Source organism: Peteryoungia wuzhouensis (assembly GCF_003205195.1).
Lineage (GTDB): Bacteria > Pseudomonadota > Alphaproteobacteria > Rhizobiales > Rhizobiaceae > Allorhizobium > Allorhizobium wuzhouense.
The window spans coordinates 550,027-664,187 of the sequence record NZ_QJRY01000001.1 but is presented as its reverse complement, the minus strand read 5'-3'; the positions used below and the strand labels follow the sequence as shown (position 1 = coordinate 664,187).

The following is a 114,161-nucleotide window of genomic DNA, read 5'->3' as shown; positions in this document are numbered from 1 at the left end:
GCTGGAATTGCACGGGGTATATTGAGAGGCATGGAGCGTCGGCCGACGATCATCGATGTGGCGCGTGTGGCGGGGATCTCCAAATCCACCGTCAGCCTCGTCCTGCAGAACAGCCCGCTGGTCAAGGATGAGACGCGTCGCCTCGTGCGCGAAGCGATGGACAAGGTCGGTTATGTCTACAACCGCGCCGCCGCCAACCTGCGTTCGTCCAATGTCGGCCTCATCGGCCTCGTGATCAACGACCTGCGCAACCCGTTTTTCACCGAATTTGCGACCTCCCTGCAGATGGCTCTGTCCGCGCGGGGTTATGCCACGGTGGTAGCCAATACCGACGAGGATCCGGCGGTCCAGGCCCAGGTCGTCGGCGCCATGATCGAGCACGGCGTCTCTGCCCTAGTTCTGTCTCCCGCCTATGGCGATGAGGGCGGCACCTTTGACGCCATTGCGCGTGGCGGCATTCCCACCATGCAGGTGCTGCGAAAGGTCGATCCGCGCGTCGAGCAGTTTCCCTTTGCCGCCCCGGACTACCGTCTCGGCAGCCTTCTCGCGGCGCGGCACCTCATGATGTCCAATCCAGCCCGGATCGCTTTCGTCGGCGGACTGGCGGACCGCGCCGTCACGCGTGAGCGCATGGCGGGTTATTTCGAAGCCCTGGCCGAAGTCGGGATGGAGCCGTTCGTTCTCTCCGGCCGGGCGAGCCGCGCCTTCGGCCGCGAGGCCGCAGGACAACTTGTGCGGACGCATCCGGAGATCGATGCGGCGATCTGTTTCAACGATCTGGTGGCACTCGGCATGCTCTCGGGCTTTGCCGAGCGTGATCGCAAGGTCGGGCGAGATTTCCAGATCGTCGGCTTCGACGACATCGAGGAATGCGGCCAGGTGTTTCCCGCCTTGTCGACGGTCCATTGCGGGGTCGCCGAATTTGGCCGCAGCATCGCGGCAACCGTGCTCGCCTGGCTGGAAGAGGGCCAGCGTCCGCAGCCGGAAACCCTGACAGGGGTGGAACTGGTCGTGCGGAACACGAGCGGTGAAAGACGAAACGCATGATCGACCACCCGGAACAGTTTTTGCGAACACTCTTCGACCGCGCCGTCGAAGTGGCAGACCCCATGCGATCGCTGAAGGATTTCCTGCCCGAAAAGCCGAAGGGGCGCGTGTTCGTCATCGGCGCCGGCAAGGCAAGCGCCCGCATGGCCGAAGCTGTCGAAGCCGCCTGGGGTCCCTGCGAGGGCCTGGTCATCACCCGCTACGGCTATGGCCGTCCATGTCGCGGGATCGAGATCGTCGAGGCGGCCCACCCGGTACCGGATCAGGCTGGCCTGGATGCGACCGCGCGCATGCTGTCCCTGGTCGAGGGGGCGGGTGAGGGGGATTTCGTTCTTGCGCTGATTTCCGGCGGCGCGTCTGCGTTGCTGGTCCAGCCGGTTCCCGGTGTGTCGCTTGCGGAAAAGCAGGCGGTCAATCAGGCGCTCCTGGCCTCCGGCGCGCCCATCGACCGGATGAACACGGTCCGCAAGCATCTGAGCCAGGTCAAGGGCGGGCAACTGGCCGCCGCCACCTGGCCGGCGGATCTGCTCGCGCTGATGATTTCGGATGTGCCCGGCGACGATCCGGCCTTTATCGGCTCCGGCCCGACGGTTGGCGATCCCTCGACACCGCACGAGGCTCTTGCCGTGATCGATCGGTGGCAGGTTGATGTCCCCGCCTCGGTCCGGCAGGCACTGGCGGAGGCATCCGGCGTCGTGGGCCCCGACGATCCTCGGCTCGCGCGGACCCGCAATGTCATCTATGCCGCGCCACGGCAGTCGCTGGAGGCAGCGTCAATCCTCGCCCGCCAGCATGGTTGCGACGTGCGCCTGCTCGGCGACGCGCTCGAAGGTGAGGCGCGAGAGGTTGCCGAGATGCAGGCGAAAGAGGCGCTGGCATTGCAGGCAGCCATGAAGTCAGGCGATCCGCCGATCCTGCTGTTGTCCGGCGGCGAACTGACCGTTACCCGGCGCGGTGATGGCATCGGCGGTCCCAATGCCGAATTCTGCCTGGCGCTGGCACTGGCCCTCGACGGTGCGTCCGGCATCCATGCCTTGGCCTGCGACACGGATGGCGTCGACGGCGCGGCCGAAGTGGCGGGTGCCGTTATCGGACCGCAGACGCTGACGGCCGCGGACAAACAGGGGGCGGATCCCAAGCTCGCTCTCAAGCGAAACGATGCCCATTCCTTCTTCGCAACGCTCGACGCGCAGGTGGTCACAGGTCCGACGCTGACCAATGTCAACGACTTCCGTGCCATCCTGGTTCAGGCGCCGGTGGTCTGATTGAACACACTTGCCCATGGCAGGCTGCCTCTTCCCCCGGCAGCCTTTTCAATGCCGGTGGCCGTCACATGACCTTTTCGAACTGAAATCCCGCACTGTCTGGCAGATTATCCGGTTCGGGATGGTTCGGATCGGGGTAGTGTGCATGGAAGAAGGCGGTAATCTTGAAGCCGCACTTGTTGACGTAGAAGTGGATGTTTCGTCTTTCGAAATAGGGCGTATGCGTCGTCCAGACGATGGTCTGCGGATAACGTGCTTCGATGGCAAGCCAGGCCTTGTGGCCCAGGCCAAGTCCGTGCTCGCCCACTTTCAGGAAAAACAGGTCCAGCGAATTGTGATGGGTTTTCTCGTCAATGGTCACCACTGCGCCGCCGACCTTCCGGCCGTCGCAGACGATGCGCAGCACCTCGGCACCCGGGCTGTTGAATGATGTGTCCAGATCCTCGTCGGAGGGAATGGGCCCGTCCGGCAGAGCCTCGAACTCCTCAATGACGGCGATGGCAAACGCGTCCTGAAGTTCTCGCTTGAAGTCCGTAAGATCGCTTGGATCGGCGGTGGTCAGGCTCACACTGTAACTGGACATCTGTTTCTCACGTCATTCTTCAAGGTAAGGTCGAACATGATCGAGGGCCGGCAGACACTCCGCCGTCCTCGATCGTACTCGAGGCCGATAGCGCGAGACGATTGAGACTGAGTGGAAGCTTCGTGGAGATCGTGTGGAAGCGGCCCGGGGCACTCTCAGGACGCAGCGGGCTGCAGGGAAGGCCCATGTCTATGCCGTTCGGGATCAGGCAGCCGGCTTTCCGAGCGAGATCTCGAACAGCGCGCCGCCCTTTGCCGAGGGTGCGTAGCGGACCTTGCCGCCATGCGCCTCGACGATTGCCCGCACCACGGACAGGCCGAGACCGTTTCCGCCCTTTTCCAGCGAGCCGGATTGACTGCCTCTTCTGAATGGTTCGAAAGCCGAAGACGCAAGGTCGCTGTCGAGTCCCGGTCCTTCGTCCGCCACCTGCAATATCGTCATGTCCCGCTCGACTTTCAGGCTCACCTCTATGACCCCGCGACGTGCGTAGCGACGGGCATTGGTGATGAGTGCCAGCAGGACCTGCCGGATCCGCATCGCATCAACAGGGACATGGATATCGGCAAGCCGAAGCCGCAGCTCGAAGCCTTCTGCTTGAAGCTCGGGTTCAATAACCCTCGCCAACCGCTCGATCTCGTCCTTCAAGCGGACCGGTTCGATACGAAGATCAAGGTGTCCGCTGTCCGCCAGCGTCACTGTGCGCAGGTCTTCCACCAGGCGCGCGAGCGAATCCACCTGCAGGACCAGCGCATTCAGGGATCGCTCATCGGGTTCGAAGAGACCGTCGATCATCCCCTGCAGGCGGCCCTTGAGGATGGTCAGCGGGGTGCGCAGCTCATGGGCGATCGTGGCGTTCCACAGCGTCATATCGGCCGCCATGTCCTGCAGCCGCTGGGCCATCGCATTGAAGTCTTCGACGAGAAGGGCGGTCTCCCCCAGCGAGTGGTCGCCGGGATTGGCGCGGGCCGACAAGTCGCCATCCTTGATGCGCCTCGCGCTGATCGCCAGCGATTCCAGGGGTGCAAGAATGCGGCGCGCGAGCCGGATGGATGTGAATGCCGCAACCACGAGGGCAACCAGGATCAGCCCGGACAAAACCATGAAGTCGAATGCGGTCAACCAGCTGTCGGTCTCGTCAGACCACGGCGAGAAGTAGAACAGGATCGTGAAAGCGAGGTAGGTTCCGAAAAAGACGAGCACTCCGGCCGCCACTGTCATGAACGACATGGCGAGCAGAATTTGCCGGCTGAGCCCCCTCTTCAGCATCAACGATCCACCGCTAGGCGATAGCCGACGCCTCTGATGCTTGCCAGCAGTCCCTCGCCACCCGCCTGGTCGAGTTTCTTGCGCAGCTTGCTGAGATGACTGTCGATGGTTCGATCCAGCGCGTCCGAACCGGGCAGACACGCATCGACGAGTTCACTTCGTGAGAAGACCTTGGTGGGCGTCCGCGCCAGATGCGCCAGAAGCCGGAACTCGGTCAGGGTCAGGGAGAGGGGGATCGTCTTCCCGTCCTTTTCGATCTTTGCCTGATAGCTGTCGAGATCAATCGACAGAGCTCCGGTCCGGATCATCGGTCCTTCTTGGCTCAGGCCCGCGCGACGCAGGACGGCCTTTGCCCGTGCCACGACCTCGATGGGATTGAACGGCTTGACGATATAGTCGTCGGCACCGATCCGCAGACCTTGCAAACGATCGACATCTTCATCGAGGGCGGTGATCATGATGACCGGGGTGCGGCCCCTTCGCTGGATCTCGGCCAGAAGCTCCCAGCCATCCAGCCTCGGCATCGTGATGTCGGCGAGAACGATATCCGGCTTGAGTGACCGGTGGAGTTCCAGCGCGACATGTCCGTCTCGGGCATGCACCGTTCGGAATCCCTCACGGGTGAAATAGGCTTCGAGAATTCCGGCGATTTCCAGATCGTCTTCTGCAATCAACACAAGTTCTGCCATGACCATCGAGCTCCTTGCGGATTCAATGCCATCGAAACGGGGCAGGGTCGAGTGGGCAAGCGCCGCCTCCACACCATCGCAACAAAACCTCCACAAAGCGCCAATGCAGCTCTTCTAGAGGACGGCTGTCTAGGCATCTTCTCGAAGAAATGGGTGGTGGAAACCGATGCGGCGGAGATTTCGTTTTTGGAGTGTCGGCATCCTGTGCTTGCCACTGGCGCTCCTGAGCGCCTGTAGTGACAGGTCGGATGCCGGGGCGAATGCGCAGGCCGATACGGAGCCGGCGCGCGTCAGCGTCATCACCGTCCATCCGGAGGCCGTGACCGTCTACGACGAACTGCCAGGCCGCGTGTCCGCCTTGCGGACGGCTGAAATCCGCTCGCAGGTGAACGGCATCATCCAGCAGAAGCTCTTTGTCGAGGGCGCGTTCGTCCAGGCGGGCACACCGCTCTTCCAGATCGATACGGCCCCCTTTTCGGCCGATGCCGATGCCGCGGCCGCTGTCTTGGCCCGGACGGAAGCCGAAGCGCTGAACGCCAACCTGAAGTTTGAGCGGGCCCGAGTGCTGTCTGCGCAAAAGGTCACCAGCGACGAAGCGTTCAACAATGCGACAGCCGCTTTGGCGCAGGCCAAGGCAAGCGTTGCCGAAGCGAAGGCCAATTTGGCGCGGCGAAAGCTTGAATTGTCCTATGCAACCATTCGCAGCCCGATCAGCGGCATCATCGGCCAGTCTTTCATGAGCGAGGGCGGGCTCGCGTCCTCGTCCGCGACCTCGCCTCTCGCCGTGGTCCAGCAGATCGATGAGGTCTATCTGGACGTTCGCCAGTCTGCCATGACCCTGGAACGGTTGCGCGAGACAGCGTCAGGCGTGGGGATCAGCGATCCGGACGTGCTGCCGGTGATCATCAGGACAATTACCGGAAAACCGCACGGCCATCCCGGCAAAGTCGTGTTCTCCGATATCTCCGTCGACGCGGCCACGGGTAGCCTCGGCATCAGGATCCTCGTTCCCAATCCGGAAGGACAGCTGCTTCCGGGCATGTTCATTCGTGCGCAGGTTCCGCGCGAAGTGTACAGCGCAGCGCTTCTCGTGCCGCAGGAGGCGGTCACACGTGACCTTGCCGGACAGCCCCAGCTCATCCTTGTCGGTGCAGACAAGAGCGGGGTGAAGCGCACGGTCGTCTTGGGCTCGCTGGTCAATGGCAGATACATCGTCGAGAGCGGCCTTTCAGCAGGCGAGACCGTCGTGGTGCTGGGTCAGGACCGGGTCCAGGAGGGGCAACCCCTGGAGCCGTCGCCATCGCAAAGCACGCCCGAAGAGCACAGCTGAGGATTGACGATGCCGCAGTTTTTTATCGACAGACCGGTTTTCGCCTGGGTCATCGCGATCTTGATCGTGGTCGCGGGGCTTTTTTCCATTCCACAGCTTCCGGTATCGCGGTTCCCCGTCATCGCGCCGCCCAGCGTGTCGATTACCGCCACCTATACCGGTGCCACGCCCCAGGTGATCAACGACAGCGTCACCAGCGTGATCGAGCGCGAGATTTCCAGCGTCAAGAATGTCCTCTATTTCGACTCGTCCGCCGACTCGTCCGGATCGGCCAGCATAACCGTGACCTTCAAGCCGGGAACCGATCCGGAACTGGCGCAGGTGGATATTCAGAACCAGTTGAAGGCGGTGGAACCCCGTTTGCCCGAACAGGTGCGCCGCGCCGGCCTGAGTGTTGAATCCGCATCCTCCGGCTTCCTGATGATCGTGTCCTTGAAGTCGAAGGACGGGGCGATCAATGCCCTGTCGCTGGACGACTACCTCGCTCGCAACATCGCGCCGGAACTCAAGCGTATTTCTGGCGTGGGGCGTGTCCAGTCCTTCGGTTCGGAAGCGGCGATGCGTATCTGGATCGATCCCGCGCGGCTGCTGGATCATTCGATTTCGCTCTCCGAAGTCACACAGGCGATCCAGGCGCAGAACATTCAGGTTGCGGCCGGACGCGTGGGCGATGCCCCGGCGGTTCCCGGACAAAAAGTCAGCGTGCCGTTGAATGTGAAAGGTCAGTTGCAGACCCCTGAGGAGTTCGCACAGGTCATTCTCCGGTCGAGCCCGGACGGCTCCCGCCTGACCTTGGGCGATGTCGCCAAGATCGAGATCGGGTCACAAGCGTCGAGCTTTTCCATTCTCGACGGCGGCAAGCCGGCGACTGCGGCGGCCATTCAGCTGGCGCCCGGTGCAAACGCCGTCACCACATCGAGCGGGGTGCGTGCGCGTCTGGCCGAACTTGCCCGCTCCATGCCGGCCGGACTTGACTATGCCATCTCCTATGACACCGCACCTTTCGTGAAGATTTCGATCCAGAAGGTGGCACAGACCCTGGGCGAGGCCATGATCCTCGTCTTTCTGATCATGCTGCTGTTCCTGCAGAACATTCGCTACACCCTCATTCCCGCCATCGTCGCGCCGATCGCGCTGCTCGGCACATTTTCCGTGATGCTGGCGATCGGTTACTCGATCAATGCCTTGACCATGTTTGGCATGGTCCTCGCGATCGGCATCATTGTCGACGATGCCATCGTGGTCGTCGAGAATGTGGAAAGGCTGATGAGCACTGAAGGCCTGTCGCCGAAAGAGGCGACACGCAAGGCCATGCGGGAGATCAGCGGCGCGGTGATCGGCATCACGCTCGTCCTGACCGCCGTGTTCCTTCCCATGGGGCTGGCATCTGGCTCAGTCGGCGCGATCTACCGTCAGTTCACGGTCTCGATGGCGGTGTCGATCCTGTTTTCGGCCTTCCTGGCACTGACCCTGACGCCAGCGCTCTGCGCAAGCCTGCTGAAGCCTCTCAGCCCGGATCACCATTCGCGAAAGGGCTTCTTCGCAGCGTTCAATCGCGGCTTCGACCGGCTGACACTGGGCTATGCCGACTGGGTGGCTGTCCTAGTGCGAAAGACCGGCCGAACGATGTTGGTCTATCTGGCGATTCTCGGCGCAGTCGCTTTCGGATACAGCACTTTGGCGACCACGTTCGTTCCGGAGGAAGACCAGGGGTCATTCATGACCTCCTTCACCTTGCCGGCCGAGGCGACGGCGGAGCGCACCCGTGCGGTGGTGAACCTCTTTGAGGAGCATGTGCGCAGCCGTCCGGATATTGCCAACAATCTCACCATCATGGGGTTCGGTTTTTCGGGCTCCGGGCCGAACACGGCCATGTCTTTCACGACCCTGGCCGACTGGCACCAGCGCGAGACCACGGTGGATGAGGAACTGACTGCGGTGTCGTCAGCCATGGGCGCTGCGCGTGAGGGCCAGATCTTCAGTCTGAAGCCACCGGCGATCGATGAACTCGGGACGACATCAGGGTTTTCGCTGAGGCTTCAGGATCGCTCCAATCATGGAGAGAAGGCATTGGCAGCGGCTGCCGAGCAGTTGACACAGATGGCGGGGGCAAACAGCTTGCTGAACGACGTCCGTGTCGATGGCCTTCCCAGTGGTCCGAGCGTCACCCTGAACGTCGATCGCCAGAAGGCAAGTGCGCTCGGCGTCTCCTATTCCACGATCAGCGACACGCTGAGCGGCGCCGTGGGCTCGACCTATGTGAACGACTTCCCGCGCGACGGACGGCTGCAGCAGGTCATCGTCCAGGCGGAACCGGCAAGCCGGATGCAGGTCGACGACATCCTGGCACTTCACGTCCGAGGTGAGACGGGCAGGATGGTCCGTCTGTCGGAAATCGTCACGCCGGAGTGGTCGACGATTCCGCTTCAGGTCACCCGCTACAACGGCTACCTCTCGGCAAGCATCTCAGGTTCCGCCGCACAGGGCGTCTCCAGCGGTAAGGCGATGGATGAAATCGAGCGGCTGGCAGCCTCTCTTCCCGAGGGCTTCGCCGTCGAATGGACGGGTCAGTCGCTGCAGGAACGCCAATCCGGCGCACAGGCCCCAATGCTGATGGCCCTGTCCTTCTTCGTCGTCTTCCTGGTGCTGGCAGCCCTTTACGAAAGTTGGACCGTACCGCTTGCGGTCATGCTCGTCGTGCCGCTCGGCATCATCGGTGCCGTGATCGCGGTTCATCTGCGAGGCCTTGAGAACGATGTCTTCTTCAAGGTCGGCCTGATCACGCTGATTGGCCTGTCCGCGAAGAATGCAGTCCTCATCGTGGAATTTGCCCGCAAACGCCAGATGGATGGCCAGAGCCTTGCCGACGCCATCGTCGAAGCGGCGAGACTGCGCCTGCGTCCCATCGTGATGACATCGCTCGCGTTCACCTTGGGCGTGGTACCCTTGGTGATCGCAAGAGGCGCAAGCTCCGAAACCCAAAATGCCATTGGAACCGGGCTCTTTGGCGGAATGATCTCCGGCACGATTCTGGCCGTGGTGTTCGTCCCGGTCTTCTACGTCGTCGTCGCACGGTTTGGCCGCCGTCATGGGCGGCAGAAGGTGGCAAGCAACGAGGCCTGAGCCGGCCCGCCGACGAGTTGCAGCCAGCAATCGATCTCTCGACTTGGCTGAACCTCGTCGGCGGACACCTGTTCAGGCCGCAACAGAAGTGCGAGACGCATCCCTGCCGCTCGCCCTGTAACGGATGAGATCCTCGATCGAGATCAACGGCAGTCCGTGCAGCTTGCTGAACTCGATCAGGTCGGGCAGGCGTGCCATGGTGCCGTCGTCGTTTGCGACTTCGCAGATGACGCCGGAGGGGTTGGCGCCGATCAGGCGGGCCAGATCGACGGCAGCTTCCGTATGGCCTGGACGGCCCAGGACACCCTCCGGATGGGCACGCAACGGGAAGATATGCCCCGGTCGTGCGAAGTCCGCCGGCTTTGAAGTCTCGTCCATCAAGGCGCGCACGGTCGCCGCGCGATCGGCCGCAGAGATCCCCGTCGTTGTTCCGTGAATGTAGTCGACCGAAACGGTGAAGGCCGTTTTCAGATATTCGGTATTGTTCGGGACCATCAGCGGGATGTCGAGTGCATCCAGTCTTTCGCCTTCCATGGCGATGCAGACCAGCCCCCGGGCATGCTTCATCATGAAGGCGATGCTTTCGGGCGTCACGTGATCGGAGGCAACGATGATGTCGCCTTCGTTCTCGCGGTCCTCGTCGTCGACGACCACGACCATGCCCCCACGCGCGAGGGTCTCCAATGCGTCTTCAATTTTCGAAAGTGTCATTCCATTGCCTTTCAAGGGTAACCGCATCTGCGGTCAAAAAACGACCTCGCGGTCGCCATCCATCCCTTGGGCGAACACAGCAGACACGCCTCCCCAGGCGGGGAGCCGCAACAGCCGATGCTCTCTTTCATCCGGACTCTAACCGTCGGCTCCGGCATCGCACCGGATCTGCTGCCTTTCACCGAGGTGAAAGCGCTCGCGGGCTCCCGGCAAAGCCGGATACCGCCGGTGGGGAATTTCACCCCGCCCTGAGAACCCGTCTAAGGTAGGGGATCGGACGCCCGCTTTTCAAGCCCAAACTGCGCAACGGCGGCAAAATTGGCAATCTTGTCGCCCGGTGATCAGAGGGCGTCGCGAAACAAAAAAGCACGGTGCTCGCGCACCGTGCAGGCTTGGGAGGCCTAGTATCGATGGATGGTCACCAGCAGCAGAAGCCGCCATCGACCAAAAGGTCGACGCCCGTGACGAAGCTGGAGGCGCCGGAAAGCAGAAAGACAGCCGGGCCGACCATTTCATCGACATTTGCCATGCGTTGCATCGGCGTCTGCTCCTCGAACAGTTTCGTCTGATGCACCATTTCAGGCCGCGTGTTCATCGGCGTTGCCGTGTAGCCGGGGCTGATCGTGTTCACCCGAATGCCGCGTCCGACCCACTCCATCGCCATGGACTTCGTCATGTGGATGACGCCGGCCTTGGAGGCGTTGTAGTGGCACTGGTTCAGACCACGATTGACGATCACGCCCGACATCGAGGCGATGTTGACGATCGAGCCACGGCCGTTCTTCAGCATGGCACGCGCTTCCGCCTGGCAGGAGAGGAAGACACCCTTCAGATTGATGTCCATCATCGTCTGGAACTGGCTTTCCTCCATCTCCTCCGCCGGATTGGCATTGGCGATGCCGGCGGCGTTGACGGCGAGCGTCAGCGGCCCGAGTTCGGCCTCTGTCCGCGCGACCGCGTCGTTCAGAGCAGAGGACTGGGTGACGTCTGCGGCAATTTCGATGCTGCGGCGTCCGGCCGCCTGCACGTGCCGCGCGGTCGTCGCCAGTCCGTCATCGGTGCGCCGGTCGAGAAGTGCGACATCCGCTCCGCACTGAGCAAGCCCGATCGCGATCCGCTGGCCGATGCCGCTGCCGGCCCCGGTCACCAGGGCAACATTGCCCGAGAGATCGAAGAGTTTCGGGGCGTTCAAAGTCATGTCCGACATGGGTCGTTCTCCTAGAAATCAGATGGTGGCGAGTTCCATGACCGACACGTCGTTCGCATCGGCGCGGTCGAGGATCCCGGCCTGTTTTCCCTGCGCCATCACCATGATCCGGTTGGAGACGCCGAGCACCTCTTCCAGATCGGAACTGACGACAATGACGGCGATGCCCTGGCGGGCGAGGTCCATGATGGTGTCGTAGATCGACGAGCGCGCGCCGACATCGATGCCGCGAGTCGGCTCGTCGAGCACCACGACCTTCGGGTTGCGTGCCAGCCACTTGGCGAGAACCACCTTCTGCTGGTTGCCGCCCGAAAGCTCGCCGGCATTCTGCTCGCCGCGGCCTTTGACACCGAATTTCTTGATGGAGTTGTCGGCAAACGCCCGGAGACGTTTCGATGTGATCCATCCGGTCTTCGAAACGGCGTCGAAGTTGGCGTAGCCGATGTTTTCCGTGATCGAATGCTCGAGGACGAGGCCCTGCAGCTTCCGGTCTTCCGGCACGAGAACCACCCCGTTGCGGATCGCATCCCGGGGAGAGCGCGGCGTGATCACCTTGCCGTCGAGCACCACGTCGCCGGAAGCGATGGGGTCCGCGCCGGTGATCGCCCGCACGAGTTCGGTGCGGCCTGCACCCACGAGGCCCGCAATCCCGAACACTTCGCCGCGCTTCACCGCGAAATCGATGTTCCGGAACGTGCCCGATGGCGAGGAAAGCCCGCGGACTTCGAGCATCACCGCGTCGGCCGGCACAGGGACGGCAGGGAACATGCGGTCGAGCGAGCGGCCGACCATGGCCTCGACGATCGTGCGGACCGGCACGTCGCCACTGTCGAATTCCTGCACCTTGGCGCCGTCGCGCATGACCACGATACGGTCGGCGATCTGGCGGATTTCCTCCAGACGGTGGGAGATGTAGATGATGCCGACGCCATCGGCCTTCAGCCTCTCGATCTGCCGGAACAGGAGCTGTGTTTCCTCGCCACCCAGCGCTGCCGTCGGTTCGTCGAGGATCAGCAGTCGCGCATTCAGCGTCATCGCCTTGGCGATTTCGATCAGCTGCTGTTTGGCAGTCGAAAGACCTTCGACCAGTCGGCGAGGGGAGACGTCGAGACCGAGCCTCTGCAGGCCGGCATAGGCGCGCTCTTCCATGGCCTGCCGATCGATGCGCCCACCCTTCTTGAGATAGCGGCCGACGAAGACATTCTCGGCGATCGACAATTGCGGCAGAAGCTTCAGCTCCTGATGGATCATCCCGACGCCTGCGTCCATGGCGTCGCGTGGGGTGGCCGGCGCGTAAGGTTCGCCGAGCCATGTCATGGTGCCGGAGGTCTGCTGCACGGCGCCGGAAATGATCCTGGACAGGGTCGATTTCCCGGCGCCGTTTTCACCCAGCAGCGCCACGACTTCACCCGCTCTCACATCAAGGTCGATGCCGTGCAGGACCTCGAGCGATCCGTAGACCTTGCGGATCTGCCGGAGCGAGAGGATGGGAGGGAGGTCATTGGCAGTCATGGCGCTGTCTTCCGGATGGGATCAGGGATGCTCGGCGACGAACTTCGCAGCATTCTCCGGCGTCGTCAGGAAGCCCGGAAGCAGCTGTTCGGCCGGGAGCTTTTCGCCGGCAGCAAGCTTGATCGCGCTGTCCACGGCCAGACGGCCGATGCCGCGAACCTGCTGGGTTGCGGTGGCGTCGAAGCCGCCTTCTGCGAGGATCGGCAGCGCGGTCGTGTCGCCGTCGAAGCCGCCGACGTAAACGCGCTGCGAAACGCCGGAGACCTTGACCGCCTGAGCGGCGCCGAGGGCCAGACCATCAGCCTGGGCGAAGATCAGCGAAACATCAGGGTTTGCCTGCAGCAGGTTCTGGCCGATGTTCAGGCCTTCGGCCTGCGACCACTGCTCGCTCCACTGTTCTGCGACCAGTTCGACGCCGGAATTTTCACCGATCGCCTTCATGCAGCCCTTAGTGCGCTCGACTTCCGGGGTCGTGCCCTTCTGGCCGTGGATCATGATCATCTTGCCCTTGCCGCCGGCAAGGCCGATGATGTGCTTGCAGACTTCGTAGGCCGAAGTCGCATTGTCGGTGGCGATGAAGGTATCACCGGGAGCCTCGTCGGCGTTGCGGTCGACGTTGACCACCGGAATGCCGGCTTCCTTGGCAAGACGCGTCGGAACGGCGGCAGCGGCCGCACCGGCCGGGATATAGATGAAGGCGTCGATATCCTGCGTCAGGAGGTCCTGAACCTGGCTGACCTGGGTCGCGCTGTCGTTCTTGGCGTCGACGGTGATGACCTCGATGCCCTTCTCCTTGGCATAGGCTTCGACGCCGATCTTGATCTGGTTGAAGTAGTCGGCCTGCAGGTTCGAGACGGCGAGCCCGATCTTCTTCACTTCTTCGGCGGATGCGCCGAGCGGATTGAGGGCAGTCGTCGCCAGGGCTGCTGCGACCAGAAGCATGCTCTTGAATTTCATGGTAGATCTCCTCCGTTGTTTCGGGACCCCGCTACCATCGCAGGACCGAAGTTTTGCCTGGCATTCGCCCGGCGGTGAACTGGCGGCTAGGCCGCCAAACTGATCCGCTCCCGAAGCGTCACTTCCGTTTGATGGCTTCGGCGGCGACTGCGAGTGCGATGACGACGCCGATGACGACGGCCTGCGTGAAGGGCGAGACACCGAGAAGGTTCAACCCGTTGCGCAAGACGCCGATGATGAGGACGCCGATGATGGTTCCGAGAATGCCGCCCTTGCCACCGCTGAGACTCGTCCCGCCGATGACGACGGCCGCAATCGTGTCGAGTTCATAGGAGACACCGGCGGTCGGCTGGACCGAGTCCAGCCGCATGGCGAGCACGACGCCGGCAAGACCGGCGAGCAGGCCGGACATGACATAGACGCCGACCGTGTAGAGATTGACCTGGATCCCGGCGAGACGGGCAACCTCCTGGTTGCCACCGATTGCATAGAGCGTGCGGCCGCCGGAGGTGTAGCGCAGATAGATCCAGCCGAGCACGAAGACCACGAGCATGACCGCCACCGTGAGCGTCAGGAACCCGCCGAAGCGTGTGTAGGCGAGCAGGCTGAACCAGGAGGGGAACCCGACGATCTGCTGGCCGTCCGTGATCATGTTCGCAAGGCCACGCGCGACCGACATCATCGCAAGCGTGGCAATGAAGGCGGGCACGCCGAGCGCCGTGATCAGCAGGCCGGAGATCGCACCTGTCGCGGCCGCAACGCATAGCGCGAGCAGGATGCCAACCGGCAGCGGCAGACCCACCTGATTGGCCAGATAGCCCATCACCATCATCGTGAGCGCCAGCACAGAGCCGACGGCAAGATCAATCCCGCCGATCAGGATCACCATCGTCATGCCGACCGCCATGATCCCGAGGACCGTGATCTGGTCGAGAATGTTGAGCAGGTTGCGCGCCGACATGAATTTGTCGGTGGCAAACGAAAGGAAGATGCACAGGAGGATGAGCCCGATCAATGGACCGGTCGTCCCCTTCAAAGCCGACAAAGCGCTCGCTCCCGCACTTCGCTCCTGGTCTGTCGCAGAAACCGACATCCAATCCTCCCATTCTGACCATCTCTGTCGAGTTGGCATAAATATTCATTGCTGTGTGTAAATTCGTACCGCAGGCTTCTGGGGGCTGTCAACTGCCGAGATAGCCGCATCGGATAGATTTAATTCCCGACAGATGGCTTGACACATGCTTCGCTCGTGCAATTATATAAGTGACGGTATATTTATTCACAACGAGGTTTCCATGCAGCCGAATGATCTCGACCGCATTGCGAGGCAGATACGCCTTCGCGATGTACAGGCGGTTTACGAAGCGGGCGCTGGCCACATTGGTGGCGAGATGTCGGCGATCGACATCCTGACGGCGCTGTATTTTCAGGTTCTGAGGATCTGGCCCGATCAGCCGAAGCATCCCGAACGCGACCGTTTCGTGCTGTCGAAGGGCCATGTGGCTCTGGCCTTCTACGTGACGCTGGCCAAGCGTGGCTTCTTCCCGGAAGAGGAGATCTCCACCTTCCTGAAGCCCCATTCGCGCCTCAACGGGCATCCGAACTGCAACAAGGTCCCCGGTGTTGAAACCAACACGGGACCTCTCGGCCATGGTCTGCCCGTTTCGGTTGGCATGGCGAAGGCTGCGAAGTTGACCGGTGCCGCCTATCACACCTATGTGCTCACCGGTGACGGCGAGATGCAGGAAGGCTCCAACTGGGAAGCGATTTCATCGGCCGCCCAGTTTGGTCTCGGCAACCTGACCCTGATCATCGATCACAACCGGTTCCAGCAGGGTGCGGCGCTCAGCGATACGAACAACCTGGCGCCCTTCGGCTCCAAGCTGAAGGCCTTCGGCTGGGATGTCACGGAGATCAACGGCAACGTCATGGCCGAAATCGTTCCGGCCCTGCAGCATCGTTCCGATCGCCCCCATTGCATCGTCGCCCACACCAACAAGGGCCATGGCATTTCCTTCATGCAGGACAAGGTGGATTGGCATCACAAGGTGCCGAATGCCGAACAATACAAGATCGCCCTGGCCGAACTCTCGGAGGTGCTGTGATGAATGCCGTGACCATGAGCGAAAAATTGCATGACTGCCGCGACGCCTTCGTCTCGGTGCTTGAGCGCCTCGGCGCCGAAAATTCCAAGATCGTCGCCGTCTGCAACGACTCCGTCGGCTCCTCCAAGCTCGGCGGCTTCAAGTCCAAATGGCCGGACCGTCTGGTGAATGTCGGCATTGCCGAACAGAACATGGTCGGCGTCGGTGCCGGCCTCGCTAATGGCGGCCTCTTGCCCTTCGTCTGCGGCGCATCCTGCTTCCTGACCGGGCGTTCGCTCGAACAGGTCAAGGCCGACATCGCCTATTCGAACGCCAATGTGAAGCTCGTCGGCATCTCCTCGGGCATGGCCTATGGCGAGCTCGGCCCGACCCATCACTCGATCGAGGATTTTGCCTGGATGCGGGTGCTGCCCAACCTGCCGGTGATTGCACCCTGCGACTCCATTGAAACGGCTGCCGCGGTCGAATGGGCCGCGCGCTACGAAGGCCCTGTATTCCTCCGCCTGTCGCGCGTCGGCGTGCCGGACCTGCTGCCATCGGGCCATGTCTTCGAACCGGGCAAGGCGAACCTCCTGCGCGACGGCGATGCCGTGACGCTGATCGCCAACGGCACCTTGACGCATCGCGCCATGAAGGCGGCTGCCATCCTGTCTGCTCGCGGCATCGAAGCACGCGTCCTCAACATGGCGACCGTGCGTCCCATCGATGTGGACAGCATCGTGGCCGCCGCACGTGACACAGGTGCAATCCTGACGGCCGAAGAGCATTCGGTCTATGGTGGTCTTGGCTCCGCTGTGGCCGAAGTCGTCGTCGCGGAAGCGCCCGTGCCGATGAAGATCCTCGGTGTGCCCGGTATCTTCGCGCCAACAGGCTCGGCCGAGTTCCTGCTCGACGAATTCGGCATGGCACCGGAGGCCATGGCGAATGCGGCAGAGGAACTGCTGGCGCGCAAGAGCGGCCGCGGCTAACGGCTGTAGAACCCACGTCTGGATGCCGCCGATCACGTCGCGGCGGCATCTTTCAGCATCCGGAGCCGACATGACCACCGCCATCCTCGCCATCGACCAGGGAACCACGAATTCGAAGGCCGTGCTTGTCTCGGCCGACGGCGAGATCCTTGCCCGTGGCTCGTCACCCGTCGGCATTTCGCACCCGCAGCCGGGCTGGGTCGAGCAGGATCCCAGGCGTGTCTGGCAGTCCGTGCTGGAGGCGATCGCAGCATGCCTGGCCGCCGCACCGACCGTGACCATGGCCGCGATCGCCATATCAAACCAGCGTGAATCCGTGACGATCTGGGATGGCGAGACCGGAGAACCGCTCGGACCCGTCGTCAGCTGGCAATGCCGTCGTAGCGCGCCGGTCTGCGCCGAGCTCAATGCATCAGGTCACTCCGGCAGGGTCGAGGCATTGACGGGTCTGCCCATCGATCCGATGTTCCCCGGACCCAAGATGAAATGGCTGCTCGACCGTGCGCCGTCCGGCCGTCCGCTGCGCCTCGGCACGATCGATTCCTGGCTCATTCATTGCTTCACCGGCGGCAAGGTGCATGCCTGCGACGCCTCAAACGCCGCACGAAGCCAGCTTCTCGATCTGAATGCCAGGGCTTGGAGCGACGAACTCTGCGATCTCTTCGGCGTGCCGAAGGCCTTTCTCCCCGAGGTCCGCGACAGTGCCTCCCGCTTCGGAGAGACGCTGGGTGTGCCCGGCTTGCCCGACGGCATCCCGATAGCGGCCGCGATTGGCGACAGCCACGCGGCTCTCTTCGGCCACGGTGCCTTTGCTCCCGGCGACGGCAAGGTCACCTTCGGGACCGGTTCGTCGATCATGACGACCCTGCCGCATTTCATCGCGCCGCAAAACGGCATCACAACGACGATCGCCTGGTCGCTCGGTGGGAAACCGACCTATGCCTTCGAGGGCAATATCCTCGTCTCCGCCGCCTCGCTGCCCTGGATGGTGGACATCCTCGGCCTGCCCGACGTCCAGGCCCTGATCGATCTCGCCGAGACAGCCGAGCCGCAAGGTCCCGGCTTCGTCCCGGCTTTCGTCGGCCTCGGCGCGCCCTATTGGCAGGCGGATGCGCGCGCGCTTTTCTCGGGTATCACCTTCAACACGACGCGGGCACAGATGGCCCGGGCCGTCACGGATTCGATTGCCTTCCAGGTACACGACGTGTTCAAGGCCATGGCCGCCCAGTCGCCGACCTCGCTCGGCCGGCTCTTCGTCGACGGTGGCCCGAGCAAGAACGCGTTCCTGATGCAGTGTGTGGCCGACATGCTTGCGCATCCTGTCATCCAGTGCGACGCGGCAGAAGCCTCGGCCCTCGGTGCCGCCTATCTCGCCGGCCTGACGCTTGGCCTGTGGCCGGATCTGGAGGCCATCCGGGCCCTGCCGCGTAAGACCGCAGTTTTGAAACCCGGCTCGTCCGATACCGCGTCGCGTCTCGCCACATGGCAGGACGCAATCTTCCGCTCGACCGTTCCCGTGACTTCATCTATGGGTGAATAAAAATTCACCCACCGGAGGGACCATGGGACGCCTCAACGAGCTTCGACTTATCGCCCGCGTCGCGCAGATGTACCACGCGGAGGGCAAGCGCCAGGCAGAGATCGCCGAGATCATGCACATGTCGCAGGCCACCGTGTCCCGGATGTTGAAACGCGCCGAGATGGAGGGGATCGTGCGCACCACGATCATTCCGCCGCCGGGGACCTTCGCCGATCTCGAAACCGCACTTCGCGAACGTTACGGCCTGACCGAGGCGATCGTCATCGACTGTTCGGAAGATCGCGACGGCGCGATCATGGCGCGCATCGGCGAAGCGGCGGCCCATTTCGTCGAAGTCACCCTGCAGCAGGACGAGATCATCGGTGTGTCCAGCTGGAGCCAGACGCTCCTGCGCATGGTCGACAACATTCATCCGCTGAAGACCGGCCGCGCCAAATACATCGTGCAGATCCTGGGCGGCATGGGCGAGGCTTCGGTGCAGACACATGCCACCCAGCTGACCGCGCGACTGGCCAAGCTGACCGGCGGCGAGCCGCGCCTGCTGCTCGTCCAGGGCATCACCTCCTCACGCGAAGCCAAGCTCGTGATGCTCGCAGACCCCGTGGTCCGTGGCACCATGGATCTCTTTGGCCGCCTGACGCTCGCGATCATCGGTATCGGCGCGGTCGAACCGTCCGAACTCCTGGCCCGCTCCGGCAACGTTTTCTCGCGCCAGGAAATGGCGATGCTGCATGATGCGGGGGCCGTCGGCGAAATCTCGTTCCGCTTCTACGATCGAGACGGCAAGCCGGTGGAAACCCCGCTCAACGAGCGCGTCATTGGAATTTCGCTCGAGGATCTGCGCAAGGCGGACCGGGTGATTGCACTTGCGGGTGGCGAATCGAAGACGGAGGCCATCGCCGGCGCTCTCAGGATGGGCATCATCGACGTGCTCGTCACGGACAAATTTACCGCGGCGCGACTGACGGCCTGATCTCCATTGCGGAGCGGACTGTCGGATCGGCTGCCTATTGGAGGAGTAGACCATGCAGCGTTTTTCCGGACAGACCGTATTCGTCACGGGCGGCAACAAGGGGATCGGCCTCGGGATTGCCCGCCGTTTCGCCGAAGAGGGAGCCAAGGTTGCGATTGCCGCAATCGAGGCCGATACCGGCGAGGTGGGCCGGCGGCTCGCTGAGGATACGGGTGCAGACGTGCTCGGGCTACAGCTCGACGTCACGAACGCCTCCGCCGTCCGCGAGGCTTACAGGGAGGCCGAAGCGCGCCTCGGTCCGCTCAGCGTCTCTGTCCAGAATGCCGGCGTCATCACCATCGCCAAGGTCGAGGATCTGAGCGAGCGCGAATGGGATCTGAATCTCGACGTCAACACGAAGGGCGTCTTCCTGTGCTGCCAGGAGGCAATCGCGCGGTTCCGGGCCAGTGGCACGAAGGGGCGCCTGATCAACACGGCATCCGGCCAGGCCCGCCAGGGCTTCGTCTATACGCCCCACTATGCGGCATCCAAATTCGGCGTCGTCGGCCTGACCCAGAGCCTTGCCAAGGAACTTGCCAAGGAAGGCATCACGGTCAACGCCATTTGCCCGGGCATCATCCACACCGAAATGTGGGACTACAACGACCGCGTCTGGGGCAAGATGCTGGGTGACTATGGCCCAGGTGAGCTGATGGCCGAATGGGTCGAAGGCATCCCGATGGGCCGCGCCGGGACGCCCGCCGAAGTCGCAGCTCTCGTTGCCTTCCTGGCCTCGTCCGATGCAGCCTACATCACCGGGCAGACCATCAATGTCGATGGCGGACTGATCATGTCGTGATGCGCCCAGCGTTCGCAACACGGTGAGGCTTCCGGAATCTTCGGCCAAAACAGACAAAAGGCCGGACGACATCTCGGGCATGGGATGCCGAGTGCTGCCTGCGCCGGTCGCAGATGGCCGGCGTCGCGCCAGCTCTCCGTTTGAAGATCTTCGCCAATCGTCCTTGTCGTCCACGAACAGGGCCATGGCGAAGATCGCCAGTCCGGGCCGGAAGTCAGCGGCAATGATGCCCGCTGGTGGTTGTGCAATTTGTGTGATGCTGAGTTGAATGGCGCGGGCGACAGGCGTTCGAAAGTTCGCTCGGATCCGCCCCCGTTCAGCCCGTTGCGGCCTCATATGCAGCTTCCACCGCAGGGAAACAAAGCTCCACGCGCGTTCCTTCCCCCAGCCTGGAGGTGATCCTGACTTCGCCGCCAGACTGGCGGACGAACCCGTAGACCATCGCGAGCCCGAGGCCGGACCCTCCGGTTTTCGACCGTGTGGTGAAATAGGGTTCCATCGCCTGGTCAAGGACCTCAGGCGACATGCCGACACCGTGGTCGATCACAGCAATGGTCACCGTGTCGGCCTCCCCGCGCGCCTCAACGCGCACCACTCCGCCGTCCGGCATGGCCGCCGATGCGTTGAGGCAAAGGTTGAGTATCGATTGCTCCAGCAGCGCAGGATCGAGGCTGACGGTTGGCAGACTGGCTGCAAGGTAAAGGTCCAGTCGATTGCGGGCGCCTATCGCCATTTCCAGGACATCAGCCATGCCTTGAAGAATCGTCGCAACCTCGATCGATGCCGGGCGAATCTGCTGCTGGCTGCCGACGGACAGCATGCTGGAGGCGAGCGCCCGCCCACGCTCTGCGGCCTTGCGGATCCGCCCGAGGTGGCGCTTCTGCCGTTCTGTGAAACCAGGTTCGCGCTCAAGCAAACCCAGGCTGCCGGTGATGATGCCGATCATGTTGCCGACCTCGTGGCTGACCTGATGCGTCATGCGCATCACCACGTCCAGGCGCTGGGCGCGGGCCGCTTCCATCTCCTGGCGATCCATGGCCGTCACGTCACGGGCAAGCAGGACCACACCGCCGTCGGGTTGCCGTGATGCAGATATCTCGACCACCTGGTCGTCGACAAACCGGTGCCGCAGCACCTGACGCTCAACAAGCGAGCCCCTCTCGTTTTCCGTTGGCATGATCAGAGGATCGATCTCCGGAACTGTTCCGACGAAACGGCGCAGCGACATTTTTCGAGACGATCCTGTCTGCCGCATCAATTCGATGATGCGGCGGTTCATGGTGATCGGTCGGCCTGCGGGATCGAAGAGGGCGATGCCTTCGTTCATCGTCCGGAACGTCGACCGGATTGTCCGTGCAGCCGCTTCGGCCGTGCGTCTGAGGCGGGACACACGATCTACGCTCTCCTTGAAAGCGCGGAAGGCGTCGAGCAAACGGATCAGTTCCGTTTCAGTCCCCCCATAGACCGGCGGCCCTACATTTTCCTCTCCGCGCGCCAGAGCATTCATGCCGCGCGAGAGGTCGCCAATGCCGTGGGAGACGCGCATGACGGAACGGATGGATAGAACCGCCAAGATGACGACGACGAAGGTCGCAAGCGCGATCATGACAAGCAACTGGCGCAGCGCGCTTGAGGTGGCTTCGAGATTCTGATTGAGCGCGCTGGCAACCAAGGCGCTCTGGGTTTCTGTTGCATGTGAGAGGTCGCGCGACACGGTGTGCAGGCGCGAGACGGAAGCGCGGATGGTGAACATCTCCAAGAGGTAACGTGTCTGTGCCTCGAAGATCCTTCGATATGGATCGAGCTGTTCGGGAGAAACCCGCAGGTTGGGGCCTGGCACCAGCATTCGCACAGTCGTCTCGGCGACGAAGCGGCGTTGGAGTTCGCCAAGCTGAAAGAGACTGTCCGATGTCGATGCAGATTGCGCGATGCCATTCAGGCGCTGCCGAAGATCCTGATCCTGGATCGCGCGCGCCGTGGCTATTTCGCCGAGCGCGACGGCCGCTTCCGCCTTGTGTTCTTGGGCGGCATCAGCATTGGCCGCAAGGGCCAATGTCTGCGCCTCGATATCTTCCAGGAGTTCGATGATCCTGCGTGCACCAGCGCCTTGCATGGCCCCGCCCTGCTGATCCGGTGCCATTGTCTCCAGCAGTGTCTCCACCTGCGCAACGACGGCGCGGCTTTCGCTCGAAACACGGTAGGGAGACGTGGCATTCATCAGGAACGGTGCGCTGGAAACGAGATCGGAGACTTGTCTCGACACGAGCGAGGCTTTCGCGAGGCTCGAAAAGGCCTGGACGCTGTAGGCCGACATTTCGCTGCGTGCTCTCTGCAAACCATAGATGGCGACCGTAGAGAGGAGCAGGACGGAGACGCAGATGAAGGCGATTGCGAAGGGCAATCGAAAGGCAATGGAAGAGAGGAACGCGCGGTTGATCACGGCAACGATCCAGCATCGTCGGTGTGCAGCACATATCCCTTGCCTCGTCGGGTCTGGATATGGCTGGGAAGGTCCGGGTTTCGCTCGATCTTGCGTCTCAGCCGCAGCACCAGAACATCGACGTTGCGATCGACGAAACGGTCGGAGTCGGCCCCCATCCGGTCGAGAATTTGGGCGCGGCTGACAGGCGTGTTCGGGGTTTCCGCAAGGATTTCCAGCAAGGCGAATTCGGCTGCCGTCAGCGTCTTCGTCGGATCGGCCAGGCAGACGGCACGTCGCTGCGCGAGATCCACGGCCCATTCGCCGAGCCTGAGCGCCGTCGGCGTCTGTTCGCGCTCGCTCTCCCTGTCGTGGCGCAGCTGCGGGTGGGTGCGTCGGAGAACCGCCTTGATCCGTGCGGTGAGTTCGTTCGGTTCGAACGGTTTGACCACATAGTCGTCGGCCGCCGTCTCCAGCCCCAGCACCCGATCGGTCGCGCTCCCTGCAGCCGTCACCATGACGATGCCGACATCGGTCTGCGCCCTCAAACGCTGCGCGAAGGCCCGTCCCGAGAGCCCCGGCAGATTGTGGTCGACCAGAACCAGTTGAACCGTCTCATGCTGCAAGCGCTCCTGCGCCGATTCTGCCGAGACGGCTGTTACCGGTATCCAGCCCTCTGCCTCGATCAGGTCACAGATAAGCTCCGCCATATCCGGATCGTCTTCGACGATCAGAATTTTCACCTTCTGGTTCAACACGTTGCAGTCCTCCCGCCCGGATCATAACCGTGCAAGGCAAAATCACCAAAGACTTGCTGGTTATCGCCAAAGTCACAATTGTAATAATTGAAATCTCTGCAATTGACGGGCTCACCATCGTGAAAGATCGGTAACCATTCTCCGGTTGCCAGCCCTGCTCGATACGGACATGCTTCCTCCATTGGAACGGGGAGGTTCCAAGGGAGGACGCAGTGAAGTTATTGACCGCCATCGGAGTAGGGGTACTCGTGACCTTCGCCACGGCTACGGGGTCCCAGGCAGCTGTCGCGCTGAACATTCTCTGCGGCGTTGACGAAGTCTGGTGCGCCGCCATGGAGAAGACCTATGAGGCAAAGACCGGCCTCGAGGTCAACATGCCCCGCATGAGCACCGGCGAAATCCTCGACCGCGTCCGGGCTGAAAAGAATGCGCCGACAGTTGATGTCTGGTGGGGAGGGACTGGCGTCACGCATCTTCAGGCGGCCTATGAAGGGTTGCTCGAGCCTTACCGGCCGAAACTCGAAGCGGACCTCCTGCCGTGGGCACGAAACTTCTTCTCTTTGTCCGGCGGCAAGTCGGTCGGCCTCTATGCTGGCGCGCTCGGGTTCGCGTATAACGAGGAGCTTCTCTCGGCTGCAGGGTTGCCCGCGCCCAATTGCTGGAAGGATCTCGCCAAGCCGATCTACCGCGGCCATATCCTGTCCGGTAATCCGCATTCCTCCGGCACGGCGTTCACGACCCTTGTCACACTGGTGCAGCTCCTCGGCGAAGACGAGGCTTTTGCCTATATGCGGGAGCTCGGCCGGAATATCACCGAATACACCAAGGCCGGTGCCGAGCCGGTCAAGGCCGCGGGCCGGGGAGAGATCACCATCGGCATCTCTTTCATGCACGACGCCGTCACCCAGAAGGAGGCGGGAGCTCCTCTCGTGATCGTCGCGCCTTGCGAGGGCACCGGCTATGAAATCGGAGCGGTAAGCATCGTCAAGGGCAGCCGCAATCTGGAGGAAGCGCGTCGGTTCGTCGATTTTGCGCTGAGCCCCGAAGGACAGGCAACCGGCGCTGCGGCAGGCCAGAATCAGGTGCCATCCAACGCCAGAGCCATGCTGCCGACAGCCGCTCCCGACATCTCGATGATCAAGATGGTGGACTATGATTTCGCCACCTTCGGTTCACCCGAACAGCGAAGTCGGCTCTTGAGCCGCTTCGACAGCGAGATCAACCCGACGAACTGATCTTTCACGACCGGACCTTGCCTGACACTGCGTCTCACCGGCGCTGCCGCCGAAGGCTTGTCCAGATTCCCCGATCCATCAGACGCAATCAACAGGAGGATACCCATGCGACTGACAGTGCTTTCCACCCTTTTTCTCGCCACGACGAGCCTTGGTGCAGGCTCGGCGCTCGCCGCCGGCGACCTCAATCTCATCTGCGCGGCAGACGTCGTCATCTGCGAGCAGATGAAGAGCGACTTCGAGAAGGACCATGATATCAAGGTCAACATGGTGCGCATGTCGTCGGGCGAGGCTTATGCCAAGATCCGCGCCGAAGCCCGCAATCCGAAGACTGACCTTTGGTGGGCAGGCACCGGCGACCCCCATCTTCAGGCCGCGTCCGAGGGGCTGACGGAAGAATACAAATCGCCGATGCTGGAGCAGTTGCAGGATTGGGCGAAGAACCAGGCCGAAAGCTCAGGCTTCAGAACCGTTGGCGTCTATGCCGGTGCACTCGGCTGGGGTTACAACATCGATATCTTCAAGCAGAAGGGTTACAAGGAGCCGGTCTGCTGGGCCGACCTTCTGGCACCGGAACTGAAGGGCGAAATCCAGATCGCCAACCCGAATTCCTCTGGTACCGCCTATACGGCGCTTGCCTCGCTGGTGCAGATCATGGGCGAAGACAAAGCCTTCGAGTATCTGAAGGCACTCAATGCCAACGTCTCGCAATACACCAAGTCCGGTTCCGCACCGGTGAAGGCCGCCGCCCGCGGCGAGACCGGCCTCGGCATCGTCTTCATGCATGATGCCGTCGCCCAGACCGCCGAAGGCTTCCCCGTCAAGTCGATCGCCCCCTGCGAAGGGACAGGCTACGAGATCGGCTCCATGTCGATCGTCAAGGGCGCCCGCAACATGGAGAACGCCAAGACCTGGTACGACTGGTCCTTGAAGCCGGAAGTCCAGTCTCGCATGAAGGATGCCAAGTCCTTCCAGCTGCCCTCGAACAAGAGCGCCGAAATTCCGAAGGAAGCGCCGCGGTTCGAGGACATCAAGCTGATCGACTACGACTTCAAGACCTATGGCGATCCGGAAAAGCGCAAGGCGCTGCTCGAGCGCTGGGATCGTGAAATCGGCGCCGTCGCGAACTGACGCTGCGTCCTTCCGGCCGGCGGTCTGAGACTGCCGGCCTCCTCTCATCTTTGCATTCCCAATGAGGTCGACCATGAGACATGGCAACCGCAGACTGGACCTGTTGCTGGCGTTTGGCGCAGCCTCCTTCCTTCTGCTTCCCTGGTATCGGCAGGAGTCCGGCTTTTTCGGTCTGAACTGGCTGGGCGAGTTTCCGTTTTCCGCGGAACCCGCGCCAGGGATCTTGCAGCTCTTCGCCCATGGTCGCCTCTGGCTGCTCGGTGTTGTCGTCTTCTTCGGCCTCGGCGTCGCCGCGCGGTTCATGGCGGACCCGATGCGGCGCGGCGCGTTTTTTGCGGCGTCTGGCGCGGCGGGTCTCGTCTATCTCTGCCTGCAGGGGGTGGCGATCGGGTTTTCGGGCTGGACCTGGGGGCTCAGTGAGAGCCTCTTCGGAGCGCTCTCCGACGGACAGCCCGCCATGGGCGCCGGCGCCATCTGCCTGGCGATCTCCTTCGTTCTGATGTTCGCCTTTGGCCTCGTCGAGCGCGGTGTGATGAAGGGCGATGCATTCGTGGTCGGCTCGATTTCGATGCTGGTCTTCCTCGTCTTCGTTTTTGTGTTCTACCCGATCGGCAGCATGCTTGTCGCTGCGGTGCAGGATTTCGACGGTTCGTTCAAGCCCGATGGCTTCATCCGCAATCTTCAGGATCCGAGCATCTGGAGCCTGAGCTGCGTGATCGGCGACGGCCGCTGCGGCGTTGCCTGGCGCACGTTCACGCTTGCCATCATGACGGCATCCGCCTCCACTCTGCTGGGTCTCGCCTTCGCGCTGGTCGCCACCCGCACCCGCTTCCCCTTCAAGAAGGGCCTGCGCCTTCTCACTGTCCTGCCGATCATCACGCCGCCTTTCGTCATCGGTCTCGCGCTCGTTCTGCTGTTCGGTCGCGCCGGCGTCGTCACCGAGACACTGTCCAGCCTGTTCGGCATCGAGCCCGGTCGCTGGCTATATGGCCTGACCGGCATCTGGATTGCGCAGGTCCTGTCCTTCACACCCATCTCCTTCCTCGTGCTGATCGGCGTCGTCGAGGGCGTCAGTCCATCGATGGAAGAGGCGTCACAGACGCTGCGCGCCGATCGCTGGCGCACCTTCTGGCGCGTGTCGCTGCCGCTGATGAAGCCGGGTCTTGCCAATGCATTCCTCATCGGTTTCATCGAAAGCATGGCCGATTTCGGCAATCCGCTGGTGCTCGGCGGCAGCAATGGCGTGCTCTCGACCGAAATCTTCTTCGCCGTCGTCGGCTCGCAGAACGATCCTTCGCGGGCCGCCGTGCTCGCGCTTGTGCTGCTCTTCTTCACGCTGTCGGCCTTCCTTGCCCAGCGCGTCTGGCTCTCCGGCAAGAACTTTGCGACCGTTACCGGCAAGGGTGACAGTGGTGCGCATATCGCCTTGCCGCGCGGCGTCTCCATCGGCGTGCATGCCATCGTCATTCCGTGGATGATCTTCACCGTCGTCGTCTACGGCATGATCCTCGTGGGCGGCTTCGTCACCACCTGGGGCCTCGACAACACGCTGACGCTCAGCCACTACGCACGTGCCTTCTCCGTGAGCTTTGAGAACGGCTCGATCGCCTGGACGGGTGTCGCCTGGAATTCCTTCTGGACGACGATGGAGATCTCGCTCATCTCCGCGCCGCTGACCGCTGCCGTCGGCTTGCTGACCGCCTATATCATTGTCAGGCAGAAGTTTGCCGGCCGGAACCTGTTCGAGTTCGCTCTGATGATGAGCTTCGCCATTCCCGGCACGGTCATCGGCGTCAGCTACATCATGGCCTTCAACCTGCCGCCGCTCGAAATGACCGGCTCGGCCCTGATCCTCATTGCCTGCTTCGTCTTCCGCAACATGCCGGTCGGCGTGCGTGGTGGGATCGCGGCGATGAGCCAGCTCGACAAGAGCCTCGACGAAGCCTCGCTGACGCTCAGAGCGGACAGCTTCCGCACGGTGCGCAAGATCATCCTGCCGCTGCTGCGGCCGGCGATCACGGCGGCGCTGGTCTACTCCTTCGTGCGCGCCATCACCTCCATCAGCGCCGTCATCTTCCTCGTCAGCGCCGAACACAACATGGCGACCTCCTACATCGTCGGCCTTGTCGAAAACGGCGAATACGGCGTGGCGATCGCCTACTCCTCGATGCTGATCCTCGTGATGATCACCGTCATCGCCGGCTTCCAGCTCCTTGTCGGCGAACGCAAGCTGCGCCGCGAAAATCGTGTTGCCGGTCTCGGCAGCAACAGTCCCGTTCCTCTCGGTCAGGAGAAAACCGCATGATCACCGTCAAAGCCGGATCCGTTACCTTCCAGAACGTCCGCAAGACCTTCGGCGCCTTCACCGCCATCCATGATCTTTCGCTCACCATTGAACCCGGCACCTTGGTGACCCTGCTGGGGCCTTCCGGCTGCGGCAAGACGACGACACTGCGCATGCTGGCCGGGCTCGAACATCCGACGTCGGGAAAGATCCTGATCGGTGGCAAGGATGTGACCATGCTGCCGGCCAACGAACGCGACGTCTCGATGGTCTTCCAGTCCTACGCGCTTTTTCCGCATATGACGTCTCTCGAGAATGTCGCCTACGGCCTGCAATCTTCCGGGCTGGGTAAAAAGGAGGCGCGTGAGAAAGCAGAAGAGGGCCTGAAGCTCGTCGGTCTCGCCGGCATGGGACACCGCTTGCCGGCAGAACTTTCCGGCGGGCAGCAGCAACGCGTTGCCGTGGCGCGGGCGCTGGTGCTCGAGCCGCAGGTCCTGCTTCTCGACGAGCCGCTTTCGAACCTCGATGCGCGCTTGCGTCGCCGCGTCCGCACGGAAATCCGCGATCTCCAGCAGCGTCTGGGCTTTACCGCCGTCTATGTCACCCATGACCAGGACGAAGCTCTGGCCGTCTCCGACCGGATCATCGTGATGAAGGACGGCGAGATTGCCCAGTCGGGTGCACCGCGCGAGATCTACGAGGCGCCGGCCTCGCCATTCATTGCAGACTTCATGGGGGAGGCGAACGTGCTGCCTTGCGAGGTGGTGCAATCGGATGCCGGCGAGGTTCTGGTCCGGGTCAGCAATGTCGAACATCGCCTGCGCTCCGGGGCAGGGCGGGGTCCCGCCAAGCTGGCTGTCAGACCCGGTGCCATCCGGATCGGTGGTGCGGGCGCGGAGGGACTGAAAGGCCGTGTCCTGCACTCCGCCTATCTCGGCGGTCATGTCGAATATGAAGTCGAGACCGATGTCGGGACGCTCTTCGTCATCGACCATGATGTCGATCATGCCCATGCCGCCGCAAGCGACGTCACACTGGCGTTCAAGAACCGTGGCATTGCCGTCATCAGCGGCTGAGAGCCTGCACAGAAAGATCAAGGAAGAAGAGAATGACAGTCAACGATACGTCCATCGCCGCACGTTTTGCGCTTGCCAAGACACTTGCCGCCGAAGCGGGCGCCATGGCGCTCGACTATTTCAATCGGCGCGACACCCTGGTGATCGAGACGAAACGCGACCTGCAGGATGTGGTCTCGATCGCCGATCGCAATGTCGAGACCTTCCTGAAGGAGCGGGTCGCCGAAATCTATGCGAATGACGGTTTCCTGGGCGAGGAGTTCGGCCATGACGAAGGAAGCTCGGGTTTCACTTGGGTCGTGGATCCGATCGACGGCACGGCGCCCTTTGTCAACGGCATGCCGACCTGGTGTGTCTCGGTCGCGATCGTGCGGGGTGGCGAGCCGGTTGTTGGCGTGATCCATGTGCCCTGCTCGGATGAGCTCTATGCTTCTGCCCATGGCTTCGGTGCGACGCTGAACGACAAGCCCCTGCGCCTCGATCCCAGCCGCAATCTCCAGAATGCGATGACCGGGATCGGCTGCAACAACTACGTCACCCCCGAACGCGTCGGTGCGATCATCGCCGGCCTCATGGCGCAGGGCGGAAATTTTATCCGCAATGGATCGGGTGCGCTGATGCTCGCCTATGTCGCGGCTGGCCGTCTGGTTGGGTATTACGAGCCGCATATGCGTGCCTGGGACTGCATGGCGGGTTTCTGCCTGGTCCGCGAGGCTGGCGGCAAAAACCTTCACTTCCCGGGAGCGGGAGCCGAATTCCTCAACGGGCACCCGGTGCTTGCGGCGAACCCGTCTTGCTATGACGAACTCCTGCAGCTTCACATGAGCAATCTGTGACGGGACCAAGGTCCCGATGACAAATTGCGGACCCAACCGCGCATATCCGTGAGAACGTGAGCTCGGCCCTGTGCGGATTGAAGCAGGGCCGGGGCCGGCTCCGCTCAACGGCATCGAGTCGGAGCCGCTGCGCATTGGCGTTGAACGGCTGTATATTCGATCTCGAACTGGTAGATCAGTCCATGGATGCCGGCTTCAAACCTGCGCTACGGGCGGTGGTGAGTTCCCTTGGTTTCGACGTGGGACGCTGGCACGCCGTTTTTCAGCCGATAGGTGAGGCCGCAGAGTTGCCGATCTTTTTCAGCCGATCGACTTCCTTCTCGCGCGCATGTTCGAAGAGCTCCTGGAACTGCTGCTTGGACATTGTTTCCTTCGACGGCAACGGCAGGCGTAAGTGGATACTTTCCATTGATGTGGCTAGAACGCCTGCCAATTTGAGCCGTGGGTAGGCTGCAGCCTGCTGGACTTGTATATGTCGATAGTCGGCATAGCGATGTTGGGTGCGGGCTTTGGTAGGGAGCACAGTGGCGCGGAGCCTTTCTCTGCATCGCCTTCCTCTGACCAGAGCAGTTCGCCCCGGGGCAGCTCTTCGGCGGGCGGTAGGCTTGCCAGCGCACCGATCACACTAAAGCATGCTGCTGCAACTGCCAGAACTATGGTTCGCATCGTTTCGCTCCTTTTCATGGCTTTTTGCTGCGGCGCCAAGCCGGCAGCCAATTGGGATGGACTGAGGTCAGCCGGATCGGCCGAGCTTGCTCTCGGCCGACCTGGTCTGTGGTGCGCTCGGTGTCAGGAAGCGTTCGAGATCGTGCGGTTGACGAGGGTCACCGACTTGTCGGCGTTCACCTTGTAGATCTCGCGGACATCGCGACCGTCACCGTTGGAGAAGGTGTGGAAGAAGGTCGAGCCGGCGGGGGCCTTTTCGAGCATGACATCGCTGTTGTCGTAGGTGATCGAGCCCGGGATCGGCTGGACGCTGGCGAAAGCGGCCGTGCCGGCTGCGAACGAGATCAGGGCGGCGGAGAGGGCGGTAAGAATGGTCTTCATGGTCGTGTTCCTTCAAGGGTTGAGTGAGGGCCGATCTTCGGCCGGGTTCATCGGACTGCTTCAAGACAGGTCTCTGGCGGGAGGCCTGGTAGGGCGCTGATCTCGCATCCGGGGAGGAAAGGACTGCGTGGTTGATCAGCCAGTTCAGAGTGACAGTGAGGGGGATGAGGTTCCATTGAACGTGAGTTCGTTCGCCACCAACATTGGTATGCCGCAGCCATGCCGAAGGCATGGCCGGACATGACCGAAGGTTTGGGTCAAGGCATTGATCGGACAGGGCCGCATACGGAAACGTTGGTAAAATCAGCTCGGATCCCGAGCGCTGCCCAATTGCGATGGCCAGCGGGCGGCACGTGCCAGCCATCCCGCGCTATCCGGATGTATAGGGGCGAGCATACCAGCGGCTGATGGGCGGGTTTCCGGTGGAAGCGTAGACTTGCCGTGCGGGCCGGGCCGACGCCGGAGGCGTCTGTCGGAGAGCCAGCATCCACCGCATGGCCAACAGGAGATGACCCATGGAGCCTCTCGCAGTCGAGGCGCGCCGCAAGGCCGCACTCACCACACCGTCCCGATTCCCGCCCGAAGCGGTGAAGGACATATCCGCAGCGCTCACCGGCCTGCTTGCCGATACCTTCGCCCTCTATTTCAAGACCAAGAACTTCCACTGGCACATGAGTGGGCCGTCCTTCCGCGATTATCACCTGCTTCTCGATGAGCAGGCGGGCCAGATCTTCGCGATGACCGATGCGATCGCCGAGCGGGGCCGCAAGCTCGGCGGCACGACAATCCGCTCCAGCGGCCATATCGCCAGGCTCCAGCGGTTGCTGGACAACGATGCGGCCTATGTGACACCGCAGGATATGCTGGCCGAGCTCCGAGACGACAACGAGCGTTTCGTGTCCTTTGCCCGCCAGACGCATGGTCTCTGTGCCGAGCATGGCGATGTTGCCTCAACCAGCCTGCTTGAACAGTGGATCGACGAGGGCGAGCAGCGTGTCTGGTTCCTCTTCGAGATCTGCCGCAACACGTAAGGAGCGCATCGGAACCGAGTGCGTTCAGGCTCACAGCCAGCGATCAAGAACGGGACCGGGCCAGGAACGGCTTCGGTCCCGTTGTTCTATGCGCCGATCAGCATCATCACGCCGATCAGCAGAACCTGCTGCCAGACACTGTGGCGCGCTCTGCTGCGGGCAAGGCTTGGAGATTTTCGGGTGGTGAGGTCTTGCCGGTTGGCGGCATCGCGCACGAAGCGCGCGATTAGGGCGGAAGGCGCCCTCGTCGGACTGAAGGATCATGGCGTCGTCGCACGCGGGACCGCGTGCAACAGGATAAACGATACCGGCAGAGCGGAAGCTGTGTTTAGGCGATCCGCCTGCTGCGCCGCCAGGCGGCGGGCGTTTGGCCTGTGACGCGACGAAAGACGCGGCAGAGATGGGACTGGTCGGCAAAGCCGCAATCAAGCGCGATTTCGCACAGCGGCGTATCGGTGGTGAGCATCAACTGCTTGGCACGACCAATGCGCCGCCGGCAGATATAGTCGTGCGGGGATGTCCCGAAGCTGGCACGAAAGGCGGCAGAGAAATAGCTGGTGCTGAGCCGTGTGATCTGGGCCAGCTCATCGATATTGATGCGTCCGGCAAGTTCTTTGTCGATATGCCGCTTGACCCGGCCGACCTGCCATGGAGCCAACCCGCCACGCGTGGAGGGCTCTGGGGTCTCTAACAAGTCAGGGCTGCCAACAAGGGCCGACGCTTTCCGGATAAGGTCCATTGCGGTGTCCTCGTTTTGCTCGACGAGGGACATGGCATGGGCAAGCAGGCGGCTGAGCTGGTGGTGTTGCGACGCCAGTGAGCTAGCGCCGATAGGCGCCCGGTGAAGGCTGTCGTCGATCTGGAAAGGAAGTGCTGACATGACGATCCCCGTTGGTTCTGATGTATGGAGAGATCTTCATGCGAATGGCGGTTCAAAGAAATTGTACGGGAATTGATCAGCGTCAGACTGCAGTGCTAGCCTCGCATACCCACGTATAGTTGCCGGAGCATCGGTGCGGGTCTTAAACAAGCTGAACACTCACAAGCCCTGGAAGGCAAAGGATGTCCGTGAGCCCTCTCGTTCTGGTCGTCGATGACGAGCAACTCGTCCGCAGTTCTGTCGATAGCCTGCTGCGCTCGGTTGGCTATCGGGTGAAGTGTTATGCCACGCCACTTGATCTTTGCCGCGACGTGCAATGCCTGGAAGAAGCCGATTGCCTGATCCTCGACGTCCGTCTGCCCTTCACAAGTGGCCTTGATTTCCAGCAGAAGCTCTCTGAAATGGGCGTCGAGATACCGATCGTTTTCGTGACCGGCCATGGCGATATACCGATGTCGGTTCGGGCCATGAAGGCTGGAGCTGCGGACTTTCTGCCAAAGCCCTTCAGGGATCAGGACATGCTCGATGCAGTCGCCGCTGCCTGCCTGACGCGGGCTGCGGCGAAGGGCGAGACCAAGCTCGAAGCCGAACTGAAAGAGCGTTTTTCCTCGCTCACCGCGCGCGAGCGCCAGATCATGGAAATGGCAACGAGCGGCCTGATGAACAAGCAGATAGCCGGTGAACTCGATCTGAGCGAGATCACCGTCAAGATCCATCGCGGCAAGATCATGCGCAAGATGATGGCGAAAACCTTTGCCGACCTGGTGAAGATGTCGGAAGCCATCGCGCGACACCAGGGTACACCGGTGGGCCGATAAACTCAGGTATAGTCGATAAAGTTATGAAATACGGCTATTAAGGCATGCAGTGAACCCGGTTCCGACCGGAGATTGGCAGATCAAGGTGCATGCTCCCAGGCTGATTTCAGTGATCGACGATGAGGTCGAAGTCCTTCGCGGCACCAGCAGCCTCTTGCGATCCTGCGGGTTCGACGTTGCGACCTTCACCTCCGCTAAAGATTTCCTCCATTCGCCCAGCAATGGTCGGTCAGCCTGTCTGATTTCCGATGTCCAGATGCCCGGCATGAGCGGCATCGAGCTTTTTGCCGCGCTCAGGGCCCGCCAGGATCCTGTCCCTGTCATCTTCATCACGGCCTTCGCCGAAGCCCCGGTGCGCCAGCATATCGAGGCCCCTGTCTGCGTGCTGCAGAAGCCTTACCAGGCAGAAGCCCTGATCGCCTGCATCGAGCGCGCCATCAGCGTCCAGCCAGAAACGTGACGAGACGCCGAAGCGCCTCGCCTTAGGCCTATTTTACATCCCGATTTCTCGCCGGAATGGCGATAAGGTGCCGCACAACCGGTCGCTTCTCACCTTGGTGATAGTTGATGAGCTGGCCGTGGATCTCCGCGTCCGCCTGTGATGCGCGTTCATGCTGGCGCAGATGCTCGGCCCAGGATTCGACGAAGAACCATTCGATAATCTGCTCGGGATTTGCCGCATCTTCACTGACGCCCCAGAGATAGGCGCCGTCTCTGCGCCGCGCTTCGGCATGGAGGTTGAGTGCCCGGAGAAATGCGGGGCGGTCGTCTGCGGTAACCGAGTACTCGACCTGCACCATGACGGGTCCCTGATCATGGGCAACGCTCTCCGCCACGATGGGCTCCGGCCAGTGGTGGGACGCGGAGAGGTCATCCTCGCCCAGCGGCAGCTTGATCAGGTGCATCAGGACTGCGCTTACGCTCAGGCCGGCGGCCGCAATCAGCAGTGTCGTCGTCAGCCCCAGGGCCTCGGCCGTCACGCCCCAGGCGATGCTGCCCGTCGTCATCGCTCCGTTGAAGACAGTGAGGTAGACCGCAAGTGCCCGCCCGCGCACCCAGTTGGGCAGCACCGCCTGGGCCACGCCATTGAGGACCGTGAGCGCCGCGATCCACGCGCTGCCCAGCAGGAAGAGGCAGATGAAGGCTGCCCATTGCGGTGGCGCGAAGGTGAGCACGACCATGACGCCGGCGCTGAGGATCGCAGATCCCAGAAGGATGGTGTCGGAACTCAGCCGACTGCGAAGTCTCGGCAGGACCGTTGCCCCGCCGATGGCCCCGGCACCGACCGCGCCGAGCAGCAGGCCGAAGAAGCTCGCCCCGCCCCCAAGCAGATCCTTGGCGACGAGAGGAAGAAGCGCCCAGGTGGCGCTGGCGAAGATGAAATACACGCCGGACCTCACGAGCACGATATGCAGTTTGCGGCTCGAGCGGGCATAACGCAGCCCCGCGCGGAAGGCGCCGAAGAAGTGCTCCGGGATGTGGCTGACTTCGCCCCTTGGACTTTTCCACCAGAGGAGTGCGCCGATCACGAAGAGGTAGGTGGCAAGATCCGCTGCATAAGCAAAGGCTGCACCGAAGGCGCCGAGCAGGATGCCGCCGACCGCCGGGCCGATCGACCGCGACACGTTGATCCCGACGGAGTTCAGCGCGATCGCGTTGCGCAACTGAGATCGCGGAACGAGATCCGGCACCATGGATTGCCAGGCCGGACCCGCAATGGCTGCGGCTGTTCCGCCGACAAGGGTGAGGCCGATCAGGAGCTCAACGGTGATCAGCCCGCGCCAGGCAAGCAGCGTCAGGGTTAGGCTGACCGCAAGCAGCACGACCTGCATCGCCATCAGCAGCTTGCGCCGGTCGAGAATGTCGGCCAGCACGCCGGCCGGCAGCGCCAGCAGGAAGATCGGCAGGGTCCCTGCCGCCTGGATGAGGCCGACGGCACCCGGAGAGGCGGAAAGATCAGCGACGAGCCAGGCACTCGCGACGTCTCGCATATAGGTGCCGGTATTGCCGATGACGGTTGCGGTCCAGAGGACAGCGAAGGCCGTATGGTGAAACGGCGCCAGCGCACTGCCGGCCTCCGCTTTGTCAGGCTGCAATTGGGTCATGACGATCACCTCTCGAAGGTTCGGTGCGACGGAGCGCCCTGCTGCAAACCGGGCACGGTGTAGACACACGAAGGCCGCCGCGGGTCAGGCGGCGGCCTTGGGAGGCACAAGCCCGGCTCAGCTCTTCACGAAGGCCAGCAGATCCGGATTGATGACGTCGGCATTGACGGTCAGCATGCCGTGAGAGAAGCCCTTGTAGACCTTGAGCGTGCCGTTCTTCAGAAGCTTGACGGAGATCTCGGCAGAAGCGGCGATCGGAACGATCTGGTCGTCGTCGCCATGCATGACGAGCGTCGGCACGGAGATGTTCTTCAGGTCCTCGGTCTGGTCGGTTTCCGAGAAGGCCTTGATGCCGTCGTAATGAGCCTTGGCACCGCCCATCATGCCCTGGCGCCACCAATTCTGGATCACGCCTTCATGTACGGTTGCGCCATCTCGGTTGAAACCGTAGAAGGGACCGGCCGGCACGTCACGGAAGAACTGCGCGCGGTTGGCGGCAAGCGCAGAACGGAAACCGTCGAACACTTCGATCGGCAGGCCGCCCGGATAGGCTTCCGTCTTCACCATGATCGGCGGGATGGCCGCGACCAGGACGGCTTTCGCCACACGGCCCTGCGGTTCGCCGAAGTTCGCAACATACCGTGCCACTTCGCCGCCACCGGTGGAGTGGCCGATATGGACGGCATTGCGCAGGTCGAGCTTTTCGAAAACAGCCGATGCATCGGCGGCATAGTGGTCGAGATCGTGACCTTCGCTCACCTGCTGCGAGCGGCCATGGCCACGGCGGTCATGGGCGATCACGCGGTAGCCGTTGAGGAGGAAAAACAGCATCTGCGCGTCCCAGTCATCGGACGACAAAGGCCAGCCGTGATGGAAGACGATCGGCTGCGCATCCTTCGGACCCCAGTCCTTGTAGAAGATGTCGACGCCGTCCTTGGTGGTCACATAGGTCTCGGTCATTGGTATCGTTCCTTCCTGTTGAAGTGCGTTGAGGGTTTCCGAGGCAAAGACCGGGAGCGTCGTTGCCAGCGAAAGGGTGGCGCCCGCGAGCAGTGCCTGCCGCCGGGACAAGAGGAATTCGTGTTTCTGATCCATCGCTTGCTTCCTGCTGATTGGATGATCGGAGACTAGGGCCTTGATGCTGTGCGCTCTTGTCGCCTAGGCCGGTTTTTTGGACGTTTCACCGCTTGCATCCATCCTGGCGACGAGAAGGAAGGCGGCGACCAGGCCGAGATGCTCGAAGAAAGCATTGGTCGCGCCCGTGCGTGCCGGACCCGCCGGCATCGTCCAGAACTGCAGGGCAATGAAGGTCGCCGCGAGCGTGAAGGCCGCGAGCGCCAGGGCTCCGGCGCGGCGATGAAAGCCCGTGATGACCATGGCGGAAGTCACGAGCTCGAAGCCAATCACGCCGGCCGCGAAGAGGGGTGCCGGCAGAAGGCCGAAATGAGTCATTTCCTGAATGGCGCCCTCGAAGTCGAAGAGCTTTGTCAAAGCGCCCTGGATGTAAGCCGAGCACAGCGCGCTCAGCATCAGGACCTTTGCCGTCGACCCGTTGAGCGCATTGCGCCGGATCGGTCCAGTCTGGTGTTCAAAACGTGTGATTGTTGTCATCGTTTTTTCTCCTAAACGGCCCAGCAGGAGCAGCCGAGCGCTCCGAAAAAGCCCTTGAGATCGCTGATGGGCAGGCTGGAGGTCCAGGCGCCCGCATGATCGTGACCATGCACGCCGCAGTCATTGGCGCAGCCGCAGGACGAAATCGCGTGGCGGCGCAGTGAGTTCTTGCCAGCCCCTTGCGGTTCGCCCCAGCCGGCATAGCCACCGAAGGTTCTGACCGGTGACCACTCAGGCATGGCAGGAGGAAGCGGCGGCGCATCAATGCCGCTGAAGTCACCGGCGCCGTAGACGACCTTGCCGCCGACGATGGTGAGGTCGGATGTGAGGAAGGAGATCTCGTCCTCCGGGCAAGAAAAGTAGTCCTTGCTCGGCACGATCAAGTCGGCGAACTGACCGGCCTCGATACGCCCTTTGCGCCCCTCCTCATTGCTGAACCACTGGACCTTTTCGGTCCACATCCTGAGCGCCGTTTCCCTGTCCAGGCAGTTCTGCCGCGGATAAAGGCTCATGCCGCCCACGGTCTTGCCTGATATCATCCAGGAGAGCGAGACCCAGGGGTTATAGGAGGCAACGCGGGTCGCATCGGTTCCGGCAGAGACATGCACGCCACGATCGAGCATCTTGGCAATCGGCGGCGTTGCTTCGGCGGCACCATGGCCGTAACGCTCGACAAAATACTCGCCCTGATAGGCCATGCGGTGCTGCACCGCGACGCCGCCGCCAAGGGCCGCCACGCGGTCGATCGAACGATCGGAAATTGTTTCCGCATGGTCGAAGAACCAGTTGATGCCGGAGAGCGGCGTATCGCGGTTCACCTTCTCGAAGACGTCGAGGGCCCGCGAGATCGTCTCGTCATAGGTCGCATGCATGCGCCAGGGCCAGCGGTTCTGCGCAAGGACGCGCACCACCTCCTCAAGATCGCCTTCCATCTCCGGCGGCATATCCGGGCGTGGCTGCCGAAAATCCTCGAAGTCGGCGGCGGAGAAGACCAGCATCTCGCCGGCACCGTTGTGGCGGAAGTAGTCAGTGCCCTGCTTGTAGGTGACCGAGGAAGTCCAGCGGAGAAAGTCCTCTTTCTCCTCCTTCGGCTTCTGGGTGAAGAGGTTGTAGGCGAGCCGAACCGTCAGCAAGTCGTCGTCTGCCAGCTTCTGGATGACGGCATAGTCATCCGGATAGTTCTGGAAACCACCACCGGCATCAATGACGGCCGTGACGCCCAGCCGGTTGAGCTCACGCATGAAATGGCGCGTCGAGTTTACCTGGTAGTCGAAGGGAAGCTTTGGCCCCTTGGCGAGCGTGGCGTAGAGGATGCCGGCATTGGGTTTGGCGAGCAGCAGCCCGGTCGGATTGCCGGCGGCATCGCGCGTGATTTCGCCACCCGGCGGATCCTGGGTGTCCTTGGTGAAGCCGACAGCGCGAACGGCAGCGGCATTCAGCAGCGCGCGATCATAGAGGTGCAGCAGGAAGACGGGGGTGTCGGGCGCGATCGCATTGATCTCGTCGATGGTCGGCAGCCGCTTCTCGACGAACTGATGTTCGGTGAAGCCGCCGATCACCCGCACCCATTGGGGTGCAGGCGTCACCGCCACCTGGCGCCGCAGCATGTCCATGGCGTCGGCCAGTGAGCGGATGCCGTCCCAGCGCAGTTCCATGTTGAAGTTCAAGCCGCCGCGGACGACATGGGTGTGATTGTCGTTGAGGCCAGGCAGGACGCGTTTTCCGCGCAAGTCGACGGCCTTGGTCTGGGGACCGGCATGTTTCATGATCTCGGCGTCGCTGCCGACAGCGAGAAACTTGCCATCCTTGATTGCAATCGCCGTCGCTGACGGATTGGCGCGGTCAAGCGTGGTCACGAGTCCGTGGTAGAGGATGAGGTCGGCATCCATCACAGTGTTCCTTCTGAGTTAAGAGGCATCGGTACGCGGGCGAGAAGCTCAGCCCGTCCGGTCCTGCGGCCTGCGGGTCTCGCTGAGGTCAGTCGTCGTCCGTGTTTCGCCCTGCTTCGGGAGCGATGTCGTGATCGGCTGCCGGACGAGGGCGCCCCTGGCGAGCGGCACGATCTGCTCGCCGATGAGGATGCCGAGCAAGCCGACCAGCGCGATGACCGGCGGGGCAGGGGAGCGCACGTTGAGGACGCCGTAGATCACGCCGACGAGCAGCCCTGCTGCGAGTGAGATGAGATAGAGTTTCATCACCGTTTCCTTTCGGCGTGAGATCGAATGCATGCGGTGGTGCTCATGAACGTGTCGTCCACCTACGCCTGGCGCGATAGGGGAGCCGCGCCAGGCGTGGTTGGTCGCTCCGGTTGGGAGGCGGAACGCGGAGCGACCGGCGGGGACGGGATCAGTGACCTTCGGCGGCGTTGAACATCGTCTTGGCGTAGGTGACGCCGAGGCCGTAGGCGCCGCCGAGCTTCTTCGCGATGCCTGTGGTCGCCTCGTAGGTCTCACCACGTGCCCAGTCGCGCTGCAGTTCGAGCAGGTACTGGAGCGAGGTCATCGGCTGGGCGCCGGCCTGCACCATGCGATCCATGGCGCGGTCATGCGCTTCCGTGCTGACATCGCCACAGGCATCGGCGATCACGTAGACCTCGAAACCCTGGTCGAGCGCCGAAAGGGCCGGGCCGACGATGCACACGCTCGTCCAGAGGCCGCAAAGCACGATGCGCTTCTTGGCGATCCGGTTGACATCGGCGATCACGGCCGCGTCTTCCCAAGTGTTCATCGAGGTGCGGTCCAGCATCGCCTGACCGGGGAAGGTGCTGGTGATCTCGTCGAACATCGGGCCGGAAAAGCTCTTCTCGGCAACGGTGGTCAGGATGGTCGAAACGTTGAAGGTCTTCGCGGCATTGGCAACAAGTGCCGCATTGGTGCGCAGGTTGACGGCATCGATGCTCTTGGTGGCAAAGGCCATCTGAGACTGAAAGTCGATCATGATCAGCGTGTGATCGGCGGCGTTCAGAAGGCGGGCGCCGGGGGCGGCTTTGGCTTGAATGGTCATTTTCGTTTCCTCGGTGCTTGGGAGAAGCAGTGACGAGGAGAGAATGCCTTGGAGTGCTGCCGGTCTCTTGTCGGTTACGCAGCCGTTTTGGACGTTTCGCTGATCGTGCTGAGTGAGCGGAACCGTGAGGACTGGTGCTGCCCATTGGAAGGGCCGCAGCCCTAACCGTCTGTTAGCCGATGAAGATCACGGTCGCATTTCGGACAGCGCAATCACCATTGACTTCGAGACGACATAACCCGGGCTCTATCCGTTGGATCAGGCATCGAACGTGCCATCTAACAAAAACTACCGGTTTTTGATCGAGTTCTCGGCACTTATTAGCGGTTGGGCCATGGACATGGTCCGGGGTGAAACTGCTACTTTGACAAAAGTGATGTTTTGTCCATTCGGAGACAACGGTGCCCTCAACCGCCGCGACAATGGAAACGCTGGACGAAGCCTGGCTGCGGGGCAGCACGCGTGTCGCTGTTTGGCAGGCCGCTTCGGTGAATCTGTATCGCCTCTCCCAGGGTTCCGCCGCCTGGGATGCACTCATTCTGCCACGCGACAGAGACGGGGTACGATCCTCCCAGGCCGATGCACGCATGCGTCGCTATCCGAATGCCGATGGCTGGCTCGACACGCCGGTGGCGATATTGGAGGAGGCGGAGCATCGCGTCCTGGTGTTCGACACCGCAAGTCTTGTTCTCAAGCTGCAGTCGCCTTCGCCTGCTCCGCTTGCCGATTTTCTACCTCTTGCGCTTTACATGGCCAGGACACTCTCGGCGGCCCATGCCGCAGGGGCGCCGCTGGGATCTCTGCATCCAATCGACTTTGCGGTCGATGGTCATGGCGGCCTCCGGTTAAGGACAATGCCGGCGACGGCGTCCGCGCAGACGCTCGGCGTGATTGATGAGATCATCTATCGCGCACCCGAGCAATTGAGACCTGTCGCCCCGCAATATGACGGTCGAAGTGACCTTTACGCGCTCGGCATGATCCTCTTCAGGCATTTGACCGGCATCTTTCCGCTGGCAGCCAACTCGCCCGTTGAATGGCGCCACGCGCATCTTGCGCTTGCACCGATGGACGCAAGCAGCATGTTCTCAGACCTGCCGCCGGTGATCGGGCAGATCCTGAAGCGTCTGCTCGCCAAGGAACCGACCGCTCGATACCAGACGGCCCTTGCGCTGGAGGTCGATCTTGCGCGCTGCGAACAGGAATGGCGGGAAAATCGCACCATCGGCGATTTCGAAATCGGTTGCGTCGATACACCCTTTGCACAGCTCGGAACCTCAGCGCTTTTCGGTCGTGGCGAGGAAGAACAGATCCTCGCCAACGTGCTGGACCGCTTTCTGGATCACGGCAAGCCGTCGATGATCTCGGTGCATGGTCAGCCCGGCGTCGGGAAGTCCAGCCTCATCCAAAGCCTTGGCAAGGGGGCGGCCGAACAGGCACTGTTCCTGCAAGGCAAGAGTGACCAGCATCAGTCGGAATTGCCCTATGCCCCGATCGTGCAGGCGATCAGCGCCTTCATTGATGAGGCAATGCGTGCCGATCACCTGACGCTGGCATCGGTTCGTAAGGCTCTTGCCCGCGAATTGCAGGGCAACGCGGCACTGCTGGTTGACCTCCTGCCTTCAATGGAAATCCTGACCGGGCCGCAGTCGACACGAACGGAAATAACCGGCCAACTGGTCCAGCTTCGCTTGCAGAGGGCATTGCGCGCGGTGCTGTCGGTCGCGGCAGCGACCATCAAACCCCTCGTCCTGTTTCTCGATGACATACAATGGGCCGACGAAGCCACACGCTCCTTCCTGTCGGTTCTTGTGAGCGAGCCGGTTACGGGGCTCCTTTTGATCGTCGCCCGGCGTGACCAGTCCGGAGAGGCGCAAGCCCTGTCGGAACGGCTCCTCGCGGATGCCCGCATTTCCATGACCGAACTGGCCGAGCTTTATCTGAGCCCACTCTCTCTGCAATCGACCCGTCAGATGCTCGATACGATCTTTTCGGATGCACCGGACGGTCTCGCGGATCTGGCCGAAACCTTGCACGAGAAGACAGGGGGAAACCCCTTCTATCTGCGAAGACTGCTGCAGGCTCTCGTTCAGGACGGCGTCGTCTATTTCTCCCCGGACCAAAGGGCGTGGCTGTGCCGAGTTGAGGACGTATCGCGTTATCCCGCGAGCGAGAACATCATCTCCTTCGTCACCGCCCGTCTCGAGAAGGAGGGGGCGCAAGCACTTCGGCTGTTGCAGACGATGGCCTGCATCGGCCCCGAAGCAGAACAGGCAGTTCTTGCCAGTGCCCTCAGCCTATCACCTGAAAGTCTTGCCCAGCTTGCAGCACCTCTGGCGCGCTCCGGTTTTGTGGTCCTCTCGCCTGCAAAACTGAGTTTTGCCCATGACCGCATCCAGGAGGCAGCCTATTCGCTGATGGACGCGGAAGAACGGCGCGCTCGCCATCTGCATCTGGTCGATGTGATGATGTCGCTGTCGGACGGCTCAACCAATGCCTCGGCCTTTGCTGTGGCCAATCAGATCGAGCAATGCAGAGACGAACATCTGCAGATTGAAAAGCGGAAGCTGTTTGTCGATGCCCTTCTGGTCGCACTTGTCCATGCCAGGCGCTCTGCCGCCTTCGGCCAGGCGGTCCGCTATGGGGAGACTGCGGTTAGCCTGATCAAGGACGACCTTTGGGCGGAAGACTACGCACTGTGCTTCCGTGCCCATATCCTCCTGTGCGAGGCGCTGCTGGGAGCCGCCTCGCTCGAAGCTGCCGAGAGCCGGCTCAACGATCTCTTGCAGTATGCGCGATCGGCCCTCGACAGGAGCGCCGTCTTCCGTCTGCGCGCCAATCTGCTGACGCTGAAATCTGACTATGAAGGCTCAATCGATGAGGCGCTGCTAGGGTTGGACGAGCTCGGCGTCAAGCTCGCGCGCGGGTCGACAGAAGCGGAGCAGGAAGAGGCCTATCGTGCCATCCGGCGAGGGTTGGACGGGAGACGGATTTCCGATCTGGAACACATGCCCGTCATGGACGACCCGCGTATCAGGGCCGCCATGTCGCTACTCGCGCCGCTCATCTCGTCGGTCTTCACGACGGATGGCCTCCGCTTCCTCCATCTCGCCAAAATGGTGGAGCTTACGCTCGATCATGGGGCAAGCCCTGAATCCCCGCATGGCCTTGCGTGGTTCGGCGCCATCATCTCCGACAAATACGATGCCTATGCGGACGGTCTGGAATTTTGCCTCGCCGCGCGGGCGCTCGTCGACAAATACGGCTTCGAGGAGCACCGCACTTCGGTCCTTCTGGCGGTCGATCAGGTGGCACCCTGGACCCAGTCCCTGCCTTACGCCCTGGAACGCGTCCGCGAAGCCCTCGACGCCGCCCATGCGGCCGGCGATGTCGGCTGGATGTGTTATGCGCGCAATCACTTGGTTTCCGATCTCATTGCCATGGGGGAGGAGATCCCCAACATCAGGCGCGAGGCAGAAGAGTCGATCGCTGTCACCCGGCGCTTTGGTTACACGGATATCGAGCATATTCTGGCAGCCCAGCTCCGACTGGTCGTCGACCTTGCCGAAGGCCCAGGAGAAAGCCGGTCATCGGCAAGCCTCACGCAGAGTGCCCCCGTTGTTTCAGCGACAACCGCATTCTGGGTGGCCTTCTATGACGGGACCTCGCTCTACTATAACGGCGCCTACGCTCCGGCAGTCGAGAAACTCCGTGCCGCCGACGCCCTCAGCATCTTCCTGCTCGCCCATATCGATACCGGCTTCTGCAAGTTCTATCTCGGCCTCGCGCTCGCCGCCCTGGAACAAGGCAGGTCGGCGGAGAACCGTGATGATCATCGACTCGCTGAAGTCCGCGCCCGCCTGGCGCTTTGGGCAGACCTGAACCCGTTGAATTTCGCCGACAAGCTGCTGCTCCTCGATGCGGAGATTGCCCGCAGCAAGCGGAGTTATGCCGAGGCTCTTGTTCTCTACGAAAAAGCCGCTGCCGCTGCCCGATCCTCGCGCTTCGAGCACGAGCATGCCTTGGCGCTGGAGCGCGCTGGGGCATGCTGCCTGGAAATGGGCAACCGGATCGGTGCCAACGCTTACCTTTCACTCGCATCAGAAGCATACGAACGCTGGGGTGCTGGACACAAGGCAAGAAGCCTCAGGACAGCCTTGACCTTGGAGGCGACCCGGCGTCCGTCTGCTGCGCAAGGTCTGACCTCCGCTGCCGGTGACCTCGACACAGTGCTCGGGACTTCGCTTGCGCTGTCGGAGGAAATTGTTCTCGACCGGGTGATCGAAACGCTGATGACCCGGATGCTCGTTCACGCAGGCGCCAATCGCGGGCTGCTGCTGAAGATTGCCGATGGCAAACTGGAGGCAGAGGCGTCCGCCTGGACCGAAGGCGACAGCGTGCGCGTCAGCACGATAGATCCGGACCGCTATGGCATAAGCCCACCCTATTCGGTGATCGATCGAGCCCTTCAGACGCGAACCCCCTTCGTCATTTCCGGGTCCGATTTCGCAGCCTGGGCTGCCGACAAGGTCCCCGGAACGGGGCGCTCGATCCTCTGCGTGCCCCTTTTGCGGCGGGGGGAACTTACCGGCCTTCTCTGCCTCCAGAACGACTATCTGGAGGGCGTATTTGCCGCTGACACCGTGGCACTCCTCAAGCTCCTGGCCTCTCAGGCCGCAATTTCGCTCGAGAACGCCCGGCTCTACACGCGGCTGCTGCAGGAAAACGAGCTCCGCTCTCGGAGTGAGCAGGCGCTCGCGGGAGCGAGAGCTGAGCTTGAAAAGAATGCGCGTCTGACCCTGCTGGGCGGGATCGCCGCCTCGGTCACGCATGAACTCGGCCAGCCCTTGTCTGCCATAGCGTCGAACGCGGGCGCCGGCCTTCGGTGGCTCAGCCGCGCCGAACCGGACATCCCGGAAACGCTGAGCGTCCTGACCGAAATCGAGACCAGCGTGACACGCGCCCACGACATCATTCGTGCACTGCGCGCCCTTTCGAAGCAGGCCCCAAAGGTCGAACAGCCCGTCGATATCGACGACGTCATTCAGGAAGTGCTGCGCATTGCGCGCTCCGAGATTTCAAACCACGGCACCGAGGTTCGCCTTGACCTTGCAGCAGGAGGTGCGGTGGTTTGGGGCGATGCCACTCAGTTGAAGCAGGTCGTCTTGAATCTCCTCCACAACGGCATGGAGGCGATGAACGACATTCCCGAACGAAGGCGGACGATCGATATTGTCTCGAAGTGCACCTCATCCGAGATCTTGGTCACTGTACGGGACTTCGGCAAAGGGATCGCGCCGGAGATCGCATCACAGATCTTTGAGCCGATGTTCACCACGAAAACCACGGGCATGGGCATGGGCCTTGCGATCTGCAAGTCAATCATCGAGGCCCATCACGGCGTCCTGACCGCTGCTGCCGAGCCCATCGGAACCAGTTTCAGCTTTGTCATTCCGTTGAGCTCGCGTGCGGACGCGTAGACTGGCATCAGACGCGGACCTGTCCTCCCGTTTCTGGGGCTTGCGGCGGAGAGGTCTCCCGCTGTTGTCGATGGTGTTCGGCAAACCTGACGCTGTCCTTGCTGGTCAGGATCAGATCTGGTTTCTGACCATCTCTGCCAGTGGATCGCCGTCGTCTGGGTAAGAGGCCAGTATTCCGCGTCCGGCTTCGGTGGCCACGCTGTGAAGCCTGTCGGATGCCTTTCGCTCCAGAACTCGAAGCACATTGCGAATGGCCAGAGCAGAGGCGCCCAGCTCTTCCGCGCAATCATGGCTCTCTTGAAAGGCGATTGCCGCGCTCGCCTGTCCTTCCGGGCTTTGGTCATGCCAGAGCAGAGTGCAACGGATGGACTGCAGTTCCGGCATCCACCATCGGCTGTTGTTCGCCCTGCAGAAAGATATTGCCTGATCGATGACGTCTAACGCCTCGTTGTCTCGGCCGAGTTCACCAAGCATTTGTGCACGAATGCCATCGATCCAGGGGATGAGCATACGGAACTTGTTCCGGTCCATCTTGTCACGCAGGGCCGTGAGCGCTGGGTAATTCGGGTTGCCGCTCAACGCATTGACAGCTTGCAGCGCGGCCTCGCTGGAGACCTCCCTGATTGTCATGGACTGTTGGTGCACGGCCTTTCGCAACGTCTCGCAGGCGTGGCGCGCATTGTCATAGTCACGCAGCGAGCAATAGAGGGGAATGATGACCTCGTTCAACGCCCAACAGTGATACAATCCATGTTCCGGCTCCTCCAGGGGGCCGCGGATCGCCTCGTAGTGGTCCAGTGCCGTCGTCACCTTTCCGCGCAGCCATTGTGCCTTGATCAGAAAAATGCGCGACAGAAGTCCGGGATCCGTACCGATCCGCATGAAACGGCCGAGCGAAATGAGCGCCTGGCGCTTGACGACATCCTCCAACTCCCTTTCGGCTCGGAACTGATCGCCCCGCATCTGCAATGCCATGGCGTTGTAGTTGTCGGCGATCAGATCATCATCGTCCTGCAGATCGCTTTTGCTCGATGGCCTCAACTTCTCCGCGCAAGCATCCGCCAAATCAGGCTCTGACCGATAGATATGGAGCCAGTAGAGGCCGGAATAGGCGAGGATTGCGGTGGGGTCCAGCCGAGCATCCGGTGTTTTCTGGATCGCAACGTCCATGGCGGCTTTCGATGCGTCCACCGGGCCGTTCGTTGCCAACAATGCGGCGCCATAATAAGCGTTCAGAGCAGCCCACAAAGCCTCGCTCTGCTCGACACGTCCCTGATAGGTCAGCGCCCGCGCGGCGATCGTCTCGCAGTCCCTGAGCAGCGAGAGCTGCATGTAAAGCGGCGCGGCTTCCGCAGCGAGGCGCACGGCCAGTGCGGGGCTTTCCGCCATCTCGAATTGCCAGTCGAGGCAGGCCGAAAGATTGGTCAGATTTGGGCACGCCGACCCAAACCAGTTTATCGCCTTTTCCTTGTCGCCCTCGAGCAAGCCTTGCCCTTGAATTTCCAGGATGAAGAATTCGCCCAGTTTGGCCTGAACCTGATGCCATTCACCGGTTTTGATCATCTGATCAACGCAGAAGGCGCGTGTCGTATCGAGGAGCCGGAAAGACGCTCTTCCGTCTCGATCTTCCTTGACGATCAGATTTTTGCCAACGAGCACGGCGATCGCCTGGATGACGTCGCGTTCCGGCAGATCTTCGCTGGAGATCACCCGCAGGCACGCCTCGACGCTGGCGGCACCCAGAAAGACAGACATCTCGAGCAAGACACGCTTTTGGCTTCTGGTCAGCAAGTCGAAGCTCCAGCCGATCATCTTGCTCAGCGTGCGATGACGCTCAGGCCAATCGGTCGGCATGAGATCGATCATCTCGAAGTTCTCGCGCAAAAGCAGGTCGAGATCGTGAACGCCGAAAATGGAAAGATGCGCGCAGGCAATCTCGATCGCCAACGGTATGCCATCGAGCCGCCTGCAGATCTCGGCGACGCTGGCCAATAGTTTTTCACTGAGCAAAAGACCCTGCAGATGCGCGGCCCCGCGATCGAAGAAAAGCGCAATCGCACTATACGCAACAATGTCGTCCGCCGTGAGCGCCAGACCTGAAGGGGGTACGGTCAATGCGTCGAGCCGCACGATATGTTCATCGCGCACGTTGACCGGCTGTCGCGAAGTCGTGATGACAGTGAGATTTTCAAGGTCCCAAAGTTCATCTTGGTCGAAGGCCGACAACACGTCGGTACATCGGTCGACGCAGTCAAAGAATACGAAACCTCTGGAGGATCTTAAGACCTCGCGGACCAGGTCCACGGGCGCTTGGAGCGTGCCAGAGACCGGTAGTTGCGCCGCAAGACAAGCCCAAATGTCAGCATTCTGGCGGACATTCGATGCATCGATCCAGAAGACCGTCGCTTCCGGGCGCAGGGTTTCCAGAACCGCGAGTGCGAGTGTGGTCTTCCCAAAGCCGCCAGGCGCGAGGATTGTCACAAACCGATGGCGACGGGCCGCTTTGACGGTGGCTTCAAGATCGTGCTGGCGCCCGATGAGTGTTTTCGGTCTGGTCCGATTTGCCTGTTCCAGCGCATCATCCTTGATGGAGTTGCGAGCTGCAATTGCCCCCTTCTCCGGAAGGAACTCGACTTTCTCCGTAAACACATAGCCGACGCGTGAAACGTTCCTGATAAAGGGTCGGGCCTCGGCTTCAGGTGACAAATGTTTCCTCAGAACATTGATTTGAAATCGCAATGCGCTGTCGGTGATATTGGGGGCACCCCAGACCCTGTCGACAATCAACGCGCGGGGCACGGTCTGGCCGGCCAATTCGAGCAAGACTTGCAATATATCAGCGGCTCGCCCGCCCAGCGGCAACTGTTGGCCCCGTCGGCTCAAATTCCGGGTGCGGGTATCGAAGGCGAAATCGCCGAAGAGAAACACGCCCTTCTCATGCGCTTGCAAAGGATCAAGCTCTGCCATTGACTGGTCCCATAGTTTCCTCTGACAATTTTCATTGAAATATCGAACCGGGCAATTCCCAACCGCCGCCACTGATAGGAGGCACCCCTCAGGCAAAACAGCTAAGGTTGCGCTGAGGCGCACGACAAATCATGGGTCGAGCGGTAATGTGCTCAGAACAGATAGTCTGTCCAAATGCGGCGTGTCAAATAGCCCAGAACGGCAAACACAGAGCAGCACCGATAGGCGTAACCTCCGGCCGTGAAAAATGCACAATTTGCATCTGGACGCATGTGACGCAGCCATATCGCGCCGTGATGCGGGACGCTGACCGGTCCCCAGCGAATTTTTTGCAGGCCGCGATTCAGCACAGATGCCGCACGACGGAAAAACGTAGAAATCACGGCTTTTTGGGAGAATTGGCTGGGGAACCTGGATTCGAACCAAGATTAACGGAGTCAGAGTCCGTCGTTCTACCGTTGAACTATTCCCCACCAGGGTATCGCTTGCGCGATCGGTGAGCGGGCTTATAGACAAAAGCTTCGGCATTGCAAAGACCCAAATCGGAAAAAAATCATCGAATGTTCGCGCTGGGTCGGAATGGCGATGGATCCCGGCTTTTGGCGCTGGGCGGCGCTGCCGAAGGGCCTCTGCGGGCGCGACAGAAAAACCGTTTGGCGCAACGGGTTTGCGCTGGTATGCTCTGCCCAACGAAACGAATGATGATACCAGCGGCATGCGTCGGTCTTGGCGCCTTGCGCGGTTCAGTGGATAACTTCAGTGACAGACCCCAGTCGCGGCGGACAGCCGAAAAGCGAGGGGGCGTCGACAGGCAGGCGCAAGAGCGGTTCCCACCGCAGGCGCGGCAAGGGCAAGAAGGCGGGGCCGGTCACGAGCGGTCTCGATGTTTCTGCTTCGGCAGGATCGGCGGCAGCGCCGGTCCCTGAGCGACGTTCCGAAACAATGATTGCGGATGGACCCATCCGCAAGCGAAAGCGGCGCAGGCGCGGCAAGGGTGCCGGAGCATCCGGCCCATCTCCCCATGGTCATGGCGACAAGAAGCCTGCCGACTCCGTGTCGGGCGAAACGGCCCTGCGTGCCACGGGCCAGTCTGAGCACAGCGCAGCCGGCGAAGCGTCGTCCGGCGCATCTGCGCGATCGGCGCAGTCGCGTCCCTTCGAACGTGAGGGCGATCGCACGCACCATGGCGCAGCGCCGCCAGCCGGCGAGCCATCCTCGACGCGTGGCGATCAGCCGGAGGGCCGCAAGGGCCGCCGCAATCGCAACCGGCGCGGATCGGCCGCAAAGCCCGGCCATGTGCGTCCGCTGGCGGGATCTGAACCACCCTCCGCAGCCCAGAGGGCGCGGTCGGCTGAATCGCCAGCGCCAGCGAAACCGGCTCCGTTAAAGCCGCATGCCCACCGCCCGTCGCAACCGCCGCAGGTCGACCGGCCGCGCAGCACCTGGGAATTCGCCTCCGACGATCTCTATGCGGCACTCGATCTCGGCACCAACAACTGCCGCCTCCTGATTGCCCAGCCGACACGGCCCGGACAGTTCCGCGTCGTCGATGCCTTTTCCCGCATCGTCCGGCTCGGGGAAGGCCTCGGCGCCACCGGACGCCTCTCTCAGGATGCCATGGATCGAGCCGTCGAAGCCCTTCGCATCTGCGCCTCCAAGCTCGCCGGCCGGGATATCCGCCGCATGCGCCTGATCGCAACCGAAGCCTGCCGCGCGGCGGAAAACGGTGAGCTTTTCCTCGAAAGGGTGACGGCAGAAACCGGGCTGAAGCTTGAGATCATCAACCGCGAGACCGAGGCGCGCCTTGCCGTGTCCGGCTGCTCCTCGCTGGTCGGCCGTGAGGCGCGTTCGGTGGTGCTGTTCGATATCGGCGGCGGCTCCTCGGAAATCGCCGTCATCCGCATCGCCGACAACCGCTCCAGCCGGTTGGCCAATCACATCACCCACTGGACCTCGCTGCCCGTCGGTGTGGTCACGCTGTCCGAGCGGCATGGGGGGCGCGATGTAACGCCCGAGATATTCGAGGCGATGACAGCGGAAGTGGGCGGCATGCTCGATCGCTTCGATTGCCCGGATCTGGCTCTGGGGCCGGATGGCATGCCGGAAGATTTCCACCTGATCGGCACGTCGGGCACCGTCACGACGCTCGCCGGCGTGCATCTCGATCTGCCGCGTTATGATCGCCGCAAGGTCGATGGCCTCTGGCTGACCGATGCCGAAGTCTCGGCGATGCAGGCGAAACTCCTGTCCTGGGATTATGCCGGTCGCGCCGCCAATCCCTGTATCGGGCCGGATCGCGCCGATCTGGTGCTGGCCGGCTGCGCCATTCTGGAAGCGATCCGCCGGCGTTGGCCGTCGAGCCGCATGCGGGTCGCCGACCGGGGCCTGCGCGAAGGACTATTGACCGACATGATGGCCGATGACGGCGTCTGGCGACGTGGCCGCAGCCGTCGGCCGCAGACGGCGTCACAGCCGACGCCACAGACTTCGAGGGAGCGCTGACCATGGCAAAGCCACCCATTGCCGGCAACAGAACCGGCCGCAAGCTCGGCCAGAAGGTCAAGAAGGGCAAGCTGAAAGCGTCCTCCAGACGCTGGCTCGAGCGCCATATCAACGACCCCTATGTCCAGCGCGCCAAACTTGAAGGTTACCGCGCCCGTGCGGCCTTCAAGCTGCTGGAGATCGACGAGAAGCATCAGATCCTTAAAGGGGCCACCCGCATCATCGATCTGGGTGCCGCCCCCGGCAGCTGGTCGCAGATCGCCGCCAAGGTCACCGATTCGACCGATGACGACATCCGCGTCGCGGCGATCGATTTTCTGGAAATGGCACAGATCCCGGGCGTGAAAATCCTGCAGCTCGACTTCCTCGATCCGGACGCGCCGCGCCAATTGGTAGAAGCGGTCGGCGGCACGCCGAACCTGGTGATTTCGGACATGGCGGCGCCCACCACCGGCCACCAGAAGACAGACCATATCCGCACCATGCATCTGTGCGAGGTTGCCGCTCATTTTGCCGTGGAGGTTCTCTCCGAAGGCGGGCATTTCCTCGCCAAGACCTTCCAGGGCGGCACGGAGAAGGAGCTGCTCAACATGCTGAAGCAGAACTTCCGTCAGGTCATGCATATCAAGCCCGCCTCGTCGCGCCAGGAATCGGTCGAGATGTTCCTGCTTGCCAAGGGCTTCAAGGGCCGCCGGGGCGGGGCCGTTGTCGAACTCGACGAAGAGGGCTTCGTCCGTGACCCGCGCGAGGATGTCCCGGCGACCGAGGATCTGGATCTGGATTGAGGTCGGGCACGGTCATGTTCACCTACATCACCATCGGCATCAACGATCTACCCCGCGCCGTCGGCTTCTACGATGCCGTGCTGGCGATGCTCGGCATCGAGCGGCGGTCCATCGATGACAGCGAGGCCGGCTATGCGGCGCCCGGCGACAGTCGCTGCCGGTTCTGGATCACGCATCCCTTCGACCGGCGCCCGGCAACGGTCGGTAATGGCTCCATGCCGGCCTTCGAAGCCGCCTCGCGTGCTGAGGTCGATGCCTTCCATGCCGCAGCGCTCGCCCATGGCGGCACCGATGACGGTGCACCGGGCATCCGTCCCTTCCATCCGAACTTCTATGCCTGCTATGTCCGCGATCCCGACGGCAACAAGCTGTCTGCGCTCTGCGAAAGGCCCGAGTGATTATTTCACGCTGATCGTCTCGTCTTCCCCGCCCCGGCGATAACCCGATACGGCCGACCCCACATCGCCCGACAGGCCGAAGAAGGGAAGGACCGCAAAGATCGACAGTCCGGCAACGATGGCAAAGGCCAGGTGGAAATCGCCCAGCGACAGTGTCTCGCCTGTCATTCGTGTGCTGGCTTCGAGGATTGCGGCAGCGGTTGCCACGCCGAGCGCTAGGCTCACTTGTTGCAGGACCGATGTGAGCGAGGTTGCTTGCGACGCCTGGATGTCTTCGATTTCGGCATAGCCGAGCGTGTTCACGCCGGTGAAGAAGAACGAGCGGCAGAAGCCGCCGATCAAGAGCACGGTCATGATGAGCGCGATCGGCGTTGCCGGCGTGAAGACGCTGTTGGCCGCCGTCGTGATCGCACCGCCGATGCCGGCCGCGATCAAGAGGTTGCGGAATCCGGCGGCCGCAAAGGCGCGCCTTGCGATGAACTTGGTCGAGATCGCGCCCACGGCGGCGACAAAGGTGGTCATGCCGGACTGGAAGGCGCTCATGCCGAAGCCGAGCTGCAGCATCAGCGGCAGGAGGAAGGGCGTGGCCCCCGCGGCAATGCGGAACACGGTGCCACCGATGATCGCCGCGCGAAAACTCTTGTTGGCAAAGAGCGACAGGTTCAGCAGCGGGGCAGGGTGGCGCCGTGCATGCTGCACATAGAGCCCGAGGCAGACGATGCCCGCCATAGTGGCAATCGCGCCGACGTAAATCGGCAGCGCCGGCAGGCTCATCACGGAAAGGCCGAAGACGAGGCCGGACGCCGCCCCGGAACTCAGCGCGAAACCGCGCCAGTCGATCGCTGCCGTCTCGATCGGTTCGATCTCCGGCAGATAACGACTGGACATGACAAGGCCCAGGAGTCCGATCGGGATGTTGATCAGGAAAATCCAGTGCCAGCTGAAGAAGGTGGTGATGAAACCACCCACCGGCGGCCCGGTGATCGGTCCAAGCAGGCCTGGAATGGTGAGCAAGGCCATCGCAGACACCAGCTCGCTTTTCTTCGTCGTGCGCAAGAGCACGAGACGCCCGACCGGTGTCATCATCGCCCCGCCCATGCCCTGCAGGAAACGCGATGCGACGAAGAAGAACAGGGAATCGGCAATGGCGCAAAGCAGGGAGCCGATCATGAACACCATGATCGCCGCGCGGAAGATCCGCTTGGCACCGAACCGGTCGGCCATCCAGCCGCTGACGGGGATGAAGATGGCGAGCGCCACCATATAGGCGGTCAGCGCCAGTTTCAGCGTGATCGGCCCGACGCCGAGGTCGGCGGCGATGGTCGGAAGTGCGGTGGCAATGACCGTTGAGTCCATCTGCTCCATGAACAGGGCAAAGGCGAGGATCAGGGGCGTGATGCGGTTCATCGGCATTCCGGGGGGGACCGTCGAAGGCTAACGGCAGGTGTGGCCTCATAACCCATTCAACGCGTCGGCGAAACCATTTTGCCGGCCGCCGCGTTCGAGAAGCAGAAGAGACAGGGAGGACCGGGCGATCGCGACGGTGCGCCGTTGCATCACGATGGTGTGAGGAAACTTCCCGTACGGCGCCCCCTGCCTATTTCGCGTACAAGCCCTCATTCGGGGGAGAGGACATGTCGTTGAGGAGATTTCCATGATTTCGATGAAGAGACGAATGGTTCTGGGCGGAGCGGGTTTCGCGCTCGCATCCCCGATGATCATGACCCGCGCTGCCGTAGCGCAACAGACGAACGCCGATACATCCATGAGCATCGATCACGCCATGCCGCCAGAAACGCACCGCTTCAATGTGGGCAAGTTCGAAGTGCTCGTCGTCAAGGATGGCGCGCGTCCCTCCGGCAAGCCACAGGAGACGTTTGGCACCAACCAGTCGCCCGAAGTGGTGGGTGCCCTGCTTGAGGCAAATTTCCTGCCGGCCGATGCCTTCGTCAACAGCTTCGCTCCGGTGCTGGTCAACACGGGGTCCGACGTCATCCTGTTTGATACCGGCATGGGGGAAGCCGGCCGGGCAAATGGCCTTGGCCGCTTGGCCGAAGGTCTGACTGCAGCCGGCTACACGCGGGAGGATGTGACCATCGTCGTTCTCACCCACATGCATGGCGACCACATTGGAGGCCTGATGGAAGGCGGCAAGCCGGCATTTCCGAACGCGCGCTATGTCACCGGTCAGGCCGAATATGATTTCTGGGTCGATCCGGCCCGCGCCGGCACACCGGCCGAGAATGGCCAGAAGGGCGTGCTCGCCAATGTTAAGCCGCTGGCAGAGAAGATGACCTTTATCGGGGATGGTGGTGAAGTTGTCTCCGGCATTACCGGCATGGCGGCCTTCGGCCATTCCCCGGGCCACATGATCTACCGGCTGGAATCAGACGGCCGACAACTCGTCTTGACCGCCGACACGGCAAACCATTTCGTGCTGTCGCTGCAGCGCCCGGACTGGGAAGTCCGCTTCGACATGGACAAGGCTGCCGCGGCCGCCACGCGCAAGAAGGTCTTCGACATGATCGCGACCGACAAGCTTGCCTTCCTGGGCTATCACATGCCGTTCCCGGCGGTGGGATATGCGGAGAAGATCGAAGAGGGCTATCGCTTCGTCCCCAAGGCCTATCAGTTCGATATCTGATATCGACCCACGTGACCTCGAAGCCCGTGTGCGCTGCCTCCCGCGGGCTTCTTGGCGATGGCAGGCAGGGCGGATCAGTCCCGTCTCTCGCGAGCCCCGTGGCCAGGCTCGCCGCGGCGCAATTCGGCAGTGGCGCTGCGCAGCAAGGCCACCATGCGGTCCTGCAGCACCGCGTCCATGACCTCTATGCCCGCTGCACGGAAATCCTCGCGGATACGGTTCAGCAATTCCTCGTCGCCGGACGCTGCGGCCCGGGCCAGTTCTTCGGCATAGGCCTGCATATCCTGAAGATCGAGCACGGTGGTGGCCCACTGCGCCAAAAGCGCGTTGCGTCGCGCACATATTCTGCCGAAAAGGACGTCTTCATGCGCGTCGGCATGCTCACGGGCGCTGCTCATGTTGTGACCGATCGACATCGGTGTACCTCCGGAATGTGCCCCGCGCTCCTCCGAGGGGCGGGCGTGTCATACCATGCCGGCTTTGATGATCCGTTTATTAGTAAGATTGAATTTTCATTGCTTCGACCAGTTCCTTGGGTGAAAGGTTCCATCACGAACCAGGGCGTGCCGGTTTTGCTATTCCCTTCCTGTCATGAACGTGTTACCAGCCCTCGCCAACTTCCAAGCATTTCATGCAGAAGCGACCGAACGGGGATTCCCGTTTTCCGGGCGGATTCTGCCTATTCAAACGAAGGAATTGGCAATGGCACGCATCGTAATGTCGGCAACCGGCGCAGAAGCGCTCACCTTTGACGACGTCCTCCTGCAGCCGGGGCACTCGGTCGTCATGCCGGGTCAGACGAATATCGCGACCCGGATCGCAAAGGATATCGAACTTTCCCTGCCGATTCTCTCCTCCGCCATGGACACCGTGACCGAAAGCCGGCTCGCGATCGCCATGGCCCAGTCCGGCGGCATCGGCGTCATTCACCGCAATCTCACCCCGGTCGAGCAGGCCGAAGAGGTTCGCCAGGTGAAGAAGTTCGAAAGCGGCATGGTCGTCAATCCGGTCACCATCGGCCCGGACGCAACGCTTGCGGAAGCCAAGGCTCTGATGGGTGCCCACGGCATTTCCGGCATCCCGGTCGTCGAAGGCGCCAGCCGCCCCGGCCGCCTCGTCGGCATTCTGACGAACCGCGACGTGCGCTTCGCCTCCGATCCGAACCAGAAGATCTATGAGTTGATGACCCGCGAGAACCTGATCACGGTCAAGGACGGGGTCGATCAGCAGGAAGCCAAGCGCCTTCTGCATGCGCACCGCATCGAAAAGCTGTTGGTGATCGACAACGAAGGGCGCTGCGTCGGCCTGATCACGGTCAAGGATATCGAGAAGTCGCAGCTCAACCCGAATGCCGCCAAGGACGCCCAGGGGCGTCTGCGCGTCGCCGCCGCGATTTCTACGGGTGACGACGGTGTCGAGCGCGCAGAGCGCCTGATCGACGCAGGTTGCGACGTCATCGTCGTCGATACGGCCCACGGCCATAGCCAGAAGGTTCTGGATGCCGTTGCCCATGTGAAGAAGATGTCGAATGCCATTCGTATCATCGCCGGCAACGTGGCAACCGGTGAGGGCACGCGCGCCCTGATCGATGCAGGCGCTGACTGCATCAAGGTCGGCATCGGTCCGGGTTCGATCTGCACCACGCGCGTCGTTGCGGGCGTCGGTGTGCCGCAGCTCGCAGCGGTCATGGCAGCCGTCGAGGAAGGCAACAAGCACGGCATTCCCGTCATCGCCGATGGCGGCATCAAGTTCTCCGGTGACGTCGCCAAGGCAATTGCGGCCGGCGCCTCCGCCGTCATGGTTGGCTCGCTGCTCGCCGGCACGGACGAAAGCCCCGGCGAGGTTTATCTGTATCAGGGCCGCTCCTTCAAAGCCTATCGCGGCATGGGTTCCGTCGGCGCCATGGCGCGGGGCTCGGCAGACCGCTACTTCCAGGCGGAAGTGCGCGACACGCTGAAGCTCGTGCCCGAAGGCATCGAAGGCCAGGTACCCTACAAGGGACCGGTGTCCGCCGTCCTGCATCAGCTCGCCGGTGGCCTGAAGGCCGCCATGGGTTATGTCGGCGGCAAGGACATTCCGGAATTCCAGGAAAAGGCCACCTTCGTCCGCATCTCCGGCGCGGGCCTGCGCGAAAGCCATCCGCACGGTGTGACAATCACCCGCGAAAGCCCCAACTATCCGGGCGCCGCATGATCCTCGGGCGCTTGCCCGGCCCGCGACAGGCGCCGCTGCTCTGGGCAAGCGGCGCCGTCTCAGCCATGCTGCTTGTCTGGATGAACCTCGGCTTTGTCGGCGCCTTCGCCGAGCTGACGGGCGGCAGGGCAATGCCCGATCTGGACATCGACAGCACGGCGCAGTCGCTGATCGATCTCAAGCGACTTCTTGAGGCCCGGCCGGAAGCCGCGCATGTCCTGCGCAGCATGCATCTAGGCCCCGATCTGCTGCTCCCAGCCGTTCTTGGCCTCTTCCTTGCTCTCCTCCTGCGCAGGGTCGCACCGGGTGCAAGGCTTTATGGTCGTCCGGCGGAGCGCCTTTTGCCCGCGTTGCTCACCATGCCCGTCGTGTACGTTGCCGCCGACTATGCCGAAAACATCGCGAGCATCCTGCTCTTTCCACCATCGCTGCCGGAAGAGGCCACGGCGAGCCTCTTGGCGACCGCAATCGTCTGGCTCACGCGTCTGAAATTTGCCGCGCTCGTCATTTCAGGCATACTCGTCCTGCGTCTCGCCATCGGCCCCAGGCCGACAGGCGCACAATGATTTTCAGCAGCATTGCCTTTTGAGGAATGGATTGCCTATGACCGGTTTTGAAATGTTCTGGCCCCTCGTGGCCCATGCTTTTCTCGTCTTCTGTCTCTATGCCCTGTTGGTTGTCCGTCGTGCCGCCGTGGTGCGCGAAGGTAAGGTCGAACGCATCGCATTCCGGGAGAATCTTGCGGAGCCGGAAGAGAGCAGGGTGGTCAATCGCGCAATCGCCAACCAGTTCGAGCTGCCGGTCCTCTTCTATGCCGTGTCCGTCCTGCTCTTCATCGCGGAAGCTGACAACATTGTTGCCGTCGTGCTCGCCTGGATGTTCGTCGCCGCGCGCTACGCACAGGCCGCCATGCACATCACGGGAAATCTGCCGCTCCGCCGCCTGTTCTTCATGCTGGGCTTTGCCATCCTTTTTCTCCTCTGGTCCTGGCTGGTGCTCTGGATGGCGACGAGCTGAGCGCATCGGACGTCGGCTGCCATCCGTGTTTGCCAACCCGTCTGGAAGCCACGCTGCTCCCGTGACAGTTGAAAAATGACAATCCGATGAAATCTGCGTCCGTTTGACACCGATCAACTGGGCGCAGCCTTCCCGCGCATAACCTTCGCCCATACCCGCAGTTGAACGCTGCGGGAATGGTCACGAGAAAGCGACGGGAGATTGACATGGCATCGACGATGAAGGCCGCCGTGGTGCGCGAATTCGGCAAGCCGCTGGTAATCGAGGAATGGACGATCCCGGATCCGGGTCCTGGCCAGATTCTGGTCAAATACGAAGCGACAGGCGTCTGCCACACCGACCTGCACGCCGCCAATGGGGACTGGCCGGTCAAGCCCAAGCCGCCCTTCATCCCCGGCCATGAGGGCGTTGGATATGTGGCAAAGCTCGGCGCCGGGGTCACCCGCATCAAGGAAGGCGACCGCGTCGGCGTGCCATGGCTGCACACCGCCTGCGGCTGCTGCTCGCCCTGCCGCACCGGCTGGGAAACGCTCTGCGGCAGTCAGCAGAACACCGGTTATTCGGTCAACGGCACCTTCGCCCAGTACGGCCTCGCCGACCCCGATTTTGTTGGACGTCTGCCCGACAACCTTGAATTCGGTCCGGCTGCCCCGATCCTGTGTGCCGGCGTCACCGTCTACAAGGGCTTGAAGGAAACGGAAGTGAAGCCCGGCGAATGGGTGGTCATCTCCGGCATCGGCGGCCTCGGCCACATGGCCGTGCAATATGCCAAGGCCATGGGCATGCATGTGGTCGCGGCCGACATCTTTGACGACAAGCTGAAGCTCGCCAAGGACCTCGGCGCCGACGTGGTGGTCAACGGCAGGTCAGCCGACGCCATAGAGCAGGTGCAGAAGGCAACCGGTGGAGCGCATGGTGCGCTCGTCACGGCCGTCTCGCCGAAGGCCATGGAGCAGGCCTATGGCTTCCTGCGCTCCAAGGGCACGATGTCGCTCGTTGGTCTGCCGCCCGGCTTCATCTCGCTTCCGGTCTTCGAAACCGTGCTGAAGCGCATCACGGTACGCGGCTCGATCGTCGGCACGCGTCAGGATCTCGAGGAAAGCCTGCAGTTTGCCGGCGAAGGCAAGGTCGCCTCGCATTTCAGCTGGGACACGCTGGAAAACATCAACGCCATCTTCCACCGCATGGAAGAAGGCAAGATCGACGGTCGTATCGTCCTCAACCTTGCCGCCTGATCACAAGTCTTGAAAACACAATCAACGGCGCGGCCTGTCCGCGCCGTCATGCGTTTGGGCTGCGGTCAGTCGACGGACTGGATGGTGATGACGCGAGGCAGGCTGCTGCTGCAGGCGCTGTCTTCGCAAACGCCACTGATCCAAACCTCACCATCGCCGAACATGAGGCCCTCGCTGTTGACGAAGGCTTGGCCGTAGTCCTGGTTGCGTATGATGGTGACGATCTTGTCCGTGAAAACGTCATTGTAGCTCGCCAACAATTGCTCCTCGGTCTCGAACGTCGCGTCTTCTCCGCCGATGCTGATGGTGATCGGATAGGACACGAGGCTGACGGCGATTTCGGCCTTGCCCTCGGCCACGGCACTCTGGAACGCGTAGAAGAGCTCCTTGTAGTCTGCGGGATCGCCGAGGAGGTTCTCGATCTGGCGATCGGTTTCGGCCTCGCTCGCCTGGGCAGCGTCGATACCGATGCTCGGCACGGAACTCGCCAGAAGAAGGACCGCAAGCAGGGCAGGGCGAAGGCTAAAGGTCGGCAGCGGCATGCGTGGTCGGTCCTCTGTTGGTTTGATCGGCGCGCCCGAACATAAGGCAGAAGTCGTCTGGCCGTCGAATTACTTTTGGGGTGAACGGCATCTGGGGAGGGAATTCGAAAAGTGAACACAGCATTGCGGCGGAGGCACTGGTTTCCGGGCCCCGTGCCATCTATCTATTGCATTGCAGCAATTTGCCGGGATGAAGCCATGTCAGACGCCGTCACCAATTCCGAGACCGACCGTATCTTCGTTTTCCAGGGTGGCGGTGCACTCGGTGCCTATCAGGCGGGCGCCTATGAGGCCCTGCATGAAAACGAACTCGAACCGGACTGGCTCGCCGGCATCTCCATCGGTGCGGTGAACGCGGCGATCATTGCCGGCAGCCCTCGGGAAAAGCGCATCGCCCATCTGCGCGACTTCTGGCACACGGTCTCGAGCCGGTTTGATTTCGGCTGGACCGCGCCGAACGATAGCTTGCGCCGGATGCAAAACGATGCCGCCGCGATGGCCGCCACGATGTTCGGCGTGCCCGGTTTCTTCTCGCCGCGCCTCTTGACGCCCCAGCAACTGCTCGAAAATGCCGATACCCGCGTCAGCTACTACGATACCGAGCCACTGCTGAAGACCTTGGGGCGCCTGATCGATTTCGATCTGCTCAACGATTGCCAGACGCGCTTGAGCCTCGGCGCGGTCGAGGTCCGCTCGGGCAACTTCGCCTATTTCGACAACCGCCAGACCCGCCTGGATGTTCGCCACATCGCCGCCTCCGGTGCCCTGCCGCCCGGCTTTGCGCCAGTGGAGATCGATGGCCGTTCCTACTGGGATGGCGGTCTCGTTTCCAATACCCCGCTTCAGCATGTCCTGAACGTCAGTGACGCGACCCGCGACCTGGAGATATTCCAGATCGACCTGTTCAATGCGCGGGGCGACATGCCGCGAGACCAGTTCGAGGTCGAAAGCCGGGTGAAGGAAATTCGCTACTCCAGCCGTACCCGCATGAATACCGACGAGTTCGCCCGCCGCCAGATCGTCCGCCGCGCCGCCAAACGCCTGATGGACAAGCTGCCGCCGGAGTTTCGCGATGACGAAGACGCCAAGATCTTGCGCTCGATCGGCCAGGAATATGACGTCACCATCGTCCACCTCATCCATCGCCGCGCCTCCTATACCACCCATGCGATGGATGTCGAATTCTCCCGTCGCTCCATCGAGGAGCACTGGAAGGCGGGATATGATGACGCCAGCTACACGCTCAAGCACCCGAAATGGCGCGGCCGCGGCCGGCCTCGGGACGGCATCCAGATCTTCGATCTGGCACGCGAACGTCATCTGCACGTCGGCACGTGACCGTCTCTTCCGACCTTTTTTGTGTTAAAGGGTGCGGGTGGGGATAACTGACAGTCCGTTAACCAATTGGCGACGGCGCCGTCCTATTGCTCTTTCAGATGATCAAGGGAGCCGACGCATGATATGTCGGTTGGAAGTCGATGATAGACCGTACTTCGGTAGTGCGCCTGGCATTGCGCAAGTTGCCCCAGCAAGAGCGCAGCGTCCAGAGGCTTGAAGCCATTCTGGACTCGGCCATGGCCCTCGTCCTGGAGAAGGATGTCTCCACCGTCACGATGAGTGAGATCGCCCAGCGCGCCGGCATCCCTATCGGATCGCTCTACCAGTTCTTTCCGCAGAAGGCTGCCGTGCTCAAGGCCCTGCATGACCGCCTCTCGATGCAGATCGAAGACAGGGTCACCCAGATCTTTGCGGGAGTGAATTCCCTGGAGGAGGCGTCCGATCGCGGGGCAGACGCCTTGTTCGAACTCCACACCCTGTTCCGCGAACAGCCGATCTTCATGTCGATCTGGCACGCGATCCAGTCGGACAAGGATCTCAACCACCTGTCGAACGACTATCATGAACACCTGATGGGGATATTCCTCAAGGATCTCGCCCATCTCGTCCCGCCCGAGGGTCTGGGCAAGGTTCGCGTCACCTTGAAGCTGTTCATCATCACGAGCGGCGATGTGATCCGTTTTGCCACCAGCCAAGGTCCGGAAGCCGCAAGACTATATCTCGACCGCTGGCACCAGATCGTCCGCAAGTCGCTTTTCGTCTACTGACGTCGAGGATCACCAGCCGGGGATCATGTTGCCAGCCTTGAGCCGCGGGTAGTGCCGCGCAATGGTCTTCGGCTCTCCATCCATGTCATCTTCGACCTGGGCCGGCGTGATGTTGTCCAGGCAGGCGGTGATGTGATCGGTAATCGCATTGAGCAGCGAGACCGAGAAACCCGGCCGCTTCATCAAACCGATCTGCACCGGCGGCAGCGGCGGGAAGCCGTCGTTGGCCGTCAGCACCTTCATTCCCGTCCTCAGCGCCGATTCCGGCAGGATCGAAACGGCCATGCCGGCCAGCACGGCCGCAGCAACCACGGTCGACGACCAGCTCGTGAACAGGACCTGATAGTCGCGTCCGTCCGCGTCGAGCGCCGAGCAGGCGAGTTGCCGCCACTGGCAGTCACGCCGCCCGACAGCAAGCGGCACGGGTGCGTCGTCCTTCAGCGGATGGTTTGCCGAACCGACCCAGCAGAGCGGCTCGGTGCGCACCACGTCCGACTGCCGCAAGAGCGGATTGTGGGTCACAAGCGCGATGTCGAGCTCGCCCCGTCCCATCTTCTCGGCCAGGTCCACGGAAGGCTCGCAGACGATGTAGAGTTCGACATTCGGATGCGTCTTGGCAAAGCGGCCGATGATCTCGGGCATGTAGCGGTCGGCATAGTCGTCGGGTGTGCCGATCCTGAGCGTGCCCTCCAGCCGATTGTCGTCGAAGGCTGCAATCGCCTCCGAATTCAGCCGGATGATCCGCCGCGCATAGTTCAGCAGCTTGTCGCCATCGGCGGTCAGCCGGTTGCCGCGTCCATCCTTGATGAAAAGCTGCTTGCCCACGCGCTCTTCCAGCCGTCGCATCTGCATCGAGACGGCCGATTGCGTCTTGAACACCCGACCCGCAGCTTTGGTGAAACTGCCCGTATCGACGATGGCGATGAAGGTCTGCAGTTGGTCGATATCGAGAGGAGCCGACATGAAAAGCATCCATCAGAGAGGTTGATACTTATCATTAGAAACATTCGTTGGACTGATCAATATCATTTCGACATTCTGGCGAAGCATTCCCGCCGGCCGCCCAAGGCCAATCGTTCCACTCCAGCCTTCATCGCCTCGTCGCCGCCGCGACCGGGGCCTGTCTCCTCGTGCCTGTCGAAAGGATGAAAGCCATGCGCACGACCGAACGGATTCTCGACCTCGACCTCGCAATCTCCCAGCCGCCGCGCACCGCGCATCTGGGCCATGCGCTCGTCTGGATCCGGACCCGCTGGACGTCGCTTCGCAATCGTCTTGCTGCCAACAACCTCGCCGATCTCGATGATCGCCTGCTGAACGACGTCGGCCTCAGCCGGTCCGACGTCGCCCAGGTGCTGAAAGAGGCTGGTCTGGCTGACGATCCTTCGCAGCAGTTGACACGGCTCGCCAAGCGCCGTTCCGAACAGGCGCTGCGCGGCCGAAAGGCCGAGTGAGACCATTCCAATCCCCGCAGGGTGACAGCCAATAGCCCTGCCCTTTGCCCGGTCCCGGATAAAATCCGGACCGGGCTTTTTTGTAAACGCTAAAATAACCGAATCTGCTGTGAAATGCGAAAGGAAACGAGCCGGGAGTAACCACTTGCTAACGGCCATGTGTCAGCCATGAATTGGCTTGAGCGCGTTAATTCTCGTGGAGATCCTGCATGCGCATTTCGACAAAATTGCCCGTCGCTGCGACCCTATTTGCCCTGGTCATCCTGAGCGCATCCGTTGCGATCGGTCTGGTCCAGCAGAGCCGCATTCTCGACCAGCAGGTTTTCCAGAAGCTTGAGGCAACGGCGGACGGTCGTCGGAACGAAACCCGTCGCTTCCTCGACGGAATCAGGCTCGATGCGCAGCAGACGGCGTCCAACATGATGACGCAGCAGGCTCTCTTCGGCATTACCGGCGCCTGGAGCAAACTCGGCGATGATCCCGCAACCGAGCTGCATCGACGTTACATCGACGAGAATCCCAATCCGGTCGGGGAGAAATTCAAGCTCGAAAGCGCGAAGAAGGACAATTACGACCGTGCCCACCGCCAGGGTCACACCACGTTCCTCAAGCACAAGCAGGCACAGGGCTACTACGACATCTTCCTGATCGATGCCGAAGGCAACATCGTCTATACGGTCATGAAGGAAACCGATTTCGGCACCAACCTGTTGACGGGTCCCTACAAGGATACCGGCCTAGCCAAGGTGTTCCAGAAGGTCATTCAGAGCGATGACCCCGAGGTTTTTGCCAATTCGGACTTCGAATCCTACGCCCCGTCGGCAGGCGCGCCCGCAGCCTTCGTCGCCGTTCCCATCATCATGAACGACCGCAAGCTCGGCGTTCTCGCCTATCAGCTCCCGAATGATCAGATCAACGCGATCTTCTCGAACACACGCGGTCTTGGCAAGACGGGCGAAACGCTCATGGTCGACAAGGCCGGACTGCTGGTCTCCGACAGCACCCGCACCCCTGGAGACGACACGCTGAAGGTGAGCATCACCTCGCCCCTGATGGCGGCGGCGCAAACTGCCCAGGATGCCACCGGCACGATCGAGGGTTATCGCGGCATCAACAGCTATGCGGCGGTCGTCCCGCTCCAGTTCGGCGATGTCAGCTGGTCGGTGATTGCACTGATCGGTGAGGAAGAGGTCTGGGCGGAGCTCGTGTCCGCCGGGATGAAGTCGATTGGTTTCGGCGCCATTCTGGTTCTGGCCGGTTCATTGATTGGCCTTCTGTTCTCCCGGACGCTCACCCGTCCCATTTCCGAACTCGTCGGCTCCATGGGCCGTCTCGCCGATGGCGACACGAATATCGAACTCAAGGGCCTCGAGCGCTCGGACGAGATCGGCGACATGGTCCGCTCTGTTGCCGTCTTCCGCCAGGCCGAGATCGACAAGCGCGAGCTTGAGAGCGAGAACGAAAGCCGCCGGACGGCAACTGAAAACGAACGTCACGCCCGCGAAGCCGAGCGCGCGGCCGCTCAGGCGGAACTGACCGAGGCGATCGATGTGCTGGGGACTGCGCTGCAGCGTCTGGCCAATGGCGACCTCACGGCCACCATCCACAAGCCGCTGACGGGCAACCTCGACCGTCTGCGCCTCGATTTCAACGCCTCCTTGGAACGGCTGTCCGGCACCGTCTCGGCCGTTCACGGCAATGTCGCGGAGATCAACCGCAAGAGCAGTGCCGTCAGTTCCTCGACGGCCGATCTCAGCCATCGCACCGAACAGCAGGCCGCAGCCCTGGTCGAAACCTCGGCCGCCATCCGCCAGATCATGGATGCCATCCGCCATTCGTCCGAACGGGCGGAGAACGCCTCGCGCCTGGCGCTCGAGGCCCGCGCCAATTCGGATCGCTCCGGCGAGATCGTCGGCGGTGCGGTCGATGCCATGCAACGCATCGAGAACGCATCCAGCGAAATCTCCAAGATCATCAACGTGATCGACGAAATCGCCTTCCAGACCAACCTCCTGGCCTTGAATGCCGGCGTCGAGGCTGCCCGCGCGGGCGAAGCCGGCAAGGGCTTCGCGGTCGTCGCCCAGGAAGTCCGCGAACTCGCCCAGCGCTCGGCAACGGCGGCCAAGGACATCAAGGCCCTCATCACCAAGTCCGGCGAGGAAGTCTCGAACGGCGTCGGTCTCGTGCGCCAGACCGGCACGGTCCTCTCCTCGATCGCCGGGCAGGTCGTCCAGATCGGCGACCACATCCACTCGATCGCATCCACGTCCAAGCAGCAGTCGGCGAGCCTCAACGAAATCAACGCCGCCGTTGGCCGCATGGAAGATGTGACGCAACACAATGCTCGCGCCGCCGAGCAGACCAATGCCGAGATGGCAGGTCTCACGCGCGATGCCGAAATGCTGTCGGATCTGGTCGGCCAGTTCACCGTCGAGGCGGGATCCGCAACGATCCAGAACCGTTTCGCCGATCAGCGCGACACCGGCTTCGGCCGCAAGACGCCGGCCGGCAGTGCAGGCCAACCGCCAGCTCCCGCAGCACCGGTCCGTCCTCCGGCCAAACCGCGCGTTGCCGCCGCTGAAGCCGGCAGCCGTTCGGTCGCCTCACCGGCCCGGTCGTTGATGGACAAGATTTCGATCGGCCTTGGCGCCAAGCTCAACCAGGCCAAGGACACCAAGTCCAATTCCGATTGGGAAGAATTCTGAGGAGCGACAACTGTTTCAAACGAAAGCGGCGCGGGAAACCGCGCCGTTTTCGTTTGGTGTGGGGCAGGGCAGCCTGTCTCAGGCCTTGTCTTTGGGTTCCGGCGGTTCGTCTGAATTCGGGGCTTCGCCCTTCGACGCCGTCAGATAGGTTTCGAAGATCTGCTCCATGCTTTTCTGGTAGCTCTTCTGGACCTCGAGCCCGCTGTCGAACATGGTGTTGATCATGGCAGAAAAGCCTTCCTGAGCCTCCTTCTCAGGCGCCTTCGCAGCCTCCGGCTTCGGCGCTTCCGGCTGGGCGGCGCTCTGGCCGGTATAGGCCGCAGCCATGTCCTGGAATGCCTTGGCGAACGGGTTTGCGAAGAAAGGATTGGCCGGGGCCTGCGGCTCCGGCTTCTTCTGCCCGCCCATCATGTCCTGGAAGGCGCGGGTGAAGGGATTGTCGAAGACAGAGGCCGTCTGCGGCTGGGGCTTGGGCTGCAGGCCGGTGCTTTCCAGCCACTGCTGCATGATGGTGGCCATCGGCGACGTGGCGAACGCATTGGCACCGGCAAATTGCCCGGTCGCCTGCTTGAACAGCCCGCCCATCATCGTATCGGCCATGACAGGCATCATCTGCTTGAGGATGTCCTGGCCGATGCCGGTCAGCTGCGCCGCCTGTGCCGCAATCGCCCGGGACACTTCCTTCGAGCCGAACAACTGCTGCAGCACCTGGTTGCCATCGGCAATGCCCTGGGGTGTGAAGGCCGAATTCATGTCCTCGAAATATTTGGCATAGTTGCCGGAACTCATCGCCGAAAGCAGGGCGGAGAAGTCGTAAGGGTTTGCCGTGTTGCGCTTGAAGCCCGAGGCAAAGGCGGGCGTGAGGGCGGCGATCGCCTTTGCCGCCTGTTCCTGCGCCAGCCCGAACTGACGCGCCATGGCGTCCATCGCGTTGCCGTTCTGAGCCTGGAGCATCATGTCGAACAATGGCAGCATGGACGTCTTCTCCCGAAATGCGTGCGGATGTTCGGTGCACTATAGACTGAAAAAACCCTGCGCAAACCGGTTTCTACGGTTTTGCCCAGGGTCGCTTGCCTGCATCGCGATGCCAAGTATCAGTACTGGTATTCTTCGAAGACCGGTTCCACCGAGCCGTTCCAGCGCCCGTGATAGAGGCCGAGAAGGTCGTCCGCGAGGGTTGTGCCCTTGGCGAGCACCTCGTCGAGGGTGTTGAGGAAAATGCTCTCGTCCTGCCCGTCGCCGTTCAGCCGCGCGCGGGCTTTCAGGCCCTGACGGGAGATTCCAACCATCTCGCGCGCCACGTCCAGCAGTGGGCGGCCGGCAACGCTGGCTTTCAGGCCCTGGACCGGAACGCTGTCGCGCATGGCGATCACGTCCTCGACTGTCCAGTCGGCGGTCGCTGCATCGGCGGCTGCGAGGGAGGCATCGTCATAGAGAAGACCGACCCAGAAGGCAGGAAGCGCACAGATCCGGCGCCAGGGGCCGCCATCGGCGCCCCGCATCTCGAGGAAGCGTTTCAGCCGGACATCCGGGAAGAGCGTGGACAGATGGTTCGTCCAGTCGCCGAGCTGCGGTTCCCAGTCGGTGATCTCGCCCTTCAACGCGCCATTCATGAACTGGCGGAAGGTAACGTGGGTACAGTCGTGGTAACGGCCGTCGCGCACGACGAAATACATCGGCGCATCGATGGCCCAGTTCACATAGTCACCGAAGGAGAAATCCTTGGAGAAGGTGAAGGGCAGCACGCCGGCGCGCTGGTTGTCGGTGTCGCGCCAGATGTCGCCACGCCAGGAGAGAAGCCCGTTCGGCTTGCCCTCGGTAAACGGCGAGGAGGCGAACAGCGCGGTCGCGAGCGACTGCAGCTTCATCGACACCCGCATCTTCTGCCGCATGTCGGCTTCCGACGAGAAGTCGAGGTTCACCTGGATCGTGCAGGTGCGGTACATCATGTCGAGACCCTTGGTGCCGACCTTTGGCATGTAGCGGGTCATGATGTCGTAACGCGACTTCGGCATGCGCGGCGTCTCCGCCAGCGTCCATTTCGGGCTGCCGCCAAGACCGAGGAAGCGGATGCCCAAAGGCTCCGCAATTTCGCGCAGGACGGCCAGATGCTGGTTGGATTCCTTACACGTCTGGTGCAGCGTCTCGACCGGCGCCCCCGACAGCTCGAACTGTCCGCCCGGCTCGATCGAGATCGCGCCCATGCCATGCTGTTCGCCGAGACCGATGATGTTCTCGCCGTCCATGATCGGCTCCCAGCCGAGCTTTCCCTGCATGCCCTTCAAAAGGGCCGAAATGCTGGCCTCGCCGAAATACGGGACGGGACTGTTGTCCGCTCTGAAGAAGGCAAATTTCTCGTGCTCCGTCCCGATCCGGAACTGCTCCTTCGGCTTGGAACCGGCGTCCATATAGGCCGCCATGTCGTCGAGAGTTCCGAGGGGCGTCTGGTCGGTGGTGTCACGGGCCATGAAAGCTACCTTTTTGAGGCGTCGTCGCTGGGCAAGGGAGCCCGTTCGACAGGCTGATTGAACCGGATTCATATGCCGTGCAAGTGAAATTCTCTCAAGCACGACTCAAAAAACTGGAACAAGGATAAGGGGGCAGGGAAGGCTAGCGCCAGTCGCCAATGGCCGCCTGGACGACCGCCATCGCGGCAACGGCTGCGGTATCGGCCCTCAGGATGCGCGGTCCGAGCGGAATGGCCGTGACGAAGGGCAGCAAGCGCAGAAGCGTGCGCTCGTCGTCCGAGAAGCCACCCTCGGGGCCGACCAGCAGCGCGAGCGATGTTTCTTCGATGCGGGAGAGGGCGGGAAGGGGATTTTGCGTGGCGCTGTCCTCGTCGCAATAGATGATACGCCGGTTCGCCGGCCACCCATCCAGAAGATCCCGCAGCTTCACCGGTTCGGCGACCCTCGGAATGGCAAGGATGCCGCATTGTTCCGACGCTTCGACAGCATTGGCCTGCAGCCGTTCGATGCTGCCGATCTTGCCCTGCACATGCTGGGTCATCACCGGCTGCAGGATGCCGGCGCCCATCTCCACGGCCTTCTGGATGAGATAGTCCATGCGCCCGACCTTGAGAGGCGCAAAGAGGAAATGCAGGTCGCAATCCTCAGGCTGCGGGCGGGTTTCCTCGGCAGGCGTGATCAGGATCTTCTTACGCGACGGGAAATGGACCTTGGCTCTCCATTCGCCATGCCGACCATTGAAGACGAGCAGTTCGGCCCCCTCCTCGAAGCGAAGCACATTGGCGAGATAGTTGAACTGCTCCGCCGTTGCCTCAAAGCCCTGGTTCAAGATGAGGTCGGCGGTCACATAGAGCCGCTGCATCCGGTAATTGGCACGCATGGAAGTCTTGTCTCCGCGATCAAAGAACGGTGAGAGACATAACCCAATAAAGCGCGGCTGCAAGCCCGGCAGAGGCGGGAACCGTGATCACCCAGGCCGCGACGATCGTCATGAAATGCGAGCGGCGAACCAGATAGCGCCGGCGCACCTCTTCCGGATTGCGTTCTGGCTTCGGCTCCACATCCCACCGCTCGGCCTTGGCCCGCATGTATTCCACGCGGCGTTTCGAGTTGCGGGTATACCATTCGCGAAAGAAGCCGACGCCGAAGACGGCACCGACCGCGATATGTGTCGAACTGACGGGAAGGCCGAGCGCCGATGCGAGGATGACCGTCGTTGCCGTCGACAGCGACACGCAATAGGCCCGCATCGGGTTGAGCTTGGTGATCTCCTGGCCGACGATGCGGATCAGCCTTGGCCCGAAGAGCAGGATGCCGAGCGAGATCCCGAGTGCGCCGATCAGAACGACCCAGAGCTGCGGGTCGCCACTGGCGACACTGCCGTTCGCACGGGTCGCCTCGACGATCCCGGTCAGCGGGCCGATGGCATTTGCCACGTCGTTGGCACCATGCGCAAAGGACAGGAGTGCTGCAGCGAAGATCAGCGGCAGGCGGAACAGCTTGCGCAGCGACTGATTGCGGTTTTCCAGCCCTTCGGCCTGCCGATGGACCAGCGGCGTGACGACGAACCACGCGACAATCCCGACGACGGCACCGATCGCAAGAGCGTTCGGCAACGAGATCGGCGTGATCTGGTTCAGGCCCTCCAGGCTGAGATAGGTGACGAAGGTTGCCGTCATGACGGCGACCAGAACCGGAACCCAGCGTCGTGCCGAGGCGATCTTGTCGTCGCGATAGATGATGAATTCCTTGATGAAGGCCAGCACCAGGGCGGCAATTGCACCACCGAGAATCGGTGAAACCACCCAGCTCGCGGTGATCCCGGCAACGATGCCCCAGTTCAGCGAACCGAGCCCGACGGCCGCCACGCCCGCGCCCAGCACACCCCCCACGATGGAATGGGTGGTCGAAACAGGGGCGTTGATCCAGGTGGCGAAATTGACCCAGAGACCGGCCGAGAGCAGGGCTGCCATCATCGCCCAGACATAGATGCTGGCGGTCGGGGCCGCCGAGGAGGAAATGATGCCTTGTGAAATCGTTGCGACGACCTGATTGCCCGCGATCATCGCTCCGGCGATCTCGAAGACCACCGCCATCGCAAGCGCTGCGCCCATGCTGATCACGCGGGCACCGACTGCTGGACCGACATTGTTGGTCACATCATTGGCGCCGATGTTCATGGCCATATAAGCGGCGAGTGCCGCTGCCGCCATGATGATGGTCACGCCGGGGCGGTCCATGGCGGCCCCCGCTGCCATGGTGGCCGCCAGGATCAGGAATATCAGGGAGAGCCCGTAGGGAGCCAGGCCGCGCGAAACATGCTGCGAGGCTTCCTCGACCTGGGCGATTTTCTCCAGATCCTTGTCAAGTGTCGGCTTTACGAGCTTTGGCGTCGTCTTACCCATGGCGATGCTTTCCGGAAGAGGTTCCCTTCCGGTTCCTCGTAGGTGGCATGGTGTCAGAATGATGTGAAACGAAAGCGGTGGCCAAATCGGTTCCCGCTTCGCTTCGATCCCGAACGCCTAGCGGCAAAGGGGCGGACATTCAATATGACAGTATTGTTGCAGGTGCGTTCAGGCGACGTTTGCCGTGATCTTGCCGGATGCATCCGGAGAAATGGCCGCCTGCTTGCCGAAAGCGAGGAACAGTGTCTTCAGTTCGGGCTCGTCCACCCGCTTCGCCGCCTCTTCGCAGCTCACCCATTCGAGCCGTCTCGTCCCCTTTTCCGGAAACTCCTTGAGAAGGCTCTTCACGTCCAGCGCATGGACCTGCACCCGCGTCAGCACCTTGTGGCCGCCGCGCATGCGTTTCATGTAGGTGTAGTAGCCGAAAGGCTCGGAGGTCGCCTTGCCCTTGATGCCCGCCTCTTCATAGGCCTCGCGCTCGGCAATGGCATGCGGCTGTTTGCCCGGCATATGCCAGCCCTTCGGGATGACCCACCGGCCCGTATCCCGGCTGGTGATCACGAGAACCTCCAGTTCGCCCGTCTTCTTCTTGCGGCGATGGCAGATCGCGGCAAATTGCTGCCGCGGCGGACGCTGCAGCATGAGCTTGAGGTTGGATGTGATGCGGCCGATGATACCCAATGAACGTTCACCTCGATTCGTAGATGAGAATACGACAAAATACTAATGAAGCACGGCAATCCGCATCGATTTGCGGCGCTTTGCACAGCTTGGTTATGGCTGCCTATCAGGTGTTAGCACGTCGGTTCCATTTCAATGCGACATCCGGTCCCCGGACCTCGCCTTTCCCCGACATTCTAGGGACTCATGATGACGCAAACACGTCAAATGCCCTCAGCCCTTCGATGACCCCCCAGGCTGCCTCGCCTTGGGTTGCAATCATGCCGCTCTTCGCCTGCGCCAGGCTGGCGAGTTCGGGCAGGGCATTGCCGGGCAGGATGCCACGGACACCGTCCAGCTCAAACATGGCGCGGTCGTTTCCGGTATCGCCCGCCACCACCACCGCGTCCAGGCTGACGCCCAGTTCGCGGCAAAGCCAGGCGAGCGCCTGACCCTTGTCGGCAATCTCCGGCAACACATCCAGATCACGGGCGCTGGAATAGACGACCCGCGCCCGGTGCCCGGAGCTTGCCAGCATGCGCTCCAGCTCCGCGATCTCCTCCGCCGTCGCATCATGCATATACCAGCTCGATTTGTAGTCGTGCTGGTAATGCGCCGGTTGCCGCGTCAGCCGTTCGAGCATGACGAGTTCGGCCTCGATCAGGTCGGCGTCGAACCCCTCGGCAATCTGCTCACGATAGGCCGCGGTCAGGTGCGGATGGGTTTGCGAATGGACCATGGTGCCGACGCCACCAATCATGATGTCGGCTGCAGGCAGGCCCTGCTCGGACGTGAAGTCCAGCATGTCCTCGATCAGTCGCCCGCTGTTGTAGACTAGCAATGGCCGTTCGCCGTCGGGAAGGGCCTTCCAGAGCCGCGCAAACTCAGCCGTACCCTCGCGGTTTCCCGCAAGTGTCCCGTCCAGATCGGACGAAAACAGTCGGATCGGTTTCAATCCCCGTCGTTCCATGGTTCTGCCCAGTCGCTTTCCTCCAGAGCTTGCGCCACCGGACGCCCTTCGACAAGAGCCACGAGCTGTTGTGCGATGCCGGTCCAGGTGAACAGGCTGCGGGCCTTGTGGGCACCCATCCGCGACAGGCGACCGTAGAGGCGGGGATGTTTCAGCGGTTTCATCATGGTGATGCCGAGATCGTACCTGTCGAAAGGATCGGCGAAGAGTGCATGCCGCCCATAGCTGATGGCCCTGAACAGCCCGCCATGGATGGTGACGATGGTCGGTGTGCCGCTCGCCATGGCCTCGATCGCGGTCATGCCGAAGGGTTCGTAGCGACTTGAAAGAACGAAAAGATCGGCCGCCCGATACATGTCGGAGAGGTCCTCGTCGGCAACAAAGCCGGTGAATTCCACCTTGTCGGTGAGGGAAAGGTCGGCCACCTGCTGCTTTAACTGCGCGAGAATGCGCTCCTCCTGCACATCGAGATTTTCACCGCCCAGCGCCAGACGAAGCCGCGCTTCCGGCACCCGCTCGGCCAGAACGGCGAAACCGTCGATCAGCAGGTCGTAGCCCTTGTTGGTGGCAAGCCTTCCGAGCGCGAGAACCGTCTTGCCCTGGAATCCGAACCGCTGCCGCACCATCTGCCGCGAGGATTCCGAAACGGGATAGAAGCGGTTATCGTCATAGCCCGGCGGGATCATATGGACCCGGTTGCGCGGCAAGCCGTAATCCTCCGTCAGCATGTCGAGTTGGATCGGCGTCGTCGCGATCACCAGCTGGCAGCTGCGATAGATGATCAGTTCGTGCTGGATGCGTTCCTTGAAGTTGAATTCCTGCTCGAACCTGTCCGCCCGTTCGGGGTAGTCCGTCTCCATCTGCCGTTTCTTCCACAGACCGAGCGAATGCGGTGTGTGGATATGCGGCACGCCCAGCGCTTCAGACAACCGCTGCCCGGCAACTCCGGCATCCCAGTAGTGGCTGTTGATGAACAGGTATTTCAATCCCTCGCGCTTGATGAAGCGCAGCGCCTTCTCGTTCCATTCGCCGAGATGCCGGTGCAGATATTCCTTCGGAATGAAGTCGCGACCGCCGCAGGGAATGCGGATCACCCGCACCGTCTCGTCCACCTCGTCGATCTCAGGCTGGTCCTCGAAACGTCGGGTATAGATGTCCACCTTGTGGCCGAGCTGGGCGAGTTTCTTTGCAAGCTCCAGCACATAGACCACCTGTCCGCCGGTGTCGGCGGCCCCCAGCGGCGGCTGTGCGGCAACGTATCCATGTGTGGAGATGAGCGCGATGCGCGGTGTCTCCAATGCGTCCGATGTCGGTGCCATGGGTCCCCCGTTCTGGAAAATTCATTCGTATGAAGCGGGAAGATAACATGAAAAGTCGAATTTTGTTCCATCTTAAGGGATAAAAATTCCCGAAATGGTGTAATTTGTCGCAAATCGACGCGACCGGTCGCATGGTCATGCCAGCGCCACGCGGGGGCTGGCCATCCCCAACGGTGGTCGGATGGTCGTGAATGTCGGCGCTTTCGGACGACCGGACGCGCCCATGACTTCAGTCGGAAGCCGGGTCCCGCGACGACCGCGTTGCCCGTGTCGCCGGCTGGGTGCCCTCGCGGCGGATCAGCCTCAGTTTCGAGACCCGGGCCCATTCATCGGAGCGCGCGCTTTCGGCTGCTGCCTGCATGACGAAATCGATATGGGCCTGGGCCGCTTGCTTGGCGGCTGTGGGATTACCCGCCAGGATCGCCTCCTGGATGGCCACATGTTGCTCGAGCAGCCGCTCCCGGGCACTCGGCAGCGAGAAAACGGCCTTGCGATTGAACAGGATGCCTTCCGACAGCAGGCGATAACAGGCCCGCATCGTATGGAGCAGGATGATGTTGTGGGCCGCTTCGCCGACCGCATTGTGGAACTCGACATCGGCCGCAAGTTCGGCCTCCGGCTCGGCGTCGGCATGGGCGCGCCGCATGTCGTCGATGATCCGCGCCAGAAGCGCCTTGTCGGTCTCCGTCGCGCGCTGCGCCGCGAGTTCTGCGGTCAGGCCCTCCAGTTCGCGGCGATACTCCAGATAGTCTCGCGTCGCCCGCGCATGCCGCGAGATCAGTTCCGTCACCGGCTTGGAGAAAACCTGTCCGATGATGTCGGCAACGAAGGTGCCGCCACCGTGATGGCTGACCAGCAGCCCGCGCGTCTCCAACTCCTTCAGCGCTTCACGCAGGATCGGCCGGGACACGTCGAGTGACTGCGCCAGATCCCGTTCGCCCGGCAAACGGTCACCGTCGCGCAGCACGCCGTCGAGGATCAGCAGTTCGATCTGCTGCACCACCTCGTCCGCTGTCCGGCTGTGGGGCACGCCGGAAAAGAGTGTCTCGTCGCTGTCGCTCACATGGATCTCCTTGGCGCCAGACTTACCAACTGCCGCGCAGATTGGTCAAATAATTTGGCCAGTTCTGATGCCGCAGTCTGACGATAAAAACTGCGGAGCGATTATGCCCTGTGACGATTGCGCCTTTGCTCCGATGCGACCGCGCTGCTAGTTTGACGAAGGGCAAGGGAGACAGGTGAACGTGGCAAAGGGTGATTTCGCATTTCCGATGGCGCCGGAGCGGGCATTGGCGCTCGGTGAGATCCACGCGCGTCCCTATGCCCTGGTGAAATCCAGCCGTGTCATCTTCCAGCTGGCCTTCATGATGGATGGCGGTTCTGCGGTTCATCACGCGGCCATTGCCGAAATGTCGCGGGCTCGCGGCGCGCCGCTGCCGGACAAGCAGGCCCGTTACCAGGCGCTGCCATGGGGGCAGGGTACGCTGCGCTGGGAGCGCCACACAGAATTTTCGACCTGGTTCTGGGACGGTCCGCTGCCGGATACTTTTGGCGGCGAAGTGCCGATCCATCCCTTCGGCGATGGCTTTATTGCGCCCGGACCCCTGATCTCGGGCATTCGTCTTGAGCTGCGCCCGGACGGCCCGGAAAGTGCGGAGGCCCGCAACGCCTTCGATCCGGCGAGCCTCTGCTACAGCGAGTTGAAGAATGGTCAGGCAGCCGTGCTCACCGACTTCCGCCAGGACGGCAATGGCCTCACCCAGATCCTTGTCATCGATCGTGGCATGACCGAGGCCGGCCGGGGTGCCGTCGTCCAGCGCCTGCTCGATATCGAGACCTATCGCACCATGGCCATGCTCGGCCTGCCGCTCGCCCAGACGCTGTCGCCGGAGATCCGCCGTATCGAGGATGGCCTGACAGCGGTCACTCAGCGCATGAAAGCCCATGCCCGGGAAGAGGCCGATGCCATGCTGGCCGAGATCACACGCCTTGCCGCCGAACTCGAAGCCAATGCGGCACTGAGCCTCTACCGTTTCGGCGCCAGTCGCGCCTATGACGGCATCGTGCGCGAACGCGTGAAGACGCTCGACGAGACGCCGGTTCCGGGCCATGAAACGCTGGGCTCCTTCCTGGAACGCCGTCTGGCACCCGCCATGCGCACGTGCCAGTCCATCGAGGAACGTCAGGCCAACCTGTCGCGCAAGCTGTCGCGGGCGACCGGCCTCGTCCGCTCCTGGATCGATGTCGAGATGGAGCGCCAGAATTCAGACCTGCTCGCCGCCATGAACAGCCGCGCCGAAATGCAGCTTCGCCTGCAGCAGACCGTCGAAGGCCTCTCGGTTGCCGCCATTTCCTACTATGTTGTGGGTCTCGTCGGTTACGCCGCCAAGGCGATTCCGCACGATCTTCTGCCGGTCGATCCCGCGATCATCACGGGTCTGTCGGTGCCACTCGCCGTTCTCGGCGTCTGGTGGGTGGTGCGGCGGATCCGCCGCAGCCACGTGCGGGAAGGTTGATCAGCCCTTGCTGACCCGCCGTGCCGGTCGATATAAGATCGCTGACAGCGGCAGGTAACAGGCAGAATGGCAAAGCAGACCAAGGCGAAACTCGATAAGAAGGGCCTGTCCGGGCTCGGGCTCGAGAAACTGGTCGACATCCTGCTGGAAGAGGCCGCTGCCAACAAGGCGCTGAAGGCGAGGTTGCAGACGGCGCTCGCCGGTGAGACAGGCCCGGACGAGATGGCCCGCCTGATCGACAGGCGCCTTGACCAGATCGACCAGGCGACGACCCGCATCAACCGGGCACGTGCGCGTGATCTGGCCGGCGAATTTGCCGCCCTGGCCCGCAACATCCTTTCCGAACTGGGCGCCGTGGATCCCCAGGCCGCAGCCGAACGCATCCTGCGTTTCCTGGGCCTGCGTTTCCCGCTCTCTGCCCGGATGGCAACCGACAATGCCCGTCTCTGGAAAGTCTTCGAGGATACGGAACTCGCGGCCATCGAGCTCATCAAGACCGTCGGCGCCGAGGAGCAGGCCCTGTTGGTGCCGCATCTGGAACGGCTGCGGCTGCGCGATCGCTACGGCGAACACACCGGTTTCCTGCGCGCCCTGACCGGCATCATCTCGTCACCGGCGGCGAGTGCCTGGCGCAAGGCCTTGGCCGAACTCTTGCCCTCCGAACCTCTCAAGCTCGGCGCCCTCGATCTCCTGCAATCGCTCGCTCTGCATCAGGGCGACATTGACGACTTCCTGGCGCTGGAGCGACAGAAGCCAGACAATCGCCGCGATACGCTGGCCGTCGCCGATTTGCTGCATCAGGCCGGTCGCTTCGAGGATGCGCTGGAATGGGTGCGGGAGCGCCCGCGCGGCGTGCGCCTCATCCCGGTCAACGGCGTGCTCGCCTCCGTCGGCCCCGATTACGGCGCCCATGAACGCCGTCTGCTGGAAGCCGAGATCCTGGAAAGGCTGAAGCGCCGTGAGGATGCCCAGGAACTGCGCTGGCGGGAATTCGGCGAAACTCTCGATCCAGCCGTCCTCAAGCTCTACCTGTCGAAACTCGACGACTTCGCCGAATTCGACGAACTCGACCGGGCCCTGGCGCTCGCGAAAGAGCACGCGGATATCTATCTCGCGCTCGACTTCTTCCTCGCCTGGCCGCGCCTCGATCTCGCCGCCGCCCATGTGCTGCGCCACAGCCACGATTGGGAAGGTCGCCACTACGACGACCTCGCCCCTGCCGCCGAAGCGCTGTTCGCGAAAGAGCCGTTGGCGGCCGTCGTGCTCTACCGTGTGCTGGTCGAGGATATCCTGCGGCGTGGCATCGGCATGGCCTATCCTCACGCTGGCCGCTATGTCGGCGAACTGGCCCGCCTCATGCCGAACCTGCCCGAAGGCCACGGCCTTTCGACTCATGCCGCCTTCCTCGCGGAGCTGCGGCGCAATCACTCGAAGAAATACGGCTTCTGGAGTTCGGTACCGGGTGGGCTCTCAGGCGGTTGAGTGTGTGGGATTGTTAAGCGCGCTATCTGACTTTTTCGCCGCTGCCACGTAAGCGTGGACGAGCCGCAAGAGCCTGACGTGGGAGATGTCGAGGGTCCAGGTATGCACAGCGATGCCCCGGATCCCGAGTAGCCTTTCATAGGGGCGCATCAATCGACCATAAAGGGTTAGTGGGAGGCTGTCTTCTGCATCGCCATGAAGCTTTAAAATGATTGTAGAGGCAGACTTGCCGCGCAAGCGCCAATCCGAGACGTCCTCGATGAGGTTCCAAGGTACAAGCTTCGCCGTCAAACGCAGGTCGTGGAAGCCCTCTGGGGAGAGGATCACCACGTCTCCGCTCAACACAAGAATTCTATGTATGGTCGCGCCGAGGGCGACGGCAAAGAAAGCCAAGCAAGCAAGAACGACCAGAAATCTGGCATCGTTAGTGACATAGAATTCCCATGTCAGCCATATGCTCCCGCCTATGAACGAGAGATAGAGAGCAAGGTGAAACAGCAGTTTTGCTGACGACTGCCGAAAGCCCCTCACGGTTGAGGTGCCTATCGCGTCATATATGTTCAGAGAAACCTCAGAAGTTGCGGAGTTTATTTCGTGGGCCATACCTAACGTTCCCAATAGGGCACCGGCCCGTAAAGCTCCGCCAGATAGTCGATGAACAGCCGCACCTTGGCCGGCAAAAACTGACGGCTCGGATAGACGGCGGACAGTGCCACATTGCGCGAGCTTTCATACTGCGGCAGCACCTGCACGAGCTTGCCGCTCTTCAGCTCCGCGCCGATATCCCAGGTCGAGCGCAGGGCAATGCCGAGACCGGCGATCACGGCCTCGCGGATCACTTCGCTGGAATTGGTGATCAGCATGCCCTCGGGGCGTAGAACGACAGGTCCGTTCGGCCCCTCCAGGCGCCAGGATTCATGGTTATGCGCCGGCAGGCAGCGGTGCTTCCTGAGGTCATCGAGCGTTTCCGGCGTCCCGTGGTCGGCGAGATAGGACGGAGCCGCACACAGGACGCGACGCACCGGTGCAAGCTTGCGCGCCACGAGCGAGGAATCGTTGAGTTCGGCAATGCGGATCGCCAGGTCGAAGCCGCCGCCCACGATGTCGGTGAATTCGTCCGAGAGCACCAGATGGATCGCGAGATCCGGGTGCTTGTCCATGAAGGGTTTGAGATGCGGCGCCACATGCATGCGCCCGAAGGAGGTCGAGGCCGATATCTTCAGCGTGCCGTTGACCTCCGACGAGCGGCCAGAGGCGAAGGCTTCCGCCTCTTCCAGCCCCCCGAGCACGGTCAGCACTCGCTCGTGAAATCCCTGGCCCGCCTCGGTCAGCGAGATCTGTCGCGTCGTACGCTGCAAAAGCCGCGTGCCGAGCTTGTCCTCCAGCCGCTTGATGCGCTTGGAGACGACCGCAGGCGAAAGCCCCAGATCGCGGGCCGCCGTCGACATGCTGCCGGCCGCGATCACCCGCACAAAGACTTCGAGATCACCGAGATTGGCCATGGGGCGCGCCACTTTTTCCAAAATAGACATAAGTGCATAGCATTTGCCCTGCAAAAGTCCTAGTGGTAAGAAAATTGGACCAGTTGAGTGACGAGTCCCAAACGGCTAGGATCACCGCAAACGGGGAGGACACAGTCATGAGCGAGGCCATCGCCTTTTTGCCACCAAGGCCCGGGGTCCTGTCGCGTCGTGCCGAGATCCTGGCCGACCTGAAGGAGCTGGTGCCGCCAGGCCGCCTCGTTGCCGAAGAGACCGCACTCGTTCCCTTTGAGACCGACGGCTTCATCGCCTATCGCCGCCGCCCGCTCGCCGTCGTTCTGCCGGAAACCACCGCGCAGGTCGCGGCCGTGATGAAATACTGCCACCGCTACGGCATTCCCGTCGTCCCGCGCGGCGCCGGCACCTCGCTGTCGGGTGGCGCCATCCCGCAGGAAGATGCCGTCGTGCTCGGCCTCTCCGCCATGACCCGCATCATCGAGGTCGATTACGCCAATCGCTGCGCGACCGTCCAGGCCGGCGTCACCAACCTTTCCATTTCGGAGGCCGTCGGCGCCGACGGCTATTTCTACGCCCCCGACCCGAGCTCGCAGCTCGCCTGCACCATCGGCGGCAACATCGCCATGAATTCCGGCGGCGCCCACTGTCTGAAATACGGGGTCACCACCAACAATCTGCTCGGCGTGAAAATGGTCCTCGTCGACGGTACCATCATCGATCTCGGCGGCAAGCATCTGGACGCAGACGGGCTGGACCTGCTTGGCCTCGTTTGCGGCTCCGAGGGCCAGCTCGGCATCGTCACGGAAGCCACCGTCCGCCTGCTCGCCAAGCCGGAGGGCGCCCGCCCCGTGCTTTTTGGTTTCGACAGTGCCGAGGCTGCCGGCTCCTGTGTGGCTGATGTCATCGGCGCCGGCATCATTCCGGTTGCCATCGAGTTCATGGACAAGCCGGCGATCGAGATCTGCGAGGCCTTTGCCAAGGCCGGTTATCCGCTGGACGTGGAGGCGCTGCTCATCGTCGAAGTCGAGGGCTCCGAGGCCGAGATGGACGCCATGCTCGCTGCCATCGTCGAGATCGCCAAACGTCATGGTGTCAAGACCGTGCGCGAAAGCCAGTCGGCCACGGAAGCCGCTCTCATCTGGAAAGGCCGCAAATCCGCCTTCGGCGCCACCGGCCGTATCGCCGACTACATCTGCATGGATGGCACCGTGCCGCTCAGCCAGCTGGCCTACGTCCTGCGCAAGACCTCCGAGATCATCGACCGCTACGGGTTGCGCGTCGCCAATGTCTTCCACGCCGGCGACGGCAATATGCATCCTTTGATCCTCTACAACATCAACGACCCGGAAGACGCAGCGAAAGCCGAAGCCGCCGGCATGGAGATCCTCAAGCTCTGCGTGGATGCGGGCGGCTGCCTCACCGGCGAACATGGGGTCGGCATCGAGAAGCGCGACCTGATGTTGCACCAGTTCACCCAGGTCGATCTCGACCAGCAGATGGCCGTGCGCTCGGCCTTCGATGCGGACTGGATCCTCAACCCCTCCAAGGTCTTTCCGCTGGGGGGGAGGGCATGATGGCAATGTCATTTTTCTCCTTGGGTTACCCCCCTCTGTCCTGCCGGACATCTCCCCCACAAGGGGGGAGAGTGGGAACCCGCCAGCGCCCTGCGCTCGGCAAGCATTCGCCCGCTGAAGCCTCTCGCCGTTTCGCGCCCTCTCGTGAGCCTGTGTCGGATCGTATCCGAACGACCGAGCGGCAGCCCGATCCACTCTCCCCCCTCGTGGGGGAGATGCCCGGCAGGGCAGAGGGGGGCGAGCTTGCGCCAATGCATCCGCAAGCCGCCGTAAACGCGAAAGCCACCCCATGCTGACCCCCGCAACTGAAACCGAAGCCGCCGCGCTCATCCGGGAGCACGCTGCCAGCAAAACCCCGCTCCACATCCGTGGTGGTGGAAGCCGTGCGGGTTTCGGCAACGCCGTTGCCGCAGACGCGATCCTGTCCTCGAAGGCACTCACAGGCATCACCGAATACAATCCCGCCGAAATGGTCATGACGGCCCGCGCCGGGACGCCGGTCGCCGAGATTGAGGCGGCTCTTGCGGCAAACGGCCAAGGCATGGCCTTCGAACCCATGGATCATCGCGGTGCCATGGGCACGTCCGGCACGCCCACCATCGGCGGTCTCTTTGCCGTCAACAGTTCGGGCCCGCGCCGGTTCACGGCGGGCGCTGCCCGCGACCATCTGCTCGGCCTCCGTTTCGTCAACGGGGCAGGCGATGTCGTGAAGGCCGGCGGCAAGGTGATGAAGAATGTCACCGGGCTCGACCTCGTCAAGCTGCTCGCCGGCTCGCATGGCACGCTCGGCTTCCTCACAGAGGTCACCTTCAAGGTCCTTCCCGTACCGAAGACGGCTGCCACCATCGTTGTCTCAGGGCTGGAAGACGAGCAGGCGATGAAGGCCCTCGCCGCCGCCCTCTCGCTCTCCGTCGAGGTCTCCGGTGCCGCCCACCTGCCGGAAAGCGTGCGGGCTCGCTTCATCGGCGGCAAGCTCCCGGACGGTTCAGCAACCGTCATGCGCATCGAGGGCCTTGAAGCCTCTGTTGCGGTGCGCGCCGAAAAGCTGATGGCGGCGATGGACGGTATCGGTCCGGTCAGCCGCCTTGATGCGGACGACACGCAAGCGCTCTGGGCCGAAATCCGCGATGTCATGCCCTATGCCGATGGCACGACACGCCCGCTCTGGCGTGTCTCCATGGCACCGTCCGAAGCCTGGAAGCTGGTCGCCGGCCTCAGGCTCCGCGCCGGCATCGATGCCTATTACGATTGGCAGGGCGGGCTCGTCTGGATGCGCATGGAAGCGGACCCAGAGGCCGAAGTGCTTCGCCATGGCATCCGCACACTCGGCGGCGGCCATGCGACCCTTGTCAGGGCAGCACCGCAGATCCGCGCCGAAGTCGCAGCCTTCGAGCCTCAGGTGCCGGCCGTCGCGTTGCTTTCCGCCCGTATCAGGGCAAAACTCGATCCGCACGGGATCTTCAATCCTGGTCTGATGACGTGAAGGAGTTTTGTCATGACTGATCCGAATTATCAGCCACCGGCGACATCGGGTGGCGAAGGCTGGTTTTCGCCCGGCCGCGTGAATGCCCAGCTGGTCTATGTCCTCTATCTCGTCAGCTTCGTCGTCGGCCTCACCGGCATCGTCGGGCTGATCATGGCCTATGTGAACCGCGGCAAGGGCCCGGCCTGGGTCGACACACACTACACCTATGCCATCAGGACCTTCTGGATCGGCCTTCTCTACGCACTGATCGCCTCGATCCTGATGCTGCTGGCAATCGGTTTCGTCCTGGTCTTTGCGGTCGCCATCTGGATCGTTGTTCGCTGCGTCATCGGCCTGCAGAAAGCCTCGGCCGGCGAACCGATCGCCCGTCCCACCAGCTGGTGGATTTGAACTGACATGATCGGAGCGGCGGTTCGCGTCGCTCCCCCGGGAGGACATGCGTGCAGACCAATTTCACCGCCGATCAGCTCGCCGATCCCCATGTCGCGGAGGCCGAAAGCATCCTGCGCAAATGTGTGCATTGCGGCTTCTGCACGGCCACCTGTCCGACCTATGTGACGCTCGGCAACGAGCTCGACAGCCCGCGCGGTCGCATCTATCTGATCAAGGACATGCTGGAGAACGGCCGTCCGGCCGACGAGCAGGTGGTTACCCATATCGACCGCTGTCTCTCCTGCCTGGCCTGCACCACGACCTGTCCCTCGGGTGTCGACTACATGCATCTGGTCGACCATGCGCGCATCCACATCGAAAAGACCTATCGCCGCCCGTTGATGAACCGGCTGACCCGCAACATGCTGGCCATGGTGCTGCCTTATCCTGGCCGTTTCCGGCTGGCCCTCAAACTCGCGGCTCTGGGGCGTCCTTTCGCCGGCCTCTTCGACAAGGTGAAGCCGTTAAAGCCGGTGGCGGCCATGCTGCGCCTCGCGCCTTCGACGGTCGCGCCACGGTCCGACTTCGCCAGGCCCGCAACCCATGCCGCAGCCGCAACCCGACGTGGCCGTGTCGCCATCCTCACTGGTTGCGCCCAGCCGGTGCTCGACCCCGGCATCAACGAGGCCGCGATCTCACTGCTGACCCGACTCGGCATCGAAGTCGTGGTTCCCCAGGGGGAGGGCTGCTGCGGTGCGCTCGTCCATCACATGGGCCGCGAAGAACAGGCGCTGGACAGCGCCCGCCGCAATGTCGATGTCTGGACCCGCGCCATCGAAGATGGCGGCCTCGACGCCATCATCGTCACGACCTCGGGCTGCGGCACGACGATCAAGGACTACGGTCATATGCTGCGCCTGGACCCGGCCTATGCGGAAAAGGCGGCACGCGTCTCGGCGCTCGCCAAGGATGTCACCGAATATCTCTCGACGCTTGACCTGCCAATTGCGGAGACGAAGGGCCTCGCCGTCGCCTATCACTCGGCCTGCTCTTTGCAGCATGGCCAGAAGGTCACCATGGCGCCGAAGCTGCTGCTGAAATCGGCGGGCTTCACGGTCAAAGATCCGCCGGAGGGCCATCTCTGCTGCGGTTCGGCCGGAACCTACAACATCATGCAGCCGGAGATTTCGGCACGGCTGAAGGCCCGCAAGGTCAAGAATATCGAGAAGATCAAGCCGGACGTCATTGCCGCCGGCAATATCGGCTGCATGACCCAGATCGGCTCGGCCACCGGTATTCCGGTGGTGCACACGGTGGAACTGCTCAATTGGGCCTATGGTGGCCCGTGCCCCAAGGCGCTGAAAAGCCGCGTGGCGGGCCGAGAGCACCGGTGACTGAGTGAATTGTTAAGCGAAAACTGTTATATCTGTCCCAGGATGGTTCGTCCGGGGAGGCTGCCATGGGAAACAAACGTCTGCCGATCGCCTTGCTTGTGCTCTGTTCGTGGGCGCTGCCCGGCATGGCTGCCGAACGCATCTATTGCGCCGCCTCCGATGCGGTCGTCAGCGCCTCGCTGGAAACGGGCTTCAGCAAGAAGGATGAGCAGCAACTCATCCATTTCCGCGGCATCGCCGGCGTCAGGGACAATGTCGTGCCGCCGGAATTCCGCCGTTTCGAATTGAATTCCGACATGCTGCGCCAGCATTGGACGGATGGACATGATCTCCGCTTCAGCATGCAGGCCTTCTCGCCGCCGAAATCGCCGGTCTACCGCGTCACGATGTCGATCGTGACCAGTCGCGAGACGGACAAGGATCCGCGCTACGAAGGCACCTATCATCTGGCGGTGCAACACCTCGTCCCCGGAAGCCGGGTCGAGGGCGACATTCTCCTCGACCACGAAGCCCCGATCTTCTGCGCGATCAAGGGCTGAGCCGCGTCGGTGCTCAGAACTTGTAGCTCACACCCAGGTTGACCGCATTGGTCAGGATCTTCGTCTTCAGCGTCGCACCGGAATCGATGTCGACATCGACCCAGGAATAGTTGCCCTTGTATTCCAGGAAGGCTGACCAGTTTTTGGTGAACTCGTAGGCCACGCCTGCCTGCGCCTGCAGGGTCGCACCGCCGAGCTGGTATTCGAAGGTCCTGCCCGACCCGCGCGTGACTTCCACATGCGGAATGTTCACACCCGCACCCGCGCCGACATAAGGCACGAACTTGGTGCCCTCGATCGGCATGCGATAAAGCGCGTTCAGCGTCAGAAGGTTGAGCCCGTCGGAAAATTCGAAATGTGACCAGCCGGACGCGGCAAGCGTGGCGTCGTCGGCATAGACCTTGGCATGGCTGAAATCGACGGCCAGACCCAGATTGGGCTTGCCCATCCCGTCCATCCACCAGGTGCCGCGGACACCGTAATAGGGTGGGGTGTCGAAGGAGCGCCCTTCCCAGCCGGTGCGGATATCCGGACCATCCGACACATGCACGTCGCTGTGCGGCGCAGTCTGGAAGCCGCTATAGACCGAAATCGCCATCTCGGCATGGGCGGTGGATGTGAGGGCGGTCAGAAGGGCGCCGGCGAAGGCCAGCGAGGAAATGCGCGATGTCATCAAGAAGTCCCCGGCAATGATGGCTGGCGAGGTTGATCGGCCACGCCCTGGACCGAAGCCTGCCTCGCCGAGGCGACAGGAAGATGACAGCAAAACGACCGCGCCTGTGGCGCGGTCGCAACATTTCTCGGATCCTGGGCTTGATCTCAGCCGCCGAAGATCGTGCGCAGGATGTCGATGCCCTTGTCGTCGAAGGAAACATCGCCCTGCTTGTTGCCGGGGCCGACCACGATCACCTTGGCGCCGATATCGGCACGCTCGTAGAGATGCTCGACATCCTTGTTCATCATGCGGATGCAGCCGGACGACATGTTGAGGCCGATCGTCCAGGGCTGGTTGGTGCCGTGGATACGGAAGATCGTGTCGCGGCCACCCTTGTAGAGATACATCGCGCGCGCGCCGAGCGGATTGTCCGGGCCGCCTTCCTGCACGACGGGCAGCATATGGCCCTTGGCGGCTTCGCGGCGGCGCATTTCCGCCGGCGGGCGCCATTCCGGCCATTCCGACTTGCGGCCGATCTTCACAACGCCCGACCAGCCGAAGCCGTCGCGACCCACGCCGACGCCATAACGGGTCGCGCGGTTGTTGCCTTCGACGAAGTAGAGGAACTTGTTGTTGGTATCGATGATGATCGTGCCGGGCTTCTCGTCGGTCGTCAGCCGGACGACCTTGCGCTTGAACTTCTCGGCGACCTGCTTCGGCTGGGCCACCAAAGTGACATCCGTGCTCGTCTGGACACGGTTGAGGCTGATCGCGTTTGCAGGCACGGGAAGAAGGAAAGTCGCCGCGATCAAGGTCGCGGCAACGCGGGTCGTGATGGAATCAGGCATGGTTTGTCCCCTGGAAATACTGGGGTTGGAGCCTATCCGCTTCCTTTTCTAATGCAAGAGCCTAGAGCGCCATTGTGACGAATGGTGTGGCTTAGATCACAATAACCTTGGTTCCCACCGGGACCCGTTCATAAAGATCGGTCACATCCTCGTTGCGCATGCGGATGCAGCCGGAGGAGACGCCGTTGCCGATCGACCAGGGCGCATTGGTGCCGTGGATGCGGTAAAGCGTCGATCCGAGATACATCGCGCGCGCGCCGAGCGGGTTGTCCGGACCACCTTCCATGCTGGCTGGCAGATAGTGCCCCTTTGCCGCTTCGCGGGCGATCATTTCCTGCGGCGGGTTCCACGACGGCCATTCACGCTTGGCGGTGACCTTGTGCGTGCCGGCCCATTCGAAGCCCGGCTTGCCGACGCCAACGCCGTAACGTTTGGCCATTCCGTCGGCCATGACAAGATACAGGAAGCGCTGGCGCGTATCGATGACGATCGTGCCGGGCTTCTCCTTGGTCTGGTACTCCACCATCTGTGGCAGGAACTGCGGCTCGATCTGCGTGCGCACCGGCTTGTTGGGCCGCATGGCGACCTGCTGCGCTGCCGGCTGCTGCCCGAAGAGAACGCGGCGCTGCTGCTGCACCAGCGGACGCTGACGGGCCGGCTGTGGCTGCATGGCCTGCTGGCGATAGACGGGCACCATCTGGCGGCCGGCATTGGCGACCGGCCGTGTCGCATAACCCCGTGTCTGCGTCGGAACACCGCCGAGCTGCAGCACCCAGGCGGCCGAGAGGTCCGGGCTCACCATGACCGGTGGCCGGCTCTGGTAACGGTCATTGGCCGTGGCGGAAAAGGCAAGGGGCAGGCTGGCGATCACGGCCAGCAGGACTGATTTTTTCAACATCGGACAACTCGCAACATGGGGCCGAAGGCGGCGGCGGGCGAAAAGCCGGCCGGGTTCACCAGGATCGTGCCAGAGCGTGCGCCGCCAATTGGTAAAGACCCGTTCATGAAAATGCGATGGATGCCGTAAACCTTCTGTCAGGGTTAGCATCTGGTTTGGAAAAATCGTGAACAAATGGTAAACGCCTGTCCGCATCGGGAGAGAATCGTATGGACATGATCGCGGAAGGCCTGATCCGGGGAGAAGACGGCCTGGATCGCTGCTTCTGGCACGGTGGGCTGGAAGACTATCGCCTCTATCACGACGAGGAATGGGGAAAGCCCGTCACCGACGATGTCAGGCTGTTCGAGAAGATCTGCCTCGAAGGTTTCCAGTCCGGCCTTTCCTGGCTGACCATCCTCAGGAAACGCGAAAACTTCCGCGCGGCCTTCGCCGGCTTCGACTTCCATCAGGTCGCCCGCTTCGGCGACGAGGAGATCGCCCGGTGTCTGGCTGACGCCGGCATCATCCGCCATCGCGGCAAGATCGTCTCGACCATCAACAACGCCCGCCGCGCGATCGACCTGCAGGCGGAGTTCGGATCGCTCTCTCGTTACTTCTGGAGTTACGAACCCGAAACCGCCGAACGCCCGGCCCGCATGGACTACGCTACGCTCAAGGCCAACCCGACCTCGCCCACCTCGGTGCGCCTGTCGAAAGATCTGAAGAAGCGCGGCTGGACCTTCGTTGGCCCGACCACGGTCTATGCCTTCATGCAGGCCATGGGGTTGGTCAACGACCACATCGAGGGATGCTGCTGCCGTGCCCGCAATGAAGAGCTGAGGGCACGGCTCGTGCGTCCCTGAGCCTCAGTCGATGCTGACAGCGAGAATGCGGCTGATCTCCGTGAGTGACCGGCCAGATTGCTCCCGCCACGTGTTGAACGCCGCCTGCACCGCAGCCTTGTCTTTCGCCGAGGTCGGCGCCTTGGTCACGATGCCCTCGGCGATCAGCCGGTTCACCACGCTGTGCGACAGGATGAAGCTGTCGATGCCGGAAAATCGCAGGAAATATTGCCCGGTATTGCCGCCGAGCCGCGATCCTCTCTTCTGCAGGAGATCGAGCAAACCGACGTAATTCTCCGTCGGCCAGCCGGCGAAGAAGGCGCCGGCACTGCCATGCTCGCGGGCGATGTCCGACAGGAAAACCGCATTTTCCTGCACGGCCCGGATCTTCGGTCCATGCCGAACGATCCTGACATCGGAGACCAGTCGCCCGAAATCCTCGTCGTGCAGCATGGCGCAACGCCCGATATCGAAGCCCTCGAAGGCCGCCTCGAAACCGGGCCACATCGCCTCGACGACCTTCCAGTTGAACCCGGACTGAAAGATGCATTTGGTCATCAGCGCCAGGAACCGGTCGTCCGGCATGTCAGCGATTTCGGCCTGTGACTTCGGATGAAGGAGGCTTTCCAGAACGCCCGCTTCGCCCTTGCGGGCCACGGCGAGTTGGTAGATCTCGTCGAAATTGCGCATGGGGTCTTCAGCCCTTCAGATTGGCGACGAGGTCGGGCACATGTCCGAGATCGGGGATCTCGCAAAACCGAGGCGCCTCGGTCGGCTTGTCGACATGCTCCAGCACCCAGGTCAGTTCATGTGGCACGAACACGCCCCAGGCCCCGGCGGCGATCGCCGGCACGATGTCGGACTTCAGCGAATTGCCGATCATCATCGACCGCTCCGGCCCCTCGCCATGTTTGCCGAAAATCCGCCGATAGGTGGTGGCGGTCTTGTCCGAGACGATCTCGACCGCATCGAAATAGTCACCGAGCCCGGATTGTGCGAGCTTCCGCTCCTGATCGAAGAGATCGCCCTTGGTGATCATCACCAGGAAATATTTGCCCGCCAGCGCCTCCAGGGCATCGCGGGCATGCGGCAGACATTCGACGGGGTGTCCGAGCAGATCGCGACCGATCGCCAGGATCTCTGAAATCACGGAAGACGGCGCACGCCCTTCGGTGATCTCCAAGGCAGTCTCGATCATTGACAGGGTAAAACCTTTGATGCCGAAACCGTAATGGGCGAGGTTGCGCTTTTCCGCCTCGAGCAGGCGCTCCGACACGTGATCGCCTTCGGCATATGCGGAGAGCAGGCTGCGGAAATGGCTTTCGGTCAGCTTGTAATACTGCTCGTTCTGCCAGAGCGTGTCGTCGGCATCAAAGCCGATGACGGAGACAGGGCGGTTGGACATGACGCCTCCTTTTCGGTCAGGACGCGTGAGACTAATCTCTCCGCAGGGCAAAGCAATGGCGCCGTTTGGCGCCATTGCAGGTTCTTGAAGGCTTGCTTACTGGCCGTTCTTGCTCAGCCAGTCCTTCATCATGGCAATCTCGCCTTCCTGGGCCTTGATCACCTCTTCCGCGAGCTTGCGGATTTCGGGATCCTTGCCGTGTTCGAGCACGATCTTCGCCATGTCGATCGCGCCCTGATGATGCGGGATCATGCCGCGCACGAAGTCGACATCGGCATTGCCGGTGAGCGGAACGGCCATGTCCTTGTGCATCTTTTCGTTGGCCTCCTGGAAGGCCTTGGACGAGGGGCTGTCGTCCATCATGCCCTGGCCCATGGAAGACATGTCGTGTCCCTGATGCATGGTGTTGTCCTGGGCGAGAACGGCGGACGTGGACAATACGGCCGTAAGCGACGCCGCAACGAGAATGGTTTTCAGCATGTGAGTTCTCCTGTGTTGATCTGTGATGGCAATGCGCAAGCCCGAAGGGCCGTGCGGTTTCATCCGATCAGGCGCGGGGAGGGGGTGTCAGCGGAGCGGAAAAGGTGGAGACGAGCCGGGGTGCAGCCGATGCGGCCTCCGCTGCACGGGCAGGTTTTCCGCTGTCGCGCAGAAGAGGGCTGGCAGGCAGCGTCAGGCAGGCGGCGCAATGCCCGCTGTTCGTCATCGGTTTGGAAGCATGATCGGCGCCGTCGCCCGGATCAGCAGGGGCCATCTCGCCGCCGGAATGCGGGCAATCGATGCTTGCCATCCCCTGTGCAGCCGAGATCGGCTTTTGCTCATCGCCCGCATGATCCGTCTCAAACGCCACAGGCATCGCCATGGCCGGCATGCCGGTCATGGGCATGGCACCATAGCTGAGCGCCGCGACGAGCAGCAGGAGGCGGACGAGTGATTTCATGCCGCAAAAGATGGTCCGCCATTTCGACGAAAGCAAGGCTGGCAGCCTCGGTCTCAACGCGCGATCACGTGATGCACGATCTGGTAGTCGCGGCTCTCTTCACCGAAGGGAATGACCGGCCAGTCCCATCGGGCCGAGGGTGTGCCGAGATCGACGCCATGCATGAGGTCCACCGTCTCGTGCCGAAGACCGCCACGGTCGATCACCGTATAGCTGATATCGGTGACGAGGCAGGTGGCAGCTGGAACCTGCGCCAGTCCCTCGACATGTGCTGCGATCGCTTGGCGGACCCTGTCGCTGTCTTCGGATTGCCCACCGAGCCGCCGCGCCACGCCAATGCCGATCTGCGACAGGAGATTGGCCGAGACCACGAGATCGAGATAGGGCACCTGCCGCAGAAAGGAGAGCGGCTCCAAAACCTCGCCAGCAAGCAGCGCATCCAGCCCCGAAAGATCCCGCTCGATCAGCCGGATGTTCTTCAGGCCCTTGAGCTTCAGCCAGCCTCGGACGCTGGCCAGATGCACGAGATCAACCAGCACCACCGTATCGAACAGCCGAGAGAGTTCCGTGATCGGCACGTCCCGCAGCAGCCCCGAACCGAGCACCACCACCGTCCGCCGCTGCCGGCATTGCTCTGCCGCCTTCAGAATGGCCGCCTTCGTCTGCCGTTCATGTTCGGCCCAGGCCGTGCGGCAGCGATTGGCGCGCGCCCAGAGATTGACGGAGGAGCGGATGAAGGGGCGGTGCGCGGCAGAAGTGAGCGGCCACGTCGCGGCATAATTCAGGGCTTCGAGGATCATGTCTTACCGATAGACGGAGCTGCGATGGCCGATCTCGACCACGAGCACCACGAGTTTGCCGTCCTGGATATCGCAGATGATGCGGTAGTCGCCAACTGTGTAGCGCCAATAGGCACCAAGCTTGCTGCCATGAAGAGGATCGCCAAGGCTTCTGGGATTATCGTGTTTGGCAAGCCGCTCTTCCAGAAGCTGCTTGATGCGTCGGCGAACGACGGGGTCGAGTTTCTTGATCGTTTTTTGAACGGACTGCCGATACTCAATCGTCCAGGCCACGCCAGAACTCCTCGGAACTGACGACCTTGTCCTCTCCGCTCTGTATTCGCTTCATGGCCTCATCAGCGGCGGCGAGGTCCTGGAGATTTTCAAGTTCGCGCTGAATCATCTGGCGCAGATAATCATCCGGCTCCGCACCCGCCTCCGACGCATATTCGACGATCAACTGATGCATTTCTTCCGGCATATCGAGCGTGACGCGCTTGTTCATCGGTCCAACCTCTGGTTTCGCGTGCAAACATACCACCGCACCCGCCCATTTTCCAGCATCCGGCCTCGCCCCCACCCGCCTTCGCCCTTGCCGCCAAATCCTTGATCCTCTAAGACACCGGCACCTTTTTGAAACGAAATTCCGGTTGTCAACATGAGCGATAAGAACAAGAAGCCCCAGAAGCTGAAGGCCCGCCTGCCGCGCGGCTTCGTCGATCGCGAGGCTGCCGATATCCGTGCCGCCAACCAGATGATGGAGACCATCCGCGAGGTCTATGAGCGCTACGGCTTCGATCCGATCGAGACGCCGCTCTTCGAATACACCGACGCGCTCGGAAAATTCCTGCCCGACAGCGACCGCCCGAACGAAGGCGTCTTCTCGCTGCAGGACGATGACGAGCAGTGGATGTCGCTGCGCTACGACCTGACCGCCCCCATGGCCCGTCATGTCGCGGAAAACTTCCAGGAAATCCAGCTGCCCTTCCGCACCTATCGCGCCGGCTACGTCTTCCGCAACGAGAAGCCGGGTCCGGGCCGGTTCCGCCAGTTCATGCAGTTCGATGCCGACACCGTCGGCGCGCCGGGCGTCCAGTCCGACGCCGAAATGTGCATGATGATGGCCGACACGCTGGAAGCCCTCGGCATCAAGCGCGGCGACTATGTCATCCGGGTCAACAACCGCAAGGTTCTGGACGGCGTCATGGAGGCCATCGGCCTCGGCGGCGAGGAGAATGCCGGGCGTCGGCTCACGGTGCTGCGGGCAATCGACAAATTCGACAAGTTCGGTACCGACGGCGTGCGTCTGCTGCTCGGTGAAGGTCGCAAGGATGAGTCGGGCGACTTTACTAAGGGTGCCGGGCTCAAAACAACGCACATAAACTTCATTGCAGATTTGTTTTTGAAAACGAATGACGGAGCATCGACCAGACAAAGGCAAACAGCCGAAGCCGTCCGGCAGCAGATGATGCTCCCATTCCAAGGTCTCCTCGGCGGAGAGAAGCAAAACGAGACATACCTGAACGGTGTTGACGAGCTACTCGCCCTCGGAACGCTGGTGGCGGCTGCCGGTTATGGACCTGATCGCATTCTCATCGATACGTCTGTCGTCCGCGGACTCGAATACTACACTGGTATGGTCTACGAAGCCGAACTCACCTTCGACGTCACCAATGAAAAGGGCGAGAAGGTCGTCTTCGGCTCGGTCGGCGGCGGTGGTCGTTATGATGGCCTCGTCTCGCGCTTCATGGGCCAGCCGGTTCCTGCCACGGGCTTCTCCATCGGCGTCTCGCGCCTGATGACGGCCTTGAAGAACCTCGGCAAGCTCGGCCAGGACGAAGTGCAAGGTCCGGTCCTCGTCACCGTCATGGATGGCGATGTCGAGAGCATGGGCCGTTACCAGAAGTTCACGCAGGATCTGCGCAACGCTGGCATCCGCGCCGAAATGTACCAGGGCAACTGGAAGAAGTTCGGCAACCAGCTGAAATATGCCGACCGCCGTGGCGCCCCGATCGCCATCATCCAGGGCGGCGACGAACGGGCGCAGGGCGTCGTGCAGATCAAGGACCTGATTGAGGGCAAGCGCCTGTCGGGTGAGATCACCGACAATGCCGAATGGCGCGAGGCCCGCGTCGCGCAGGAAGTCGTGGCCGAGGCCGAGCTGGTGGCCAAGGTCAAGGAGATCCTGGCCGCCCAGGCGGAAGATCGTCGTCGGGCGAAGGGTGAGTAAATGGCCCTTTTGGCGCTTCACCATGTTCAGTTGGCGATGCCATTGGGTGGTGAAGACCGGGCGCGTGGCTTCTATGGTGAAGTGTTGGGACTGGTCGAAGTGCAAAAGCCGGACAATCTGGCGCGCCGTGGTGGCTGCTGGTTTGAGCTGGGGGCACTGCGGATCCATCTAGGGGTGGAACAGGATTTTCGCGCGGCTCGCAAGGCTCATCCGGCTTTGCTCGTTGACGATCTCGCGGAGCTGACCGCAAGGATTGAAGCTGCAGGTTATGAGGTCGTATCTGACGAGTCGTTGGAGGGGTTTGAAAGACGATATGTCTATGACCCCTTTGGTAATCGGATCGAACTGATGCAGACAGTTGGTTGAATGAAGCATGGTTGATGTAATGCCGAGCCTTTGCCCCCCTCTGCCCTGCCGGGCATCTCCCCCTCAAGGGGGGAGATCGATGGACGGCAGACGCCGCGAACTCCCTCTGATCTCCCCCCTTGAGGGGGAGATGTCACGAAGTGACAGAGGGGGGTATTCCTTTGATTGTGGTGTAACATGCCCCTGACCGACATGCCCGATTTCGCCGGCACCATCCTGCAGGAATTCACCTCGCGCGGCACGACCCGCGTCGATACACCCGTGATTCAGCCGGCTGCCCCCTTCCTCGACATGGCGGGTGAAGACCTGCGCCGACGCATCTTCCTCACAGAAAACGAGCGCGGCGAAAGCTTGTGCCTGCGTCCAGAATTCACCATTCCCGTCTGCCTGCGCCATATCGAGACCGCGACCGGCACGCCGAAGCGTTATGCCTATCTCGGCGAAGTCTTCCGCCAGCGTCGCGAAGGCCCGCAGGAATTTTATCAGGCCGGCATCGAGGATTTGGGCGACATCGCGATTGCCGCGTCGGACGCCCGCGCGGTTGCCGACAGCATGGCGATCCTCACCCGCCTGCTGCCGACGAAGCCGCTTGCCGTGACCCTCGGCGACCAGTCGGTCTTCGAAGCGGTCGTCAAGGCACTCGGCCTGCCCGCCGGTTGGCAGAAGCGCCTCATCCAGGCCTTCGGCAATCCGGTCCAGATCGACCAGCTCCTACGCACGCTCGCCACGCCGACGCCGGTCCCCGGTCTCGATCCGCAGGTGTCGGCACTGCTCGCAAGCGGCGATCACGATGCGCTGATCGCCCATATCGATGCGACCATGCAGGAAACCGGCTATCTCACCAATGCCAGCCGCACGCCGGCCGAGATCGCCCGCCGCCTGAAGGAAAAGCTCGAACTTTCCGAGACCCGCCTTGATGGTGCCGCCCTGCTGCTGCTGCGCGAATTCCTCTCGCTGGAACTGCCGCTCGCCGATGCCTCCGCAGCGCTTGCCGGCTTCGCCGATGCCGCCGGCCTGAAGCTTGGGGCGGCACTCAGCCGTTTCGACGAACGCGTCGCAGCGCTCGCCAATATCGGCACCGATCTCACGCGCATCACCTACCGCGCCGCCTTCGGTCGTCCGCTCGACTATTACACCGGCCTCGTCTTTGAGGTGGTCGTCGAGGGTAAGCCCGCCGTGCTCGCCGGTGGCGGCCGTTTCGACCGGCTGCTGACCCTGCTGGGTGCCGAAAGCCATATTCCCGCCGTCGGTTTTTCGCTCTGGCTGGACCGCATTGAAACTGAGAGGTCAGGCTCGTGACCATCACCATCGGTCTGCCCTCCAAGGGCCGCATGAAGGACGATTCGTCCGCCATCTTCGAGCGTGCCGGCATGAAGATTGTCGCCGTCGGCAATGACCGCTCCTATCGCGGCCGCGTCGAAGGGTTCGACGATGTCGAGATCGCCTATCTCTCTGCCTCCGAGATCTCGCGCGAGATCGGCAATGGCACGGTCGATTTCGGCGTGACCGGCGAAGACCTGATCCGCGAAGGGCTGGCGGAAGCGGACGCCCGCGTGGAGATCGCCGCCCGCCTCGGCTTCGGCCATGCCGATGTCGTCGTGGCCGTGCCCGAAATCTGGTACGATGTCGACACCATGGCCGATCTCGGCGACGTCGCCGCCGAATTCCGCACCCGCCACGGCCGGCGCCTGGCGATTGCCACCAAATACTGGCGCCTGACACAGCAGCATTTCTCCGGCAGCCACGGCATCCAGCTCTATCGCATCGTCGAAAGCTTAGGAGCCACCGAAGGGGCGCCCGCCGCCGGCCAGGCCGATATCATCGTCGACATCACCTCGACCGGCTCGACGCTGAGGGCCAATCACCTGAAGGTGTTGTCGGATGGCGTGATCCTGCGCTCGGAAGCCTGCCTCGTGCGGGCACGGAAGCCGGAGCATGAGGGTAATCCGATGATCGGCCGCATCGTCGAGGCCGTGCGCGGCGTGCTTTAATCACAATCTGGAATGCCCCTCACCCTGCCCCTCTCCCCGCAAGCGGGGAGAGGGGACTGCAGGCCTTGGCGGGTTCGTCCTTCTCCCCGCCAGCGGGGAGAAGGTGCCGGCAGGCGGTTGAGGGGCAATCACACACGAAAAAACCCGCCGGATCGCTCCAGCGGGTTTCGTTTTGCCGTTAAGGGCAGGGATCAGGCAGCCGAACCGCGGCGGGCGTCGATCGAGTAGGCGCCGGCACCGACGATGGCGAGGGCGATGTAGCCACCAGCCAGCGTGAAGTTCTTCATCACCATGATCTGGTTCAGCGTGTTGATCCAGCCGAGTGCGCCTTCCGGCCAGCCTTCGATGGCAACGGTGCCGGTGTGGAAGACGAGACCGGTGAACACGCAGAAGAGCGCGACGGTCCAGGCGGTGATCTTCGTCTGGAAGCCGACGAGGATGAAGAGGCCGGCGACGAGTTCATAGAGGCCGGCGGCATAGGCCATCAGGTCGGCGGCAGGAATTCCAGCGCCGGAGATCATGCCGGCGGTGCCAGCCGGATCGGCGAGCTTGCCGTAACCCGACATGATGAACATGAAGGAAAGGAGAACGCGGACGAGAACGAGAAGAGCATTGTTGGCGGACGACATCGAGGGCTCCATTGGGTTGCAACTGAAACCTCACCCCTGTGGGCTCCAGAATGTGAAGCCTAGATGCCCTCTTTTTCATCGGGCGCATAGGTTGACGACATTTGACTGTTCGTTCACAAAAACGAAACGATAAGGCCCCCGATGCCGATGGCTCCGTCATGCCGACAGCCTGGAAACGGACGTGCACCTGAGCGCCGGGCAATCACCAACGCACCCGCCGACTTGGCTGCGGGCGCCGTGAGAAAATCTGCGCGTGTGGTTGTCGGGGCGGATGGTGCTTCTCGCCGTCCGGGCTGCCGATCAGGCGGGCGTCACGGTGGCGGCTGTCGGCAGTTGGAAGTGGGGGAATATGAACAGCCCCACCATCTTGCCGCGACTGGCCTCGAAGCCGGTGGATTCGCCGATACAGAAAACCGGCTGGCGCTGGTTGCTGGCCGACAGGATTGTCGTCGAATAACAGAAGCGGGAGGGTTCGGTGGCGGCCTGTTCGAACAGCCGGAGAATATGCCCGCGATCGGCGGGATCGTAGCACCGCATCACGGTCAGCAGGCCGCATTCATGGCTGTCCAGCCCATGGAGTTGCCGTGCGCGGTCGCCGAGCGTCAGAAGTCCGCTCGTCAAGTCGCCGGTCCAGTCTTCGGATATGCCAAACCGGCAAGCGTCCTGCCCCAGCAGGCGTTCGTCCTCTGCGTCGCCCACCGCAAAGCTGGTTGCGAGATCTGCATTTGCAATTTTGAACAAGGTAGTCCCCAACTCCGAGCCTATTGGCCCCCAACACGATGAACGGGTTGCCCTGCCAGACAATACGTCCAAAGCCCTCATCCGGTCGAAACCGGTGCCCTATCAAGGTCGGGACGTGCCACTTCACAAGCCGCACGCCTTACTTTCGCAGGAGCCCCCACCTGCGTCTCGGAGTGTCCGAGAACTCCTCAAGGTCGGGCGTGAACACCCGTTTCACGTCCTCAGCCGTCCCAATGCGGGGCGGCCCACACCTTGCCCATTCGCAACGCCGACAAACCTTTCATCCCATGCAGGCAGCGACAAGACATGTTGTCCATGTGCCAATCCCAGAAATGAACAGTTCGCCATACGAATTTAACCGGCTAGATACCATGAAAGTATTTAGATGAAAACGGCTCACATTCGCCAGATCCCGGAAACAAACAGCAAAGGATGTGGAGGCGCGCTCTAGTAAATTAGATAATTCTAAATTTCAGATTCGCCTATAATGCTGGGTTTTAAACCGCTTAGATAAGAATTTCGTTTGGTTAATAAGTATTCACATACAAAATGACCATGTCAACAAGTGCGACGAATAGTTGCATGTACATTTTGGGATTTAATCCCAGGTTTGTCACGCCAGTGCACCTGCAGGACAAGAAAAAGGGCGACCCGAAGGCCGCCCTTTCTAAATGAACCGGATGGTCCAGATGAAAACCCTGATGTCTTGCATCATGTCCATGCCGCCAGTTCAGCGCGCTTGACGCGCTGAACCACTTTGAGTGATGGGCGGCTTTGATGGACCTGATTGTAAGACCCGATGGGTCTTACATCATGTCCATGCCGCCAGTTCAGCGCGCTTGACGCGCTGAACCACCTTAAGTGATGGGCGGCTTTGATGGACCTGATTGTAAGACCCGATGGGTCTTACATCATGTCCATGCCGCCCATGCCACCCATGCCGCCCGGCATGCCGCCAGCAGCTTCCTTCTTCGGAAGTTCGGCGATCATGGCTTCGGTGGTGATCAGCAGCGAAGCAACCGAAGCTGCGTTCTGCAGGGCGGTGCGAACAACCTTGACCGGGTCGACGATACCCATGGCGATCATGTCGCCGAATTCGCCGGTCTGGGCGTTGTAGCCGTAGTTCTCTTCGTTCTTGTCGAGGATCTTGCCGACGATGATCGAAGCTTCGTCACCAGCATTGGTGGCGATCTGGCGAACCAGCGACTGCAGGGCGCGGCGAACGATGTTGATGCCGGCTTCCTGGTCGTCGTTTGCACCCTTGACGGTGATCTTCGTGGAAGAACGCAGCAGAGCGGTACCGCCGCCGGGGACGATGCCTTCCTGAACGGCAGCGCGCGTTGCGTTCAGCGCGTCGTCGATGCGGTCCTTGCGTTCCTTGACTTCGATTTCCGTCGAGCCGCCAACGCGGATCACGGCAACGCCGCCAGCGAGCTTGGCAAGACGTTCCTGCAGCTTTTCGCGGTCGTAGTCAGAGGTGGTTTCTTCGATCTGCGCCTTGATCTGGGCAACGCGACCTTCGATGTCCGACTTCTGGCCGGCACCGTCAACGATCGTGGTGTTTTCCTTCGTGATCGAGATCTTCTTGGCGCGGCCGAGCATTTCGAGCGTAACCGACTCGAGCTTGATGCCGAGGTCTTCCGAGATGACAGTGCCGCCCGAGAGGATGGCGATGTCTTCCAGCATGGCCTTGCGGCGATCGCCGAAGCCCGGAGCCTTGACGGCAGCGATCTTCAGGCCGCCACGCAGCTTGTTGACGACGAGCGTTGCAAGAGCTTCGCCTTCGACGTCTTCAGCGATGATGACGAGCGGCTTGCCGGTCTGAACGACGGCTTCGAGAACCGGCAGCATGGCCTGGAGGTTCGAGAGCTTCTTTTCGTGCAGGAGGATGTAAGCGTCGTCGAGATCGGCGACCATCTTTTCCGGGTTGGTCACGAAGTAGGGGCTGAGGTAGCCGCGGTCGAACTGCATGCCTTCGACGACTTCGAGTTCGGTTTCAGCGGTCTTGGCTTCTTCGACGGTGATGACGCCTTCGTTGCCGACCTTCTGCATGGCTTCGGCAATGTCCTTACCGACCTGCGTGTCGCCGTTTGCCGAGATCGTGCCGACCTGAGCAACTTCTTCCGAGGTCGAGATCTTCTTGGCCTTCGCCTGGAGGTCCTTGACGACTTCAGCAACGGCCAGATCGATGCCGCGCTTCAGGTCCATCGGGTTCATGCCGGCAGCAACGGCCTTGTTGCCTTCGCGAACGATGGCCTGGGCAAGAACGGTTGCGGTCGTGGTGCCGTCACCGGCGATGTCGTTGGTCTTCGAAGCAACTTCGCGGACCATCTGGGCGCCCATGTTTTCGAACTTGTCTTCCAGTTCGATTTCCTTGGCAACCGATACGCCGTCCTTGGTGATGCGCGGAGCGCCGAAGGACTTGTCGATGATGACGTTGCGACCCTTCGGGCCGAGCGTTACCTTCACGGCGTCTGCGAGGATGTCGACGCCATGCAGCATCTTTTCGCGCGCGGTGCGGCCAAACTTGATTTCTTTTGCAGCCATGTTCAAAACTCCCGGGCGTCTAGCCCATTGGTGAATTGTTAAAGAGGAAGAGGGGTATCAGGCCGATATCAGCCGATGATGCCCATGATGTCGGCTTCCTTCATGATCAGCAGGTCTTCGCCGTCGAGCTTGACCTCGGTGCCGGACCACTTGCCGAACAGGACGCGGTCGCCGACCTTGACGTCGAGAGCGATCTGCTTGCCGCTTTCGTCGCGGGCGCCCGGGCCGACGGCGACGATTTCGCCTTCAGCCGGCTTTTCCTTGGCCGTGTCAGGAATGATGATGCCGCCCTTGGTCTTGGCTTCGGACTCGACGCGCTTGACTACAACGCGGTCGTGCAGCGGACGGAAATTGGTGCTTGCCATTGTCTAATCCCTCGATCAAATGACATCAGTGACCCCGGTTGGAGCCACATTGGAATTTGTTAGCACTCTCCCTTGGGGAGTGCCAGCGACGTTGAGATAAGAACAGGCTCGCGACGAGTCAAGCGCGCGCGTGAAAAAAGGAAGGGTGCATGCCGGCGAAACAGACCGACATCCGCACCGCCGAAGCATCCGGCGATCCCCCCTTCGCTCCGACCTATTCCGAACTGGTCTCCGCCTTTGCCCGCATCGGCCTCATGTCGTTTGGCGGTCCGGCCGCACAGATCGCGCTCATGCACCGGATCTGTGTCGAGGAAAAACGCTGGATCGACGAGGATCGCTACCTGCATGCCCTGAATTATTGCATGCTGCTGCCGGGACCCGAAGCCCAGCAGCTCGCGACCTATATCGGCTGGCTCCTGCATGGGGTGCGCGGTGGCATCGTGGCGGGCCTGCTCTTCGTTCTGCCGGGCCTCGCCGTCATTCTCGGTCTATCGACGCTGTATGCGCTCTACCAGGAGACGAGCCTGGTCGCCGGACTGTTCTTCGGCCTGAAGGCGGCGGTGCTGGCCATCGTCGTCGAAGCGGTCATCCGCATCGGCAAGCGGGCGTTGAAAACACCGTTTCACCGCCTTCTCGCGGCTGGAGCCTTCATCTCGCTCTTCCTCTTCGCCCTGCCGTTCCCGCTCGTCGTGCTCGCGGCCGCAATGATTGGCCTCATACACGCCCGAGGCGTGACATCCCCACCTGTGGAAATGTCCGAAGAATTCCGCGCCCGCCCGCCATTTCTACGGCAGCTCGCCGCCCTTCTGTTCTGGGTCGTCGTGTGGCTGGCCCCGCTTCCCCTGTTGTGGTTGACGCTTCCGGAAACCGCATTGCCCGAGGTTCAGAGCTTCTTCTCCAGGATGGCGCTCGTCACCTTCGGCGGCGCCTATGCCGTGCTTGCCTATGTCGCCCAGGTGGCCGTCGATCATTATGCCTGGCTGAAACCCGGCGAGATGCTGGATGGTCTGGCCCTTGCCGAAACGACGCCGGGGCCGCTGGTCCTCGTTCTTTCCTATGTCGGTTTCCTCGCCGGTTTCCGTGAGAGCGGCGCGCTCGATCCGTTGGTTGGCGGATTGCTCGGCGGATTGCTCGCCGCCTGGGCGACGTTCATTCCGAGCTTCATCTGGATTTTCGGCGGTGCCCCCTATATCGAGCGGCTGCGCGGAAACCGCCTCATGAGCGCGGCGCTCTCGGCAATCACCGCCGCCGTGGTCGGGGTCATTCTCAACCTCGCCGTCTGGTTTGCCCTGCATGTCATTTTCACCGATGTTGAGCCGCTTGCCTGGGCACGCCTGGGGCCTGTGACGCTTTCCGTGCCGCACCCTGTCTGGTCCTCGCTCGACATCCAGGCGCTGGTGATCGCCGTCATCGCCGGCGTCATGATCTTTCGTCTTCATCTCGGAATTGGAAGGACTCTGATCGCGGCAGGTTTGCTCGGCCTCGGCGTTCGCTATCTGCTTTGACCGCACGAAGGGGCAGGGGCATTTTTAAGTCACCGCACGCTTGCCCCTTGCCTTGCCGCCCGTCCTTTGCCATGTCACCGGACACACAATAAGCAGTCAGGACAGACGATGACCCGCAGCATTTCCACCCTCGGCGACGTGACCGACGCTTACGACGTCATTCTCTGCGATGTCTGGGGCGTGCTGCACAATGGCATCGACGCGTTTCCGCTGGCAGGCGAAGCCCTGACGGCGGCCCGCGAAAAGGGGCTGACTGTGGTGCTGATCACCAATTCGCCCAGGCCCGCCATCGGCGTCATTCCGCAGCTGCGCGCCATCGGCGTGCCCGACACGGCCTATGATCGCATCGTCACCTCGGGCGACGTCACCCGCACGCTGATCGCCGCCGGCCCGAAGAAGGTCTTCCTGCTCGGCCCGGAACGGGATCTGCCGCTCTTCGACGGTCTCGACGTCGAGGTGGTGTCGAAGGAAGAGGCCGATTGCGTCGTCTGCACCGGCTTCTTCGACGACGAGGTCGAGCAGCCGGAAGACTACCGCGACATGCTGACCGATTTCGTCGCCCGCAAGGTGCCGCTCATCTGCGCCAATCCGGATCTGGTGGTCGAGCGCGGCCACCGCATCATTCCTTGCGCCGGCGCGGTTGCGGCCTTCTACACGGCGCTCGGCGGCGAGACCCGCATCGCCGGCAAGCCGCACAAGCCGATCTATGAGGCGACGCTGTCCGCCGCCCGCGAAGCGCGGGGTGAGTTCGACAAGTCCCGTGTGCTCGCCATCGGCGACGGCATGCCGACCGACGTCAGGGGCGCTGTCGATGCCGGCCTCGACCTTCTCTACATCTCCGGCGGCATTCACGCGGCCGATTACGCGACGAACGGCGTGACCGATGAGGCTCGTCTCACCACCTTCCTCGAACGGGAAAAGGTCGCGCCGCAGTACTGGATGCACAGGTTGGCATGAGGCGCATGCTCGGATGACCGTCTTTCACCGCAACGAAAAGAAGGAAGTGCTGCCCGCCGCCCTGCGTGGCGGTGTCGTGGCCATCGGCAATTTCGACGGCGTGCATCGCGGCCATCAGGCGGTGCTGAACCGCGCACTGGAGCGAGCCGAGACTTTAGGCGTACCGGCGCTTGTCCTGACCTTCGAGCCGCATCCCCGCACCGTCTTCAATCCGGACAAACCGGTTTTCCGCCTGACCCCGCCGTCCTTGCGTGCCCGCATTCTGGAGGCCATGGGCTTTCATTCCGTCATCGAATACCCCTTCGACCGGGAATTCTCGCAGCGCTCGGCGGAAGACTTCGTCGTCACGATCCTGCGCGACTGGCTGGGCGCCAAGGAAGTGGTGACCGGATTCGATTTTCACTTCGGCAAGGGCCGGGAAGGTGGCCCGGCTTTCCTGATGGAGGCTGGCAACCGCCATGGCTTTGGCGTCAGCCTGATCGACGCTTTCCGCGACGAGGGCGCTGCCGTCATCTCGTCGAGCCGCATTCGCGGCCTGATCGCCGAGGGCGAGGTTGCCGAGGCCGCCGGCCTGCTCGGTTATCGCTATACGGTCGAGGCCGAGGTGATGAAGGGCCAGCAGCTCGGACGCACGCTGGGCTTTCCCACCGCCAACATGCATCTGCCGCCGGAGGCAACGCTCAGGCCCGGCATCTATGCCGTTCGCTTCCGCCGACCAGACGGCATCATTCGCGATGGCGTTGCAAGCTTCGGTTACCGCCCGACCGTCACCAACAATGGCGACCCCTGGCTCGAAACCTTCATCTTCGATTTCTCCGGCGATCTCTACGGCGAGATCTGTTCCGTCTCTCTCTTCGGCTTCCTGCGCGACGAATGGAAATTCGATGGCCTTGATCCGCTGGTCGCCCAGATCCGCAAGGATGTGGAAGAGGCGAGGGCGCTTCTGGCGGGCGTCAAGCCGATTGGCGAACTGGATGCTGCCATCGCCTTCTGAAGGCTGAAGCCGCAGATTTGCATTGCCGCGCACCACCGGCTCACATATTGGTATCGCTATGTAAACTGGTTCCCGGTCCTTCGAGCGGGAAACCCGGAGGGCGCCTTGACCGAATTCACCCCCCTGATGTCATTTGCCGGTGGCCTGCTGATCGGCCTTTCCGCACTTCTGTTGATGCTCACCTGGGGCCGGATTGCCGGAATGACCGCGATCATCGGCGGCATCCTGCCGCCGCTCGGCGCCGACGGGTCGTGGAAGGCAGCCTTTCTCGCCGGCGCGATCCTTGCGCCCTTGGCCCTGTCTTTGAGCGGCTATCAGGTGGAATATTCCGTGCCCGTATCGACCTCGGCGCTGATCGTCGGCGGCCTCATTGCCGGCATCGGCGTCACCTTCGGCTCCGGCTGCACATCCGGCCATGGGATCTGCGGCATGGCGCGCCTGTCGCGCCGTTCGATCGCGGCCACGGCGACCTTCATGGCCTTCGCCGTGTTGACCGTCTTCGTCATCCGCCACGTCTTCGGAGCTGCGATCTGATGCGCTTCCTCGTCGTTTTCCTGATCGGCGCCCTGTTCGGAACCGGCATCGTGCTTTCGGGCATGGCGAACCCCGCCAAGGTGCTCAACTTCTTCGATCTCGCCGGCAGCTTCGATCCCAGCCTCGCCTTTGTCATGGCGGGCGCGCTGTCGGTTGCCGCACCCGGCTATGCGCTGCTTTTCCGGATGCGGCAGAAGCCGGTTTTCGACCAGTCTTTCCGCCTGCCGAAAGCGAGCGCCATCGATGCCAAGCTCATCGGCGGCTCGGCGGTCTTCGGAATCGGCTGGGGCATCGCCGGCTTTTGTCCCGGCGCATCGATCCCGGCCCTTGGTCTGGGACATGCCTCAGCGGCCATCTTCGTCGGGGCTCTGCTCGTCGGCATCCTGATTGCCCGCAGGCTGGCCCGGGTTGATGTCTTCGCGGATCCCGCCCGAAGCATGTGATCGGAATTGCGGCGGGTCAGGAGGTCCTGCCGGTTTACCCCGGTTTAACCTTCCGGCCCTTAATTGCCCGGGCTTTTCCGCGAATTAATCTTATTTACCGGAATATCGTGATTTAAAGGCGGCAACGTTCCCTTAGGCTTGGCTGAACCGATGCTGGACCTGCTGACGGTCATCTCCTACAACGCGGTGATCAACTTTGCCGTGCTGGTCGTCGCAACGATCGCCTGGGTGCGAAACCCGCACCAGAAGGAAATCGTCTTCTGGGCGCTCGCCTCCTGGTTCATGGTCATCGGCGCCATCGGCACCAGCCTCACGGAATATGTCCCCTACAACATCATGGGATATATCGGCGGGCTCATCTACGTGGCGCGCACCAGTCTGATGCGGCTCGGCTTCAAGGAATTCTACGGCCAGCCCTATCGGCTGCGGCACGGCTTTCACGTTGCAGTGCTCACATGCATGGGCATGGTTCTTGCCGGCCTTCTCGAAGATCCGACCCCGGTGCGCATTTCGCTCGTCTACCTTGGCTCTGCTGTCAATCTGGCGCTCGGCACCCTCGATCTCTGGCGGGCCAAGCCGGGCGAACGACTGCCCTCGGCGCGGTTGGCGGCCGTGGTCTATGGGGCTTATGCGCTTTCCACCCTGTTGATCACGCCGCTTCCCGTCCTCTATCCCGTCCATTTCGAAGGGCGCATCCCGGTCTCCGACTGGATGACCTATACCAGCATGCTGCTGCTGATCTTCAACCTCCTCTCCTTCCTGATGGCCATGGTGCTGAAGCTCGAACGCGGCGGCGAGATCCAGCGCCAGCTGGCCGAGCGGGACAACCTGACCGGTCTGGCGAACCGCCGCATGTTCCTGCATCAGGCTGCCAAGCTCGCGGAACGGCAGGGCACCGCCATCGCCGTACTCGATCTCGATCATTTCAAGCGTGTCAACGATACCTATGGCCACAAGGGCGGGGATGACGCCCTGCAGCAGTTCGCCGAGAGGACGAGCGCGCTTCTGCCCCCGGATGCGATCTTCGGCCGGCTGGGCGGGGAAGAGTTCGGGATTTGCCTGCCGAACCGGGACAGCGCCACGGCGCTCGCGACCATAGAGGCGGCGCGCCTGGCGATCACCTCCGAGGATATCTGTTCGGGCGACAACCGTTTTCGCCTGTCCTTCTCCTGCGGCATGGTCGTCACGGATGGAACGGCACGCAGCCTCGATGCCTGGATGGCTGAGGCCGATATCGGCCTTTACGAGGCCAAGAACCAGGGGCGTAACCGCGTCGTGTTCCAGCACGCCGCGATCTCGGACGCCAATCCTGAGACGGTCCCAGGCCCAAAAACCGGCTCAGCCGAGAGCCACAGGCCAGTCCTCTTGTCGGCCTGATGCCTGCGTTGCAGTCAAGCGCTTCCGCTTGACGCCTACGTCTCGATGGCGCCTAGTGCGCCCAGCAAATCACTGAAAGAGACCGAAAGGCACCCCATGGCCACGACGCCACGCAGACCCGTGAACCCGAAGGATGCCGCCGAGGCGCTGTTCAAGCCGGCGCCGAAGCCCGTGGCCCCCGCTGTCGAACGCCGCGCGCCGCCCGAGGTTCGCGAGATGGTGTCGATCAAGCTCGACAGCGCAGTCCTCGAACACTTCCAGAAGGACGGCCCCGGCTGGCAGGACCGCATCAACGATGCCCTGCGCAAGGTGGTCGAGGCTGAAGGCGGCGAGTAAAAGGGGGTATGCGACAGCCCATCTTGCCCCTTCCTTTTGGCGCGAAAACCCCCTAAAGAACGCGGCCATGACGTATCTTTCGGCGGCCCGGATCATTCGAATTATTGGCCCGGCCCTCCCGGCGGCTTGAAGAGCTGCGGGAAGGTCCGGGTTTTTGGCGTTGGGTTTGAAAGCCTGAGCGCCCGCTTGCCGCCACTCCTTGACATAATTTTGCGACCGCTTGAGGTCGCCCCATTCGATGGCTGATCCATGACCGATACCCCTGAGAAGATCGACTACTCCAAGACCCTCTATCTGCCCGAAACAGAATTCCCGATGCGCGCCGGCCTTCCCCAGAAGGAGCCGGAAATGGCGGCGAAGTGGAAACAGATGGGTCTCTACAAGCGCCTGCGCGCCTCCGCCGCCGGCCGCGAAAAATTCGTCCTGCATGACGGCCCGCCCTATGCCAATGGCAACATCCATATCGGCCATGCGCTGAACAAGGTGCTGAAGGACGTCATCACCCGCTCCTTCCAGATGCGCGGCTTCGATTCGAACTACGTGCCCGGCTGGGACTGCCACGGCCTGCCGATCGAGTGGAAGATCGAGGAAAAGTACCGCGAGAAGGGCAAGGACAAGAACGAGGTCCCGGTCAACGAATTCCGCAAGGAATGCCGCGAGTTCGCGCAGGGCTGGATCAACATCCAGGCGGAAGAATTCCGCCGCCTCGGCATCGAGGGCGATTTCGACAATCCCTACACGACCATGGCCTATCATTCGGAAGCCCGCATCGCCGGCGAACTCCTGAAGATCGCCATGTCCGGCCAGCTCTATCGCGGCTCCAAGCCGATCATGTGGTCGGTCGTCGAGCGCACGGCACTCGCCGAAGCCGAAGTGGAATATGCCGAGGTCGAGAGCGACACGATCTGGGTGAAATTCCCGGTGGTGCCCCACGACACCAAGTACATGTGGCATGACAAAGCCCAGAACCGACCCGTAGACGTTCCCGCGTCGTTTGCCGAACTTGCTGCTGCGTCCGTCGTCATCTGGACCACTACGCCCTGGACCATCCCCGGCAACCGCGCGATCTCCTACTCCTCGAAGATCGAATACGGTCTCTACGAGGTGACGGCCGCTGCCAATGATTTCGGCCCCCAGCCCGGAGAAAAGCTCATCTTTGCGGATAAGCTTGCAGCGGATGCATTTGCCAAGGCCAAGCTGGAGTTCAAGCGTCTGCGTCAGGTATCGGCAGAGGAACTCGGCGCGATCACCTGCGCCCACCCGCTGGCCGACCTTGGCTACACCTTCGCCGTCCCGATGCTCGACGGTGACCACGTCACCGACGATGCCGGTACCGGCTTCGTCCACACGGCGCCGTCGCATGGTCGCGAAGACTTTGAAGCCTGGATGGCGAATGTCCGCCAGCTCGAAGCCCGTGGCATCGATGTGAAAATCCCGTTCCCGGTCGATGACGCCGGCTTCTACACGGAAGACGCCCCCGGTTTCGGGCCCTCGGCCGAAGGTGGCGCCGCCCGCGTGCTCGACGACAACGGCAAGAAGGGCGACGCCAACAAGCGCGTCATGGAGGCCCTGATCGCGGCCAACAACCTCTTCGCCCGTGGCCGCATCAAGCACGAATACCCGCATTCCTGGCGCTCCAAGAAGCCGGTCATCTTCCGCAACACGCCGCAATGGTTCGTCTACATGGACAAGGACCTTGCCGACGGCACGACGCTGCGCACCCGCGCACTCTCCGCCATCGACCAGACCCGCTTTGTCCCCGCCGGTGGCCAGAACCGCTTGCGCGCCATGATCGAGCAGCGTCCGGACTGGGTTCTCTCCCGCCAGCGCGCCTGGGGCGTCCCGATCTGCGTCTTCGCCGATGCCGACGGCAATGTTCTGCAGGATGAAAAGGTCAACGCCCGCATCCTCGAAGCCTTCGAAGTCGAAGGCGCCGATGCCTGGTTCGCCGAAGGCGCCAAGGAACGCTTCCTGGCCGGCGAGCACGACGGCGACAAGTGGCAGATGGTCACCGACATCCTCGATGTCTGGTTCGACTCGGGCTCCACCCACACCTTCACGCTGGAGGACCGCCCGGACCTGAAATGGCCGGCTGACGTGTATCTTGAAGGCTCCGACCAGCATCGCGGCTGGTTCCATTCGTCGCTGCTCGAAAGCTGCGCCACCCGTGGCCGCGCGCCTTATAACGCTGTCGTCACCCATGGCTTCACGATGGCCGAGGACGGCCGCAAGATGTCGAAATCGCTCGGCAACACGGTAACGCCGCAGGATGTCATGAAGGAATCCGGCGCCGATATCCTGCGCCTCTGGGTCATGAACACCGACTACTGGGAAGACCAGCGTCTCGGCAAGACGATCATCCAGACGAACATCGACAGCTATCGCAAGATCCGCAACACGGTTCGTTGGATGCTCGGCACACTCGCCCATGACCATGGCGACGAGATCGCCTATGCCGATCTTCCAGAACTCGAAAAGCTGATGCTGCATCGCTTGTCCGAGCTCGACCAGATCGTGCGCAAGGGCTACGACGAGTTCGACTTCAAGCGCATCGTCCGCGCACTCTCGGACTTCGCCAATGTCGAACTCTCTGCCTTCTATTTCGACATCCGCAAGGACACGCTCTATTGCGACGCCCCGTCGAGCCTGAAGCGCCGTTCGGCCCTGTTCGTCATCCGCAAGCTCTTCGACTGCTTGGTCCTGTGGTTTGCCCCGATGATGCCGTTCACCACGGAAGAGGCCTGGCTCTCGCGCGATCCGAACGCCGAGTCGGTGCATCTCGAGCAGTTCCCGACGGTCCCGGCCGACTGGTCGAACGAGGCCATTGCCGAAAAGTGGAAGGGCGTTCGCGCCGTCCGTCGTGCCGTCACCGGTGCCTTGGAAATCGAGCGCAAGGAAAAGCGCATCGGCTCCTCGCTGGAAGCGGCCCCGGTCGTGCATGTCGCCGATGCCGAACTCCTGAAGGCGCTCGACGGTCTCGACTTCGCCGAGATCTGCATCACCTCGGATATCCAGGTTGTCTCGGGTGAAGGCCCGGCCGAAGCCTTCCGTCTTGACGACGGCACCAAGGTCGCCGTCGAGCCGAAGCTCGCCGAAGGCACGAAGTGCGCCCGCTCCTGGAAGATCACCCGGGATGTCGGCTCCGACCCTGATTATCCGGATGTTTCGGCCCGCGACGCCCAGGCGTTGCGTGAGCTTGCGGCACTCGGATAAGGAAAATTAACCGGATGATTTGCGCTTTCGTGGGTCATCCGGTAAAACTGCCTGAAATTGGCCGAATTCCCCCGGCAGCGGTGGGAAAGAATTATTCGGCAGCACAGATGAACTGCGGCGAGGCTGGTAGGCATTCATGAAATCGGCATATCTGTTCAGAGTTGGCCTCGGTCTGGCTGGTCTTTTTGGCGTGACGGCAGGTCTTTCCGGTTGCGTCGGCAGCCCGACCTACGGCACGGACAAGACGGCGATGGAACAGTTGGTGGACGACGTCGGCTCCGCCGTGTCCGTCGCCCCGCGTGAACCGGCCAACAAGGGCACAAAATACAATCCGCGGCCGTCTCTGGTCCTGCCCCCGCCGGGTGCGACGGCCTCGCTGGTCGCGCCGCAGCAGTCGGTCGCCAGCCGCGAAAACAATCCGAACTGGGTCGAATCCCCGGAAGAGGCGCGTGAACGCCTGGTCGCCGAAGCCGACGCCAATGCCGACAATCCGCGGTACCGCTCGCCGTTGCTCGCCGGTTACGGCACCTCGGGCACCATGACCGAGACACAGAAGTGGCAAGCCTTCCGCGATGCCCGCAAGCTGCAGAAGGGCGCTTATCTCGACCAGCGCCGCCTGTTGTCCGACCCGCCGTCGCAATATCGTCAGGCCGAGGAAGCGACGCTCACCGATCTCGGCGAACCGGAAGTCAAGAAGGAAAAGCGCCGCAAGAAGATGGCCAAGGCTGCCCAGCAAAACAGCTCGTGGTGGACGCCCTTCCAATAAGCGGCGCTTTCAACGCAATCGATCGGGGCAGGGCGCAAACGCCCTGCCTTTTTCTTTGAGGTTTCTTGATGCCCTTCACCATTCGCCCCGCAACATCAGATGATGCCGCCACCATCCTCGGTTTCATCACCGAGCTTGCCGTTTTTGAAAAGGCAGGTCACGAGGTGGAGGCGACGGAGGAGACGATCCGTGCCTCGATCTTCGGCGAAGGCTCCGTGACCCACGCGGTGATCCTTGAGGCCGATGGCAAGCCGGCTGGCTTTGCCGTCTGGTTCTACAACTATTCCACCTGGCAGGCGAAGAACGGTCTCTGCCTCGAAGACCTCTATGTCTCGCCCGACCATCGTGGCTCCGGCGCTGGCAAACTGCTCCTGAAGCACCTCGCCCAAGTCGCCGTCGAGAAGGGCTGCGGTCGTTTCGAATGGAGCGTGCTCGACTGGAACGAGCCCGCCATTCGTGTCTACGATGCAATCGGCGCCGAACCCCAGACCGAATGGATCCGCTATCGCATGAGCGGTGAGGCTCTTGCAGACTTTGCCCGCGCCGAATAGTCTCGTTCGAGACTAACGTTACGTTAACCCGCGCAAACTAGGGCTGCTGGCATGGCCAGGATCAGCAGTGCAACCATCCGGAAATCGGCGATAGCCACGGCGCTCTCCGTTCTGGCGTCGGTGTCGATCGTGCTGTTGCTGGTGCCGATGCTCGGGGGCACGCCGGATGGTCCGGGCTTCTGGATGAGCCTGCTATGCCCGCTGCTCATCGCGGCCCCCGCGAGCGCCTGGCAGTTCCATCAGAAGGAATGTGTCGTGCGGGCGCGCGACGAACTCACCGCCGCCCACCGGGCGCTTGATCGCGCCCATCGCGAACTGCACGATTTGCACCAGGTCCTGAGCATTCGCGCCCGCACCGACAGCCTGACAGGAGGGCTCAATCGCGAGGCTGTCTTCGCGGCGCTTGAAGAAGCCTGCATGACCCCGGGCACACGGCTTGCTCTTCTTGTCCTCGACGCCGACCACTTCAAGCAGATCAACGACACCTTCGGTCATGATGCAGGCGACGAAGCCTTGCGCGGGCTTGCGCAGGCGCTGCGCGAAAGCATTGGTCCGGACGATGTCTGCGGGCGCATCGGTGGCGAGGAGTTCGCGGTTCTGATGCGGGACGCAAGTCAGAATGCGGCCCTTGCCATTGCCGAGCGTATTCGCAATGCGGTTTCAGGCGTCAACATTGTCCACGATGGACGGCGTGTGCCCCTGAGTGTCAGCATCGGTTTCGCCGTCGCGGAAACCCCGTGCGTCGTCGCCGATCTCTATCGCAGCGCCGATGCCGGGCTCTACCGAGCCAAAAATGCCGGGCGCAACCGCGTCGCGTTCACGTCGGTGGCAGGAAGCGGCTGAGCCAGGCCGCCCCAACTTGGCTGCAACCTCACTCGTCCGTCTCGACAGCTCTTGCGAGCAGCGCCAGATAGAAGGCCTCGATGCCTGGGCCGATGATCGAAATCCAGATCAGGGCCATATCCCGATCGCCCGGATTGTTGCGCGAGAGATAGGCGACGAGACACATCACGACCGCCATGACGACAGGTATGCCCGAAACCGCCACCAGCCGGGGCGCCTGTCGGTTGACCGTCCCGTCTGCCGACCATTGCAAGGGCAGATAGGCGCGCTCAGGGGCGATGTTGCGATGGCCCCAGGCCGCAATCAGCCCCATGGCGATCAGCGACAGGAGCGGAGCAATCAGGATCATGTCTCTCTCTTCGTCTGGAAAAAGCCCTTGAGCATCTCGGCCGCCTCTGTCTCCCGGATGCCGGAATAAACCTCGGGCGCATGGTGGCAGGTCGGCTGGGCATAAAAGCGCACGCCGCTTTCCACTGCGCCGCCTTTTGTGTCCTGCGCTGCATAATAAAGCCGGCGGATGCGGGCAAAGGAAATGGCCGCCGCGCACATCGTGCAGGGCTCGAGCGTCACATAGAGATCGGCCTCGATCAGCCGCTCGTCGCCGACAGCCTGTGCCGCGCGTCGGATGGCCAGAATTTCCGCGTGCGCCGTCACGTCGTTCAACGCCCGCGTCTCGTTGCCGGCCCGCCCGATGATCTCGCCGTCGCGCACAACGACCGCACCGATCGGCACTTCGCCGCGTTCGCCGGCGGCAAGTGCCTCCGCAAAGGCGGCATCCATGAAGCCGTTTGTCTGCGCCATGCCTGAACTTTCTGCTTAACCCGGGCCGCATGACCTGATACGACAGCCCAAACCACAGGCAAACAACAAATGACATTCAAAGACAAGTCCAAGCGTCCGGCGGGCAAGCCCGCTGAGCGCGGCGGCAAACCGCTCACCCGCAAGCCGGCCGCGAAATCCGAAACCAAGCCCGCCCGTGCCGCCCGCCCTGAGGCGCCGGCCGGTGACGACACGATGAAGCCCGAGCGCATTTCCAAGCTGCTGGCGCGCGCCGGCGTCGCTTCGCGCCGTGACATCGAGCGCATGATCATGGAAGGCCGCGTGGCCGTGAACGGCACCGTGCTCGACAGCCCGGTCCTGAACGCCACGCTCGCCGACAAGATCGAGGTTGACGGCCAGCCGATCCGTGGCATCGAGCGCACGCGTCTGTGGCTCTACCACAAGCCTGCCGGCCTGGTGACGACCAATTCCGATCCGGAAGGCCGCCCGACCGTATTCGAGAACCTGCCGGAAGACCTGCCGCGCGTCATGTCCATCGGCCGTCTCGACATCAACACCGAAGGCCTGCTGCTGCTCACCAATGACGGTGGGCTCGCCCGCGTTCTGGAACTGCCGACCACCGGCTGGCTGCGTCGCTACCGCGTGCGCGCCTATGGCGAGGTCGACCAGCCGGCGCTCGATGCGCTGAAGGAAGGCATTGCCGTCGACGGCGTGCTCTACGGTGCGATCGATGCGACGCTCGACCGCAAGCAGGGCCACAATGTCTGGATCACCATGGGGCTTCGCGAAGGCAAGAACCGCGAGATCAAGAACGTGCTTGGCGCGCTCGGTCTCGAGGTCAACCGCCTGATCCGTGTCTCCTATGGCCCGTTCCAGCTCGGCGACCTGCCGGAAGGCCAGGTCCAGGAAGTTCGCGGTCGCATGCTGCGCGACCAGCTCGGCCCCCGTCTGATCGAAGAAGCCAAGGCCAATTTCGACGCACCGGTCTACAGCCATGGTGGCGCCGAGATTGAGGACGACGAAGACGCAACGCCGAAGAAGCCGGCTCGCCCCGCAAAGGCCGAATGGGCCCGCGACGAGCGCTCCACGGGCGGCAAGCGCCCGGACAAGCTCGACAAGAACGATCGCCGCGATCGTGCGCTGGAACGTCTCGACACCAGCCGCAGCGACAGCGGCAAGAAGTTCGGGGACAAGAAATTCGGCGACAAGAAGTTTGGCGACAAGAAATTCGCCGACAACAAGTTCGACGACAAGCCGAAGCGCGCGCCCGCCGCTACCAAGAACCGCACCGCCAATGTCTGGATGGCGCCGGGTGCCCGTCCGCTCGGCGAAAAGGCGGCCGCTGCTGCCGCCCGCCGCAAGCCCGACAACCGGCCGGAGCGCCCGGTCGATCGCTTCGACGATCGCGAAGGACCGCGCGTCATCGTCAGCCGCGCGCATGACGACGAGGGCGAATGGATCCGCGCAGACGGCCCGGACAAGAAGCCCGGCGGTCGCGATGGTGGCCGTGGCGAAAAGCGCGGTGGTTTCGGCGACCGTCCCCCCCGTCGCGACGGTGACGACCGCGCACCGCGTCGTGAAGGTG

The 114,161-nt window shown here is 62.2% G+C and carries 104 protein-coding genes, 1 tRNA gene and 1 riboswitch (2 of these 106 only partly in view); of the genes, 55 read left to right on the top strand and 50 right to left on the bottom strand.

All coding sequences use genetic code 11. The features are described from left to right. The 3 genes in view from DMY87_RS03410 to DMY87_RS03400 are tightly spaced (at most 5 nt apart) and all read left to right on the top strand, a layout consistent with a single transcriptional unit that may run on beyond the window. Positions 1-25 carry the 3' portion of a dihydrodipicolinate synthase family protein gene (locus DMY87_RS03410; RefSeq protein ID WP_110789854.1) on the top strand. 1,139 nt of this gene lie to the left of the window's left edge, so 25 of the gene's 1,164 nt are visible here — the last part of the coding sequence; its start codon lies off the left edge, out of view; it ends in the stop codon at positions 23-25. Between the two features lie 5 nt (positions 26-30). Further along, positions 31-1,047 carry a LacI family DNA-binding transcriptional regulator gene (locus DMY87_RS03405; RefSeq protein WP_110789853.1) on the top strand — a complete coding sequence of 339 codons (1,017 nt, stop codon included), beginning with the start codon at positions 31-33 and terminating at the stop codon, positions 1,045-1,047. Then, positions 1,044-2,312 (top strand): glycerate kinase type-2 family protein, encoded by a 1,269-nt coding sequence (locus DMY87_RS03400; RefSeq protein ID WP_110789852.1) that lies wholly within the window; start codon positions 1,044-1,046, stop codon positions 2,310-2,312. Before DMY87_RS03405 ends, DMY87_RS03400 begins: the two co-directional genes overlap by 4 nt. Before the next feature lie 64 nt (positions 2,313-2,376). Here the strand turns inward: DMY87_RS03400 and DMY87_RS03395 are convergent, their stop codons facing one another. From DMY87_RS03395 to DMY87_RS03385, 3 genes are all read right to left on the bottom strand, one after another. Next, positions 2,377-2,895: a GNAT family N-acetyltransferase gene (locus DMY87_RS03395; protein ID WP_110789851.1), complete on the bottom strand. Its 519-nt coding sequence runs from the start codon at positions 2,893-2,895 to the stop codon at positions 2,377-2,379. Between the two features lie 204 nt (positions 2,896-3,099). After that, positions 3,100-4,161, bottom strand: a complete 1,062-nt coding sequence (locus DMY87_RS03390) for an ATP-binding protein (protein ID WP_205908136.1) — start codon at positions 4,159-4,161, stop codon at positions 3,100-3,102. Continuing rightward, positions 4,161-4,850: a response regulator gene (locus DMY87_RS03385; RefSeq protein WP_110790362.1), complete on the bottom strand. Its 690-nt coding sequence runs from the start codon at positions 4,848-4,850 to the stop codon at positions 4,161-4,163. Before DMY87_RS03385 ends, DMY87_RS03390 begins: the two co-directional genes overlap by 1 nt. 166 nt (positions 4,851-5,016) lie before the next feature. On the opposite strand from DMY87_RS03385, the gene DMY87_RS03380 reads away from it, so the two are divergent. Then, entirely contained in the window at positions 5,017-6,180 is a 1,164-nt protein-coding gene (locus tag DMY87_RS03380; protein ID WP_110789849.1) for an efflux RND transporter periplasmic adaptor subunit, read from the top strand. 9 nt (positions 6,181-6,189) lie between these two features. After that, positions 6,190-9,303: a multidrug efflux RND transporter permease subunit gene (locus tag DMY87_RS03375; protein ID WP_110789848.1), complete on the top strand. Its 3,114-nt coding sequence runs from the start codon at positions 6,190-6,192 to the stop codon at positions 9,301-9,303. 72 nt (positions 9,304-9,375) lie between these two features. On the opposite strand, the gene ribB is transcribed toward DMY87_RS03375, so the two are convergent. The 5 genes from ribB to DMY87_RS03350 all read right to left on the bottom strand — a co-directional run bounded on the left by ribB (position 9,376) and on the right by DMY87_RS03350 (position 14,783). Continuing rightward, positions 9,376-10,014 (bottom strand): 3,4-dihydroxy-2-butanone-4-phosphate synthase, encoded by a 639-nt coding sequence (ribB, locus tag DMY87_RS03370; RefSeq protein WP_110789847.1) that lies wholly within the window; start codon positions 10,012-10,014, stop codon positions 9,376-9,378. A gap of 115 nt (positions 10,015-10,129) precedes the next feature. Continuing rightward, positions 10,130-10,274, bottom strand: a riboswitch (FMN riboswitch). A 158-nt stretch (positions 10,275-10,432) separates the two neighbouring features. Next, a complete protein-coding gene (locus DMY87_RS03365; RefSeq protein ID WP_110789846.1) occupies positions 10,433-11,221 on the bottom strand; it encodes an SDR family oxidoreductase in 789 nt (262 codons plus the stop codon). Positions 11,222-11,239: 18 nt separating this feature from the next. Beyond that, positions 11,240-12,733 (bottom strand): sugar ABC transporter ATP-binding protein, encoded by a 1,494-nt coding sequence (locus tag DMY87_RS03360; RefSeq protein WP_110789845.1) that lies wholly within the window; start codon positions 12,731-12,733, stop codon positions 11,240-11,242. Positions 12,734-12,754: 21 nt separating this feature from the next. After that, entirely contained in the window at positions 12,755-13,690 is a 936-nt protein-coding gene (locus tag DMY87_RS03355) for a substrate-binding domain-containing protein (RefSeq protein ID WP_110789844.1), read from the bottom strand. A gap of 118 nt (positions 13,691-13,808) precedes the next feature. Then, the gene (locus tag DMY87_RS03350) at positions 13,809-14,783 is read right to left on the bottom strand and encodes an ABC transporter permease (protein ID WP_110789843.1); all 975 of its coding nucleotides are present in this window, start codon (positions 14,781-14,783) and stop codon (positions 13,809-13,811) included. Between the two features lie 202 nt (positions 14,784-14,985). Here DMY87_RS03350 and DMY87_RS03345 point away from each other — a divergent pair, with 202 nt between their 5' ends. From DMY87_RS03345 to DMY87_RS03325, 5 genes are all read left to right on the top strand, one after another. Next, on the top strand, positions 14,986-15,795 hold the full coding sequence (locus tag DMY87_RS03345; RefSeq protein ID WP_165826131.1) for a transketolase: 810 nt from the start codon (positions 14,986-14,988) through the stop codon (positions 15,793-15,795). Then, on the top strand, positions 15,795-16,763 hold the full coding sequence (locus DMY87_RS03340; protein WP_110789842.1) for a transketolase family protein: 969 nt from the start codon (positions 15,795-15,797) through the stop codon (positions 16,761-16,763). Before DMY87_RS03345 ends, DMY87_RS03340 begins: the two co-directional genes overlap by 1 nt. 70 nt (positions 16,764-16,833) lie before the next feature. Next, the gene (locus DMY87_RS03335; RefSeq protein ID WP_110789841.1) at positions 16,834-18,303 is read left to right on the top strand and encodes an FGGY family carbohydrate kinase; all 1,470 of its coding nucleotides are present in this window, start codon (positions 16,834-16,836) and stop codon (positions 18,301-18,303) included. A 22-nt stretch (positions 18,304-18,325) separates the two neighbouring features. After that, the gene (locus tag DMY87_RS03330; protein ID WP_110789840.1) at positions 18,326-19,276 is read left to right on the top strand and encodes a sugar-binding transcriptional regulator; all 951 of its coding nucleotides are present in this window, start codon (positions 18,326-18,328) and stop codon (positions 19,274-19,276) included. Positions 19,277-19,328: 52 nt separating this feature from the next. Then, positions 19,329-20,114, top strand: a complete 786-nt coding sequence (locus tag DMY87_RS03325; RefSeq protein ID WP_110789839.1) for an SDR family NAD(P)-dependent oxidoreductase — start codon at positions 19,329-19,331, stop codon at positions 20,112-20,114. A 316-nt stretch (positions 20,115-20,430) separates the two neighbouring features. On the opposite strand, the gene DMY87_RS03320 is transcribed toward DMY87_RS03325, so the two are convergent. Together DMY87_RS03320 and DMY87_RS03315 are read right to left on the bottom strand one after the other, a co-directional pair. Continuing rightward, positions 20,431-22,554 carry a sensor histidine kinase gene (locus DMY87_RS03320; protein ID WP_110789838.1) on the bottom strand — a complete coding sequence of 708 codons (2,124 nt, stop codon included), beginning with the start codon at positions 22,552-22,554 and terminating at the stop codon, positions 20,431-20,433. Further along, positions 22,551-23,291: a response regulator transcription factor gene (locus DMY87_RS03315; protein ID WP_110789837.1), complete on the bottom strand. Its 741-nt coding sequence runs from the start codon at positions 23,289-23,291 to the stop codon at positions 22,551-22,553. Before DMY87_RS03315 ends, DMY87_RS03320 begins: the two co-directional genes overlap by 4 nt. Before the next feature lie 248 nt (positions 23,292-23,539). Between DMY87_RS03315 and DMY87_RS03310 the strand changes: the two genes are divergently transcribed. From DMY87_RS03310 to DMY87_RS03290, 5 genes are all read left to right on the top strand, one after another. Beyond that, positions 23,540-24,526, top strand: a complete 987-nt coding sequence (locus DMY87_RS03310) for an ABC transporter substrate-binding protein (protein WP_165826156.1) — start codon at positions 23,540-23,542, stop codon at positions 24,524-24,526. A 105-nt stretch (positions 24,527-24,631) separates the two neighbouring features. Next, a complete protein-coding gene (locus tag DMY87_RS03305; RefSeq protein WP_110789836.1) occupies positions 24,632-25,657 on the top strand; it encodes an ABC transporter substrate-binding protein in 1,026 nt (341 codons plus the stop codon). A gap of 73 nt (positions 25,658-25,730) precedes the next feature. Continuing rightward, positions 25,731-27,962, top strand: coding sequence for an ABC transporter permease (locus DMY87_RS03300; protein WP_110789835.1), 2,232 nt, complete (start codon positions 25,731-25,733; stop codon positions 27,960-27,962). Further along, the gene (locus DMY87_RS03295; protein WP_110789834.1) at positions 27,959-29,017 is read left to right on the top strand and encodes an ABC transporter ATP-binding protein; all 1,059 of its coding nucleotides are present in this window, start codon (positions 27,959-27,961) and stop codon (positions 29,015-29,017) included. Before DMY87_RS03300 ends, DMY87_RS03295 begins: the two co-directional genes overlap by 4 nt. Positions 29,018-29,049: 32 nt before the next feature. Beyond that, a complete protein-coding gene (locus DMY87_RS03290) occupies positions 29,050-29,853 on the top strand; it encodes an inositol monophosphatase family protein (protein WP_110789833.1) in 804 nt (267 codons plus the stop codon). 789 nt (positions 29,854-30,642) lie between these two features. Here the strand turns inward: DMY87_RS03290 and DMY87_RS03280 are convergent. Beyond that, the gene (locus DMY87_RS03280) at positions 30,643-30,900 is read right to left on the bottom strand and encodes a hypothetical protein (protein ID WP_054158746.1); all 258 of its coding nucleotides are present in this window, start codon (positions 30,898-30,900) and stop codon (positions 30,643-30,645) included. 515 nt (positions 30,901-31,415) lie between these two features. On the opposite strand from DMY87_RS03280, the gene DMY87_RS03275 reads away from it, so the two are divergent. Continuing rightward, complete coding sequence (locus DMY87_RS03275) at positions 31,416-31,931, top strand: Dps family protein (RefSeq protein ID WP_110789831.1); 516 nt, start codon at positions 31,416-31,418, stop codon at positions 31,929-31,931. Between the two features lie 328 nt (positions 31,932-32,259). Here the strand turns inward: DMY87_RS03275 and DMY87_RS03270 are convergent, their stop codons facing one another. Continuing rightward, a complete protein-coding gene (locus tag DMY87_RS03270) occupies positions 32,260-32,811 on the bottom strand; it encodes a helix-turn-helix transcriptional regulator (protein ID WP_110789830.1) in 552 nt (183 codons plus the stop codon). 182 nt (positions 32,812-32,993) lie between these two features. Between DMY87_RS03270 and DMY87_RS03265 the strand changes: the two genes are divergently transcribed. Next, the gene (locus DMY87_RS03265) at positions 32,994-33,629 is read left to right on the top strand and encodes a response regulator transcription factor (protein ID WP_110789829.1); all 636 of its coding nucleotides are present in this window, start codon (positions 32,994-32,996) and stop codon (positions 33,627-33,629) included. A gap of 109 nt (positions 33,630-33,738) precedes the next feature. Further along, the gene (locus DMY87_RS03260) at positions 33,739-34,089 is read left to right on the top strand and encodes a response regulator transcription factor (protein ID WP_245408811.1); all 351 of its coding nucleotides are present in this window, start codon (positions 33,739-33,741) and stop codon (positions 34,087-34,089) included. A 28-nt stretch (positions 34,090-34,117) separates the two neighbouring features. Here DMY87_RS03260 and DMY87_RS03255 read toward each other — a convergent pair whose 3' ends face one another. From DMY87_RS03255 to DMY87_RS03230, 6 genes are all read right to left on the bottom strand, one after another. After that, a complete protein-coding gene (locus tag DMY87_RS03255; RefSeq protein WP_110789828.1) occupies positions 34,118-35,734 on the bottom strand; it encodes an MFS transporter in 1,617 nt (538 codons plus the stop codon). A 117-nt stretch (positions 35,735-35,851) separates the two neighbouring features. Beyond that, entirely contained in the window at positions 35,852-36,829 is a 978-nt protein-coding gene (locus tag DMY87_RS03250) for an alpha/beta fold hydrolase (protein ID WP_110789827.1), read from the bottom strand. 63 nt (positions 36,830-36,892) lie between these two features. Beyond that, positions 36,893-37,345: a DoxX family protein gene (locus DMY87_RS03245; RefSeq protein ID WP_110789826.1), complete on the bottom strand. Its 453-nt coding sequence runs from the start codon at positions 37,343-37,345 to the stop codon at positions 36,893-36,895. Positions 37,346-37,356: 11 nt separating this feature from the next. Continuing rightward, positions 37,357-39,234, bottom strand: a complete 1,878-nt coding sequence (locus DMY87_RS03240; protein WP_110789825.1) for an amidohydrolase — start codon at positions 39,232-39,234, stop codon at positions 37,357-37,359. 48 nt (positions 39,235-39,282) lie between these two features. Next, positions 39,283-39,540: a XapX domain-containing protein gene (locus DMY87_RS03235; protein ID WP_110790358.1), complete on the bottom strand. Its 258-nt coding sequence runs from the start codon at positions 39,538-39,540 to the stop codon at positions 39,283-39,285. 151 nt (positions 39,541-39,691) lie between these two features. Next, entirely contained in the window at positions 39,692-40,348 is a 657-nt protein-coding gene (locus tag DMY87_RS03230; protein WP_110789824.1) for a hydrolase, read from the bottom strand. Positions 40,349-40,749: 401 nt separating this feature from the next. On the opposite strand from DMY87_RS03230, the gene DMY87_RS03225 reads away from it, so the two are divergent. Then, positions 40,750-45,828, top strand: coding sequence for a trifunctional serine/threonine-protein kinase/ATP-binding protein/sensor histidine kinase (locus DMY87_RS03225; protein ID WP_133252994.1), 5,079 nt, complete (start codon positions 40,750-40,752; stop codon positions 45,826-45,828). Positions 45,829-45,939: 111 nt separating this feature from the next. Here the strand turns inward: DMY87_RS03225 and DMY87_RS03220 are convergent, their stop codons facing one another. Next, positions 45,940-48,795, bottom strand: coding sequence for an ATP-binding protein (locus DMY87_RS03220; protein ID WP_110789822.1), 2,856 nt, complete (start codon positions 48,793-48,795; stop codon positions 45,940-45,942). Between the two features lie 399 nt (positions 48,796-49,194). Continuing rightward, positions 49,195-49,268 (bottom strand) — tRNA-Gln (locus DMY87_RS03215). Between the two features lie 286 nt (positions 49,269-49,554). Here DMY87_RS03215 and DMY87_RS03210 point away from each other — a divergent pair. The 3 genes from DMY87_RS03210 to DMY87_RS03200 are packed head-to-tail and all read left to right on the top strand — an operon-like array spanning position 49,555 to position 52,480. Beyond that, positions 49,555-51,297 carry a Ppx/GppA phosphatase family protein gene (locus DMY87_RS03210; protein WP_205908135.1) on the top strand — a complete coding sequence of 581 codons (1,743 nt, stop codon included), beginning with the start codon at positions 49,555-49,557 and terminating at the stop codon, positions 51,295-51,297. A 2-nt stretch (positions 51,298-51,299) separates the two neighbouring features. Then, entirely contained in the window at positions 51,300-52,082 is a 783-nt protein-coding gene (locus DMY87_RS03205; RefSeq protein ID WP_110789820.1) for an RlmE family RNA methyltransferase, read from the top strand. Positions 52,083-52,096: 14 nt separating this feature from the next. Beyond that, a complete protein-coding gene (locus DMY87_RS03200; RefSeq protein WP_110789819.1) occupies positions 52,097-52,480 on the top strand; it encodes a VOC family protein in 384 nt (127 codons plus the stop codon). Here DMY87_RS03200 and DMY87_RS03195 read toward each other — a convergent pair whose 3' ends face one another. Beyond that, positions 52,481-53,887, bottom strand: coding sequence for a DHA2 family efflux MFS transporter permease subunit (locus DMY87_RS03195; protein ID WP_110789818.1), 1,407 nt, complete (start codon positions 53,885-53,887; stop codon positions 52,481-52,483). It abuts the gene before it with no gap. Between the two features lie 256 nt (positions 53,888-54,143). On the opposite strand from DMY87_RS03195, the gene DMY87_RS03190 reads away from it, so the two are divergent. After that, complete coding sequence (locus DMY87_RS03190; protein ID WP_110790357.1) at positions 54,144-55,124, top strand: MBL fold metallo-hydrolase; 981 nt, start codon at positions 54,144-54,146, stop codon at positions 55,122-55,124. A 74-nt stretch (positions 55,125-55,198) separates the two neighbouring features. Here the strand turns inward: DMY87_RS03190 and DMY87_RS03185 are convergent, their stop codons facing one another. Next, positions 55,199-55,540, bottom strand: a complete 342-nt coding sequence (locus tag DMY87_RS03185; protein ID WP_110789817.1) for an ATPase inhibitor subunit zeta — start codon at positions 55,538-55,540, stop codon at positions 55,199-55,201. A 286-nt stretch (positions 55,541-55,826) separates the two neighbouring features. On the opposite strand from DMY87_RS03185, the gene guaB reads away from it, so the two are divergent. The 4 genes from guaB (at position 55,827) to adhP (ending at position 59,569) form a co-directional block, all read left to right on the top strand. Continuing rightward, positions 55,827-57,317 (top strand): IMP dehydrogenase, encoded by a 1,491-nt coding sequence (guaB, locus tag DMY87_RS03180; RefSeq protein WP_110789816.1) that lies wholly within the window; start codon positions 55,827-55,829, stop codon positions 57,315-57,317. After that, positions 57,314-57,883, top strand: coding sequence for a hypothetical protein (locus DMY87_RS03175; protein ID WP_110789815.1), 570 nt, complete (start codon positions 57,314-57,316; stop codon positions 57,881-57,883). The genes guaB and DMY87_RS03175 overlap by 4 nt, the downstream gene beginning before the upstream one ends. A gap of 37 nt (positions 57,884-57,920) precedes the next feature. Next, entirely contained in the window at positions 57,921-58,334 is a 414-nt protein-coding gene (locus DMY87_RS03170) for an MAPEG family protein (protein ID WP_110789814.1), read from the top strand. Positions 58,335-58,540: 206 nt separating this feature from the next. Further along, positions 58,541-59,569, top strand: coding sequence for an alcohol dehydrogenase AdhP (gene adhP, locus DMY87_RS03165; protein ID WP_110789813.1), 1,029 nt, complete (start codon positions 58,541-58,543; stop codon positions 59,567-59,569). A gap of 65 nt (positions 59,570-59,634) precedes the next feature. Here adhP and DMY87_RS03160 read toward each other — a convergent pair whose 3' ends face one another. Continuing rightward, positions 59,635-60,111 carry a hypothetical protein gene (locus DMY87_RS03160; protein WP_110789812.1) on the bottom strand — a complete coding sequence of 159 codons (477 nt, stop codon included), beginning with the start codon at positions 60,109-60,111 and terminating at the stop codon, positions 59,635-59,637. 198 nt (positions 60,112-60,309) lie between these two features. On the opposite strand from DMY87_RS03160, the gene DMY87_RS03155 reads away from it, so the two are divergent. Next, entirely contained in the window at positions 60,310-61,449 is a 1,140-nt protein-coding gene (locus tag DMY87_RS03155) for a DUF3734 domain-containing protein (protein WP_110789811.1), read from the top strand. Between the two features lie 140 nt (positions 61,450-61,589). Continuing rightward, positions 61,590-62,216 (top strand): TetR/AcrR family transcriptional regulator, encoded by a 627-nt coding sequence (locus DMY87_RS03150; RefSeq protein WP_110789810.1) that lies wholly within the window; start codon positions 61,590-61,592, stop codon positions 62,214-62,216. A 9-nt stretch (positions 62,217-62,225) separates the two neighbouring features. On the opposite strand, the gene DMY87_RS03145 is transcribed toward DMY87_RS03150, so the two are convergent. Then, positions 62,226-63,179, bottom strand: a complete 954-nt coding sequence (locus tag DMY87_RS03145) for a LysR substrate-binding domain-containing protein (protein WP_110790356.1) — start codon at positions 63,177-63,179, stop codon at positions 62,226-62,228. Positions 63,180-63,370: 191 nt separating this feature from the next. Here DMY87_RS03145 and DMY87_RS03140 point away from each other — a divergent pair, with 191 nt between their 5' ends. Both DMY87_RS03140 and DMY87_RS03135 read left to right on the top strand, forming a co-directional pair. Then, positions 63,371-63,670, top strand: coding sequence for a YjiS-like domain-containing protein (locus tag DMY87_RS03140; protein ID WP_110790355.1), 300 nt, complete (start codon positions 63,371-63,373; stop codon positions 63,668-63,670). 209 nt (positions 63,671-63,879) lie between these two features. Beyond that, positions 63,880-66,375: a methyl-accepting chemotaxis protein gene (locus DMY87_RS03135; RefSeq protein ID WP_110789809.1), complete on the top strand. Its 2,496-nt coding sequence runs from the start codon at positions 63,880-63,882 to the stop codon at positions 66,373-66,375. A gap of 78 nt (positions 66,376-66,453) precedes the next feature. Here DMY87_RS03135 and DMY87_RS03130 read toward each other — a convergent pair whose 3' ends face one another. The 8 genes from DMY87_RS03130 to DMY87_RS03095 all read right to left on the bottom strand — a co-directional run bounded on the left by DMY87_RS03130 (position 66,454) and on the right by DMY87_RS03095 (position 75,260). Continuing rightward, positions 66,454-67,350, bottom strand: coding sequence for a DUF937 domain-containing protein (locus DMY87_RS03130; RefSeq protein WP_110789808.1), 897 nt, complete (start codon positions 67,348-67,350; stop codon positions 66,454-66,456). A 119-nt stretch (positions 67,351-67,469) separates the two neighbouring features. Further along, entirely contained in the window at positions 67,470-68,843 is a 1,374-nt protein-coding gene (locus DMY87_RS03125; RefSeq protein ID WP_110789807.1) for a glutamate--cysteine ligase, read from the bottom strand. Positions 68,844-68,985: 142 nt separating this feature from the next. Further along, positions 68,986-69,723 carry a 16S rRNA (uracil(1498)-N(3))-methyltransferase gene (locus tag DMY87_RS03120; RefSeq protein WP_110789806.1) on the bottom strand — a complete coding sequence of 246 codons (738 nt, stop codon included), beginning with the start codon at positions 69,721-69,723 and terminating at the stop codon, positions 68,986-68,988. Between the two features lie 19 nt (positions 69,724-69,742). Then, positions 69,743-71,248 carry an inorganic phosphate transporter gene (locus DMY87_RS03115; RefSeq protein WP_110789805.1) on the bottom strand — a complete coding sequence of 502 codons (1,506 nt, stop codon included), beginning with the start codon at positions 71,246-71,248 and terminating at the stop codon, positions 69,743-69,745. Between the two features lie 168 nt (positions 71,249-71,416). Beyond that, positions 71,417-71,929: an NUDIX hydrolase gene (locus DMY87_RS03110; protein WP_183041899.1), complete on the bottom strand. Its 513-nt coding sequence runs from the start codon at positions 71,927-71,929 to the stop codon at positions 71,417-71,419. Positions 71,930-72,113: 184 nt separating this feature from the next. Further along, positions 72,114-72,863, bottom strand: a complete 750-nt coding sequence (locus tag DMY87_RS03105; RefSeq protein WP_110789804.1) for an HAD-IIB family hydrolase — start codon at positions 72,861-72,863, stop codon at positions 72,114-72,116. Continuing rightward, positions 72,860-74,197 (bottom strand): glycosyltransferase family 4 protein, encoded by a 1,338-nt coding sequence (locus DMY87_RS03100; RefSeq protein WP_110789803.1) that lies wholly within the window; start codon positions 74,195-74,197, stop codon positions 72,860-72,862. Before DMY87_RS03100 ends, DMY87_RS03105 begins: the two co-directional genes overlap by 4 nt. Positions 74,198-74,426: 229 nt before the next feature. Then, entirely contained in the window at positions 74,427-75,260 is an 834-nt protein-coding gene (locus DMY87_RS03095; protein ID WP_110789802.1) for a FadR/GntR family transcriptional regulator, read from the bottom strand. A 181-nt stretch (positions 75,261-75,441) separates the two neighbouring features. Here DMY87_RS03095 and DMY87_RS03090 point away from each other — a divergent pair, with 181 nt between their 5' ends. Beyond that, positions 75,442-76,713: a DUF3422 family protein gene (locus DMY87_RS03090; RefSeq protein WP_110789801.1), complete on the top strand. Its 1,272-nt coding sequence runs from the start codon at positions 75,442-75,444 to the stop codon at positions 76,711-76,713. 66 nt (positions 76,714-76,779) lie between these two features. Beyond that, entirely contained in the window at positions 76,780-78,195 is a 1,416-nt protein-coding gene (locus DMY87_RS03085; protein ID WP_110789800.1) for a DUF6880 family protein, read from the top strand. Here the strand turns inward: DMY87_RS03085 and DMY87_RS03080 are convergent. Both DMY87_RS03080 and DMY87_RS03075 read right to left on the bottom strand, forming a co-directional pair. After that, positions 78,184-78,798 carry a hypothetical protein gene (locus DMY87_RS03080; RefSeq protein WP_110789799.1) on the bottom strand — a complete coding sequence of 205 codons (615 nt, stop codon included), beginning with the start codon at positions 78,796-78,798 and terminating at the stop codon, positions 78,184-78,186. The two genes, DMY87_RS03085 and DMY87_RS03080, sit on opposite strands and share 12 nt — an antisense overlap. A gap of 2 nt (positions 78,799-78,800) precedes the next feature. Beyond that, positions 78,801-79,697 (bottom strand): LysR family transcriptional regulator, encoded by an 897-nt coding sequence (locus DMY87_RS03075; protein ID WP_110789798.1) that lies wholly within the window; start codon positions 79,695-79,697, stop codon positions 78,801-78,803. A gap of 137 nt (positions 79,698-79,834) precedes the next feature. On the opposite strand from DMY87_RS03075, the gene DMY87_RS03070 reads away from it, so the two are divergent. The 5 genes from DMY87_RS03070 (at position 79,835) to DMY87_RS03045 (ending at position 85,059) form a co-directional block, all read left to right on the top strand. Beyond that, a complete protein-coding gene (locus tag DMY87_RS03070; RefSeq protein WP_110789797.1) occupies positions 79,835-81,268 on the top strand; it encodes an FAD-linked oxidase C-terminal domain-containing protein in 1,434 nt (477 codons plus the stop codon). 289 nt (positions 81,269-81,557) lie between these two features. Next, positions 81,558-82,751, top strand: a complete 1,194-nt coding sequence (locus DMY87_RS03060; protein WP_110789795.1) for an FAD-binding protein — start codon at positions 81,558-81,560, stop codon at positions 82,749-82,751. Between the two features lie 12 nt (positions 82,752-82,763). Next, entirely contained in the window at positions 82,764-83,144 is a 381-nt protein-coding gene (locus DMY87_RS03055) for a DUF4870 family protein (protein ID WP_110789794.1), read from the top strand. Between the two features lie 50 nt (positions 83,145-83,194). Then, the gene (glcF, locus tag DMY87_RS03050) at positions 83,195-84,520 is read left to right on the top strand and encodes a glycolate oxidase subunit GlcF (RefSeq protein ID WP_110789793.1); all 1,326 of its coding nucleotides are present in this window, start codon (positions 83,195-83,197) and stop codon (positions 84,518-84,520) included. Positions 84,521-84,585: 65 nt separating this feature from the next. Then, complete coding sequence (locus DMY87_RS03045; protein WP_110789792.1) at positions 84,586-85,059, top strand: hypothetical protein; 474 nt, start codon at positions 84,586-84,588, stop codon at positions 85,057-85,059. Between the two features lie 13 nt (positions 85,060-85,072). Here the strand turns inward: DMY87_RS03045 and DMY87_RS03040 are convergent, their stop codons facing one another. The 3 genes from DMY87_RS03040 to DMY87_RS03030 form a co-directional block, all read right to left on the bottom strand. Next, positions 85,073-85,732, bottom strand: a complete 660-nt coding sequence (locus DMY87_RS03040) for an outer membrane protein (protein ID WP_110789791.1) — start codon at positions 85,730-85,732, stop codon at positions 85,073-85,075. 146 nt (positions 85,733-85,878) lie between these two features. Then, positions 85,879-86,562, bottom strand: coding sequence for a L,D-transpeptidase (locus tag DMY87_RS03035; protein WP_110789790.1), 684 nt, complete (start codon positions 86,560-86,562; stop codon positions 85,879-85,881). A gap of 91 nt (positions 86,563-86,653) precedes the next feature. Further along, the gene (locus tag DMY87_RS03030; RefSeq protein WP_110789789.1) at positions 86,654-87,460 is read right to left on the bottom strand and encodes a L,D-transpeptidase; all 807 of its coding nucleotides are present in this window, start codon (positions 87,458-87,460) and stop codon (positions 86,654-86,656) included. 215 nt (positions 87,461-87,675) lie between these two features. Between DMY87_RS03030 and DMY87_RS03025 the strand changes: the two genes are divergently transcribed. After that, the gene (locus DMY87_RS03025; RefSeq protein ID WP_110790353.1) at positions 87,676-88,305 is read left to right on the top strand and encodes a DNA-3-methyladenine glycosylase I; all 630 of its coding nucleotides are present in this window, start codon (positions 87,676-87,678) and stop codon (positions 88,303-88,305) included. 3 nt (positions 88,306-88,308) lie between these two features. Here DMY87_RS03025 and DMY87_RS03020 read toward each other — a convergent pair whose 3' ends face one another. The 7 genes from DMY87_RS03020 to relB form a co-directional block, all read right to left on the bottom strand. Next, a complete protein-coding gene (locus DMY87_RS03020; protein WP_110789788.1) occupies positions 88,309-88,974 on the bottom strand; it encodes a DNA-3-methyladenine glycosylase I in 666 nt (221 codons plus the stop codon). 7 nt (positions 88,975-88,981) lie between these two features. After that, positions 88,982-89,689, bottom strand: coding sequence for an HAD family hydrolase (locus DMY87_RS03015; protein ID WP_110789787.1), 708 nt, complete (start codon positions 89,687-89,689; stop codon positions 88,982-88,984). A gap of 96 nt (positions 89,690-89,785) precedes the next feature. Beyond that, the gene (copM, locus tag DMY87_RS03010; RefSeq protein ID WP_245408808.1) at positions 89,786-90,169 is read right to left on the bottom strand and encodes a CopM family metallochaperone; all 384 of its coding nucleotides are present in this window, start codon (positions 90,167-90,169) and stop codon (positions 89,786-89,788) included. Between the two features lie 67 nt (positions 90,170-90,236). Continuing rightward, entirely contained in the window at positions 90,237-90,629 is a 393-nt protein-coding gene (locus DMY87_RS03005) for a hypothetical protein (protein WP_110789785.1), read from the bottom strand. 53 nt (positions 90,630-90,682) lie between these two features. Next, entirely contained in the window at positions 90,683-91,429 is a 747-nt protein-coding gene (locus DMY87_RS03000) for a hypothetical protein (protein ID WP_110789784.1), read from the bottom strand. 3 nt (positions 91,430-91,432) lie between these two features. Beyond that, entirely contained in the window at positions 91,433-91,702 is a 270-nt protein-coding gene (locus tag DMY87_RS02995) for a type II toxin-antitoxin system RelE family toxin (RefSeq protein ID WP_110789783.1), read from the bottom strand. Next, positions 91,686-91,913, bottom strand: a complete 228-nt coding sequence (relB, locus tag DMY87_RS02990) for a type II toxin-antitoxin system RelB family antitoxin (RefSeq protein WP_110789782.1) — start codon at positions 91,911-91,913, stop codon at positions 91,686-91,688. Before relB ends, DMY87_RS02995 begins: the two co-directional genes overlap by 17 nt. A 153-nt stretch (positions 91,914-92,066) precedes the next feature. Between relB and hisS the strand changes: the two genes are divergently transcribed. The 4 genes from hisS to hisG all read left to right on the top strand — a co-directional run bounded on the left by hisS (position 92,067) and on the right by hisG (position 95,995). Beyond that, positions 92,067-93,638: a histidine--tRNA ligase gene (hisS, locus tag DMY87_RS02985; protein ID WP_110789781.1), complete on the top strand. Its 1,572-nt coding sequence runs from the start codon at positions 92,067-92,069 to the stop codon at positions 93,636-93,638. Then, a complete protein-coding gene (locus DMY87_RS02980; protein ID WP_110789780.1) occupies positions 93,639-94,004 on the top strand; it encodes a VOC family protein in 366 nt (121 codons plus the stop codon). A 177-nt stretch (positions 94,005-94,181) separates the two neighbouring features. Further along, the gene (locus DMY87_RS02975; protein ID WP_110789779.1) at positions 94,182-95,303 is read left to right on the top strand and encodes an ATP phosphoribosyltransferase regulatory subunit; all 1,122 of its coding nucleotides are present in this window, start codon (positions 94,182-94,184) and stop codon (positions 95,301-95,303) included. Further along, positions 95,300-95,995, top strand: a complete 696-nt coding sequence (hisG, locus tag DMY87_RS02970; protein ID WP_110789778.1) for an ATP phosphoribosyltransferase — start codon at positions 95,300-95,302, stop codon at positions 95,993-95,995. Before DMY87_RS02975 ends, hisG begins: the two co-directional genes overlap by 4 nt. Before the next feature lie 191 nt (positions 95,996-96,186). Here the strand turns inward: hisG and DMY87_RS02960 are convergent, their stop codons facing one another. The 4 genes from DMY87_RS02960 to groES all read right to left on the bottom strand — a co-directional run bounded on the left by DMY87_RS02960 (position 96,187) and on the right by groES (position 100,277). Next, positions 96,187-96,624, bottom strand: coding sequence for a DoxX family protein (locus DMY87_RS02960; protein WP_110790352.1), 438 nt, complete (start codon positions 96,622-96,624; stop codon positions 96,187-96,189). A 300-nt stretch (positions 96,625-96,924) separates the two neighbouring features. After that, positions 96,925-97,365 carry a hypothetical protein gene (locus DMY87_RS02955; protein WP_110789777.1) on the bottom strand — a complete coding sequence of 147 codons (441 nt, stop codon included), beginning with the start codon at positions 97,363-97,365 and terminating at the stop codon, positions 96,925-96,927. A 906-nt stretch (positions 97,366-98,271) separates the two neighbouring features. Beyond that, positions 98,272-99,912 (bottom strand): chaperonin GroEL, encoded by a 1,641-nt coding sequence (gene groL, locus DMY87_RS02950; protein WP_110789776.1) that lies wholly within the window; start codon positions 99,910-99,912, stop codon positions 98,272-98,274. Between the two features lie 68 nt (positions 99,913-99,980). Next, entirely contained in the window at positions 99,981-100,277 is a 297-nt protein-coding gene (gene groES, locus DMY87_RS02945; RefSeq protein WP_110789775.1) for a co-chaperone GroES, read from the bottom strand. Between the two features lie 149 nt (positions 100,278-100,426). On the opposite strand from groES, the gene chrA reads away from it, so the two are divergent. From chrA to DMY87_RS02890, 11 genes are all read left to right on the top strand, one after another. Then, entirely contained in the window at positions 100,427-101,782 is a 1,356-nt protein-coding gene (chrA, locus tag DMY87_RS02940) for a chromate efflux transporter (RefSeq protein WP_110789774.1), read from the top strand. A gap of 108 nt (positions 101,783-101,890) precedes the next feature. Then, complete coding sequence (locus tag DMY87_RS02935; RefSeq protein ID WP_110789773.1) at positions 101,891-102,739, top strand: TIGR01459 family HAD-type hydrolase; 849 nt, start codon at positions 101,891-101,893, stop codon at positions 102,737-102,739. Positions 102,740-102,752: 13 nt separating this feature from the next. Then, the gene (locus tag DMY87_RS02930) at positions 102,753-103,733 is read left to right on the top strand and encodes a bifunctional riboflavin kinase/FAD synthetase (protein ID WP_110789772.1); all 981 of its coding nucleotides are present in this window, start codon (positions 102,753-102,755) and stop codon (positions 103,731-103,733) included. A gap of 105 nt (positions 103,734-103,838) precedes the next feature. Continuing rightward, entirely contained in the window at positions 103,839-104,267 is a 429-nt protein-coding gene (locus DMY87_RS02925; RefSeq protein WP_205908134.1) for a YeeE/YedE family protein, read from the top strand. Continuing rightward, entirely contained in the window at positions 104,267-104,710 is a 444-nt protein-coding gene (locus DMY87_RS02920; protein ID WP_110789771.1) for a DUF6691 family protein, read from the top strand. Before DMY87_RS02925 ends, DMY87_RS02920 begins: the two co-directional genes overlap by 1 nt. A 150-nt stretch (positions 104,711-104,860) precedes the next feature. Continuing rightward, positions 104,861-106,087 (top strand): GGDEF domain-containing protein, encoded by a 1,227-nt coding sequence (locus tag DMY87_RS02915; RefSeq protein ID WP_110789770.1) that lies wholly within the window; start codon positions 104,861-104,863, stop codon positions 106,085-106,087. Positions 106,088-106,183: 96 nt separating this feature from the next. Then, positions 106,184-106,423, top strand: coding sequence for a BrnA antitoxin family protein (locus DMY87_RS02910; protein ID WP_110789769.1), 240 nt, complete (start codon positions 106,184-106,186; stop codon positions 106,421-106,423). 249 nt (positions 106,424-106,672) lie between these two features. Continuing rightward, positions 106,673-109,636, top strand: coding sequence for an isoleucine--tRNA ligase (ileS, locus tag DMY87_RS02905; RefSeq protein WP_110789768.1), 2,964 nt, complete (start codon positions 106,673-106,675; stop codon positions 109,634-109,636). Between the two features lie 136 nt (positions 109,637-109,772). Further along, on the top strand, positions 109,773-110,402 hold the full coding sequence (locus tag DMY87_RS02900; protein ID WP_110789767.1) for a hypothetical protein: 630 nt from the start codon (positions 109,773-109,775) through the stop codon (positions 110,400-110,402). A 68-nt stretch (positions 110,403-110,470) separates the two neighbouring features. Further along, positions 110,471-110,953, top strand: coding sequence for a GNAT family N-acetyltransferase (locus DMY87_RS02895; RefSeq protein WP_110789766.1), 483 nt, complete (start codon positions 110,471-110,473; stop codon positions 110,951-110,953). A 51-nt stretch (positions 110,954-111,004) separates the two neighbouring features. Beyond that, entirely contained in the window at positions 111,005-111,796 is a 792-nt protein-coding gene (locus tag DMY87_RS02890; protein WP_110789765.1) for a GGDEF domain-containing protein, read from the top strand. Positions 111,797-111,824: 28 nt separating this feature from the next. Here the strand turns inward: DMY87_RS02890 and DMY87_RS02885 are convergent, their stop codons facing one another. Then, positions 111,825-112,145 carry a hypothetical protein gene (locus tag DMY87_RS02885; RefSeq protein WP_110789764.1) on the bottom strand — a complete coding sequence of 107 codons (321 nt, stop codon included), beginning with the start codon at positions 112,143-112,145 and terminating at the stop codon, positions 111,825-111,827. Beyond that, positions 112,142-112,597: a nucleoside deaminase gene (locus DMY87_RS02880; protein WP_110789763.1), complete on the bottom strand. Its 456-nt coding sequence runs from the start codon at positions 112,595-112,597 to the stop codon at positions 112,142-112,144. The genes DMY87_RS02885 and DMY87_RS02880 overlap by 4 nt, the downstream gene beginning before the upstream one ends. Before the next feature lie 69 nt (positions 112,598-112,666). Here DMY87_RS02880 and DMY87_RS02875 point away from each other — a divergent pair, with 69 nt between their 5' ends. Next, a protein-coding gene (locus DMY87_RS02875) for a pseudouridine synthase (RefSeq protein WP_110789762.1) crosses the window boundary here: on the top strand, positions 112,667-114,161 show its 5' portion. 455 nt of this gene lie beyond the right edge of the window; 1,495 of the gene's 1,950 nt are visible here — the first part of the coding sequence; its start codon is at positions 112,667-112,669; its stop codon lies off the right edge, out of view.

What these genes read in the sequence shown, in the direction of transcription:
- DMY87_RS03405 (WP_110789853.1), top strand. Translation starts at nt 31, where the DNA reads ATGGAGCGTCGGCCGACGATCATCGATGTGGCGCGTGTGGCGGGGATC.
- DMY87_RS03400 (WP_110789852.1), top strand. Translation starts at nt 1,044, where the DNA reads ATGATCGACCACCCGGAACAGTTTTTGCGAACACTCTTCGACCGCGCC.
- DMY87_RS03395 (WP_110789851.1), bottom strand. Translation starts at nt 2,895, where the DNA reads ATGTCCAGTTACAGTGTGAGCCTGACCACCGCCGATCCAAGCGATCTT.
- DMY87_RS03390 (WP_205908136.1), bottom strand. Translation starts at nt 4,161, where the DNA reads ATGCTGAAGAGGGGGCTCAGCCGGCAAATTCTGCTCGCCATGTCGTTC.
- DMY87_RS03385 (WP_110790362.1), bottom strand. Translation starts at nt 4,850, where the DNA reads ATGGCAGAACTTGTGTTGATTGCAGAAGACGATCTGGAAATCGCCGGA.
- DMY87_RS03380 (WP_110789849.1), top strand. Translation starts at nt 5,017, where the DNA reads ATGCGGCGGAGATTTCGTTTTTGGAGTGTCGGCATCCTGTGCTTGCCA.
- DMY87_RS03375 (WP_110789848.1), top strand. Translation starts at nt 6,190, where the DNA reads ATGCCGCAGTTTTTTATCGACAGACCGGTTTTCGCCTGGGTCATCGCG.
- ribB (WP_110789847.1), bottom strand. Translation starts at nt 10,014, where the DNA reads ATGACACTTTCGAAAATTGAAGACGCATTGGAGACCCTCGCGCGTGGG.
- DMY87_RS03365 (WP_110789846.1), bottom strand. Translation starts at nt 11,221, where the DNA reads ATGTCGGACATGACTTTGAACGCCCCGAAACTCTTCGATCTCTCGGGC.
- DMY87_RS03360 (WP_110789845.1), bottom strand. Translation starts at nt 12,733, where the DNA reads ATGACTGCCAATGACCTCCCTCCCATCCTCTCGCTCCGGCAGATCCGC.
- DMY87_RS03355 (WP_110789844.1), bottom strand. Translation starts at nt 13,690, where the DNA reads ATGAAATTCAAGAGCATGCTTCTGGTCGCAGCAGCCCTGGCGACGACT.
- DMY87_RS03350 (WP_110789843.1), bottom strand. Translation starts at nt 14,783, where the DNA reads ATGTCGGTTTCTGCGACAGACCAGGAGCGAAGTGCGGGAGCGAGCGCT.
- DMY87_RS03345 (WP_165826131.1), top strand. Translation starts at nt 14,986, where the DNA reads ATGCAGCCGAATGATCTCGACCGCATTGCGAGGCAGATACGCCTTCGC.
- DMY87_RS03340 (WP_110789842.1), top strand. Translation starts at nt 15,795, where the DNA reads ATGAATGCCGTGACCATGAGCGAAAAATTGCATGACTGCCGCGACGCC.
- DMY87_RS03335 (WP_110789841.1), top strand. Translation starts at nt 16,834, where the DNA reads ATGACCACCGCCATCCTCGCCATCGACCAGGGAACCACGAATTCGAAG.
- DMY87_RS03330 (WP_110789840.1), top strand. Translation starts at nt 18,326, where the DNA reads ATGGGACGCCTCAACGAGCTTCGACTTATCGCCCGCGTCGCGCAGATG.
- DMY87_RS03325 (WP_110789839.1), top strand. Translation starts at nt 19,329, where the DNA reads ATGCAGCGTTTTTCCGGACAGACCGTATTCGTCACGGGCGGCAACAAG.
- DMY87_RS03305 (WP_110789836.1), top strand. Translation starts at nt 24,632, where the DNA reads ATGCGACTGACAGTGCTTTCCACCCTTTTTCTCGCCACGACGAGCCTT.
- DMY87_RS03300 (WP_110789835.1), top strand. Translation starts at nt 25,731, where the DNA reads ATGAGACATGGCAACCGCAGACTGGACCTGTTGCTGGCGTTTGGCGCA.
- DMY87_RS03295 (WP_110789834.1), top strand. Translation starts at nt 27,959, where the DNA reads ATGATCACCGTCAAAGCCGGATCCGTTACCTTCCAGAACGTCCGCAAG.
- DMY87_RS03290 (WP_110789833.1), top strand. Translation starts at nt 29,050, where the DNA reads ATGACAGTCAACGATACGTCCATCGCCGCACGTTTTGCGCTTGCCAAG.
- DMY87_RS03280 (WP_054158746.1), bottom strand. Translation starts at nt 30,900, where the DNA reads ATGAAGACCATTCTTACCGCCCTCTCCGCCGCCCTGATCTCGTTCGCA.
- DMY87_RS03275 (WP_110789831.1), top strand. Translation starts at nt 31,416, where the DNA reads ATGGAGCCTCTCGCAGTCGAGGCGCGCCGCAAGGCCGCACTCACCACA.
- DMY87_RS03270 (WP_110789830.1), bottom strand. Translation starts at nt 32,811, where the DNA reads ATGTCAGCACTTCCTTTCCAGATCGACGACAGCCTTCACCGGGCGCCT.
- DMY87_RS03265 (WP_110789829.1), top strand. Translation starts at nt 32,994, where the DNA reads ATGTCCGTGAGCCCTCTCGTTCTGGTCGTCGATGACGAGCAACTCGTC.
- DMY87_RS03255 (WP_110789828.1), bottom strand. Translation starts at nt 35,734, where the DNA reads ATGACCCAATTGCAGCCTGACAAAGCGGAGGCCGGCAGTGCGCTGGCG.
- DMY87_RS03250 (WP_110789827.1), bottom strand. Translation starts at nt 36,829, where the DNA reads ATGGATCAGAAACACGAATTCCTCTTGTCCCGGCGGCAGGCACTGCTC.
- DMY87_RS03245 (WP_110789826.1), bottom strand. Translation starts at nt 37,345, where the DNA reads ATGACAACAATCACACGTTTTGAACACCAGACTGGACCGATCCGGCGC.
- DMY87_RS03240 (WP_110789825.1), bottom strand. Translation starts at nt 39,234, where the DNA reads ATGGATGCCGACCTCATCCTCTACCACGGACTCGTGACCACGCTTGAC.
- DMY87_RS03235 (WP_110790358.1), bottom strand. Translation starts at nt 39,540, where the DNA reads ATGAAACTCTATCTCATCTCACTCGCAGCAGGGCTGCTCGTCGGCGTG.
- DMY87_RS03230 (WP_110789824.1), bottom strand. Translation starts at nt 40,348, where the DNA reads ATGACCATTCAAGCCAAAGCCGCCCCCGGCGCCCGCCTTCTGAACGCC.
- DMY87_RS03220 (WP_110789822.1), bottom strand. Translation starts at nt 48,795, where the DNA reads ATGGCAGAGCTTGATCCTTTGCAAGCGCATGAGAAGGGCGTGTTTCTC.
- DMY87_RS03205 (WP_110789820.1), top strand. Translation starts at nt 51,300, where the DNA reads ATGGCAAAGCCACCCATTGCCGGCAACAGAACCGGCCGCAAGCTCGGC.
- DMY87_RS03200 (WP_110789819.1), top strand. Translation starts at nt 52,097, where the DNA reads ATGTTCACCTACATCACCATCGGCATCAACGATCTACCCCGCGCCGTC.
- DMY87_RS03195 (WP_110789818.1), bottom strand. Translation starts at nt 53,887, where the DNA reads ATGAACCGCATCACGCCCCTGATCCTCGCCTTTGCCCTGTTCATGGAG.
- DMY87_RS03190 (WP_110790357.1), top strand. Translation starts at nt 54,144, where the DNA reads ATGAAGAGACGAATGGTTCTGGGCGGAGCGGGTTTCGCGCTCGCATCC.
- DMY87_RS03185 (WP_110789817.1), bottom strand. Translation starts at nt 55,540, where the DNA reads ATGTCGATCGGTCACAACATGAGCAGCGCCCGTGAGCATGCCGACGCG.
- guaB (WP_110789816.1), top strand. Translation starts at nt 55,827, where the DNA reads ATGGCACGCATCGTAATGTCGGCAACCGGCGCAGAAGCGCTCACCTTT.
- DMY87_RS03175 (WP_110789815.1), top strand. Translation starts at nt 57,314, where the DNA reads ATGATCCTCGGGCGCTTGCCCGGCCCGCGACAGGCGCCGCTGCTCTGG.
- DMY87_RS03170 (WP_110789814.1), top strand. Translation starts at nt 57,921, where the DNA reads ATGACCGGTTTTGAAATGTTCTGGCCCCTCGTGGCCCATGCTTTTCTC.
- adhP (WP_110789813.1), top strand. Translation starts at nt 58,541, where the DNA reads ATGGCATCGACGATGAAGGCCGCCGTGGTGCGCGAATTCGGCAAGCCG.
- DMY87_RS03160 (WP_110789812.1), bottom strand. Translation starts at nt 60,111, where the DNA reads ATGCCGCTGCCGACCTTTAGCCTTCGCCCTGCCCTGCTTGCGGTCCTT.
- DMY87_RS03155 (WP_110789811.1), top strand. Translation starts at nt 60,310, where the DNA reads ATGTCAGACGCCGTCACCAATTCCGAGACCGACCGTATCTTCGTTTTC.
- DMY87_RS03150 (WP_110789810.1), top strand. Translation starts at nt 61,590, where the DNA reads ATGATAGACCGTACTTCGGTAGTGCGCCTGGCATTGCGCAAGTTGCCC.
- DMY87_RS03145 (WP_110790356.1), bottom strand. Translation starts at nt 63,179, where the DNA reads ATGTCGGCTCCTCTCGATATCGACCAACTGCAGACCTTCATCGCCATC.
- DMY87_RS03140 (WP_110790355.1), top strand. Translation starts at nt 63,371, where the DNA reads ATGCGCACGACCGAACGGATTCTCGACCTCGACCTCGCAATCTCCCAG.
- DMY87_RS03135 (WP_110789809.1), top strand. Translation starts at nt 63,880, where the DNA reads ATGCGCATTTCGACAAAATTGCCCGTCGCTGCGACCCTATTTGCCCTG.
- DMY87_RS03130 (WP_110789808.1), bottom strand. Translation starts at nt 67,350, where the DNA reads ATGCTGCCATTGTTCGACATGATGCTCCAGGCTCAGAACGGCAACGCG.
- DMY87_RS03125 (WP_110789807.1), bottom strand. Translation starts at nt 68,843, where the DNA reads ATGGCCCGTGACACCACCGACCAGACGCCCCTCGGAACTCTCGACGAC.
- DMY87_RS03120 (WP_110789806.1), bottom strand. Translation starts at nt 69,723, where the DNA reads ATGCGTGCCAATTACCGGATGCAGCGGCTCTATGTGACCGCCGACCTC.
- DMY87_RS03115 (WP_110789805.1), bottom strand. Translation starts at nt 71,248, where the DNA reads ATGGGTAAGACGACGCCAAAGCTCGTAAAGCCGACACTTGACAAGGAT.
- DMY87_RS03100 (WP_110789803.1), bottom strand. Translation starts at nt 74,197, where the DNA reads ATGGCACCGACATCGGACGCATTGGAGACACCGCGCATCGCGCTCATC.
- DMY87_RS03085 (WP_110789800.1), top strand. Translation starts at nt 76,780, where the DNA reads ATGGCAAAGCAGACCAAGGCGAAACTCGATAAGAAGGGCCTGTCCGGG.
- DMY87_RS03080 (WP_110789799.1), bottom strand. Translation starts at nt 78,798, where the DNA reads ATGGCCCACGAAATAAACTCCGCAACTTCTGAGGTTTCTCTGAACATA.
- DMY87_RS03075 (WP_110789798.1), bottom strand. Translation starts at nt 79,697, where the DNA reads ATGGCCAATCTCGGTGATCTCGAAGTCTTTGTGCGGGTGATCGCGGCC.
- DMY87_RS03070 (WP_110789797.1), top strand. Translation starts at nt 79,835, where the DNA reads ATGAGCGAGGCCATCGCCTTTTTGCCACCAAGGCCCGGGGTCCTGTCG.
- DMY87_RS03060 (WP_110789795.1), top strand. Translation starts at nt 81,558, where the DNA reads ATGCTGACCCCCGCAACTGAAACCGAAGCCGCCGCGCTCATCCGGGAG.
- DMY87_RS03055 (WP_110789794.1), top strand. Translation starts at nt 82,764, where the DNA reads ATGACTGATCCGAATTATCAGCCACCGGCGACATCGGGTGGCGAAGGC.
- DMY87_RS03045 (WP_110789792.1), top strand. Translation starts at nt 84,586, where the DNA reads ATGGGAAACAAACGTCTGCCGATCGCCTTGCTTGTGCTCTGTTCGTGG.
- DMY87_RS03040 (WP_110789791.1), bottom strand. Translation starts at nt 85,732, where the DNA reads ATGACATCGCGCATTTCCTCGCTGGCCTTCGCCGGCGCCCTTCTGACC.
- DMY87_RS03035 (WP_110789790.1), bottom strand. Translation starts at nt 86,562, where the DNA reads ATGCCTGATTCCATCACGACCCGCGTTGCCGCGACCTTGATCGCGGCG.
- DMY87_RS03030 (WP_110789789.1), bottom strand. Translation starts at nt 87,460, where the DNA reads ATGTTGAAAAAATCAGTCCTGCTGGCCGTGATCGCCAGCCTGCCCCTT.
- DMY87_RS03025 (WP_110790353.1), top strand. Translation starts at nt 87,676, where the DNA reads ATGATCGCGGAAGGCCTGATCCGGGGAGAAGACGGCCTGGATCGCTGC.
- DMY87_RS03020 (WP_110789788.1), bottom strand. Translation starts at nt 88,974, where the DNA reads ATGCGCAATTTCGACGAGATCTACCAACTCGCCGTGGCCCGCAAGGGC.
- DMY87_RS03015 (WP_110789787.1), bottom strand. Translation starts at nt 89,689, where the DNA reads ATGTCCAACCGCCCTGTCTCCGTCATCGGCTTTGATGCCGACGACACG.
- copM (WP_245408808.1), bottom strand. Translation starts at nt 90,169, where the DNA reads ATGCTGAAAACCATTCTCGTTGCGGCGTCGCTTACGGCCGTATTGTCC.
- DMY87_RS03005 (WP_110789785.1), bottom strand. Translation starts at nt 90,629, where the DNA reads ATGAAATCACTCGTCCGCCTCCTGCTGCTCGTCGCGGCGCTCAGCTAT.
- DMY87_RS03000 (WP_110789784.1), bottom strand. Translation starts at nt 91,429, where the DNA reads ATGATCCTCGAAGCCCTGAATTATGCCGCGACGTGGCCGCTCACTTCT.
- relB (WP_110789782.1), bottom strand. Translation starts at nt 91,913, where the DNA reads ATGAACAAGCGCGTCACGCTCGATATGCCGGAAGAAATGCATCAGTTG.
- hisS (WP_110789781.1), top strand. Translation starts at nt 92,067, where the DNA reads ATGAGCGATAAGAACAAGAAGCCCCAGAAGCTGAAGGCCCGCCTGCCG.
- DMY87_RS02980 (WP_110789780.1), top strand. Translation starts at nt 93,639, where the DNA reads ATGGCCCTTTTGGCGCTTCACCATGTTCAGTTGGCGATGCCATTGGGT.
- DMY87_RS02975 (WP_110789779.1), top strand. Translation starts at nt 94,182, where the DNA reads ATGCCCCTGACCGACATGCCCGATTTCGCCGGCACCATCCTGCAGGAA.
- DMY87_RS02960 (WP_110790352.1), bottom strand. Translation starts at nt 96,624, where the DNA reads ATGTCGTCCGCCAACAATGCTCTTCTCGTTCTCGTCCGCGTTCTCCTT.
- groL (WP_110789776.1), bottom strand. Translation starts at nt 99,912, where the DNA reads ATGGCTGCAAAAGAAATCAAGTTTGGCCGCACCGCGCGCGAAAAGATG.
- groES (WP_110789775.1), bottom strand. Translation starts at nt 100,277, where the DNA reads ATGGCAAGCACCAATTTCCGTCCGCTGCACGACCGCGTTGTAGTCAAG.
- chrA (WP_110789774.1), top strand. Translation starts at nt 100,427, where the DNA reads ATGCCGGCGAAACAGACCGACATCCGCACCGCCGAAGCATCCGGCGAT.
- DMY87_RS02935 (WP_110789773.1), top strand. Translation starts at nt 101,891, where the DNA reads ATGACCCGCAGCATTTCCACCCTCGGCGACGTGACCGACGCTTACGAC.
- DMY87_RS02930 (WP_110789772.1), top strand. Translation starts at nt 102,753, where the DNA reads ATGACCGTCTTTCACCGCAACGAAAAGAAGGAAGTGCTGCCCGCCGCC.
- DMY87_RS02920 (WP_110789771.1), top strand. Translation starts at nt 104,267, where the DNA reads ATGCGCTTCCTCGTCGTTTTCCTGATCGGCGCCCTGTTCGGAACCGGC.
- DMY87_RS02915 (WP_110789770.1), top strand. Translation starts at nt 104,861, where the DNA reads ATGCTGGACCTGCTGACGGTCATCTCCTACAACGCGGTGATCAACTTT.
- DMY87_RS02910 (WP_110789769.1), top strand. Translation starts at nt 106,184, where the DNA reads ATGGCCACGACGCCACGCAGACCCGTGAACCCGAAGGATGCCGCCGAG.
- ileS (WP_110789768.1), top strand. Translation starts at nt 106,673, where the DNA reads ATGACCGATACCCCTGAGAAGATCGACTACTCCAAGACCCTCTATCTG.
- DMY87_RS02900 (WP_110789767.1), top strand. Translation starts at nt 109,773, where the DNA reads ATGAAATCGGCATATCTGTTCAGAGTTGGCCTCGGTCTGGCTGGTCTT.
- DMY87_RS02895 (WP_110789766.1), top strand. Translation starts at nt 110,471, where the DNA reads ATGCCCTTCACCATTCGCCCCGCAACATCAGATGATGCCGCCACCATC.
- DMY87_RS02890 (WP_110789765.1), top strand. Translation starts at nt 111,005, where the DNA reads ATGGCCAGGATCAGCAGTGCAACCATCCGGAAATCGGCGATAGCCACG.
- DMY87_RS02885 (WP_110789764.1), bottom strand. Translation starts at nt 112,145, where the DNA reads ATGATCCTGATTGCTCCGCTCCTGTCGCTGATCGCCATGGGGCTGATT.
- DMY87_RS02880 (WP_110789763.1), bottom strand. Translation starts at nt 112,597, where the DNA reads ATGGCGCAGACAAACGGCTTCATGGATGCCGCCTTTGCGGAGGCACTT.